Consider the following 115,343-nt stretch of genomic DNA (forward strand, 5'->3'; position numbering starts at 1 on the left):
CGTTCATATTTCAAATAGTCGGCTACCAAAACAGAGGGAAAACGACTTTCATCACGAAACTCATCCGGGATCTTCAGGAGAAAAAACTGGAGACCGCCGTCTTGAAACATCATGGCCATGGGGGTAAACCGGATACCGGGCTGGAGAAAGACTCTACGAAACATTTCGAGGCGGGAGCCGCTGCTTCACTCGTTGAAGGAGACGGCTCCATCGAATTGCTGGGGAATTTCAAAACCGGTACCACTCTCCCTGAGCTGCTTCAGTTATTAAAGATGTTCCACCCTGATGTCATTTTGATTGAAGGGTACAAACGGGAGGATTTTCCGAAGGTCATCCTCATCAAAGAGGATAGTGATTTAGAATTAGTGAAGCTCCTCACCAATGTCCAAGCAGTGGTGGCGTGGCCCACCTGTCTGGAACAAGCGAAAGACCGAGCTGAAGTTCCCGTGTTCCCACTGGATTCCGATGGTTTCATTGAATGGTTTCTCCAACAAATCAAACAAAGTGAGCAATTGAAATAGAACAAAGAGGCATCCTATAAAATGAGGGATGCCTCTTTTCTTCGATGATTATTATTGTTCCGTCAAAATCAACGGACCATTTTTTGTGATGGCAATCGTATGCTCAAATTGTGCTGAGTATTTTCCATCAGCCGTCGAAGCCGTCCATCCATTCGGATCTCTAGTTGCCTTATATGTACCTACGTTCACCATTGGTTCAATTGTGAATACCATGCCTTCCTTTAGACGCGGCCCTTTATGTGGCAACCCATAATGAGGGACTTGCGGCTCTTCATGGATGACGCTGCCTATTCCATGGCCGATAAAATCACGAACGACCGAGAAACCTTCCGCCTCCACATAAGATTGGATGGCATGACCAATATCCCCAATGCGATTGCCTACCACACACACCTCAATGGCTTTATATAGGGATTCTTTCGTTACATGAACTAAATGTTCCGTCTCCTTGGATACCTTGCCGACTTTGTACGTCCATGCTGAATCCGAGAGGGCACCATTATAGTTGACGACCATATCTATCGTGACGATATCACCGTTTTTCAATGGCGTCTTACGAGGAAAACCATGGCAGATTTCTTCGTTAATGCTTGCGCATGTTACATATTCATAACCCTTATAACCCTTTTGTTCCGGCTTAGCGCCATGTTTCTTTAAGAATTCGTCTACAAATTCTTCGATTTCCCAGGTTGTCACACCAGGTGCAATCAGTTTGGCGATTTCCCTATGACAAGCGGCTAATATCTTCCCTGACTCATGCATCGCTTGAATTTCACGTTCAGACTTTATGACTATCAATCGTTACACTTCCTTTTTTTCATTTCTTCTTATATATTACTGCAAAGATAGAAGTATATGAATCCAAAAACCTTATAAATAAAAAAATCCCGGCAGCTGCCGGGATTTCATTATTATTTTAATAACTTGAGTGATTCCCGATTGAAGGCTGGAAGATCATCAGGCGTCCTGCTTGTTACAAGTTGATCGCCACAAACGACGACTTCTTTGTCCAAGTATGTTGCACCTGCATATTCCATATCTACCTTAATCGATGTATACCCTGTTGCATGGCGTCCTTCAAGGGCTTTCGCTGTAATTAACAGCTGTGGTCCATGACAGATGGCAAACACAGGTTTCTTGGCATCCATGAATGCCTTGGTGAACGTTACGAAGCGTTCGTCAGCCCTTAAGATGTCCGGTGAGAATCCACCTGGGATGAGCAAGGCATCAAAATCTTCCGCTTTCACAGAATCGATGCTTTCATCGATTGTAATTTCAACGTCACCTTGTTTCCCTTTGACCGTTTTTCCTTTTTCCATTTCAATCGTCGTAACCGTGTGACCTGCTTCTTTAAAAGCTTTGACCGGTTCACTATACTCTGAATCTTCAACCATATCTGTTACTACACATGCAATTTTTTTACTCATAAAAAAATTCATCTCCTCAATTTTTTGATCGAATGAACTTGCTGTACTTTATTTATATTCCCCGTGTAGACAAGGTTAAAACGTCTAATGTGAGTCTCCGATTCATGTCCCTTGGAGAAAGCCCCTCTTTACACGGTGAATTTTCCTACTGTGCCTGTCATTTTTTCTGATAAGGCACTTAAATGATGTGCCGATGCATTAATTTCTTCCATTGCTGCATTTTGCTCTTCGGCTGAAGCTGCGACGGATTGTGCAGAATCTGAAGATTCATGAATCATGGCTACCGTTGCCTGGATAATTTCCGCCATCTCATTCGTTCCATCCTGTACATTTTTCAAGTCTCCCGAAATCTTATCGATATCCTCGGTAACCTCCTGTATGGATGAACGGATTGATGCAAAAGAATCACCAGCCTGTGAGGAATATTCCATTCCTTCTAAAATGGCTTCGCGGCCATTCCCCATAGAGAGAATCGATTCTTCAATACCCTTCTGAATATCTTCTACCAATAATTTAATGTCATTAGCCGACTTATTGGACTGATCGGCCAACTTTTTCACCTCATCCGCTACGATTGCAAACCCTTTTCCATGCTCTCCTGCACGTGCGGCTTCTATAGCGGCATTTAACGCAAGGAGATTCGTTTGATCACTAATACCGGTAATGATATTTATGATGTCACCGATTTTCTTCGATTTCGTTCCAAGGTGGTTAATCGTTTCAGAAGAGGACTGGTTCGTTTGATTGATGACGCCCACCTGCTTCACCGTTCTTTGAATGATTGCTTCTCCATTCAATGCTTCCTCCGCATGTTTAACAGATGAATTCTTCACGGATTCCGTATAATGAGTAATGGATGCCACGTCCTTAAGAATTCTTTGGATATTCCGTTCCAATATCTCTGAAAAGTCCGACTGGGCATCCATAGACGCAGCAACCTCCTGTACACTATAGGCAATGCTATCTGCCGCCTTGCCCGTTTCATCAGAACTTGCATGAAGCTGCTGTGATGCAGCCGCCACCTGATCACTCATATCCCGCACCGAACCAATTAATAGCGATAAGTTCCCCCGCATATCTGCGTAGTTTTTCCCTAGGAAAGAAATTTCATCGCCTTTCATGTCGTCAAGTTCAAACGTGAAATCTCCCTTGCCTGCCCGATCCATGGCTATTCCCAGGTTTTCAAGCCGTTTTTTGAGTCCTTTAGTAAACAACCAAACTACGCCAATAGAAATCAAAAAGATAATAGCAAAAGCGATGGTTGAAGCAAACGTGATTTTCCCCATTGACTTATACACATTTTTTTGAGGATTCCCCATGTAGAATATACCAATAATCTCTCCATGTGCATTTTTTAGCGGTTCATACATTCCATAAAAATTCTCATTCCCCACTTGGGATTCCCCATGATAGTTTTTCCCGTTAACCAAGACCTTTTCTCTTACAGACGCTGGAACTTTAGAACCGACAGCCCGATTTCCCTCATCATTTATTATCGTTGTCGTAACGCGTGTATCTCCCCCGAAGAAGGTGATGCTTCCCTCTGACATTTCGGCAAGCGAATCCACTAACTCCTCATTGCCACTTATTTTAGCTTCGCCTTTGTACAATTCACCATCGACCATCACCCAATCTCCTGGATATTTCATGTCCACATATTCATAACCTAGCTTCATATTCGAAACAGCGGCTTTGACTGCTGATGTTTTTAAAACACTGGATAATTCAATACGTATAATTGCTAAAAAGGCAATTCCCATTAACAATAACAAACCGATTACAAGAAGACTCACCTTTTGAGTAATCTTTAATCTTCCGAATAACTTCATCCCTTTTCCCCCTAATCACTATTTCCTTTAAAAAAGGGATATCGACTATCCAATCCTCGATTGCTCCTTTTGGGGTATATCGGTAGGTCTTCCCTCCTACTAAAGGCTAAGAACTAGAATCAGCCCCACATTCATAAAGTTGTTGGAATTTCAATGATGCTTTCGATAAAAGTCGGAAAATGTTCTTTTTTAAGACATGGAAATCCCTTTCCACTTCAGCAGGCAAAAAAAAGATAAGAGTCTCTAAACTCTTATCACTATTGTTGCTTATAGTTAATGCTTCGGGTATTTGCCTACCACATGAATCGCACTGATTATCCTCTTATTGATCCATTTTCTGTTTTCTTCCGTATTCAGCTTCTCGAATACGATTTCCCTTCCTTCATCCGTTGTTACGTAATAAGTAGGAAGGGTATTCAAAGAAAGGGTGATGATGTCATTCTTGCATTTATCACATGGACAAAACGTTTGGTAATCCGTTCCGGACATTAAAATCTGCACCCATGTCACGACAATCTCTTCCATGACATTTGTATATTCTCTTTCCATATTAACTCCTTCGGTAAAGAAAAAATCTGTCCGTTCCAGACAGATTTTTTCACTCATTTATCGGTGTCCGTGGAACAATCAATATTTCAACACGCCGATTCTTAGCTCGGCCTTCCGCTGTTTTATTAGAAGCGACCGGCTTGAATTCCCCAAAGCCTTTGGCGCTGAACATTTCAGGATCCAACTTCGTATTATCAAGAAGAAGCTTCATGAAATTCACTGCACGCATGACACTTAAATCCCAGTTGGAGTCGTATCGATATGTCTTGATTGGAACATTGTCCGTATGGCCGCTTATGACGATACCACGAGGCAAGTCCATCACAAGAAGGCTCGATATCTCCTTGGCAATTCTGCGATCTTCCGTTCTCACTTCCGAGACGCCCGATTCGAACAGGACATTATCCCTGATGGATATCATTAACCCTTCATCCGTAAGGTTCGTATCCAGTTCGTCCACTAAATCATTTTTCTGGATATATTCATTAACTCTTCCCTGTACCTCTGAAAGCTGTTTTTCCTCGCTTTTGCCCTGCCCCTTTATCCCTTTGATTCCTGTCATCTGTTCTGGGGATGTAGGATTATCACTAGGCGAGTCACTCGGATAATCCATGAAACCCGTTCCGCTCGAAAACACTTGATTAAACACGTTGGACAATTGTTGGAATTTGACGGCATCGACCGAACTGGACGCAAACAGAACGATGAAAAGTGCAAGAAGCAGAGTCAAGATATCCGCATAGGGGACCAACCAAGATTCATCAATATGTTCATCATGTTTTTGTTTCTTTTTCCGCCTAGCCATCTTCTCTCACATCGCCTTCTAACCACTTTTTACGATCTTCAGCAGGCAAATAGGATGTTAGTTTTTGTTCGATTGTTCTTGGTGCTTCTCCTTCAATGATCGATAGAATTCCTTCAATCATCATTTCTTTAATCCGAACTTCCTGCTGCGATTTCCGTTTCAGCTTATTAGCAAACGGGTGCCATAATACATACCCTGTATAAATTCCCATAAGAGTCGCCACGAAGGCAGCAGATATGGCATGCCCCAACGCCTCAGTGTCAGCCATGTTCCCAAGGGCCGCAATCAGTCCGATAACCGCGCCCAATACCCCAAGCGTAGGCGCATAGGTGCCGGCCTGACTAAAAATGGCGGCTCCACTTTGATGACGTTCCTCCATCGCGTCTATTTCTTCAGCCAAAATATCGCGAATATAGTCGGCACTTTGGCCTTCCACTGCCAGGTTCAACCCATTTTTCAAGAACGTGTTATCCACCTGATCCGAAATGGTTTCCAAGGCCAATAATCCTTCTTTCCTGGCGATGACCGCCCATTCTGAAAAAGTTTTAATCAATTCTTCAGGTTTCGCCAACTTTTGTTGAAGAAATAAAATCTTTAATATTTTTGGCAATCTTTTTAATTCAGATAAAGGGAAAGCCGTTACAACAGCGGCCACTGTTCCTACAATGATAATCATGATAGCCGCCGGATTGACCAATGCGGATACACTGACGCCTTTCATCACCATTCCCACTAAAATAGCCACAATACCAAGAACTATACCAAAAACCGATGTTATATCCATAATATTCACCCATTCATATAAAAATCTTGTCTGCTCCTTATATCGGATAAAGTTCGGAAAAAGTGAGGATTATTTTACTATTCCAATAAATTGAGTGTAAAAGTTCAATCTTTTTTCACAAAGTCTTCCTTTTTCATCCTTATACAGCAACCATTTTATCCTATATTTCGACAAGATAGGGGGAAATTATCTTGAAAAGGAAAATAAGAAGAATTTCTTATCAAGGGCTGGCACGGTTTACCAGTTAGAAGCCGTACCTCACTATGGTTCAGAAAAAGGGCACAAAAAAAAACTACCAATTTGGTAGCTTAATGATTGTTCATTTATATTTTGCGAGTTTAGGTATCCTTTTAATCCCTTCAGCCCCAACAAAACTCCCTATCATCCCCAATATCACGCTTGAAGAAATAATCTTAATTACGTAAAAGATTCCTGTTCCCGTTATCATATCGATGATTAAGAAATTCTTGATTGTTGATCCTTTAATCGTGTAAAACACAACCTGGTTTTGTTTTTGATTCACATGATCACATACCTTCTTCTTTTTTCTAAAGGTATGATTCACATAGATTGTCACATTCGTAAGGCAAGCCACTTTTCTTTTTTTCTATTTTACATAAAAGGACCGCCAATCGGCGGCCTACTTCTCTAATTCTTCATCAGAGGTTCCAATAAGACCTTCTTAATTGCATCGTTTCATCTTCCATAAAGTCTTCATCCGGTTCCTCTCCCCTTGCTCATCCTGCTATCCAGCACTTTGACGAGGGGTGAGACTAAAAATAAAATGAATAAAATCCTGAATAAATGAAAGCTTGTGACTACGGAAACATCGACAGAAACCGACATGGCCGTGACCGCCATTTCCGCCACTCCGCCGGGTGCCATGCTTAAAAACAATTCGTTGGCCGGAAGGGAAAGAACGGGGGAAAAATGTATCGCCAGGTAATAACAAAAACCGATGAGCAAGACATTACTCACGAATACCACGGCGAACATCTTCCTGAAAAGCCTGGGGTTATCGATTTTTAGTGTATAGCCTAGATGGGCACCAATCAAAAGCTGTGATAGGTTCAACCAGAACCCTGGGATTTGGGGTGCTTCAGTCCCCATCAAATTGAACAGGGACGCCGCGATGAGCGGGCCTAATAGAAAAGGAAGCGGAAAGTGAATCTTTCTGGCAATGAAGATGAATAAGAACAAAGCTGCAATCAGAAGGAAAGCCAAGTTCCATTCATAATCAAATAAAAAGAAGGGCCCTTTAGTCAGGATGGCCGTAGCTTCAGAATCAACGGCCATTACATGAGTAACGAGCCAGGGAACCATTGATATGACGAGAATGACTCGAAGCGTCTGCATGAAGCCCACAACCGTTTCATCACTTTCCTTCATTTCCTCACTCAAGATCACCATCTGGGACAAGCCGCCCGGAAAACTGCCAAGAAGTGATGTGCTCATCGATAGCTTCAAACGTTTACCAATGAACAAACCCGTTAGCACCGTGAACAAGATTAGGACCACCGTTGTAAACAGCATGACGGGTAAATACTCGGTCATGTCATGCAAGGATTGTTTTGTAAAGGAACTGCCCAACTGCAAACCAAGGATGATCAGACCGGTACTTCTAAGTGTTTTCGACCATAACATCGATTGTCCCCATTTGATCTTGGCAATCATCACCACGAATAAAGGTCCGAGCATCCATGGCAAATAAATGCCGAGGATGTCGAACAGGTATCCCCCTAGGAAAGCCAACAGAGCTGTAAAACCCATTCGTAAACTCTTGTGTTCCGATATGAATGTTTTCAAATTAATAACCTTCTTATCTATAAAATTCCACTTTTATCTTACCATAACTAATTCGTGGTAACTTATCCCCGTCTTGTCTTCCTTTCATTCTCCGAGTATGATGAGGGAAAATAACTGAAAGTATGGGAATCTACTATGCGTTTACGAGACTGGGATACTAACTTAAAGATTCGCCTTGCCGGTGAATCTGTCGTCAATATATCATTTTGGATGTTTTTCCCATTCCTTGCGATTTATTTTACCGAATCGTTTGGGAAAACAACGGCTGGATTGCTACTTATATTCTCACAATTCTTTGCAGTCGTAGCCAATTTATTCGGAGGCTATTGTGCCGATCGATTCGGAAGGAAACGGATGATGGTCCTTTCCACCCTTGGACAAGGGTGTGCGTACATATTTTTTGCATGGGCCAGCTCTCCTTGGCTTGAATCGCCAATCATCGGATTTATCAGCTTCACTGCAGTGAGCATATTCAGTGCCTTTTATAACCCTGCCAGTCAGGCTATGGTTGCCGATGTGATTCCGGAAAAAGACCGAAGTGGCGTTTTCGCCGTCTTTTATACCTCCATCAACATTGCCGTCGTCATAGGCCCGATCCTTGGCGGAATTTTTTATGCAACCCACCGCTTCGAACTGTTGGCCCTTGCTGCCATCATTAATATCACGCTTGGATTCATCCAGAAATCATGGATCAATGAAACCGCTCCTCTAGCCAATAAGGCAAACCTAACAGGCAAAAGGATAAGTGGATTCTCTTTTTTACTGAATCAACTACGAGACTATCAAATCATTTTCCGTGATAGGATCTTTCTGCTTTTCATCATCGCTGGGGTCCTGGTCTACCAGACGTTCATGCAGCTGGATTTATTGTTTCCGGTCTATATTAACGAACTGGTCGACCCACAATCCATATTCTCGTTCACCTTACAGGAGGAACAGATTTTCGGATTTTTGCTTGCTGAAAATGGATTGTTCGTGGCCCTCTTAACCATCACCGTTACGAAATGGGCGGCCATGTACAAAGAGAGAAATGTATTCATCCTCTCTTCTCTGATATATAGCTTTTCAATGATACTATTTGGTGCGACCCAATGGGTCTGGGGATTATTCATCGCCATTGCCCTATTTTCCATTGCAGAGCTTTTAACGGCCGGCGTTCAGCAAGGGTTTGTCTCAAAGCTGGCTCCAGCACATATGCGTGGCCAATATTTCGCGGCTTCAAGCTTGCGTTTCACCATAGGTAGAATGCTAGCGCCCCTGGCCATCCCCATGACTGGTTGGATAGGATATACTGGAACATTCGCGATAATTAGCATTCTCGCAATCATGAGTGCCATTTTATATTTCGTCATGTTTACCCTATATGATAAGACGAAAGGTAACATTCCATAATTTAACTCCATTACCTACCCCCATAAACCAACCATAAGAGGTAGAATCATTATATGGGGGTCAAAACTCTTATGGAGGGGTGACTAGATGTTATCAAATACAGAAATAGGTATAGACTTAGGTACGGCAAATACACTCGTTTACAGTAAAAATAAAGGAATCATATTTAATGAGCCCTCAGTTGTGGCCATTGATATAGTGACTAATAAAGTATTGGCAGTCGGTCTGGAAGCGAAGAATATGATTGGGAAAACTCCTGGTCATATTGTGGCAACCCGACCATTGAAGGACGGGGTTATTGCGGATTTCGACGTGACCGCACAAATGCTTAAGGAAATCATGAAAAAGGCAAGTAAAGGAATGGGCCTCACGATCCGTAAACCGAACGTGGTCGTATGCACACCATCCGGTTCTACATCCGTTGAAAGAAGGGCCATCCAGGATGCGGTTAGAAGTTGCGGGGCCAAACAGGTCCATATCATCGAAGAACCTGTAGCCGCAGCCATAGGCGCTGGGTTGCCTGTGGAAGAACCGACGGCGAATGTCATCGTGGACATTGGCGGTGGTACCACAGAAGTTGCCATCATATCGTATGGTGGAGTCGTTTCATGTAACTCCATCCGTATTGGCGGCGACCAACTGGATGAAGATATCTGTCAATATGTAAGAAAAAAACATAACGTTTTGATTGGGGAACGGACTGCCGAACTAATAAAAATGGAAATCGGTTACGCTCTCATCGACCATTCTCCATTGACCATGGAAGTCAGGGGCCGCGATCTTGTCACCGGCCTTCCGAAGCCGATTACAATCTCATCCACGGATGTTCAAGAAGCCATTCAAGAATCACTGTTACATATTCTTGAAGCCATCCGTTCCACTTTGGAAGACTGCCCGCCAGAATTAAGTGGGGATATTGTCGACCAAGGTGTCGTCCTTTCCGGTGGGGGAGCACTCCTCAATGGAGCCCAAGATTGGTTGATGAAAGAACTTATCGTACCTGTCGAACTTGCGGACAGCCCGCTTGAGTCCGTTGCTATTGGTACAGGCCGTTCACTCGAGATCATTACCAAATTACAAAAAGCCGTTTATTGAAAGTCTGCTAAAGGGAACCCTTATATGGGTTCCCTTTTTGCATGTCCGAAAGGGGAATTCATATTTCCCCATCCATTTTCCGTACAAGATATATTTCTATTCTCTTCAGTAAAGAATACTTAAAAAGGAGGTTGCATGAATGGATACTTTTCTCTATTTCTTCTATTTAGCCGGATATATCGCTCTTTTCATTTGGGCCATCACCCTCGCTCATCGATACGGATGGGTCTCTGCTTCCAACGTTCTTTTATTTGTGATTTTCGGTCTAATCGTGGATAACACCCTACTCGCTTTCGGACGGTATATCGGAACGGGGCACTTGCTAGAATCGATCAGCTATATCCGGTATTGGGGACATGCCCTTTTCACCCCCACTTTAGTTCTCTTTGCTTGGGATTCTCTGAAAAAAGCAGACATAGGTTGGGCCAAAAAATCGATTGTGAAGTATATAAGCTACATCTTGGTGATCGCACTTATAGTCTATGAATTATTCACTGAAACGCTCGGACTTAGGTTGCATGCAGAATGGAAGTATGGGGTTTTAAGTTATGCCAACACTGCCTCATCCAGTGGACCGCCGGTTATGGTGTTGATCGTCTCCCTCGTTTTGATTGTTTCCGCATTCATGGTTTGGCGTAGCCAGAAATGGATCTGGTTTTTGCTTGGCACCATCATCATGACCGTCGGAAGCGCTGTTCCTCTGCCGATTAAAAGCGATGCATACATGAACGGGTTCGAGCTTATTCTCCTCATCTCCCTGCTCGCCACAAAACATTATCAAGTCCAGAAAGAGCAACAGCATGAGACAAGCTCTTAAACATGTGCTTGCCAGTATGTTTTTGGTGGATGCAATGTAACATAACTTGTGTTATAATATAATTAAGTTACATTGGTAAGAGGAGAAGAATGATGGAATATGTAGAAGCCTTTAAGGATGTCAATGAAATCAGCAAAATTAAAAATTATTTGCGATCTCACTCCATCCGTGATTATGTATTATTTGTTTTAGGTATCAATACGGGTTTGAAGATCAATGAGATGTTAGAAATGACGGTAGCAAGCGTGCTCGACGAAACGGGTAAGATGAAAGAGTTTTATGAGCAGCCCCTGGAAAATGGGGAAACCACACAAATCTATTTGAACCAAAAAGTTCGAACGGCATTACAAGAATACCTCAAGGGCTCAAAAGTGATGGAGAATGAATTTTTATTTATGTCTCCCAAGACACAAAAGCCGATTACGCGTCAGCAAGCACACCGAATCATCCACGATGCCGTTGAAGGTGCTGGATTGATAGGTAAATATGGAGCCAGTTCCATGCGGAAGACATTTGGGTATCACGCATATAAGCAAGGAGTGTCCCTCGCCTTGATCCAAAAGCATTTTCACCATTCAAGCCCGTCTGAGACACTGAAGTACATTGGCATTTCCAAGGAGTATAAATTCAAGACGATAATCGATGTGAATTTATAGTTCAATTTCATATTTCACACACTCAAACCAACTATTTTAAGGAGGAATTCCAGTGAAAATTAGAGAAAGCGAACTTCCTGGTATAGGCCAGAAATTCGAGATCATCACGAGAAATGATGAGAAGTTAGTGATTGTCATTCACGATGATGGCCGGAGGGAATTATACCACTTTGATAATGACCATGAAGACGTCATATCAAGCGTCACACTTAATGATCAAGAAGCTCGCCAAATGGCATCCATTATTGGCGGGATGATTTATAAACCTCAAGCACTTGAAACGATAGAAATGTCATTAGGTGACCTGGTCATCGAATGGTTCAAAGTGGAGCCAGGTTCCAGAGTTGTTAATCAAACGATCGGGGACATTGATATTCGTAACAACTACAACGTGACCGTTATTGCCCATTCGAAAAAAGGGAAAAAACAATTGAATAACCCCGGTCCAGATTCAATCATTACTGCAGGTGATACGCTTGTCATCTCTGGTGAAAGAAAAGATATCAAAAATCTGATTAGAGAATTACTGACCGACGAAAGGAGTGACTAAGTACATATGGATCACTTAGTCTTTGAGGTAGGAACCGCCCTGTTACTAGTTGCTGCCGCAGCTCTCATAGCAGGCAAATTTAAGATTTCGAATGTGCCCATCTTAATCATCGTTGGGATGCTGGTAGGACCTCATGCCCCGCATTTTGGGGTGATTGATCTACGTTTCATCGAAAGTGAAGAGATTATTGCTTTCCTCGGAAGAGTCGGTATTCTATTCCTTCTATTTTATTTAGGACTAGAATTCTCCGTTAAAAAACTAATGAAATCCGGAAAAAACATCGTGACAGGTGGATCCATCTACATTGTCATAAACGTTGGCTTAGCCCTGGCCTATGGTTTCCTCATGGGACTCCCACTTAAAGAGGTCCTCATTTTGACCGGAATTATCAGCTTCTCCTCAAGTGCCATTGTAGCCAAAGTACTTGTTGATCTACGAAGGACCGGTAATAACGAAACGGAACTTATCCTAGGAATCATCATGTTTGAAGATATATTCCTTGCCGTTTATTTATCCGTCGTATCCGGTTTGGTATTAAGCTCCTCTGGTTCAGTTTGGGGCACACTATTATCTACGTTTATTGCAATCGGATATATGCTGTTATTTTTCGTTATTGCTCGAAAAGCATCCGGTTTCCTCAATAAATTATTCAACATCACCTCTGATGAGATTTTTATCATCGTCGTTTTCGCCTTACTTTTCTTTATCGCAGGTTTCTCAGAAACGATTCACGTTGCAGAAGCTATCGGTGCTTTACTGCTCGGGCTTGTCTTTTCTGAAACGGAACATAGTGATCGTATTGAAAAGCTCGTCATTCCCTTCAGAGACTTCTTTGGAGCCATATTCTTCTTCAGCTTTGGATTGAGTATTGATCCTACTACGCTTGGTGGAGCCGTATGGATGGTTCTTGGAGCAGTCATCATTACAATCATCGGTAACTTCGTTGCAGGTATGATTGCAGGACGTAAATCCGGATTATCCCATAAAGCGTCAGCCAACATCGGCTTAACCATCGTCTCACGCGGTGAATTCTCCATTATTCTTGCAAACCTAGGTATTGCCGGAGGTTTAATGCCTATACTCACCCCGTTTGCGGCATTATATGTGTTGACATTAGCGATTCTTGGTCCAATTCTTACAAAAGAATCCAAGCATATCTATACGATCCTCAATAAAATCTTCAAATGGACACCGCCAAAAGTCCAAAAGGAACAACAAAAAGAAAGTTAATCCACAAAGGTCCAGACACCGAGTCTGGACCTTTCTTCATATAGCAAGATTTAACTAGTTTATTAGGTTACTAGCTGATGGAGCATCATATAAAAAGGATTTTTCGCAAACTTAGTGGTTTTCTAAACTCTTGAAAACATAATTATTTTATGGGAGGATAGTTTTTAAAATGAGGCGAAATGTATTATTTGGTAATGATTCAAATGGGAGGAAATATAAAATGGAGTGGAGTTTGATTTCATCCTTAATTTTAAATTTGACACTATCATTTATAATTTTTGGTCAACTAAAAAAAATCAATATTTTGCGGGAAGAGAAAACTAAATCACTTCCTAATGAAAAAAATGATGAATTGATTGACTTGGTCAATGAAAAATTGAAAACGCTTGGTTATGTTAAAACGATAAAGTATCTAAGAGTAGAAAAAGGTATGTCAATGATTGATGCTAAACAACTTGTAGATGCGTTAAAAGCATAGACAAAAAAAGGGTCACTTAATTGATGACCCTTTTTTGATACCTTTTAACATCTGAACATATAGCTTGCTCAAGTAACCAATTTGTACGAAAACCGCCTAAAAAAAGAAACTTCCCATGTATTTGTCCTACTTCATGGCATACCGGAGACAACCATTGAATATCCAATTAGAACTGGCAACTTTTCACTATTTCCAACTAGGAGGGTTAAAACACCCCAGCTGAGGGAAAAGAAGCAGATAACAAAGAAACCTTTCAGGAGTGATGCCCGAATGAATAAGTCGATTGATTTTAGTAAGAAACTCATCAAGGAAGTCAAAGAGGATCGTGTCACAGGACTGGCAGCTGAACAGGCCTATTATTACCTACTCGCTCTATTTCCTTTGCTTATTTTATTGCTATCGATCCTTCCTTATATGAACATCGATACGCAAACAGCTTTAGATAATTTAAAGACATTTTTACCACCTGAAACCATGGGAGTCATCGAAGAGAATATCATCAAGATTTTGAGTGAACGAAATGGCGGCCTGCTGACCTTCGGTTTCCTGGGTACCCTCTGGTCAGCCTCTAACGGCATGAACGCATTTATTCATTCCATGAACATTGCTTATGATGTGGAAGAAACACGTAATTTCATCAAGGCACGCCTTACTTCCATCCTGTTAACATTAGGATTGGTCCTCGCTTTTGGTGTAATGTTAGTTCTTCCTATCTTCGGTAATGTACTCATCAACTTAATGGAAGAAGTCGTTTCTCTTCCGAAAGAAACTCAAACCTTATTCAACATCCTACGGTGGGTTGTCGCTATTGCGGTTATCTCTTGCGTACTTGCCTTTTTATACCGGTTTGCACCAAATAAGACCTTCCCTTTCAAACATGTCATTCCTGGCGCAGTGACAGCGACCATCCTATGGTTCGTCATCTCCATCGGATTTTCGTTCTACGTCAGTAATTTTGCCAATTACTCGTCCACTTACGGTAGTTTAGGGGGCGTCATCATCCTTATGTTATGGCTATACCTGAGCGGTCTGATCTTAGTGATTGGCGGAGAAATCAATGCGATTCTCCACCGCCAAAATTCCATACCACAAAAAAAATCCCGTACGATCGTCCATCCAGTGCCATTAAAAAGATAGAAAAAAACAGGCTCCGTTATCGGAGACCTGTTTTTTCTAGTATGGCTTAAACAGTTTTTCTTAATAAATATAAGAAATATGGTGCGCCGATGATTGCGACGATAATGCCAGCAGGGATTGTTTGTTCACTGTAAATGATACGCCCCAAAGTATCAGCGACAACTAAGATGACTGCACCAATGATTGGAGATAAAAACAAGAAGTTTTGATGTTTTGATCCGACCAATTGTTTGGCGATATGGGGAGCAATCAATCCGATGAAACTAATGCTTCCAACGACAGAAACTGCAGACGCGGCTAAGGCTACTGCTATGATGAGTAATAGAACCCGATCTCGATTAAGGGAAACTCCAAGCCCTTTCGCCACGGTTTCATTAAGAGCCAATAAATTCATCGCTTTTTGCTTCCATAGCAAGATTGGTATCGCTACTAAAAGCCATGGAAGAAGGGCAAAAATAAAGGGCCAATCCGCTCCCCAAATATTCCCCGCAAGCCATTTGGAAATGAATTGGACATCCTCTTGTTTGGCGCTCGAAACCAAGATGATCATCAGCCCTGATAAGGCGGATGCAAATCCAACCCCCATCAACACGAGCTTTATCGGTTGTATGCCGTTTTTCCTATCCCACGTAAACAGAACGATCAGACCCGCTGTAAGCAGTCCACCCAAAAAGCCTACTGCCGGTAGCTGATAGGTATAGTATTCTAAGTTGGCATCAACCAACAAATAAAATAAGGTAATGGAAACGCCAGCTCCAGCATTTATTCCGATAATACCTGGGTCAGCTAAATCATTTTTCGTCAATGTCTGTAAAATGGCACCTGATAAAGCAAGCGACATTCCGGCTAAGGTAAGCACCAGGACACGAGGAAAACGAATAGAAAATAGAATGAATTCTTCTTTAAATGTTCCCTCTCCCAATATCGTCGGGATGATCTGAGATATCCCCACCGAAGAAGGACCTAAGCTGATTCCCCCTACTATACTTAAGATCAGCAAGAGAATCGTCAGGCTATACATCAAACGTATTTTATTTTTTTTACGCAAAGAAAGTACGACCTCCTTTCTTCACTAAAACCAAGAAGAATAGAAAACCAATGACGGATACCAATGCAACGATCGGTAATTCCAATGGAGCAATGATGATTCTACTAATGAAGTCTGTGAATACCATAAAGGCCCCCCCAATGATAATGGACATCGGGATAATCATACGATAATCGGCACCAACGATTTTCCGGACGATATGGGGGATAAATAAGCCTACAAAGGATAAGTTCCCTATTAGGGCTACTGCCGTCCCGGCCAAAACAATGACGACGAACATCAGAATGACTTTGATTTTCTTCGTTTTTTGGCCGAGTCCTTTCGCTACTTCTTCGTTTAAACTGAGGACGGTTAACGGTTTGCTATAAACAACCGCTAACACCAAACCAAAGATAATGAAGGGAACAATGATCAAAGCATCCCAGGTTGTGCTGATCAATCCACCAGCCGTCCACGTACTAACGTTCTTGGATACATTAAAAAGAATCGCTACACCACTTGAAATGGCTTGTAAAAACAGAGAAACGGCCGCCCCTGCCAATACAAGCTTCAGGGGAGAAAAACCGTTTCTCGACGTTATACCTATTCCAAATACAAGTAGCATGCCGACCATTGCCCCTATAAAAGAACTGAACATGAGCATTAAGAAGGTGATTCCAGGGATAAAGGCCAGAACAAGTGATAGAGCTAAATTGGCACCTGATGTTAAGCCTAATAAACCTGGATCCGCAAGTGGATTTCTTGTCATCCCTTGCATGATCGCACCGGCAACCGCTAAAGCAGCACCTACAAAAAAGGCTGCGATGACACGTGGGAGACGTATTTCCCTTAAGACATCATAATAGGGTCCCCCACTTTGTCCGATGATAGCTTCATATAAATCTTGGAAACTCGTATTTGCTGCACCATATCCTAAAGACATAATCATGACCACCAATAATATAATGATCGATATAACCATCTTACTTATAAAAGAATAGGAGACCTTCATCTAAATCTCCCCTTATTTACCTAAAAAAGATTTTTCGAAGAAATCTAGTTGTTTGTCGAAAGAATGGGCATCTGCGAAATAGAATGCAGAACCTTCCGCATAAAACACTTTTTTATCTTTAACCGCTGGTATATTGTTATACCAAGTTGAGTCCATAAATGAAGTATCTTGTCCTTTTTTCACTAGATTAAGAACTAAGTAATCCCCAACATAATCACCTAATACCTCTTCGGAAATGCCAAAGTATCCTGGCTCAATGGCTACATCCTTAACAGCCTTTGGCATATTCAATCCCATTTCTTGGTACAGGATTTCCGTTCCACGGCCCCAGCTATCCCCGAATAAGTAGATTTGTTTATCAGAGTTACCAGCAACCGTAATCGTAGCATCTTCCCCGATCTTAGCTTTGATCTTGTCTCCCACAACTTTTGACCGCGCTTGGAAATCTTTTACCCAAGCATTCATTTCCTTTTCTTTATTGATCACTTTACCGACTTCGATACGTTGGTCGATATAATTCAAAGCACCGTATGTGAAGATGACCGTCGGCGCGATTTCTTGTAATTTCTTAACGTCTTCCACATCATTCGAACCGATAATTAAATCTGGATCAAGTTCAATGATTTTCTCATAATCCGTACTTGCGACAACTTCAGCATCGGGATATTTTTTTGCGAAATCCGGATTGTCCTTTGACCAAGAATCCATCCCTACTACATTAACGTCCATTTCCATTAAATCTCCAACAAACAATGATAAGACGACAACACGTTTTGGATCAGCAGGGACTTTCACTGTGCCATTTTCCGATTTGTAACTAATCGTACCCGATTTTTTTGTATCATCCTTACCATCAGATGTTTCTTTAGTCTTCGTATCATCATTTCCACAAGCCGATAAAATAACCATTAAAGCAGCAACTATAAATAAAAGCCATTTTCTCATGTTCATTCTCCTTTTATTAGATCATATGTAATGCACACTGGTTTATTGGTACGAGGGTCCTTACTGATTTCTGCGTCAATCTTGAACACCTTTTTCAAAACCTCTGGTATCATCACCTCTTCTGGTGTGCCGGCCTTTATTAAAGTCCCGCTCTCAAGCGCAATCATAAAATGAGAAAATCGAGCAGCATGATTCAAATCATGTAAAACCATAACGATGGTTCGATTCTCTTTCTCATTTAAACGTTGCAAAAGTTCTAATACTTCGAGTTGATGTGCCATGTCCAAATAGGTTGTAGGCTCATCTAAAAAAATGATGTCTGTATTTTGTGCAAGTGCCAAAGCAATCCAAACCCGTTGTTTTTGACCTCCGGAAAGTTCATCTACGGAGTTGTGCCTGAACTCATAGGTATTGGTGGACTTCATGGCCCAATCGATGATTTCTTTATCTTCTTTCTTTAAGCTTCCAAAGCCTGATTGGTAAGGAAAACGTCCATAGGAAACCAGTTCCTCCACCAACAGCCCTACAGCACTATCCTGCGTTTGAGGCAATATGGCAAGTTCCCTTGCCAACTCTTTTGTATTTTTCTTTTGTATCTCAGCTCCATCAAGAAAGACCTGGCCTTTTTGATAAGGAATGATTCTTGTTAAGGCCTTTAATAATGTGGACTTTCCACATCCATTCGATCCTATAATGGTCGTGATTTTACCATCGGGAATGTCTATCGTCAGGCCGTTTACGATTACTTTTTTATCGTAACCAACTTCAACGTTACTAACGTTCATCCTCATGTATTGGTTATCTCCCCTTTCACGTTGAAATTGATAATCGTTATCATTAGCTTAACAATAAGATTATTCTGCATTTAGAAACTTTTGTCAAGCATTTTTAGGCAAAAAGGCCCCTATAAATGTATGGGTAAAAAAGCCGTCCAGTATTTGGACAGCCCCATTTCATTACCCTCTATTAACGAACTCTTCGTACCTATCATCGTTAGCAAGCCATGCTGCGTATTTACGCTTCATGTATTTTTCAGCTTCCTCGAAAGTATCGAATGATTTCTTGACTTCTTTACCATTCACTTCGATGTTCCACTCTTCTTCTTCATCATTCTCATAAATGAAGATATCCTGCTTATCTCTGGTCGAATACAAGCAACCATCTGGTGAATTCTTAACATTCAATTGGTTTTTATGAGCATCGCGCTTAATTGGTTCAGAGAAGAAGGTCTTCTCGACGAATTGGCTGTATGCTTTTTCGGACATCGTGCAGCCAGCCGCTTTTTGATGGCCGCCGCCATCATATTTCCCTGCAACTTCCGCAACGTCGATGTCGTCATGGATCGTCCGGAAACTGATTCTTTTGCTTCCAACCATAAGGATGGCAATATAATCCAGATGAGAAAACTCTTTTGATAGTTCATTACCCAATTCCGAATGATAGGACTCGGCATGGACCACTCCAAGCGTATGTGGACCGACCGTAGTCTGATACACTTCTCTTTTTTTCCTATTTATGTACCGATCCACTCGACTTTCTTCCACACCCAGTAGAGTCTGTTCGACTTCATCAAACGTGAAGGTGTCAGCAGTTGATAGCTTATGTGCGATTTTCGTTTCAAATTCTTCAATCGGGATCATGAAGAATAGGTCATTCAACCGTTTTGCCGTTAAATTATTATTAGCCTGCCACTCCCAGGTATCATATTGACGGACCAACTCGACGAATTCAGCAAAGATTTGTGATGGTTCCAACCACTTTTGATCTATGGCATATTGATAGAATAAAGACGTTGCAGCCGTTTGTTTCCCGTCTTCCTGTTCCACCGTAACCGATGCCCAGTCATGTTCATTCAGATGCAAAGCCGATTTATGATGGTCGATTAAAAGCGCGTGACCTCCATCTTCAACGAATTGTGTAATCAACTTTTCATTATCTTCATTTACCGAAAGATCGGTAACGATCAATGTATCTTCGATTTTTGCCTGTTCAAGATATGCTTCTACATTCTGATTAAGGCGGCCGATGGAATTGTAACTGACAACCACGTCTTCCCCGAATGCAAGCTTCGCTACAATTCCGCAGCCGACACCGTCTAAATCATTATGTGTAAAAAGATAGTACACATAAACCCCTCCTAAAAACTGATATATTTACTTTTCCCTAAGAAATGATTTTCAATTGCAATCTTTACAATTGTAGCATAATCACATCCGACTATTTTAACATGGTTCCAGCCAAAACCCCTTAGAACGCAAAAAAAATCCGTGTATCTTTATTATTTTTCTTATTTCTTACTATTAACAACCCAATTTAGGTAACGAGAAAAATTATTAACTCAAGACACTCGGCCAACCTTGTCTACACATACTTCATGATTGCTGGAGGACTCATATTTTCTTTCAACAGTATTATCCCTACCATTTTAGTGGCCATTTTGATTAAGCAGGAGAGATGGCCGCTCGTTGTTTCCTATATTTTTGGCATTACAATCAGTCTTTTATTTACGGCAATCCTCATTCAATCAAACAGCCCTTTATCCCTGAGCCTGTTATTCATAAGGCTTTTGTTGAAGGTAGATCGATTGTTACATGACCTGGAGTGTGTTTCTTCCATCTCTTTGGAGACATGTTCGACATCGGCCGATCACATGAAAAAGCTGACAGTCTCAGAAAAATAAAACAAGCCCCAGATAGAATTCCTATCTGGGGCCTGTTGGTCTTTTACTGTTCAATCAATTTTCCCAAGTTCGCCATTTCTATGGCACTAACGGCAGCTTCGTACCCTTTGTTACCTGATTTTGTACCGGCGCGTTCAATGGCCTGTTCGATGTTTTCAGTCGTCAATAAGCCGAAAATGACCGGAACACCTGTATCCAAGGCAACGGAAGCCATTCCTTTCGCTGCTTCATTGCAGACATAATCATAATGCGTAGTGGAACCTCTTATGACCGTCCCTAGCCCAATCACTGCATCGTATTTACCTGTGTTCACCAGTTTTTTGGCAATGAGCGGCAATTCGAAAGCTCCTGGCACCCAAGCGATGTCGATGTCATCTTCGTCCACACCGTGACGTTTAAGGCCATCCAGTGCCCCACCTAATAGCTTGCTTGTAATGAACTCATTGAATCTACCGACCACGATTCCCACTTTCAGTCCTGATCCGATTAATTGTGCTTCGATAATTTTCCCCATGTCTATTTCCTCCTCAGTTTATAAATGGATGTTACGCGTTTTGAATGTATATTTGTTCTTGCAATGATTCCTTTTGTTTACGGTACTGTACCAAGTCGGCGATCGTAATGAATGAAAGGCCGAATTTTTCAGCAATCTTTTTAAGGTCGGGTACACGTGCCATGCTTCCGTCTTCATTCATGATTTCGCAAATGACGCCTGCAGGAGCAGCCCCACATAACTTGGCCAAGTCCACTGATGCTTCCGTATGTCCGGTCCGGTTCAGTACACCCCCTGCTTTCGCTATTAGCGGGAAAGTATGACCAGGACGTTGAAAGTCCTCGGCCACCGAATCTTCCTTCAAAAGCTCCAGAATGGTCAGCGAACGTTCGAACGCACTGATTCCTGTAGATGCGCTTTTGTGATCCACACTGACGGTGAATGCCGTCCCATGATGGTCGGTGTTATCTCTGACCATGGGGTGCAAGTTCAATTTTTCCGCCAATTGTTCGGTAATGGTCGTACAAATCAAACCACGGCCATGTGTGGCCATAAAATTGATGGCTTCTGGTGTCGCTTTTTCTGCAAGCACCACGAAATCACCTTCATTTTCGCGGTCTTCATCATCGGAAATAATGACTACTTTCCCAGCCTTCAGATCTTCAATCGCTTCTTCAATTGTATGGAACATCCTTCACACCGCCCCTTATTAGAATCCATGTTCAGACAAAAACGCTAAGTCCAGACCTGGTTTTGATTCAGTTCTTTTCATTTGATGTATAATGTATTTCCCTAACATGTCGTTTTCAATGTTCACGATATCGCCTGGCGCCTTTCTACCCAATATGGTGTCCTGATGGGTCAAGGGAATGAGTGATACAGTCAACTGATTTCCCTCAATGCCGAATATCGTCAAGCTTGTTCCATCAATGGCGACAGATCCCTTTGGAATGCAGTATGTACTGAGCCCTTCTTCCAATGAAATCACGTAATACACTGCATTTTCTTTTTGTACTTTTTTCAAAATCGTGCCCGTTCCATCGATATGACCTGAAACGAAATGTCCTCCGAAACGTCCCTGAGCACTCATCGCCCGTTCAAGATTCACCTCTGAACCAGGCTTTAATGTCCGTATCGATGACGCTTTCACCGTTTCCGGCATCACATCAACCGTAAACAAGCTTTTTGTGAAGGATGTCACCGTCAAACAGACTCCATTCACGGATATGCTGTCTCCATTGTGAACATCTTCAAGGACTTTCTTGGATTGAACGGACAGTTGCATACTGCTTATTCCTTTGTTTATGGAATGAACAGTGCCGATTTCCTCGATGATTCCAGTAAACATAGTTTTCCCCCTTTTATAAACATATAAAAAACCCCTTAGGATGACCTAAGGAGTTAACAGGAGAATTGAGTGAAAAAATTGTATACCTAATAAACCCATTATTTCAACATTTTGAAAAAATAGGCGTACGTATAGCATACACTTGGATTTCACACGTCCTTCTCCCATCCAGACTGTACTGTCGGCTTTGGAATCTCACCAAATCCTGCCTTTATCAGGCTCGCGGGCTTAGAATTACTTCATCACCGCCGGTTGGGATTTTCACCCGACCCCGAAGGACTAACTAATAGTATGAATCTTCATTTATTTTAACACCCTAATGCAAGGATGTAAAACAACTATCCTAAAATGAACCTATAGTTGCAAGCAAATAGTACAGGATAATAGCGAGTTTACTATACAAAATTACCATTAGATGTTTAGTAAGATTGAATTCAAATATCGTCAGGGACTATCAAAACTTTTACAAATCATTTCTTTTATCCTTTTATAACACACCTCTAAAAAGAAGGGTTAATCAGCCCTTACCTTGCCTTAAACGAAAAGAATGGTATTCTGAGCAGAAATTTTTTGTGTTATAATTTAGAAAATTGAGAATAAAAGAGGGATTGACATGGCAAACACAAACCTTTTAATGGTTCAGCACGGTCATATGGAAAGTGAGCGTATCGTATTACGTCCGGTTTCGCTTGATGATGCTGAAGATATGTATGAATATACATCTGATGAAGAGACTACCCGTTATCTTTATGACCCGCATAAAGATTTGAACCGAACTAAGAATTTCATAGCAAACTATTTCTTGGAAGAGCCCCTCGGCAAATATGCAATCGTATTAAAAGAAAGCAACAAGATGATTGGGGCTATCGAATTCAGAATACATGAATCGAACAAATGTGGAGAACTGGGCTATACATTAAACCGGAATTTCTGGGGTAAAGGCTATATGACAGAAGCAGGAAGATTAATACTGGAATTAGCTTTCAATGTACTGGATTTGGAACGAGTATTTGCTGAATGCGATGTGATAAATGCCGCCTCCGGGAAAGTCTTGGATCGCTTAGGTATGAAGTGTGAAGGAATTCACCGTAAAAGCCACATGACGAAGGGTACATTATTTGACAGCGCCTATTATTCCATACTAAAAGAAGAATACTTGACCCGAGACAATAAGGATGAAGCGGTTGTTAGCGCCGAATCCTAATTTCACTGATTCATTAACTACCTCTAAAGGGCCTTGCTACCACTAGTAGCAAGGCCCTTTTTCTAGATACATATGTACTTTTTTTACAGATTTTCCATACCCTACTTTTCTCCAGTGATAAGTTTCTTCCTTCCGATGTGCTAAAAAAGGTTATCTCTGCAATATATGAGGAATAAGATAATATGTCCCAATTACTATCAAAGGAGGAAGACACATGCTTATTGTACTTATTAACCTTGTTTTTTATCTTTTTGTCGTCACGATGAATTTCCTTGCTAACTACCTTCCCTTTAACGGCCAAACATCAGGGGAAATATCCGATAAACTGGATGTCCTTTTCACCCCAGCCGGTTATGTATTCTCGATTTGGGGCTTTATTTATTTACTTCTTGCGCTTTGGGTATTTAGACAATTCATGGGTAAGTACCGAAAAAGCCCCGTTTATATGGTCTCATTCCCATGGTTCGCTTTAAGTTGTGTATTCAATGCAGCCTGGCTATTGGCTTGGCATTACGAATACTTCCTGCTGTCCGTCCTTATCATCATTACACTTTTGCTGACCTTGATTGTCATTTACACAAACATAAAAAAAGCAGATCATACTTTTTTCGACCTCATGCCCTTTTCCATCTACTTAGGGTGGGTAAGTGTTGCAACCATCGCGAATATTTCCTACTATCTGACCCATATCGGCTGGGATGGGTTCGGGATCTCCGACGTAACATGGACGATTATTCTGTTACTGGTAGCCACAGCCCTGGCCTTTCTATTTGCCATCAAAAATAAAGACTGGTGCTACCCACTCGTCTTCGTCTGGGCCATCATCGGAATCGGCGTCAGGAACAGCACGCCCCACCCGACAATCACCACGACATCCTATATCCTGGCCGGCATCATCCTGATCCTATCCATCACCGTCCTCATCAAGAACCGTGGGAAATAATTTCGGAAATAAAAGGGGTCAGACCCCTAAAATGCCTGTTCAAGGTCAGTCCAGATGTCATGCCAGGATTCTAGGCCGACGGAGAGTCTTATGAGCTGGTCGTTGATGCCCATAAGCTCTCTGGATTCTTTTGGGATGGCCGAGTGTGTCATCGTCGCGGGGTGCTGGATCAAGGTTTCAGCATCTCCAAGGCTGACGGCAATTTTGATTAGTTTCAAGTTATTCAGGAATTTTTGGGCATCCTGTTTTGTCCCTTCGATTTCGAAGGAAATCATGCCTCCACCGGATTTCATCTGTTTTTCCGTAATGCGATAATCCTGTGATTCAACGTCTCCTGGATAATAGACGGCTTTAACCCTTGGGTGCTCTTTCAACATGCGAAAGATTTCCGTTGCATTGGCTGTGTGGCGATCCATCCTGATTGGCAATGTCTTCAAGCCCCGCAGTAACAGCCATGCATCAAACGGTGAAATAACTCCTCCAATATCCTTCTGGGTCGTCATAGCCACTTGATTAATAAAATCCCTTTTCCCGACAATAAGGCCTGCCACAATATCACCATGCCCACAGAGGTACTTCGTCGCACTATGAAGGACGATATCACAGCCAAATTCCAGCGGCCGCTGTAAGTATGGAGTCGAAAACGTATTATCGACCACGACAGGCACACCATACTCCTTCGCAACTTTCATGACCATTGCCAAATCAATCATTTTCATTGTTGGATTAATCGGCGTCTCCACGTAAATACAGGTCGTATTAGGACGGATCATGCCCCTTACCTGTTCCTCTGTCTCCATCTCACAAAAATCATGGGTGATCCGGTATTTTTCTTCCATCAGCTGAAGGAGCCCAAAGGTGCAACCATATAACCCTTTCGAACAAAGGATATGGTCATCCGCTTTGGTCAAAGCAAAAAGAACCGCCGAAACCGCAGCCATTCCTGAACTAAAGGCAAGCCCCGCTTCCCCACCTTCCAAGGCAGCAATCTTCTCTTCAAGTACCCGGACCGTAGGATTTCCAAGCCGCGAGTAAATATATCCGTCTTCTAACCCTGCAAACCGGTTTTCTCCTTGTTCGGCCGTATCGAACGTAAACGTTGAAGTTTGAAACAATGGTGTGGTCAAGCTTCCCAAATGCTCCTTTGAATCATACCCTTCATGAATCACAGCGGTTTCAATATGCTTATATTTCTCTCCCAATCTAAACTCCCCCTATCTAATAGCTATATCTATCATATGTTAAAAATTCACTTTTTGGAAGCGTTTTCAATGCGAGTGATGGTCCATCTGAAATACTAGTTTATCAGTTCACTAATTCTATCTCAAAAGAGTAAATCATTCATTTAAAAAAGAGACAGCCCTCATGGCCATCTCTATTCTTCCTGCCTATTCTTCTACTACAATGTTTCCACCATAGAAATTGACTTTCGTTAAAGGGATTTCAAGTTCGCGAGCCATTTTCTTCAACTCACGCTCTTCCCGTTCCGTTACGATCGAGATGACTGTACCATCCGCACCGGCACGTCCCGTTCTGCCAGAACGATGAATGTATTGATCGATGTTTTCAGCCATATCAATATGAACAACAGCCGTCAGTCCTTTGATATCAAGTCCGCGCGCCGCCACATCGGTTGCGATCAACATTGGTGATTTACCAGAACGAAGCTTACGCAGCGCTTTTTCACGATCGACTTTATTCGATTCACCGTGAAGAACTCCCATTTCAATGCCTTTATAACTTAACTTTTCATGTAACACGCTAAGCTCGGCAATATCGTTTAAAAAGGCCAAAGCCTTCACATCTTTCAGTCTTGTGATTTTCTCTAGTATCTTGGACTTTTCCCGTCTTTCGACTACAAAATAAAGATGATCGACCTTCGACTCCATTTTCTCACTTTTATCGACCTTGATCAATTCAGGATCATTCATGAATCCACGAGCCACTTTTTCCGTTTCTTCAGGAAGAGTCGCTGAGAAGACCATGATTTGGCGATCCTTAAGCGTTGTCTTGATAATATTGTTAATCGTTTGCATATGCTCAGGAATGATCAATTGATCACCTTCGTCGAGTACGATCGTTTTCACTTCATGCATCTTCAATTTCTTTTGGGCAATCAATTCATAAACACGGCCCGGGGTTCCCGCAATGACCTGTGGATGCTTCTTCAATTTATCCAACTGACGTTTCACATTGGCACCACCGATGAATGCGGCGCCGGAAATGCCACTTCCTTCTGACCAAATCCGAACTTCTTCATTGATTTGCATCACCAATTCACGTGATGACGCCAAGATCAGGGCTTGGGGAGATTTTTTGTCAGGATCTATTTTTTCAAGCAATGGCAGTAAATAAGCAAGTGTTTTTCCCGTTCCCGTTGGAGATTCGGCCATGATGTCTTTTCCTTGTGCAATGACAGGGATCGTTTTCGTTTGAACAGGGGTAAGTTGTGCAAAGCCTGACTTTTTCCAGACCTCCTGGATAAATGGCTTTCTATCTTTCACTAATACTGGTAATTCGCTCATATCGTTCTCCTTTATAAAAAAACTTTTCATATTCTTTATAGTACCATTTGTTATAGGGTAGTAGCCAATGGAATCCTAATTGTCACGCTTGTCCCTTTATGTTTTTCACTTTCAAAGCGCATCTCACCTTTTAGCCGGTGAATGATCTTCTGACAGATGGTAAGCCCGATTCCCGTTCCCTTTTCTTTTAATGAATAAAAAGGTTCACCGATACGCTCCAGGCGCTCTGGCTCCATCCCGATTCCATTATCCCTCACCATGACCATAGCATGCTCCTCGATGATTTGTAAGGATATATCAATTTTACCATTCTCACTAACCGCCTCAATGCTATTCTGGATGATATTAATGAATAGCTGTTTCAGCTCCATAGTATCGGCCATGACCGAAACCGGGTCGGACTCTTTCAATTCTATATTCATTTCAATATTATTTAGATTAGATTCAGCTTTCATGAGCGTATATACTTCCTTCAGGCATTCCCCAAGATCAACCATATGGAAGATGACATCCTGTTTCTTCCCTAGGACAAGCAACTCACTCGAAATGATATGGATGCGATCGATTTCCTTCAACATGATATCCGTGTGCAATGGATTCACTTCTTTAGTCATGTCCATTAATTGCACAAACCCTTTTAATGATGTCAGTGGATTTCTTATCTCATGGGCGACGGCTGCCGAGAGATGCCCAATAACGGACAGCTTTTCAGACATGAGCATCAATTCTTCCTCACGTCGTAAATCGGTGATATCCCGAAAGATGGCATAAATTCCAAGCAGCTCTTTATGTACGATGATCGGTAAAAACGTTACACGCATGATTCGCTCTTCATCCATCACATTCTGAATGTTCATTTCAAACTTGACCGCTTCTCCTTCAAGTGACTTTGCGAAATATCCTCTTTCCCTTTCATTCACATGTATGAGATGCTCGACATGCTTTCCTTTTAATGCCTCACTTTGAGCCCCTAGTAATGTTTCAGCTTTAGGATTAATCGACACGATTCGTCCTTCAAGATCCAATTCGAAAACACTATCAGGATTATGCTTAAACAAGGACTGATATTGCTCATCCTTCAAATTGTATTCCCTTTGTGAATCCAGCATTTTCCCTGTCCAGTACCGGGTGATGAGATATAAAATAACCCCGGTTATCAAGATGTAGACCCACCCTTTTGAATGCTGGAACATCGCATAGGTCTGAACATTCTCTTTTGCTTGGCTCATTGAAATATAATCCGTAACAAAAATCCATATTGCCCCAGTAATCATATAAATAATAGCTATTTTACCTGCAACTTTATGTGAATGGTTCATTGTTTATCCTTTATAGTAGATTTTTAAAAATAGTATTCCCAACTCACTCAAAAAAAAGTCCTTATGTTATGCACATAAGGACTTTACAGCTATTATATCATGTTTTACTGTTTAAACTCCATTCAACCATTTCTTTCAACAGCTTGAACGATTATGATAGGTTTTTTACAGCCTGAGTGAACTCTTCCTCTATTTCTTTAGAAGGCTTGGCTGATAAAAGACTGAAAATCACGACGGCAAGTGTACCTGCGATAAATCCAGGAATGATTTCATAGATTTCCGCTAACTTGTCGATGGATTCCCATACGATTACGGTTACCGTACCGACGATCATGCCTGCTAGCGCTCCCCACTTTGTCATTCTTCTCCAGAAAAGACTAAGTAAAATGACAGGTCCGAATGCCGAGCCAAAACCTGCCCAGGCATACCCCACCAACTTGAGAATCGTACCACTCGGATTGAACGCCAAAGCAAGGGCAATCACGGATATCAATAATACTCCCAACCGACCGACCAACACTAATTCCTTATCGGAAGCATTCGGACGAATGAACTGTTTATAGAAATCATCCGTCAAGGCACTCGCCGATACCAATAGTTGAGAAGCAATTGTGCTCATGACCGCGGACAGAATCGCTGCCAGTAAGAACCCCGTAATTAAAGACGGGAAAAGCTCTTTCGAAAGGATGACGAACACGGACTCTGCATTCGCTTCCCCTAAAGGCGCATTTGTTTTGCTGAAATAGGATATGCCGACCAATCCGGTGAACATGGCACCCACAATGGCAAAAACCATCCAGCCCATGCCAATTCGGCGGGCACTCTTCAATTCCTTCACGGATGAAATGGCCATGAAGCGAACGATGATATGCGGCTGACCAAAATAACCTAGACCCCACGCCAGCAAAGAAATGATTCCTATCGTCGACATCCCTTCAAACGCATGCAAAAGGGTCGGATCGATTGTTTTGATTTCAGTAAATGTAGGAGTCCATCCGCCGATATTTACAATTGTGACGACAGGAACTAAAATTAAGGCAATGAACATGATTGTTCCTTGCACAAAATCCGTCCAACTTACTGCAAGGAAACCACCGAATAACGTGTAAAGAATGACGACACTCGCCGTCAGCCAGATTCCATATCGATAATCCAGGTTAAACGCCGTCCGGAAAAGCTCCCCGCCAGCTACCATACCGGAAGAAGTGTAAAAGGTAAAAAAGATTAAAATGACTAAAGCTGATACCACTTTTAAAATTCGGGAATGATCTTTAAAACGATTTCCCAGATAATCTGGTATAGTTATAGAATTATCTGCTATTTCCGTATATGTACGAAGTCTTGGGGCCACGAATAACCAGTTAAGATAAGCGCCGACTGACAATCCGATGACAATCCAACCTGCACTTAAGCCATTCAAGTACATGGCACCAGGAAGGCCCATCAGTAACCAGCCACTCATGTCGGAAGCTCCAGCACTTAAGGCCGTCACAGCGGGACCTAAGTTTCTTCCTCCCAGCATGTAATCCGTTAGGTTAGCAGTCCGACGGTATGCCAGATAACCGATTAACAGCATGCCGGCCATGTAAATGACAATTGATACTATTGCTCCATATTCCAAAGATTCATCCCCCATTACTTGGCCCTTCCTTATGGAGAAGGCCCATTATATTAAAGTAAAGCTTATCAGAAAAAAAAACATAAGTGTAGTTCTTTCTAATAGCTCATCTATTAAAATCTTAAATTGATAGACTATTGCGACAAACTTACTATTCTAGAATAAAAGGAGAAGATAACATGCAGCCTTATACACAACAACTGGACGGGATCTTCCCATCCGTTTGCTCACTTGATTGCCCCGACCAATGCGGTTTACTCCTACACAAAAAAGATGGAAAAATCGTGAAAGTCCAGGGAGATCCCAATCATCCGGTAACTAAAGGAAACATTTGCAATAAAGTCCGGAACATGACGGCCCGTCTATATGACCCGAAACGGCTTCAGCAACCATTGAAGCGAATCGGTCCAAAAGGGAGTGGCCAGTTCGCCCCAATCAGTTGGGACGAAGCAATTGATACGATCACTTCAAAGTGGAAGACCTTGATTGACCAGCATGGTCCCGAATGCATCCTTCCCTACAGTTTTTATGGAAACATGGGAAACCTAAGTGCAGAAGGCATGGATCGACGGTTCTTCCATAGACTCGGCGCCAGCAAACTGGAGCGTTCCATTTGTAACGCAGCCGGCTCTGTAGGCTACCAATATACGATGGGCGGTTCGTTCGGAATCGATCCGGAAGAAACAATCGATACAAAGCTTTTCATCATGTGGGGCATTAATGCCGTGAGCACAAATATGCACCAGGTGACGATTGCCCAGCAGGCCCGGAAAAATGGCGCCAAGGTCGTGGTCATCGATGTTCATAAAAATCAGACCGGAAAGTGGGCAGACTGGTTCATCCCCATCCTGCCCGGCACAGATAGTGCACTGGCCCTTGGCATCATGCATATCTTATATGCTGAAAACCTGGTCGACCAGCCGTTCCTTGACACCTATACCGTGGGCTCTGACGAATTACGCGAGCATGTCCGCCAATATGACCCGGCAACCGTATCAACGATTACCGGCATTCCCCTTGAAGACCTTTATACATTAGCCCGGATGTACGGCCAGACAAAACCATCTTTCGTACGAATCGGCAACGGCCTGCAACATCACGATAACGGAGGCATGGCTGTTAGGACCATCGCCTGCCTTCCTGCTCTGACCGGTCAATGGCTTGTCAAAGGTGGTGGTGCCATGAAAGGTAACTCCGGTTATTTGGCCTTTAACTCCCATGCCTTGCAGCGTCCGGATCTTTTGCGCAATAAGGCCACTCGCACCATTAACATGAATCAAATCGGGCAAGCCCTTTTAGAAAAGGAACATCCGATTCGTTCCTTATTTGTATACAGCTCCAATCCAGCCCTTGTCGCTCCCAATGCCAACAAGGTTAAGGAAGGCCTGCTGCAAGAAGGACTATTCACGGTCGTGCATGATTTATTCTTAACAGAAACGGCACAGTATGCCGATTTGGTCCTCCCTGCCACTTCATCCTATGAAACAGAGGACTTTTATGCTTCCTACTGGCACAATTACGTACAAATTCAAAAGCCTGTAATGGAGAAGTATGGGGAATCCAAATCAAATGTCGAATTATTCAAGCTGTTAGCCGCCAAAATGGGCTTCGAGGAACCAGCTTTTCAAGAATCAGAGGAAGACATGATTCGACAAGCACTCGATTTTCCCGATAATCCATATCTAAAAAATATCACCTATGAATCTTTATCCGAACATCAATATGTGAAAGCTGACATGCGACCGCTCTTCCCAGGGGAGCTGCCGACACCCAGCGGCAAAATTGAACTCTATTCCGAACGGATGATACAGCATGGGTACGAACCGTTGCCAACCTATAAGCCCATCATCAATGACAGCGACCTTCCATTCTTGTTCATACCGGCACCGAACCATAATTTTTTGAACTCTACTTTTTCGAATAACGAGAAACATATTTCAATGGAGAAAGAACCCAAGCTGCATATGAATAAGGAAGATTCATTAAAATTAGGCATAAATGACGGAGATATGGTCCGTATCTGGAACGAACGCGGTGAATGTGTATTAAAAGCCGTTCCTGGTGATAATGTCCTCGAAGGCGTCCTGGTTAGCCAAGGACTTTGGCAGAGCACACCCGGGAAAAAGCAGCACATCAATGCCCTCACGCCAGATCGGCTCTCCGATATGGGCAATGGCGCCGTCTTCTTTTCCGGACGTGTCGATGTAGAAAAGTATTGTGAATGACGAATTTTGTTCTCCACAAAATTTCAATCTACGCGTTTCCCGGGAAATATGCTCGATTTTTGCTACATTCACTCGACATTTCCCACATAAAAACAGAGTACCTTTTCAACGGTACTCTGTTTTTCTTAATTTAGTAGATATCAGCAAAATCCTATTCGAATTCCTTCAAAACATAGGACAAGTTTTCACTTACATCACTTGCGAGCAGACTAGCTTTGGCTCTTGTTTCGCGCCAATGATCCGCGCTAGCCCCATGACAGTAAACAGCATTGGCCACGGCCGCTTTCTTATCTTCAAAGTACGAGGTGAATGCCAGGAGCAACCCTGTTAACGTATCACCTGTCCCGCCCTTGGCAAGTCCATCATTGCCAGTCTCATTCACCAAGACATCACCATCTGGAAATGCCATCACCGTATTTCTTCCTTTTAGTACAACAGTGACTTTATTGGAGGTGGCATATTCAACAGCGAGGCGCAGGCGGTCTTTCTGAATATCCTTCGTTGGAATCCCCGTCATTCTACTGAACTCACCAGGATGTGGCGTCAAAATGGTCATCGCTTCCCGTTTAGGATAACGGCGTTTTTGAAGGGCACCCGCATCGATGATGATCGGCAGGTCACTTTTCAATAATTCGTTTAATGCCCGTTCGATCATATCCTCATCATCCAATCCCGGTCCGATTGCCACGCTCTTCATCCCTTTAGGCATATCTCCACCTGCCACTTTTTCCAGTCCACCATGTAAAAAAGTGCATTCCGGCACCCGACCCGCGATGATGCCTGAAGTGAATTTTGTCGTTGCCACCGTCAATTTACCTATTCCGCTGCGCATTGCTGCCAGGCTAGCAAGCATGGCACTTCCCGGCATTTCATCCGTTCCGGCTATCAACAGACCCGTCCCGAATGTTCCCTTATGTGAGGCAGCGTTCCGTCTCGGGAAACTAGCGGCCACATCCTCCTTGGTCCACACCCGCCAATTGGAGGTTTGGGGTAAGCCGATATCAAGCACTTCCATCTGACCATAATATTCTTCACTTCCATTCAAAATAGCCGATGGTTTATACCCATGAAGGATGCATGTTTGGTCCGCTCTTATTGCCTTTTCCACCTCACCACCATCTGCCAAAACGCCTGTCGGGATATCGACGGCAATCCGGAAAGCCTGCTGCTCATTCATCCAGTCAATCAAAGTTTCAATACCATCCCGTAATGGCAACCTAGCTCCGACCCCTAGGAGTGCATCAATCAGCACATCATATGTCCCACCGATTTCCGCTACCTCAAATCCGCACTCGAGGTAATAGTGATAATGACGCTCTGCCGTCTCGGAAACAGGTTTCCCTAATGGAATGGCAAGTTCACATGTGTATCCATGTTGCTTTAAATAGCGGGCGAGAACCACTCCGTCCCCGCCATTGTTGCCTTTTCCCGCAAGAATCAGAATCCGCTGCCTCTTGTTGACTTGTTTCACGACGCTCTCAAATAAAGCCCGTCCCGCATTTTCCATCAACGTAAATGTATCAAGACCCTTATCCGCTGCCATTCGGTCGATTGTTTTTATTTCCTCTCCTCGGTAGATAAACAAAACAAACACCAGCTTTCTATAAGATGAACCCTACAAATTCTACTTTTCCCCCCATTTATCTAGAAAAATCAAATCATCCATCGACCGTCGCTTTTCCCATTTAGCCGTTTCAAGAATCGGTTTATCGGGATATTGATCGGTGTAGCCGATCGACATCAGAGCGACAGGCTCGACGTGTGGCGGGATTTCCAAGATATCACGGATGTCATTTTTCTTGTAAAAGCTGACCCACCCCATTGCCAACCCTTCCGCACAAGCGGCTAACCACATATTCTGAATGGCACAGGCTGTTGATAGAATATCCGTTTCAGGAATGGAGTTTCGTCCCAACACATGTGAACCTCCCCGCGTCGGATCACATGTTACACAAATCGTATAGGGTGCTTCCTTCAGCCCTTCCACTTTCAAACTAAGAAACTTGTTTTCTTTTTCGCCCTCATAATGAACGGCAAGCGCCCTTCTCTCTTTATCCGCGGCCCAGGCCAAACGCTCTTTAATGTCTGGATTCGAAACGACAATGAAACTCCAAGGCTGCATGAACCCAACTGACGGGGCATGATGTCCCGCTTCCAAAATCTTATACAAGGTATCCTTTGATATCGGGTCGGGTAAAAAACTCCTGATATCCCTCCGGTTAAAAATCGCTTTATATACACCAGCTTGTTCTTCGTTAGTAAACATACGTCTCCTCCAATATCTCTGTCTCTTAGAGAAATTCATCTACATATCCAATATGAATTTTACAGGTAAACCCTTATAATGAAAAGCAAGCTCATCCTCATATTCTATGACCAAAGACCGGATTCGATGATGGATAGCAAGGGGAAATGGACGTGGGGTACAAGACCGTCATCCGCGAGAAACGAAAAGAATGAGACCCTATTCATCTCGTTCCGTCCACAACAAGATTCACCCTACCACGTGGGCCATGTGCATCAACATAGAGATCTTCATAGACCATCCAGTTATCTTCCCACATAGGACGCATCTCTTCTCCATCCCGCTCAATTCCTCGAGCTAATCGCCTATCTCGGGGGCACTCCACCCAAATGGTATAATCATAGAATGGAGCCAATTCAAGACGAGTGGAGTAGGTACCTTCAATAATGACGGTTCCACCCGATGGGACGGTATGCCACTCAGCCAGTGCATCCGTTTCCCAGTCGTAACGTTGGTACACTGCGTTACTGCCAGAAGTAAGCGGTTGCAAAACCTGACTGCACATACGGGGCCAATCGTAATCGGCACCAATTACATTCTTGTCTGGAGGCAATGGGGCTCTCATTGTGGAAGGTAAATAAAAATCATCCATATGAACAATCGTGACACCTTGAGAATGAGCTTGAATATGGGCAGCAAGTGTACTTTTTCCAGAACCACCACGGCCATCTATGGCAAGTAAAAAGGGCGTTTGTTCAGTAGACATTTTCTCTATATCAGCAATAAGCTTGGAAATCGTGTGCTGTCCACGAATGGTTGGGAAATTCATTGAACCCCTCCTTCTACTATCTAATTCTATATCCCCTCCCTTGGAATCCTCCTTCGGGGGCAAAAAAATAAAGAGGTGCAAATCATGAGTACTATTCCGTTTGCCGTCATCTTTGATATGGACGGCACCCTGTTTCAAACAAACAAGATTTTAGGTTCTTCACTTGAAAAAACGTTCGAAGTCCTTCGATCAGAAGGACATTGGCAAGGAGAAGCCCCTCTTGCTGTCTACCAAAAAATCATGGGCGTTCCATTAAAGGTGGTTTGGGAAACTCTTTTGCCCAATCACGACGAATCAATCAGGAATCAAGCAGACAAACTTTTTCTTGAGTGTTTGAACCAAGAGATCAAAGAAGGAAAAGGCCAGCTTTACCCAAACGTCATCGAGACCTTGTCACTCTTCAAACAACGTGGTATTCCACTCTTCATCGTCAGCAATGGATTAGAAAAATATTTGGAAGAGCTCTGTGCCTATTTTAAACTGCATGACTTTCTTACAGACGTATACAGTGTTGAAAGATCTTTGGTAGGATCGAAAACCGATGTCGTCCACATGTTGTTGAAAGACTACACGATTGAAGAGGCCGTCATGGTTGGCGACCGGAAATCCGATATCGAAGCGGCAAAGGAAAACGGATTAGTCGCTGTTGGCTGTCAATTTGGTTTTGCCGCTGCGAATGAATTGGCTGGCGCCGATTTTCTCATCAAGGACTTTTTGGAATTACAGGCGTTTGTCTTAAAAAGACGATCAGCGCTCACTTTTTAACAAATTTTCCTGTTCCGCTAACCACACGGCTATCTTATCTTGGATGTCCCTGATGCCCTTATCCTCTACGAAATTGTTCAAGAGGATTGAAAAGATGATGCCTTCCCCGCTTTTGGTTGTCACATATCCGGACAAAGTACTTGTAGCGGAAATCGTCCCGGTTTTTGCACGGACATTTCCTGCTGCAGCCGTCTGTTCCATACGATTTCCCAATGTACCACCGATCATCTTGTCTTTCACGGCAGCAACCGGTAATGCATTTAAATAGGAAGGAAACCATGTTTTATCTTGAGCTACATAGAGCAAGTTTGTCAGTTCATTTGCTGATATCAGATTAACTTGGGAAATGCCCGAACCATCACGCATCATGACCGACTCCATATCCATCCCCATCAGATTAAGCTTACTTTCGGCTATTTCCAATCCATCCTCCCAACTGCCCTTCCCGTTCAAAACCTTGCCCATTTCTTTCACCAGAACTTCGGCATGGCTATTATTGCTCAATTTCATGAAAGGGACGAGCAGCTGTGGAAGTGTCATCGATTCATGGGTCGCAATCCTTTTCGCCTGTGCCGGCGTTTTTCCCTGTTTTCTTTCTCCCGATACCTTGATGCCCTGTTTCTTCATGGACTGTTCAAATACTCTTAGTGCGTAACCGGTGGGATCAACCACCGCCATATATTCTCTCGTCGTCACACTATGTTCGGGTATCGTCCCCGTGATCGTCATCACATTCCGATCATGATCGCGTTCGACTTTGATTTTCTTTTTTCCGTCCGCGGGTACGGTTTTGGCTTTATTAATGACTTTGACATAATCCGTCTGTGGTTGCATCGCCACGATTGCTTTTTTCCCAGTCCTTTTTCCTGGTGATATTTCTAAAAGAACCGTTCCGGTATCATACTCTTCATCAGGGGCAGCGTTCAGGGCTGAAATGGCCGCACCGTAGTACTCTTGCTCATCACTACGAACGATATCAGGAGAGTAATGCTCATCATCATACCAAGTATCATCCCCGATAAGGTCTCCATGGACATAGGTGATATGCTGTTGCTTCAACTCCTTAGCCAAACCATCAAAGTCCTTTTCTAGCAACGTCGGATCTCCTTTCCCCTTCAAATACACATTCCCCTGAAGGACGTTTGCGACCTGTACTCCTTTAATGTATAGTTCCGTTTGAAAAACATGATCCTCCCCTAAAATTTCGAGTGCCGCTGCCGCTGTCAGTAACTTCATATTGGAAGCTGGCCTCATCCTTATCTCCGCATCATGCTCATACACCAATTCCCCTGTACGTGCTGATCGAATCGAAATCCCGGCCAAGGCACCGGTTAAAGCAGGCGACTCATGAACGATACGGTGTATTTCCCTTGCCATCGATTTCTCTTCATAAGCCGCCTGCATCGCTTCCCCGTTAAAAAAGCACATCAAAATCAGAAAGAAAATAACAGTTACTTTTCTTTTAAAGGACATATGGTTTCACCAACTTTCTTTTTCCATACCAGACATTCTTCTTATGCATTCACAAAATACCGATTCAATATTCAAGAATCATGAATATTTATAGAAGACCATTCAAAGTTTGTTACTATATCACTAATAACCGAAGCGAATATAAGTAATTTGAATAGAGAGGGGAAAAGTGAAAAAACATTCACAAAGCGATTGTTAGTCGTTTAGAGGATGGAAGCAGCAAACCTAGCTATAAAGCTCTTTCGTCACTGTTGCTTTGAATTATTTAGATGTTGGAACTCAAATTGCTAAACAACTTGATAAAAGAGATAACAGATCTAATAATGGTTGGATTAATCTTTAATAAATTAAAAGGGTGATAGAGTAATAATGAAAAAGTTAAATACATATGTTGTCCTATTTCTTTGGGTTGTACTATTTTTATATTTTTATGATATGTTCATGCCCAAAGGTATTCTTTATTTTATTGTAGGAATACCAGTTATTTTCTTTAGTGGGCTCTTTATTTTTAAAATTTCCAGTAACTCAAGGGATGCAAAAAAATAACGCTATAAACATCTATGCCGTTGATTTTTACACATGGTATGCCGACCGAGTAACCAATTAAAAGAAGAGTTGACTGTATTCCGGTCAGCTCTTTTCATCTGGCAGTTGTTGTATGAACTCCAGATTATAGTTCTCCATCCATCTCCTTTCGCCAATAAATTCTGTGAATTTTCTAACATAATACTAAATAATCATAGATTTAAGCCGAAATATCTATAGAACTTAAATGAAGTAGATAAAAAGGAGCTTAACCATGAAACGTCTAAAAAATTGGTATTTCAATTCCCTCAAAAAACAAATACTGATTCCCTTTTTAACTTTAATTATAATCAGTGGAATGGTCATATCTTACTTTGCCTATAATCAAACCATTGAACTAACGACAGATGAACTGAAAAATACGACGGAAGGGCAAGTAAAGAACATTAATGAATCGTTCGAGAGCTTTTTTCAAAAAACAGAAGATCATCTTAACAGGATGAGCAAGTATGGGACCATGACCACCCCTACTAAAGATACCGATAGAATCTTGTCTGAGTTTGCCAACACCCAATCGACCAATAAGGAGATCAATGGTGTGTACATGGGCACCGAGAAGGAAGGCAACATCATCATATTTCCTAAAGCCAGTTTTCCTACTGACTTTGATTCAAGGAAACGCGAGTGGTACCAAGCTGCCTTGAAGGATAAGAATGAAATCGTGTGGACGGATCCTTATACCGATACTGCGACCAATACTCTTGTCATCACGGCAGCCAGGACGATTTATGATGGAGATAAGTTGGTTGGTGTTCTTGGCATCGACATTTCAATCGATACGTTAATCACGAAGCTCAATCAAACGAAATTCGGTAAAAACGGGTATGCTGTTTTACTCGATGAGAAAGGGTCTTTCATTGCACACCCTGACAAATCGAAAATCAATCAGGATATTTCCAAAGAACCTATTTTCCAACGAATGAAGGATGATTCCGGATCCATGATGGAGGAGTATGGGGATAAAAGCCAAATCATTGGATATTCATCCAATCCTACCACAGGCTGGAAAATAGCCGGTATCGTGGATAGAGATGAAGTATTGGACCGGACGAGCTCCATGATCAACCATAATCTCTTGGCCATACTCATTACCTTTGCTCTGGCTACCCTTTTCACCATTTTTGTCACTCGTTCTATAACGAAGCCCATTAAACGCCTTCAAGAATCCATCAGGAAAATGGCTGGCGGTGATTTCGCAACTACGATTTCCATTACGAGAAATGATGAACTCGGCAAGCTTTCCGAAGACACCAACACATTGTCACAAAATATGAGTCATATGCTAAAAAACGTCGATGGCCTTTCAAGGAAAGTTTCCGATTCCTCCATGTTGCTCGTTTCCAGTGCGGAAGAGAATTCAGCTGCTGCAAATGAGGTGGCCAAGACAATGGAACAAATCGCTTCAGGCGCCATAGACCAAATCGAAGTCGGCCAAAATAATGAAACTGCTGTAAAGCTCATGGCTGATAAAATTAGCACCCTTAATAATCAGACTGAAATGATGGCCCAGGCATCCGATGGCATGTTCAAAGCATCGGAAAATGGGTTGGTTACTGTCCAGGACCTGAAACAGCAATTCGATGAAACAGCCCTCATATCCCATAATATGAGTACAGCCGTGAAGTCACTCGACGTACGCTCCCGTACTGTAAGTGATATCGTCAAAACCATAACGGGAATTGCCAGGCAAACCAATTTACTTGCCTTGAACGCAGCCATTGAAGCCGCCAGAGCAGGCGAGCATGGAAAAGGTTTTGCCGTCGTTGCCGATGAAGTGAAAAAATTGGCCGAGGAAACGGAACACTCATTGAAGGAAATATCGGAAATTATCTATGCCATGCAAGCTGATACTACGAATACAGTTAACCTGATTGAACAGGTCAACCAAAAAATCGATCAACAGAGTACGTCCGTCACCGACACCGAAGTAGCTTTTGGTGACATTGCATCGATTATTTCGACCACATTCAGTAACTTTGATGAAATAAAAAGTATAATGCTAGAAATGGTTTCCCAAGTACAAGTCATGTCAAGAAATGCCGGACACTTAAATTCTGTGAGTCAGGAAGCTGCAGCTGGTACAGAAGAAGTTTCAGCTTCCATTGAAGAAACCAATGCCTCCATGGAACAATTAAATGTCCTTGCTGGAGAATTAGATGCCCTCTCGCAGGAAATGCATCGGGAAATCCAGAAATTCATCTTTTAGACAAAGAAAGAGCGGGCCCAAAGGCTCCGCTCTTTTTCTACCTTCTATATTAAAGTGGTCTTCGTGGATTAGTTAACGTTTCATCCGTTTCCGTAATGCCTGTGTAAGAGGAATTTCCTCTTTTCGCATCCGCATCCACTAATACAAGCAACTTACCGTTCTTAACATCTGTCTCATATCGAGTCGCTTCTTTTTCAGGTATTCCGAGGCCAATCAATGTACCAGCCAAACCTCCTGTACCTGCTCCGACCGCTGCACCAGCTAATGTGGCAGCGATTGGTCCAGCTGCAAGCACTGGTCCAATACCCGGAATGGCCAATGCACCAATTCCTGCTAAGAATCCAGCTGTTCCGCCTAGTACCCCACCAGTAGCAGCACCGGTAGCAAGCCCTTCCTCGACTTTCGTACCTGTTTCTTTATTTACCGTTCTTAATTCTTCTTTATCTTTAGCGACCACAGAAATATCATCTTGAGTATATCCTTCAGCTTGTAATGCCTCAACTGCCTTAATGGCCTCTGCTCCAGTATCATATACACCAATTATACGTTTATCCATTTCTATCATCCTCCTTAAAGAATGTTTCTCGCTCCCTCTTTACATACCCCCGGTTTTCGAGGTGCTAAACACATTTCCACTGAAAAAGATTAAAGGTTCAAGCCCATTTTAACGGGTATATAAAAGAGTAGTTTGCATATTTATAGGAGGTTTTTTTATGCTTATCGATTTACTTAAAGATTTAGTTTCCATTGAAAGTTCCTCTAAGGATGGGGCCAACAAAGCGGTTGATTTTTGCGCCAATTGGCTTAGCCAAGAGGGATTGACTGTGAATGTAATAGAAAATAACGGGTACAAAATGCTCGTTAGCGAAATTGGCCACGGAGATAAAACGGTGATTTGGAACGGCCATGTCGATGTGGTCAGCGGAAGCCCTGATCAATTCTTCCCGGAGATACATGAAGGAAATTTATATGGTCGCGGGACAGCGGACATGAAAGCTGGGGTTGCAGCCATGATGTGTGCTTTCTCCGAATTAAAAGATAGAGAATTGGGATTGAAAGTACAGCTACAAATCGTTTCTGATGAAGAAATCGGTGGTTTGAACTGTTCTGGATATTTGGCGAAGCACGGATATCGGGGTGATTTCGTCATCTGTGCGGAACCCACACAGTTAGGCATCGGCCTTCAGGCAAAAGGCTCCCTTCGTCTGGACATCGAGGTTTCCGGTAAATCAGCACATGGAAGCCGGCCATGGGAGGGCGTCAACGCCATTGAGAAGGCTTATGATATTTACAAAAAGATTCAGGAACTTCCTTTCACCCAGGATCATACCCCCCTTTACGCTTCCCCTTCACTCAATCTTGCAAAAATAAAGGGTGGAGATGTATACAATAAAGTACCGGACGCTTGTTTGCTCAGTCTTGATATCCGTTATCTACCAACCCAAACTATGGAGGAAATCGTCGAGCAGATCGAAAGCGTGGCAGGCAAGAACGTGCATGTCAACATGTACAGCAAGCCCGTAAATACCGAGGAAAAGGATCCTTTCATTACCCTGCTCCGACCAATCATTGAAAAGAATACCAAACAGGAAGCTGTTATTTTCGGGCAACATGGCTCCGCCGACACCATCTTCTTCGCCGCTTATGGCATTCCAGCCATCGAATTCGGTCCAAAAGGAGAGAATTGGCATGGAGACCGGGAAAACGTCAATCTCGAATCAGTTGAAGTCTATCAAAAAATGCTCGTTGATTTCGCATCTGAGTTCACATTACAAAAATAAGAAATGTCTCAAAGCCGATAGTTCGTATCTATCGGCTTTTTTTTATGGATGAATAGAAAACACTAGAATTCCATACTCTCCTTCTCCACCTCACTGAGTCTATTAAAATAAAAAACAAAAGGAATAGGCATATCGTCTCCCATTTCGATACCCATTATATACAAAATATAGTATTTTATTGAATTTTCAATCAAATAAACTGAATATATCGTCAAATTTTTTCTAAAAACCATGAAAAATTTAATTCTTTTGACCTAGTTTATTTTCATTTGAAATGTTTTTGTAACACAATTACTATATCACCGAAACATCCTTGTCATATAGACCTGTTATTCTAAGTCTACGCTTTAAAACAAAGGAGAATATATATTTTGAAAAAAATACTACTTCCAATTATCACTGCTTTCTTCCTGGTATTTAGTTTTTCCGGAGTTTCATCAGCTGCTACTACTACATATAAAGTTAAAAGTGGTGACACACTATGGGGCATCGCGAGTAAACATAACATAACGGTCAACCAACTGAAGAGTTGGAATAACCTTAAAAATGATAACATCAAAGTAAAACAAACATTAAAACTTAAGAAGTCCTCAACTAAAGCAACACCTAAAGCAAAAACAGCTTCAAAGAAATACAAAACGTTAACGGTAAACGCTTCTGCCTACACAGCAAACTGCAAAGGATGCAGTGGGGTTACGGCAATAGGTCTTAATTTAAAGAAAAATCCAAAAGTCAAAGCCATTTCCGTCGATCCTAAAGTCATTCCACTAGGAACAAAAGTTCATGTAGAAGGATACGGAGAAGCAATCGCAGCCGATACAGGTGGTGCGATTAAAGGAAATAAAATTGACGTCTTCTATTCTTCCAAAACAAAAGCTCTTAATTGGGGCAGAAAAACAGTAAAAGTTAAAGTCTATCAATAACGTCGTAAACAGCTTGTAACATTGTGGCTGTTTTTTTTTTGCCTTATTTCCCTTCTCTAGTTCTTACCTCACACATATTTACCGAAAATTCCGTTAATGGTATGATTAATTCATCTAATCAGAAGTGAGGTGCGCATATTGAAAATAGTCATTATCGGGGCCGGTGCACTAGGTTCCTATTATGGAGGTAGATTGCAGCAAGCCGGACAGCAGGTTCAGTTCCTCGTCCGTAGAAACCGGGCTCAACAAATGAGAGATCAAGGGCTGCGCATAACAAGTCCACATGGAAACTATGAATTTAACGACCTTCATTTCACGGAGGACATAAATGACATACAACAGGTCGACCTAGTGCTTTTGACAGTTAAAGGATTCCACCTTCAAGGAACATTACCAGACTTGAAGAATCTAGTCGATAAAGGAGCAAAAGTCCTTCCTCTATTAAATGGTTTGGAGCATATCTCCATTCTCCAAAAGGAGCTGGGAGAAGAGAACGTCATTGGGGGAAGTGCCTTCATTATCGCTACATTAAACGAAAAGGGGCATGTCATCCATTCGAACCGAAGCCACGATTTGGTATATGGCCCGCTTCATCCCTCTCAGCAAGAAATCTGTGACGAATTTGAGCAAGCCGTCAATTCAGCCATCATGGGAGCAAGCAGAACGGAACATATATTAATACGACTATGGATTAAATATATGTTCATCACGGCTTTCTCCGGTGTAACAACAGCATCCGACCTTCCGATAGGGACCATCCGAAAATATCCAGAAACCCATGGATTACTGGAAAAGGCACTCATTGAAATGCAGATGCTCGCTAACGCTCACGGCATTGGATTGACAGATGAGAACATTGCTAAAGCATTGGATGACATAGCGGCTTTGCCTGATGAAGCTACTTCATCCATGCATCAGGACCGCCGTAAAAACCATTCGCTGGAAGTGGAGCATTTACAGGGAGGTGCCCTAAGGCTCGCCAAAAAAGCCAATATCCAACTTCCTGTTATTGAAACCCTGTACGCCCTAATCAAACCTTTTGAACAATGAATTTCCTAAAGCACCGATATCGACTGGTGCTTTTCTTGACGTTCTGCAAGGTTCTCTCCACCAGCCTCCCCTCACCCTCAAAAGACCAAAAAGACCAAAAAGAACAATATCACCAAAAGAATATTCTGACTCTTTCATCTGTTACACTATACTTAATTAAAGAAAGCGCTATCATATAACAAAGGAGAATATAGCATGAAACTATTAAAGAATTTAACTGTCCAAGTCATCATAGGTATCATCCTAGGTATCACAGTCGGTTTCTTATTCCCTGCTTTCGGTGAACAGCTGAAGATTTTGGCTGATTTATTCATTAAAATGATAAAAATGGTCATTGCACCAATCATATTCTTAACGGTCGTCATCGGTATCGGTGGCATGGGTGACATGAAAAAGGTTGGCCGTATCGGCGGAAAGGCCCTACTTTACTTCGAAATCGTTTCCACCGTGGCCCTTGCAATTGGTCTTATCGTGGTCAACCTGTTAGGACCGGGTAAAGGCTTTAACATTGAATCAGTCGAAGGCGGAGATGTATCGCAATATACAACTGCTGCCGAGGAAACGGAACACGGCGCTATAGCCTTCATCTCCAACATCATTCCGGACAATGCCGTGGCTGCAATGGCTGGTGGCGATTTACTCCCTATTTTATTCTTTGCCGTTTTATTCGGTATCTCAATGGCTATGGTCGGACCAAAAGTCCAACCAGTCGTCTCCTTCCTCCAACATATTGCTGATATTTTCTTCGGCATCGTTGGGATCATCATGAAGTTTTCGCCACTTGCCGCTTTTGGGGCAATGTCTTATACAATCGGGAAATTCGGTCTTGGTTCACTAAGCTCCTTAGGACAATTAATGGCTAGCGTATATATCACAATGGCGCTATTCATCATCATAGTCCTTGGAAGCATAGCCAAATTCTATGGCTTCAACATTTTCAAATTCATCGCTTATTTGAAAGAAGAACTTCTATTAGTATTAGGTACATCTTCTTCTGAATCCGCTTTGCCAAGTGTGATGAAGAAACTTGAGAATTATGGATGTTCAAAACCCGTTGTCGGATTGGTTGTCCCAACTGGTTATTCCTTTAACCTTGATGGCACATCGATTTACCTGTCGATGGCGGCCATTTTCATCGCCCAGGCCTATGGCGTGGACTTAAGCATCTGGCAGGAAATAACTCTTCTAGGGATATTGATGTTAACATCTAAAGGGGCTGCAGGCGTAACAGGATCCGGTTTCATTACACTTGCCGCGACTTTAGCTGCTTTCCCAATGATTCCCGTTGAAGGTATGGCACTTCTATTAGGGGTTGACCGCTTCATGTCGGAAGCTCGTGCCATCACAAATCTTATCGGAAACAGTGTTGCTACAGTTGTCATCTCTAAAACAGAAGGCGAATTTGATCCAAATCATTCAAACTATAACAATTTGGACGAAGTGGCAGCCTCCACAGATCGGTAAGAATACTCAATACAAAGAGGATAGAGCCAAGCGGAGAACTCTGCTTGGCTCTATCTTTTTTGTATATGAACTCCCCCTCCACTTGTTCAAAAAGAATAGTAAGAAAATCCATAATCTCAATAAACCTTTCCCCACTATATGTACATAAGAACCGCTTCCTCCATACATTTTACCCTCCCTTTCGACGGTACTTATTAGCTCTTTCTAAAAACTAGCCAATCATATTCATTTATGATTTCCCGAAAAGTGTTTATACTTTTAGATAGCAGATGGTATCAGCATATAGACATTTAATCTAAATAGAGAACAAAAATATACGAAACGGGAGGTTTTATCATGAAAAATTACGGATTATACATTAATGGGGAATGGTCCGATCATGGACTTGAAAAAATTGAAGTGAAGAACCCTGCAACGGATGAAATCGTAGCCACTGTTCCAAAAGGTGGAGCCAAGGAAGCAGCCAAAGCTGCGGACGCTGCATATGCGGCCTTTACAGATTGGTCTGCACTTTCTGTGTACGAACGTTCGGAATTAATATGGAAATGGCATAAATTAATTGACGATAATAAAGAAGAATTAGCTAGAATCATGACAGAGGAACAAGGGAAACCATTAAAAGAAGCCCTTGGGGAAATGAACTACGCGAATGGATTTTTATCCTGGTTTGCCGAAGAAGGAAAACGGGTTTATGGGGAAACGATTCCTGCTTCCACTACGAATAAGCGACTTTTTGTAACCAAACAACCAGTTGGGGTCGTAGCCGTCATCACTCCCTGGAATTTCCCGGCAGCAATGATCACGAGAAAAGTGGCACCTGCCCTTGCCGTCGGTTGCACTGTTGTCATTAAACCGGCAAACCTTACGCCGATAACAGCATTGAAGATGGCCGAATTAGCTGAACAAGCAGGCATTCCAAAAGGCGTCATCAATGTTGTGACCGGTAAATCTTCTGAAATCGGCGAAACGTGGCTTCAAGATACCCGTATCCGCAAGTTGACCTTCACTGGTTCAACGGAAGTCGGTAAAACCCTAATGAAGGGATCCGCCGATACCGTGAAGAAAGTATCACTTGAACTTGGCGGACATGCACCAGCCATCGTTCTAGAAGATGCCAACCTTGATAAAGCCGTTGAAGGCATCATCAGTTCCAAGTTCCGGAACGCCGGACAAACATGCGTGTGTTCAAACCGCATTTATGTTCATGAATCCATCCAAGAAGCCTTCATTGAAAAGCTTGTTGCCAAGGTAAATGAACTGAAAGTAGGCAACGGCTTGGAAGAAGGCGTGGATATCGGACCGCTTATCGACCAGAATGCTGTCGAGAAAGTGCAAAAACAAATTGACGAAGCCATCAATAGCGGAGCCAAACTCGAAGCTGGCGGAAAATCGATCGGTGGGCTGTTCCTTGAACCGACCATCCTTTCCAACATCGACGATAACATGCTATGTATGAATGAAGAAACGTTTGGACCTTTAGCTCCCATCGCCTCATTCAAGACAGATGAAGAAGCCGTTCAACGTGCGAATGACTCCATTTTCGGTCTGGCGGCATATGTCTTCACCGAGAACATCTCAAGGGGCATCAAAGTCACCGAAGCCTTGGAATTCGGTATCGTCGGCCTGAATGATGGCCTTCCTTCCGTTCCACAGGCACCATTTGGCGGCTTCAAGCAAAGCGGACTTGGACGCGAAGGTGGACATCATGGTATCGAAGAATTCTTAGAAGTTAAATATATTTCATTAGGTTTATAATCTCCTTGAACCAAAAATGGGACCAACTCTCAAAGAGTCGGTCCCATTTTTTCATTCGATTAAGTCTTCTTCCAGCTTTTCTTCTTTCCTGATCCTGATGAACTTAACGATATTCAAGACAATCGTCTTAATGACGGAATAAGTCGGTACAGCGAGAATCATTCCAATGATACCCGCTATATTTCCCGCGACCAGCAAAAGGATGATGATCGTTAGCGGATGGGTGTTTAACTTTTTCCCGATGACCAAAGGAGAAATGACATTCCCATCCAACTGCTGCACGATCGTGACGACCAGTATGACCAAGAGCGCCTGTGTCGGCGAATGTATCAAGGCCACAATCACCGCAGGGGCGACCCCGATAAACGGTCCGACATATGGAATGATATTGGTGACTGCACCAATCAATGCAAATAGGAAGGCATAAGGCAAATCAATGATTAGATAGCCAATGAAGGTTCCTATTCCAACAAACAAGCAGACAAGCATTTGCCCCTGGATGTATGTAGTAAGGGTCTCTCCAGTCTCTTGAAGAACCGATAATGCCGGTCTGCGGTAACGAGCCGGTACAAATTTCATGATGGCGCTTGGAAGCTTGTCACCATCCTTCAACATGTAAAACAGGATGAATGGAACCGTTACGATGACCAAGGTTATATTCGTGACGACGCTGAATACGGAAGAAAGACTTTTGGTAATATTACCAGGTAGGTTCGTCAGGTATGATTGAAGGGAGTCTCCCACTTTTTTCAACGATACATAATCCTGCTCCATCGTCCACATGAACCATCTTGATTTCGATAAATCTTCAATGAAAACTCTTGATTGATTAAAGTAATCCGGTAGGTTACTGATTAAATCCGTGACCTGTCGAGAAAGGGATGGACCGACAAGGCCGACCAATAAACTCACTAAACCGAGGAAAACCACGTAAATCAGTAAAATCGCCAATCCTCTCGGTATTCTTCTTTTAACGAGCAAATCGACAGTCGGATTGAATAAGAAATAAAGAAAACCAGAAATAAGTATGGGGAAGAACAACGTTGAAGTAAAAATCACGATGGGTTCAAAAAGAAATGATATCTTCGTACCCACATAAAATAATACAGACAATAGCAATAGCTCTAATGTCCAAAAATGTAGCTTGGCCTTGAACAAGGTATCTCCTCCTATATTTTCCAAAGAAAAAAATGATCAATTATGTATGTAAAATTTTATAATGTAACTCATCATTGTAAGAAGTTTACCATACTTCTATAACCCTAACGTAGCATTCTATACAAATTTTTTAGAATTTCCTATCACCTACATGCAACCAACATTTTTATTTAACTAAATCGGTTCTGCTGGTTGCTGTTAGATCCACTTTATCCGTCAGATTGACCTTTTTATCGGTCTAATTAGGCACTTTATCAGTCAATCCCCCATAAACAGGCATAAAAATACCCCGCTGTAATGGCGGGGTTATATTATTATTTTTGATTTTGAAGAGTCGCGTCAAGCATTGTACCGTTCTTGGCAAGGTTCGTATACCAAGAGAATGCTTTTTCAAGAATATGTGGTGTTTGATGTCCACCGGTTTGAGAAACCGCTTCGTTGAAGTAATCACGAAGTTGTTGACGGTAATCCGGATGTGAACAGTTTTCAATGATTGCATGTACACGTTCTTTTGGTGCTAGGCCACGTAGATCGGCAAAACCTTGTTCTGTCACAATGACGTCCACATCATGTTCCGTGTGGTCTACATGGGAAACGAAAGGTACGATGCTCGAAATTTTTCCACCCTTCGCATAAGACTTCGTTACAAAAATACCAAGACTGGCATTACGGGCAAAGTCTCCTGAACCGCCAATTCCGTTCATCATTCTTGTACCTGCTACATGTGTAGAGTTTACATTACCATAGATATCAAGCTCTAAAGCGGTGTTGATAGAAATCAATCCAAGACGGCGAATTACTTCCGGATGGTTAGAGATTTCCTGCGGACGAAGAATTAGCTTATCACGGTACTTATCAAGATTACCGTACACTGCTTTTCCTTTTTCTTCACTTAGTGTGATGGAGCAGCCTGAAGCGAATTTCACTTTTCCTGCATCAATCAATTCGAAAACGGAATCTTGAAGCACTTCAGAATAGATTTCCAAATCTTCAAATTCGGAGTCCACGAAACCATTCAACACGGCGTTTGCCACTGAACCGATTCCAGATTGAAGTGGAGCAAGTTTTTCAGTTAAACGACCCGCTTTAATTTCTTCACGAAAGAAGTTCGTAAGATGTTTCGCCATAATGGCTGTTTCTTCATCCGGCGGAACGATTGTAGATGGAGCATCTAAATCTTTAGAAACCACGATTCCTTTTACTTTCTCAGGATCAACAGGAATACCGATTGTTCCGATTCTGTCACTTGTGCTTGTCAATGGAATCGGCTGGCGTACCCCTTGCTTCTCCGGTGTATATACATCATGCAGTCCTTCCAATCCATCTGGATGGGCTACGTTCAATTCAATGATTACATTTTTTGCTTCTTGTACGAAAATGGAAGAGTTACCTACAGAAGTGGTTGGAATGATCATTCCATCTTCTGTGATAGCCACCGCTTCAATGATTGCAAAATCAATTGGTCCGACGATCCCTTGACGAACTAATTCTGCTGTATGTGATAAATGCTGATCAACATAAGAGATTTCATCAGCATTAATTCTATTACGCATTGCTTTATCAGCTTGGAAAGGCAAACGTTTATTAATAATCCCGGCCTCTGCCATATGCTGGTCAACTTCGGGTCCTAATGAAGCCCCCGTATATACATCAACTTTGAATTTCTCATTTTTAGCTCGCTCGACCAAAGCCATTGGAACGGCTTTCGCATCGCCAGCACGAGTAAATCCACTCATACCTAATTTCATACCATCCTTAATCCATGAAGCAGCTTCTTCCGCAGTGACAACTTTCCCCTTAAATTGTTCATTGCGGATTTTTTTGAAAACGCTTTCGTTCATAAAAAAGACCCCCATTTTTGCTTTTCTTACACCTAATTTTAACAAGTACGTGTAATTGTCACATTCTTTTATGAATGAAAAGCCTTAATAGGAGCGTGAAGCAGAATTAATATCACACGAAACAGAAACACCTAAAAACCTAAGGCTCTTCTGAACTGACTCGCATACGTTTGACTGACTTGTATCTTCGAATGATCCTTCATGACAAGTAAGAATGTAGAGTGAAAATCAGGCAATATTTCCTCAATAAAATGTATATTGACGATATAGGAACGGTGCACCCGAATAAACATGTCACTTGGCAACACAAATTCTAATTCGCTTAAGTTCAATTTATGGAAACCACTCACCCGTTGGGACTGGATCTTCGTCTTCCTATTTTGTGCTTCCAAAAACATGATTTCCTCATAAGGCAGTGGGATCCACCGGTCATCCGTCTTGACGGTTAAAAATGAAGTCGGCAATACGAAAGGCTTAGAGGGAAGGATAGCCGTTACGGCCCCAAGTGGGTTCCCGCCTTCCAAGATTGGTACGCTCAGACCATAATATGGGACGCCAAATACGTCACTTTCAACTTGAACGCCAATTTTTTTTCGACTCTGCAATGCTTTGAATGCAGCCGTACCTTCACTGATGATATCCCCGGGTTTGATCCCAACATCGATTTGCTTGCTTGGTTGATAATAAATGAACTGCTCGGAATCAGCCACTGCTATCGAAGCATTTTGTGGAACGAATTCACTAATAATATTTAAAACGGATTTAACCGTAAATTGATCCATTTCCCTTCACCCCATAAAAGAACATATTGATTACTTTTCCTCGTAAAGAAGGGGACATCCCATCACATTTTTCCTTAAACAAAGAATAAAGAAAAAACGGAAGTAACTAAGCGAAAATCATCAAAAAAACCATAAAAATGGATTTAAGCTTTCGTCCCCTTTTCATTATAGTAGGTCCACTCACCAATTTCTATGGTGGAACCAAGAAAAGTCGTTCCTTATATTATAAAATTAGCTTCCAGTTTATAAACTATTCAAATATAATGCCGAAAAAATTTCTTCTTGCTCTTTAAAATAAATAAAAAACCGTTCTCCATTATATAGAAGAAAACGGTTTTTTTGTATTTATTAATCTGCTTTCTGAGAGGGGGCAGTTCGGAGTAAGAGAATCGATTCTAAATTCTTCAGTGGTAACTCCAATAAATAGGACCTATCAGTAGCTTGATAAATGTTCTCAGATATTAGTTCAGCAACAATCTTTTGCTTTTTCCTGGCAACAATCTGGATCAGCTTGCCCATTTTCCTCCTCCTTTTCTAATCTCCAAAACCTATTCATTCTTTAATGCATCATGACCTTCTTTACCTGTCCGGATATTGACCACATTGGCTAATTCATAAATGAATATCTTGCCGTCACCCGGTTTTCCTGTGCTCAAGAATTTCCTAGCGACATCTACCACCTCTTGAACGGGAACTTCACATACCACAATCTCTATTTTCATCCGATCATGTAAGGATATTTCCCGATTCCGGCCCCGGTATGTTTCAACGTAACTTTTCTGAAGCCCCGTCCCTTTCGCTTCTGAAACAGTGATTCCACTGACACCAATCTTCGCTAATTCTGCTTTGAATTGTTCAAACTTGATTGGTCGTGTAATGATTTCTATTTTCGTCAATACCTGAGACATATAAGTTCCCCTCCTTTAGATTGATTCGTGATAGGCCTTTTCACCGTGAAGTGTTAAATCCAGTCCAGTTGACTCATCTTCTTCGCTGACACGTAGTGGGACGAATACATTGATGACTTTTGCAATGATATAGGTAACCACAGCTACGAATATATACGTGGCAATGATCGCTACGATTTGTTTCCACAGCAAGTCGAAATTTCCGTAGAACAAGCCATTGGCTCCCCCTTCATTCACCGATGTAGTCGCGAATAATCCAGTCGCGATTCCACCCCATGTACCTCCAATGCCATGTAAGCCGAAAGCATCAAGTGCGTCATCGTAACCCAATTTATTTTTAAGGAAGAATACACCCCAGTAACAAACTGCGCCGCCAATGACACCAATAAGAATGGAAGAAGCTGTAGTCACGAACCCACAGGCTGGTGTAATCGCCACTAATCCGGAAATGGCCCCTGATACCGCACCAAGCAAAGTGGCCTTTTTATTTGTCATATACTCAACGATTAACCAACCGATGATACCGGCTGCCGCTGCAACTGCCGTATTCACGAATACGTTCATCGCCACTGCATTGATTGTCAGCGCACTGCCGACATTAAACCCATACCAGCCAAACCAGATCAACGAACCGCCAAGGAACGTTAAAGGAAGATTATGCGGTGCACTGTCTCCCGATTCCTTTCTTTTACCTAACATGATGGCCAATATTAGACCAGCAACGCCTGAAGAGATATGAACGACATTCCCCCCAGCGAAATCGAGAGTACCAAGTTCAGCTAACCAACCGCCTCCCCATACCCAGTGTGCAACAGGTGCATATACGAATAAGGACCACAGGATCGTAAAAATTAAGAAAGCGGAAAATTTCATCCGTTCAGCGATCCCACCTGCAATGATGGAAACCGTCAAGACTGCGAAAGTCATTTGGAATAACATGAATAAACTATGAGGAATTGTATCGCTGTATGGGCCGGGTGCGAAGCCTACATCTTTTAAGCCGACCCAGTCCAGACCGCCAAGGAGAGTGTTTCCTGGTGAAAATGATAAGGAATACCCGATCAGGACCCAAATAATAGAAATGACAGCGAGTGGCATATAACTATGCATTGCCGTATTGAGGACATTTTTACTTTTTACCATTCCTCCATAAAATAGGGCAATTCCCGGAGTCATAAGCCAAACCATCATTGTCGCTAAAAACATGAATACCGCATCTGCCATTTGCATTGTGTTTCCCCCTTAAATTTTTAATATGTTATGTTATATAACATTGTTATGTGATGTAATTTATCATATACTTAATTTTCTAATAATTCAACCACTTTCTTAACTTTTTTAAAAGTTTTCTATGTAATAAGGACCGGAAATGGATGTGGCTTTAGTTCTTTCCTCACATAACAAATATTAATCCGCACAAAAAAAGGCCCCAATCCATAAGGGCCTTTTTCGCTTATATTGGTCTAACAACAGCGTGATACCTTTCCATCCTTAGCATTATATCTGTTGTCCTGAGCCTCGCAGAAAAACTCTTTCCTTGTCTTTACCGGTTCTTCTGGATGTTGGAGCTTCATATGAGCTACATACGTTTCATAACTTGGAACGCCTACAAGCAAACTGATAAATTGCTTTCGGTAGCTGAGAATCTCGGCTATTTTTTTAATCATGGTTTCTCCTCCCTTTATGACCTTGATATATAAGGAGACTCATGCAGGTCAATTTTATGGTTTTTCAGGACCTTAATCCATAAACGTATAGCTGAAATCAAGACAGTGATGACCACAATCATGAAGAAGGCACAAAGGGCAGCATCCAGATAATCATTGAAAATGATCCGTTTCATTTCGGATAAATTAGCTGCCGGGGGAAGAACTTCACCTGCATCGTAGGCGGCCTTGAATTTATCCTTATGCGCCAAAAATCCAATTGCCGGATTTTCATGAAAGAGCTTTTGCCAGCCAGCCGTCATCGTCGCTATTAAAATGAAGGTAGTTGGTAAAAGCGTGACCCATGTGTAAGCTTTCTTTCCCATTTTGAAAAGGACGGTCGTACCCAGCAGTAACGCAATCGCGGAAAGCATCTGATTTGCAATGCCAAACAACGGCCAAAGCGTATTAATTCCTCCAAGCGGGTCAATGACCCCTTGATAGAGGAAGTATCCCCACCCGAGAACGCAAATCGCTGTCGCAATAATGTTAGGCACCCATTTATTCGTTTGAGAAAATGGTTTATAAAATGTACCGATTATATCCTGAATCATGAAACGCCCGACCCGGGTCCCGGCATCAATGGTCGTCAGGATGAACAAGGCCTCGAATAGAATAGCGAAATGGTACCAAAACGCCATCAGCGAGGCTCCCCCAACCACTTGGGAGAAAATATGAGCCATACCAATTGCAAATGTGGGAGCCCCTCCAGTACGGGATACTATCGATTCCTCCCCTACATCTTCGGCTAGCCCCGTAATCATCTCAGGCGTCAAGACGAATCCCCAATCGGATATCGTTGTCGCAACTTGAGTCGGTTCCGTTCCAATGACAGCACCTGGACTATTAATGGCAAAGTAAATGCCTGGTGTTATTACACACGCCGCTACCATCGCCATGATGGCCACGAAGGACTCTGTCAGCATGGCACCATAGCCAATTGGACGAGCATGCGATTCTCGTTCAATCATCTTAGGCGTTGTACCCGATGAAACAAGTGCATGGAATCCAGACACCGCACCACAAGCTATCGTGATGAATAAGAATGGGAATAGATTACCTGAGAAAACTGGACCCGTTCCATCGATGAACTGTGTGACCGCAGGCATTTCAAGGTTCGGCATGACGACGAAGATACCTAGCGCAAGAGCGATAATCGTACCGACCTTCAAAAAGGTACTTAAATAATCACGTGGTGCCAAAAGCATCCAAACCGGTAGAACAGAAGCGACAAAACCATACACGATCAGCATGATGGCTATTGTTTCACCTGAAAATGTAAACATCGGAGCAAGTGTCGCACTTTCGGCTACGAATCTTCCGAAATACAAAGCAAGCATCAGTAGCACAATCCCGATGATGGACCCTTCACCAACTCGTCCAGGTCGGATGTACCTCATGTAAACACCCATAAGGACCGCAATCGGTATCGTTGAAGCAATCGTGAACATCCCCCAAGGACTTCCAACCAAAGCCTTCACGACTACCAGGGCAAGTACAGCTAATAAGATAACCATGATGCCAAAAATCCCTAGCATGGCAATGAAGCCTGTGACTGGTCCGATTTCCTCTTTTATCATCTCGCCAAGCGATTTACCGTTCCGGCGCATCGACCCGAAAAGAATGACGAAATCCTGCACCGCTCCGGCTAAAACTACACCAACCACTAACCAAAGCGTACCAGGTAAATACCCCATCTGAGCAGCGAGGATGGGACCTACAAGTGGTCCCGCCCCAGCAATTGCAGCGAAATGATGACCAAATAGTACCCATTTATTCGTTGGCACATAATCTTTTCCGTCATTATTCAATTCAGCTGGAGTCTTCCGTTTGTCATCAAGCTCGAATACCTTCTGTGCGATAAATTTACTATAAAAGCGATAAGCAACTGAATATACACAGAGAGCAGCCGTAACAATCCACATGGCATTAATGCTTTCCCCACGATTTAAGGCAACAATGCCGAAGCTTACAGCCCCCAACGCAGAGATGATCCCCCATAAAATCACTGATTTAAGCGCTTTCATCCCATCATCTCCTACCTAATTTATCTTAAAATAATTGCCATTTCACATCTTTTGATTTTCCGTCCCCCTCTTTCGACCAATTAACTTAATTTTATATATATTCTGAATTATATGTCATATAATGGTTATATAGCAATAGGTTTTCTTCACTAGCCAAATTAGTAGCCTAGCTTTCAAAGACTATGGGAAAAGACTTATCTTCTGTCCATAACAGGCATTAACCTATCATTATTTCCAACCTCCATTATTAACTGTTATATACGGAAGGCCTATTTTAACTCCCTATCAATCATTGAGCTATAATTCAAGTGAAGACAAAGCCCTAACGTATGCTACAAGAACTAATAAGAGGTGTGACCATGGAGTTTCTAACCGTCGGACAATTGTCCAAGCAAGCCAACGTAACAATAAGAACCATCCGTTATTATGATCAAATTCAGTTATTGACGCCCGAATACAGACACGCGAATGGACGAAGATATTACACGGAAAATGACTTGAAGAGACTCGAAAAAATTTGCCTACTTAAATCCCTTTCTTTTTCATTAGATGATATAAAAACCGTATTGAATAAAGAAACATTTAAAGAATTGCTTTTGCAGCACCAAAGACAGATACAGTCTGATATAAAAGAAGAGGAAAACAAGCTAAAGAACATCCAGACTTTATTAAACAGCATCGAGGTGGAAGGAGAGTTCAATTGGGAGCTGCTGCTGCCGCTATTCAAAAGGAAAGAGCATAAACGGGGGGTACACTTCAACGAGGAAGAACAGAAAACGATAAATAAGCTCCCTAAAATGGAGCAGAATGATATCAGCATGAAGCAATGGATCAATCTTATGAAGAGAATTGAAATGTGCATCAAGAACGGCATCTCCCCTCTATCGGAAGAAGGCCGGCTCATTGCCGAAGATACCCTACTGCTTTCCGAATTGGTTTTCCAAGGTAACAAAGAGCTCGAGGAGAAGTTCTGGGAAATCCGAAAATCCAAGGAAGAATCCGCTTCCGCTGGCTTATACCCCGTGCAAGAAGACGTACTCGCATTCTTGGATGAAGCCATTGTTTCCATCACGGAATATACCCGCTAGTCATTTTGTAAATCCACTAAAAAAATGTGCGCCAAGAGGCACACATTTTTTTCATCCGGTATGATTTTCCTTCAGTGAACTGCGATGTAGATCCGCATAGAAACCGTTTCGCTTCAATAGTTCCGCATGGGAACCTGATTCTATGATCATCCCTTCGTCCAACACCAGGATCTGATCACTTTGTTGAATCGTATTCAATCGATGAGCGATGACGAAGCTCGTCCGCCCCTTCATCAAACGATGTAAAGCCTCCTGTATCTTAATTTCGGTGATTGTATCAATGCTGCTTGTCGCTTCATCTAAAATCAAAAGAATTGGGTCGGCTAAGATTGCCCTCGCAATCGACAGGAGCTGCCGTTGCCCCTGACTGATCCCGCTGCCATCCTGAGTCAAGACTGTATCATACTGATTGGGCAGTTTCATGATGAAAGTATGGGCATTGGCAAGTTTGGCCGCTTCCACTACCTCTTCATCCTCAGCTTCCAAACGGCCATAGCGGATGTTTTCGCGAATCGTTCCTTGAAATAAAAAGGAATCCTGTAAAACGAACCCCATATGCTTACGAAGACTCGCCCTCGTCATCCGCTGGATATCCTGACCGTCGATCAAGATCCTGCCACCGTTCGGTTCATAAAACCGGGCAAGCAGATTGATGACTGTCGTTTTCCCCGCCCCAGTCGGACCGACCAATGCAATCGTCTCTCCTTTATTTACGTGGAAACTTATATTCTGGATTGTTTGATCCTCTTCACCATAGGAAAAGGATACTCCCTCGAAATCCACTTCTCCACGGACATCCCGTAATTCACCGGCGCTTTTCTCATCAACATCCTCTTCTTCTTCATCCAGAATCGAAAATACCCGCTCCGCACCGGCGACAGCTGATAACAGGGTATTGAACTGATTGGCCAGATCATTGAGGGGACGTGTGAATTGCCTGGAGTACTCAGTGAAAATGACGATTACACCAATCGTAACCCCTCCCAAACCTTCCAAGGCTAAATAGCCACCAACAGCCGCAATCACGATAAAACTTAAGTTATTCAGTAAGTTCATTAGCTTTGGAATCAATCCGGAATAGGATTGCGACAAATAACCAGCTTTCTTCAAGTTTTCACTGCGTGTTATAAAATCACGAGTGACTTTCTCTTCCTGTGAAAAAGCCTTTACGATACGCTGACCGGAAATCGTTTCTTCAATAAATCCATTCAAATCCCCAAGATTTTTCTGCTGTTCCTTGAAAAGCCTGCCCGTCCGGTTGGTAATCCATTTCAATCCGAAGAACATGAGCGGAACAATGAAAAGGGTAAGAACCGTAAGTAAGGGACTCAAATACAGCATGACGGCCAGTGTTCCGACAAGAGTGAGGACACTTGAAAATATTTGAATGACCGAACTGTTCAATGTGGAGCTGACATTTTCAATATCATTCGTGACCCGGCTCATCAACTCTCCATGTTGGCGACGGTCAAAAAAAGGAATCGGAAGCTGATGAAGCTTTTTGAATAATTGGTTTCGCATCTGGTAAACCGTATCCTGGGCAATGCCGATCATCCAATAGTTTTGCAGCCACATGGATAACGAATAAAATACATAAACCGCCAGTAGCCCATAAAGCAAATGGACCAAACCATCACTATCCTTCTGGACTATATAATCATCGATGGCCATCCCAACGAGGAATGGTCCAAGCAGCCCTAAAACCGAACTAACGAGAACCATTAGAAGGACAACGATAAGCAAACTTCTATTTGCCGTTAAATAGGGGAGAATCCGCTTGACCGTTCCCTTAGAATTAGACGGTCTTTTAGCGGGAGATGTTTTTCGTTTCATAAGAAATCTCCTCCTCCCCGTATTGTGATGAAACGATTTTCCGGTAAAGCGCATTCGTTTTACTCAACTCTTCATGTTTCCCCTCTGCTAGCACTTCTCCATCTTCAAGCAGCAATATTTTATCCGCTTTCCTAGCCGTGCTTATTTTTTGCGTAATGATGAGTGTCGTACACGTATAGGATTCCAACGCAGCAAGCAACCTACTTTCCGTTTTTAGGTCCAATGCACTTGTACTATCATCCAGAAGGAGGATCTTCGGCCTGCGCACCAATGCTCTCGCCACCGACAGCCGTTGCTTTTGCCCGCCTGAGAGATTTACGCCTTTTTGCCCTAACCGCGTTTCATATTGCTTTGGCAATTTCATCACCGTTTCATGAATCTGTGCATGCTGAGCCGCTGTCACGATTTCATCCAACGATGCATCCTCTTTCCCCCAGGCAATATTGCTCTGTATGGACCCGGAGAAAAGCATGGCTTCCTGCGGGACATACCCTATCCTTTTTCGGAGGGAATCCAAAGGAATGTCCCTCACATCCTGCCCATCTATCCTGATCGTTCCGCTTTCCACTTCGAATAAACGTGGGAGGAGCTGAAATAAGGACGTTTTTCCCGATCCGGTCGCACCGATGATCGCAAGGGTTTGTCCTGCTTTCACGGTGAAATTCAAATGTTTCAGCACCGGCTCCACGCTACCCGGATACCGAAATGAGACATCCTCGAACTCGATATGTCCTTCTTTTACGTTTATCCCTTCGCCTTCCAACTTGCCATTATCAAGATCTATCGGGGTTTCGAATATTTCAGTCACACGATCTGCTGATGCCTTTGCCCGTGACAAGACCATGATTAACCAGGAAAAGACCGAAAGAGAGCCTGCGATTCTAGTGGCATAGTTGACAATGGCCACGACTTCGCCTACCTGTATGTCTCCCGTAGAGATATATCCGCTCCCGAACCAAAGGACAACGAGGATCGCCACGTTCATGACCAGCATCAGCACAGGCATCGCCGTTTCAATTAAGCGTAAGGAGCTCACCGTCTTCCTTTTCAACTCATCGTTCGCTCCATCAAAACGGTCAATTTCATGATTCTTGCGAAGAAACGCCTTAATCAACCTCATCCCAATCAAATTTTCCCGCATGACGCTATTGACGTTATCCAGCCTTTTCTGGACGAGCCGAAACAGCACAGCCGCACGTCTCATGACCCACCCTAGGAAAAGCACAAGAATTGGAACCGAAATAATTAATACAAGGGACAACTTCAGGTTGACCGTAATGGCCATGATTGTCCCTCCAAGAACAATCAATGGTGCCCTTGCCATGATACGAAGGCCCATGAACACCGTGTTCTGAAGCTGTGTCACATCATTCGTCATCCGGGTGATCAAGGAAGACGTCGGGATGTTGTTTAAATTGACAAATGAGAAAGCCTGAATTTTCCCGAAGAGATTTTTCCTGATATCGTGTCCAAAACTTTGGCTCACATGAGAAGCTGTAAATGAATTGACAATTCCTCCAAGAAACGAAAAAATCGACAGTCCGATCATTATGGCCCCCCACTTAATCACAACGGAGAGGTCTTTTTGTAAAATGCCTTCATCAATGATTCTCGCAATGAATAGCGGCTGTAACAGTTCGACACCAAGCTCGACTAACATTAAAAATAGGGCAATAGCGACGAAGATACGATACGGTTTAAGGAACGAAAACAGTTTTTTCATCTATGGCACCCTTCAATCTGCATATGTAAGTAGCCTTTATTATACAATTATATACAGAATTTATAAAATATTTAGCAAGATCCGTAAGCTTTGGAAAAAGTTTTTGATTTTTTTCAATGATACTCTTGACAAAAAACAGGAAATAAGAGAAAATTCTAATTGATAATGATTTTCAATTTCATTATTGATCTTTGAAACTTGTTATATCACTACGATATTTTCTTATCGTACCCTTTTGATATTGTACATAGATACAATGTCGCCCCGGTCTCTCTGTGCCTAGTAAAATACATATGCTTAGTTGCGAATGCGAAGTCACTAGAATATTGCCCCCTCTTTATTCAAGTCAATATACTCAATTTAAAGCATAATAGGCAACCGGGGTCTTTTTTTAAAAAAATATCATTCACATAAATAGATAGAAAAAACCAAGGAGAAAAACGAACATGAAACTAGAGCAAATCATAAAAGAACGACGGAGCATTAAACGATTCAAGGACACGCCCGTTCCCCTCGAAACCATTCAAACCCTTTTGGAAACCTCCACATGGGCGCCCAACCATAAAATGACCCAACCTTGGCGATTCGTCATCGTACATGGCGACAGTCGCTTAAAACTGGCTGAAGCTACACGAGATTTCATGGCGGGTAAAGAAAAGGATCCATCAAAGAAAAAAGAAGCCGGTCAGCGTGGATATAATAAACTAAGCGGTGTTCCGATGTTCGTTGCGGTCATCATGGAGGAAAATCCCAATCTCATGACCCGTGAAGAGGATTATGGAGCCACAAGTGCTTTGATCCAAAACTTCAGCTTGCTTGCCTGGGAACAGGGAATCGGAATGATTTGGGAAACATATGGCATGATCCATAGCCCCGAATTCCGTGAAGCCTTAGGCGTCAAACCCGGAGAAAAAATCGTCGGTAGCCTACATGTTGGATACCCTGACATGATCCCCACACCGCGCCCACGTAAACCAATGGAACAACTGCTAACCGTAATGGATTGAAAGAAAGGGAGCCTCCAATCGAATTGGAGGCTCCCTTTTCGTATATCCGTGTTTTATCCGTCAGTTTGGACCTTTAGTCAGGTTGCTCTATATATCGTTCAAGTCCAGTAGTGCAATCTTGTAATGTTCTTTATAAATAGCTGCCACGCACATCCATAATGGGCTTTGCATATATTTATTGGCATAATGCAAAGGAAAAACTCTGGGCTATGCTTATAAGAGCTTTAATCGGTAAACAAGGAGGAACATAGATTGAGTGATCATTCTAGTTATGAAGACTATGCATCTAAAAATGTGACGTACTATCAGGGAATAAATAATACATTATTAAGAATGATACCAACGGGTGTGAAGCAGGTTCTCGATATAGGTTGTGCCGAAGGAAACCTAGGCGCAGCGGTTAAAGCTGAAACAGGCGCTTACGTTGCGGGTATTGAGCTTTTTTCCAGTGCCGGAGAAATCGCCCTGAAGAAACTAGATGAAGTGGTTATAGAAAATATAGAAACGGTGAATCTTGCAGATTTAGCGTTAAGCAGGAATCAATTCGATTCCATCATCTTTGGAGATGTGTTGGAACATTTAATTAACCCTTCTCAAGTGTTAACGAAGGTTAAGCCACTGCTGTCTAACACCGGTTGTGTATTAGCGAGCATTCCTAATATTGGGCATATTTCTATTATCGAGAGTTTATTATCCGGTGCATGGACCTATACAGATGCTGGGCTATTAGATAAAACGCATTACCGCTTTTTTACACGGAATGAGATTGTGAAGCTTTTTGAATCTAGTGGCTATATTATAGAGAGCCTAATGATCATTCCATTTTCCAATCCCCGTTACGATCTGATGATTGAAGCACTAGAAGCAGTTAATCGAACGTTTCAAATCAGCACCGAGCATTTCAAAACTGAGGCTACCGCTTATCAATATGTTATTAGGGCAAAGCCGGTTTAATTTAGGAGGGATTTTTATCAACGAGAAAGTATGTTTTATTTCTTGTGTGAATGATGAAGCGAAATATACGGAATGCGTCCAACATATACAAGATTTAACTGTACCGTCTCACTTGGAGATTGAGCTACTACCTATACGTGGTTCAGTTAGTATGGCTGCTGGTTATAATGAAGCAATGAATCAAACTGATGCAAAATATAAAGTCTATTTGCATCAAGATACGCTGATCATAAACAAACGCTTTTTATTAGATTTACTTTTTTTGTTCGAAAATCATCCTAGTCTAGGAATGTTCGGGGTTATTGGTGCCAAGTCCATCCCGGACAATGGAATCTGGTGGGAAAGCCCTAAAAAAGCAGGAAAAATCATTGAGCACCGATCAACATACCGATACCTTTTATTTGAAGAGGCGGACTACGCTTATCAGAAGGTCCAGGCTTTGGATGGTGTGTTAATAGCCACTCAATATAACCTTCCTTGGGTCGAAAACCTTTTTGATGGATGGCATTTATACGATACGTCGCAATGCCTCCAATTTATAAACGAAGGATATGAAGTCGGCATTCCCTACCAGCCACAGCCCTGGGTGTTACATGAATGCGGAGAAATTACGGATACGAAGAACTATAGTCATTATTTAAACATTTTCAAAGAATGGAGAAACACTCTGAAAGAAAGTGGGATATGAGACTCTTCCATATCAGCTATGGATTTGAGTTAGTCCTTTTAAAAAAACCTCATATGGGGCTTTTCCTGTTTATAATAGTCCAGTCTTTCCTGTAGGGTGCCCGTATGGAATTCGAACTTATGCCCATCTAAGTCTGTAAAATAAATCGATTTTTTATCCCGCACATCTCTCTCTCTTCCACTCAGAATGTTCACATGCAACCGTTCAAGCCGATCAAGAATGGCTTCAAAGTCCTCTTCCGCAACGGAAAATGCAACATGGGTATACGAGTCTTTTATTTCATTTCTCGGAATATCTTTTTCTTGATTAAGCGCTAGCCACATCCCATTCAAATCGAAATAAGCGGTTCTGTTCCCGCAAACCAGCAATTTTGCCCCGAAAACGGATTGATAGAATTCAATCGATTTCTCTAGGTCCGAAACTGAAAATAATAGGTGATTCAATCCCTGTATATCGATGATCGCCTTCCTCCTTCGCCTAAAATCTATCTCCTTACAATCGCCGGAATCTTGAGTTTCAGCACAAACTCTTCATTCTTATAGTTGAAATCCAAGTGGCCCTGATGACGCTTCACGATATCGGCGATGATTTTCGTTCCCATCCCCTCATGTTCTCCCCGCTTCGTCGTTTGACCATACCTCTCATACATCGTATCCAAGATGGAGTTAGGAATTGGCCGACAATGGTTGCTGCAAGTCAATATATACAACCCGCTCCGTTTATAAAACTGAATCGTAACTTGAGCCGTTCCCCTTTTTTCTTCCTGATATGCTTCTGCCGCTTCCACCGCATTGGCAAGTACATTCCCAACCAAGGCAACAAGGTCCTGATCATTAATGGGTAAGGACGAGAGGGGGATATCGAGATGATAAGTCATCTGAATTTTTTTTGCCTTGCCCTTGCGGAACATTTGGTGCAGAATCCCCGCAACGACCCCTTTTTCACCTTTAATGGATAGATTCGTTTCTTCAAAGCCATCCACTAACTCATTCATATATTCTTTCGCAGCGGCCATTTGTTCCTGCTCAATCATAAATTGCAGTGCCGAAACATGTTTCAGGAAATCATGGCGCTGACTGCGAACTACCCGGAAGGTTTCATTGACCTGCAGTCGTTCCTCTTCCATTCCTTTTTGCTGTCTTTCTAGACGGACGTCCTTTTCCCCGACATGGATGCGTATCAATTCCATTCCTATGAAAATCGTAAATAAACCTAAGTAGGCAAATGAAGGATGAATCGTAAAGTAGAGTAGAGCCACTACAAGCTGCATGCCTAATAGAACTCCCTCCATAAAGGTTCCTAGAGAAATTCGTTTATATAGGGGGCGACACTTGAAGTAAAGTGCCATGATGATAACAGTACAAAAGATGACGAATATCGATGGAGATATTTGCCAAGGTAAAAGCTTCGTTAATTCGTAGAGATGCCATAATCCCAGTATAGCTACAAAGAATGCATTCATAATTTCACGCCTTAAAAGTATTGGGCTTGCAAGAAGTCCACCCTATCCTTCGTAATCATCGCCTGCTCCTCGATTCCGTCAAAACTGACGACATATGAGTTTTTAGCGTACAGCGAAAAGTTTTTTACAAAATGGATGTTTATGATGAACGAACGGTGTGAACGGATGAAGTCCCTTTCCCGCAGTTCCCCTTCCAGTTCATTCAAGGTTTGATAAGTTGTGATTGGTCCGTTTTTCGTATGTATGGTTGTTGATCGACCCGAACGCTCTATGAAAATAATATCCCTCTTTTGCAAAATATGAATCTCATTTTTTTGTTTCAAAAACAGCCTTCCCGCCACTTCAGCGCTTTTCGTCTTTTCTAGGAAGCGTTCAATGGATTTGACCAGCCTGTCTCTCGAATAGGGCTTCATGATATAGTCATGCACATTGAGTTCAAAGGCATGCACGGCATAGCCGCTCGTACCTGTTACAAAAATGACCGCGATGTTCAATGCATGTGAATGGATGATGTCAGCCATTTCATATCCGGACATGTTAGGCATCTCGATATCCGCGATGAGTAAATCAATCGTTTCCAGTTTGATTTGCTCATATGCGTATTCCGCGGAATCCGTGGAAAAAACCAATTCGATACCAGGCATTTGGGTCACGATCCCATACAGCTTATCCAAATCAATCCTCCGATCATCCACAAGACCTACCCTCATGCTCAACTCTCCTTACCTGGAATTTCCTTTATTTTACCATCAATATATGGAAAAATGGCACTTTAACGACATTAAATGGTATTTTTGTGACATAACTACAGATTCTCGCTCTCTTTATTTGTATGATGGAGTTAATCAAAAGAGAGGTAGGAGGATTAAAAATGATTGAAATTCATGAAGTGTCAAAAACGTTCCAAGATAAAAAAGCATCCATCACCGCACTCAAACATGTTTCCCTTTCCATTAGAAAAGGTCAGATTGTCGGATTGCTTGGGGAAAACGGTGCCGGGAAGACCACCTTACTTCGTTCCATCGCCACTCTTCTGACCCCGACAGAAGGATATATCAAAGTGGCCGGATTCGATACGTTAGAACATCCCAACGAAATCAAGAAAAAAATTGGTGTGCTGTTCGGTGGGGAAACCGGCTTGTACGACCGGTTGACCACCCGTGAAAACCTAGCCTATTTCGCCTCTCTTTACGGATTGAGCAGGCACGAAACAAAGGTCCGGATTGAAGAACTGGCCGTCAAGTTTGGCATGAAGGATTATCTTGACCGCAAAGTTGGCGGGTTCTCGAAAGGCATGCGCCAAAAAGTGGCCATATCTCGGACACTCATTCATGACCCTGATATCATCCTGTTCGACGAACCGACAACAGGACTTGACATCACTTCATCGAATGTTTTCCGCCAGCTTGTTCTTCAATTGAAAAGTCAGGGAAAGACCATCATCTTCTCTAGCCATATCATGGAGGAAGTCACGTTGCTCTGCGACTCTGTGACGATGATGCATAAAGGAGAAATGGTGTATAAAGGACAGCTCGAGGCTCTATACAAAGAAGAAAACAGTCGTGACCTGAATTACATATTCATGTCCAAACTTGTAAGGGGGAATCAGTACCATGTTTCTTAATATGTATATCAAAGAAATGAAGGAAGCGTTGAGGGATCGCCGGACGCTATTATTAAGTGTTTTTCTTCCCATCCTTTTGTTAACGGGATTAACGTTATTTTATGAAAGCATGATGTCCACGGATGAAGACGAAACCTATACATTAGCTGTAAAATCTTCCTTCAGCGAAGACGGAAAGCTCCTACTGAAGGAATTTCCTCAAATCGAAGTCCAATCATTCGAGAACCCGACAGACGCCGTCAAAGATGGAAAAGCCGCTGCCGCACTGCTAGCTAATGATGGCTTCATGGAACAGATCAAAAAGGGAGAACAGGTCACTTTCAGCCTCTCCGGTGACTCCTATAGTCAAGATAGCTCCTTCGTCCTTTCACAAGTAGAATCCGCTTTAACTCTCTTTGAAAAACAAATCATCCAGGAGCGCCTGCAAACAATAAATGTCGATACGAGCTTAATCAGTCCACTGCAAATCAACTTCAAAGAGGTCGGGCTAGAAAGCGATAACGAGGTCGGACCAGAAAGCGATAACGGAGCCTCATTAAGCATTCTGTCACTCTTTCTACCCATGATCATCACGATGGCAATCAGCACTGGCGCTTATCCACTTGCCTCGGACTTATTTGCAGGAGAAAAAGACCGCAAAACAATGGAAGCGTTGCTAATGACCCCTGTTAGCCGAGGAAAAATCCTGCTGGCCAAATGGCTTACGATTTCTTCCGTCGGTGCACTGGCTGGAATCGTCTCGATCCTTGTCGTCACCTTGGAACTCATTTTTTTAACCGAAGAATTGAAAAAAGGCTTTGATTTCGGCAGCGACCTATGGCTGATCCTTCCGACAGCCTTGTTGATCAACATTTTATTTTCTCTATTCGTTGGTGCCTTGCAAATGTCAGCAAGCATCATTTCCAAGACCGTTAAAGAATCCCAGAACTACCTATCGCCAATTACCATGCTTGCTATCCTTCCTGTGCTTTTCTTGGGAGGCACTGGCTTGCACGAATTAACAACCGAGCATTTCCTGATTCCTTTCTTCAATATATTCGCCCTTTTCAAGGAATTGCTGTACGGTGTCATCGACTATCAAAATATCTTGCTTACAGCCGGCAGCCTGGTCGTTTCGATTGCTATTTTCTTCGCTGTATCAAGGCTCTTATTCCTGAAAGACAAATGGGTACTGAATTAAGCAAAAAGACACGCTGGACCGTCAGCGTGTCTTTCTTATTCAAACCGCATTCTTCCCATGCCAACCAATAGAAAAAGAAAAGCAAATATCAGTAAGATAGCAATCGATTCAAAAGGGAGGGTACCGTTTCCCGCGATTTCCGTCAGCCCTATCATCGCCCACCTCTGGGGCAGGAACTCCGCCATCTTCTGCATAAAGACAGGCTCGATTTCAATTGGCCAGTAAACACCGGCAATCATGCAGCTGGAGATGACAATGAGGTTGCCGATTGACGACTGCTGCTCGACCGTTTTTACCAACCCGGCAATCATCAGGCCAAGACCCACGATCGCCAACAGCATCGAGGAAACAAGTATCACCAAATAGATTGGGTTCCCCCAGTTCACATCGAAAAAGAAAGTGGTAGCCAGCATCAGGACACCAAATTGAATCCAACCTATCACGAAAAAAGAAAGCAGATAACCGGAAGCAATTTCAAAACGGGAGGCCGGAGTCGACAGTAACCGATACCATACCCCATTACTTCTCGCCTCTAAAATCGTGCCCGTCACGCTCATCATCGTAATCATCAAAAACATGATGGAAAATCCGGCGGCACTGCCCGAAAAACTGCCCTGATCAGCAACCTGGCCTCCACCAGTGATGACCTTTTTCAGCTTTGTTCCTTCCGTGCTTGACTCTGTTTTCAGTTTTCCATACAAACCTTGCCACTCTTCGCCGCTCTGTTCACTCCAAGCTAGGGCGGCGGCCGTTTCGATATTCAGTTTAGAAAGCTTATTGGAAAGGTATCCGCTTATTGTTTGATAGGTGGTGAACTCCGGAATATGCTCAAACTCAACATTCGGATTGTCACCCGCTACCATATTGGCCTGAAATCCCTTTTGAACATGGATGACTCCGACGACGCTTTTATCTTCAACTTCCATGAGCGCTTCCCGGTTGTTCCCCTCTTTTATGCTGAACAATGAATTCTTTTCATGCAATTGCTCGAATAACGACTTGGATAAAATCGATCCATCTTCATCCACAAATAGAACAGAAGGCTTATCTTTTTCTTCCGTCCCGAATAATGTACCAAATAAGAGCGTAAAGATAAGTGGCATCCCAAACATGATTAGATAGCTCTGCGGTTCCTTGAAAACCCGCTGAATTTCAAAGCGACAGATGTTCCATATTTTCATCACACATATCTCCCCCTTAACCGCCAGGCTCCAATCAACATGGACACAAGCCCAATGGTCCCTAACACCGAAAATGGTAACAAGAGCTCACTCCATCCAACCCCGGACATGATGTCCAACAAAACGGTCAATGCCCAATTATTCGGGGTCAGCGCGGCAATCGTTTTAAAACTTTCAGGAAACGCATAAATCGGCAGCATCGATCCTCCAACAATGGCAAACATTTGAATACCGACCCCGCTGATCAAATCGGCTGTTTTCTCCTTGGTGATAAAGGCGGCCAACAGCATGGACAGACCCGCGACCGCGACGGAATATACAAAACCGGTCGCTATCACCTGCCCACCATTTTCACCCCACTTCACGCTGAAGAAGAAAGAAGTCGCAGCATAAAAGAGCAAAAATTGAAGGAAGGCAAAATAAAGAGTGCCCAAGAACTTGCCAATCAGGATTCCGTATTTGCTTACCGGCGTACTATTCAATCTGGCAAGCGTGTCTGTCTGACGTTCCTGGATCATCGACTTGGCACCAAGTGTCACATTAAAAAGCAAAAACATGACAAGCATCGCAGCTGAGTAATACTGCATGGAGGAAACAGACGTTTCACCGACCGATTGATTGGCCACCGCCATATCTGCTTTTCCGCTCTCCGCCAACAATGTGGATACACGATCCCCTGTTTCCCCTAAATCCCCAGCTCCTGTAGAGGCTGCGGTTACCTCCGCCATATTTTCCATGACAGTCTCAGAAGCCGACGAAACTGTCTGCACACGATCGGTAAAAGAAGTGATGATCGCTTCGACGACCGTTGCTTTTAATTGTGTATCTTGATTCGAGTAAAGAACGGCCCCGGCAAGGTTCGCACTCCATTTTGCAGGGATATAAATCCCTACTTCAACCTCACCTTTATTCACCATCTCTTCAAGCTTCTTTTCACTGACTACGTTTTTCACTCTAAGAAAGTCCGTCTTCGCTAACACATCTTGCTTCAATGCATCCGCCATGGGATCTTTTTCATCGACGTACAACCCGACTGTTGTTTCCTGAAAACCTTCATCACTACCAACGATATCCTTCAAGGCCGCTCCCAAAATCAGCGTCAAGATAAGTGGCATGATCAGCATCATCATGAAGCCCCGCCGGTCCATGGCCCGTATCTTAAAATCCTTCCAAGCAATCAGAAAGCCCTTCATTCTTCCACACCTCCTCCTAATCTCGCAGTGACCGCCCTGTCAACTGTAAGAAAAGACTTTCTAAATTTGGCTCTTTCCTTTCAAAGGCCAGAACCTTTACATTGGACTTCACAGCGGAAGCTATAATGTCCGAGACGATATTCGAATGATTGGTCACAACAATTTCGAGCGTGTTTTTTTCCCCATTGGCCACGAGCTTATCAACATTCACCGCATGTTCCAGTTCCTTAAGCCACTCTTCATTGAGGGAATCAACCTGTAGTTTAAGGACGATTCCCTCAGCCAGTGTTTCACATAATTCCTCTTTCTTGCCGAGGGCAATGATTTTCCCTTCATCGACAATGCCGATTCTATCGCAGAGCTCCTCAACTTCCTCCATATAGTGACTCGTATAAATCACCGTCATCCCTTCCCCATTCAACCGCTTCACCGTTTCCAATATATGATTGCGCGATTGCGGATCAATTCCGACCGTCGGCTCATCCATAATCAGCAGTTCAGGCTCATGCATCAAGGCGGCACCGATATTCAGTCTCCTTTTCATCCCACCGGAAAAGGTCTGGACTTTATGTTTTGCCCTATCCTGTAACCCGACGATATCAAGAACAACTTTCGCCCTCTTCTTCCCTTCTGCCCTAGTCAGTCCATACATTCTCCCCCAGAACAGTAAATTATCATGCGCAGTCATCGTCGGGTATAGGGCGATTTCCTGTGGTACGATTCCGATTTTCTTTTTAACGTTCCTTGGTTCCTTTTTCACCGAAAGACCATCAATTAGGATATCTCCCGACTCGTAGGGCAGCAGTCCGCAAATCATGGCAATGGTCGTCGACTTGCCTGCTCCATTTGGCCCCAAAAGTCCGAATGCTTCTCCCTTATCCACCGTAAAAGAAACGCCCTTTACAGCCACATGCTTCCCGTATGATTTCCTGACCTCTTTTACCTCTAGCACCGATACATTCCTCCTCGTATAACACTTCTTCCTCATTCTAAGACCAAAGTAAAAATAAACCATCTACCTCAAGGAAGATATCCACAAAAAAAATGACCTTCCCCTATGCTGAAAGTCATCTATCTATTGCTTATTCACTCTGTAAATGTAGTAATCCCATACCGCACGGCAAAAACGGCTGCCTGGGTGCGATCACGCAGTTCAAGTTTTGAAATGATATTCGAAACATGGTTTTTCACGGTTCCCTCTGTAATGAACAAATCAGCTGCGATTTCCTTATTATTTTTCCCATAACCAAGGTCCCTTAGCACATCACGTTCCCTGTTTGTCAGATCAGCGAGGACAGCAGGCGAAGTGCTCACCTTCCTTTCTTTTTCCCCCTTTAACTCTTGCAGCATCTGGGCGGTGATCTCTGGAGGAAGCACCATTCCCCCTGATTGAACGGTTTTGATGGCATTGGTAATCATGTCAGCTGACATGTCTTTCAGCAAATACCCGCTCGCTCCTTCCTCCAAAGCCGAAAAAATAAGTTCGCTATCCTGAAACGTCGTTAGCATCAGCACTTTCGTATTCGGAAGTTGCGATGTAATCATCTTGGTCCCGACAACACCATTCGTTTGTGGCATCCGGATATCCATCAAGACAATATCGGGTTCCAATTCCATCGACCGTTCATAAGCCTCCATGCCATTACTGGCCACGCCTACCACTTCAAGCTCAGGGCGCAATTTCAGCAATGCCGATAGCCCATCACGGATGAGCGGTTGATCATCTACAATAATTACCTTTATCATGACGTGCCTCCAATCGCCCATTTTTTCTCGTTTAACGGAAACTCAGCAGTAATATGAAATCCTTGAGATGGTTTGCTTCCATATGATAAGACCCCACCCATTTCGTTAATCCGGTCTTGCATCGTTTTCAATCCGAATCCTGGCGTGATCATGCTTGCTCCCTTGCCATTGTCCTGCACTTCAATCCTCACCTTTTCCGTACCACACTCTAGCTTGATTGAAATGACCGTCGCATCCCCATGGCGTTTTGCATTCGTTACGCTTTCCTGAATCATTCGGATGAGTGTGGGATGAAGTCTACTCGGTATATGACTTGGGTCTCCCTGAATCTCAATATTTGATTTCAAGCCTGTCGTTTGATGAAATTCATTGAGCAGCTTATTCACACTGGATAGAAAGGTCGTTTCTTCTTCTTTTAATGCCTGGACGGAAAAACGAACCTCCTCCAAGGCTTCCTGCGCCAAATCCTTACAGATATTCATCGTATCCCTCGCTTTTTCCAAGTCATGATTAATCAGTTCATAAGCAAGCTCCATCTGCACAAATAAGGCCGTCATTTTATGACCCACCGTATCGTGAATCTCCCGAGCAATCCTGTTTCGCTCTCTGATTTTTGCCGATTCCTCTGCCTGATCCGAATACTCCTGCAACTGCTGATGGGCCGATGACAGTTCTTCATGTGCCTCATTCAATTGTAAGAATTGATCATTCATCACTTCACTTGCTTCTATTAGTTTCCGAATCAAATTGCCGACCACTGCCGTAAAGGCGACAAATGAGATACTCACGAGGTTATCAATGATATCGATTTTTCCAGTTTGCAAAAAGGTCGAAACCATGACCGTGACCCATAAGAATCCAAAAAAAAGCCCATATATTCTATGTTTCTTAGACTCCGAGACCAGGATAAACAAGGTAACCGTGACGACCCCGACCAGAATCAAATAAAGGGTGGAGTGAGGGAACAAATAACCGTACCCAAAACTGAGCACGCCATCGAAATAAATGATCCGTAACCCATGCTGAAATGCTTCCTTATAAAAAATCAAATAATGATTCAACATAAAACCTACGGCGATTACGATGAGCAGTCCTTTTAAAAATAAATCAGGTCCCGGAATTCGCAAATAATACATACAGCTGATTAACAAGAACATGACAACCCGTAGATTAATCAACCATCCCATACCGTCCGCCCTCTTTCATTTTTCCTTTCTCTATCATGACTAATATATGGTAAAAGATAAAGAGTTTTTTTCATATAAAAAAACCTCCCGATTCAAGGAGGTCCCAATCACTTCTTAAAAAAATTCATGATATAAAGCCTGGATCGCCGTTTCTTCACTATGCCCTTTCACGCCAAACATCATGCTCACCTCGGAAGATCCTTGGTTAATCATTTCAATATTGACCTTGGCATCGGCCAACGCTTTCGAGGCCCTTGCCGTCGTTCCGACATTATGGCGCATACCTTCACCTACGACCATGATTAATGCAAGATTATGTTCAACAATGACTTGGTCGGCTTGAAGCTCTTGCTTAATGCGCGAAACAATTTTCACCTCTACTTCTTCACCCATTTGATCTTGACGCAGAATGATGGTCACATCATCAATGCCAGATGGGGCATGCTCATAGGAAACACCGTAATCTTCAAGAATATGAAGCAATTTACGCCCAAAACCAACTTCTCGGTTCATCAAGTATTTGTTAATGTAAATACTGCAAAACCCTTTGTCACTCGCAATCCCGATTACAGGACCATTCGTATTATCACGCGTGCTCACAATCCTTGTCCCCTGAGCCGTCGGATTGTTCGTGTTCTGGATATGTACTGGAATGCCAGCTCGGAATGCAGGAATTAACGCTTCATCATGGAAAACCGAAAAGCCTGCATAAGAGAGTTCCCGCATTTCCCGATACGTCAATTCACGAATTCCCTTCGGATTGGGAACCACATTAGGATTCACTGCGTATACGGCATCCACATCCGTGAAATTTTCGTACAAGTCGGCTTTAACGCCATTTGCAAGAATCGACCCCGTAATATCCGAGCCACTTCTTGAAAACGTTAAAACATCCCCCTCCAACGTATAGCCAAAGAATCCTGGGAATATCACGATACCCGGCTCTTCACGAAGTGCATATAAACGCTCGTACGATTCAGGAAGCACCTGTGTATATCCATCGACGTCCGTCACAATCAACCCGGCCTTTCTCGGATCCATATACTGCGCCTCTACGCCACGGCTCTGAAAATAAGCGGAAACAAGCTTCGCATTATTATCTTCTCCACTCGCCTTCAATGCATCCACATACCGCTTTGGCTTACTCTTGTCAGCATGCAGCAACGTGTGTAAATCTTCACGTATCTCCTCAATGACCGTTCCAGAAAGGTTCAATTCCTCAGCAATGCTCGCATAACGAGAAATCACATCTTCTATTAAAAGCGCACCATCATCGCCGCGCAATTGCTGTTCTGCAGCTTCAATCAATAAATCCGTCACTTTTATATCATCGGAATTGCGTTTCCCTGGTGCCGAAACGACGACGACCTTTCTCTCTGGGTCTGAAACCACAATTTCGAATACCTTCTTCAACTGTTCCCCCGACGCGAGCGAGCTCCCGCCAAATTTTGCTACCTTCATCACGCCATCCCCTATTTCAAAAATATTCTGTCAAAATCAACTCTCCCTATTATTACGCGTTTTCGTGAAACAATCAAGAGTTAATTCCATTATATAAGGACATTTGTACTTATGATAAAGACATTGAAGTTCAATTCCAATAATGGTCATTTGCATAGTAAGATATTGAGCCACCGATTTTCTCACAAAGAAAAAACTTCCCGAAAAATCGAGAAGCTGAGAACACTATTCTTTGTCATTACATGATATTAGTCGTGTTGATTTCAGGAGTTACCGATTATCCACGGTTTCCGGATATAGATCGTGATTCATCAAACGGTAATGCGCCATTTCTTCAAACTTCGTCCCAGGTTTTCCATAGTTCGTGTATGGGTCAATGGAAATGCCCCCTCGTGGAGTGAATTTTCCCCAGACCTCGATAAACTTCGGATCCATCAATTCGATTAAATCATTCATGATGATATTCATGCAGTCTTCGTGGAAATCCCCATGATTACGGAAAGAGAATAGATACAGTTTCAATGACTTGCTTTCAACCATTTTCATACTTGGAATGTAGCTGATATAGATGGTCGCAAAATCTGGCTGCCCCGTAATGGGACACAAACTCGTAAACTCGGGGCAATTGAATTTAACGAAATAATCCCGGTTCGGGTGTTTATTATCGAATGACTCTAATATCTCAGGTGCATAATCAAAGGAATATTGGGTACCCTGATTTCCTAGTAATGTAATATCCTTCAGTTCTTCTTCTTTTCTTCCAGACATGCAAACGTCCTCCTCTTCCACGGACCCAGGGAGGTTCATAAAGGCCTTTATACATAAAAAAAACCATATCTCCTCAAAGATATGGTTGATTCGAAAAATATCAAAGCCATAGTTTTTTTAAGAGGGTAATGCTATGAACCTCTCCCGTTCAACGGGAAATAATATAAAATTGTCTGGTGTAAATATAGTAAAAAAACTCATTTCTGTCAATATCAAGATCGATAGCATAAATAGAACGGGAAATAGGGTCTGACCCCCTTATCGATAGTCATAAACACCGGTATATCAATATTTATTGGCAGGAAAAAATCTTGGGAAATGGGGTCTGACCCCAAAATGTGTTGACAACCTTTTCGATTTGTCAGATAATTATGAAAATTAGTTGATATTATTTTTTTACTTAGGCAATATGTTTGATTGTTCGATAGTAACGGGTATATAGTATGTGTGTAGAATAAAGAAAGGATGAGGCAAAATGGTCAAAGTTACTGTGAAAGTTGATTACAAAGGAAAATCGTATCAGACAAATGTTCTGGCACAACCGGGTGCTAATGAGGAAGAAATTTTTCAAACTGCCCTTCACCAAGTGAAGAAACAATGGAAAGAATAAAAAAGCAGGCGTCGCTTTAGATACCTGCTTTTTTTTTGCCTTTTTTTAATAGGACACTCCCCAAAACATTCACGACTACCCTCTTAAGCTACCATTTAAAAATCCCCGAACAAACAAAAGAGGGTGCCTTTGAAAAGGCACCCTCTTTTGATAGATTCTCTTACAAGTAACCCCAAGTCATAGCTAGCAATGTACCAAAGATCGTGAATAATGCAATGAACATACCGTAATAAACGTTTACGTAAATTGCTTTTCCGTCTTTCGTTTCACCAGCATGCATGAATACAACAAGCTGAAGGCCTGCTTGTATAAATGCCGTAATAAGAAGTACCGTCATACCAACTGTATATGACATATCAAAGAAGTAAACGGCAAGAGCCACTGCAGTAAGAATCATTGAGAATACAAAACCCATTACTTGTTTTCGTGGGAACAATTCAGACATTATGAGATCATTCCTTTCAGATAGATGAAGCTAAAGATAAAGATCCAAACTACATCTAGGAAATGCCAGTAAAGAGAGAAGATAAACGATTTATTAGCTGTCGCTGGAGTCAATCCGCGCTTTTTAACCTGAAGGATAATGAATGTTCCCCAGAATAGACCAGCGGTTACGTGAGCTCCATGAGTTCCTAATGTTGTCATCAGCATAGCTGTGAAAGCACTAGTTTGTAATCCTGCCCCAATATGAACATAGTGGATAAACTCGAATATTTCTACGCATAAGAATCCTAGGCCTAGCAGAAGCGTGATAGCAAAGAAAGTCATCATCGCTTTCTGTTTGCCAAGACGCATCGCGTGGATACCAAGACCGATAACAAAACTACTTGTTAAAAGCAAGATTGTTTCAGCTAGAACTGGAGTGATTTCAAAAATCTCCACTCCAGGGCCTCCATCAGTACGGCCATGTAATACGAAATATCCAGCAAATAGTGTAGCGAAAAGCATAATTTCAGCACCAAGGAAAATCCAGAAACCAAATATCTTCAGGCTATTCTCTTCAGTACTATATTCAAGTGGCAGCGAGTTATCAATTTTCATTATTTAGCACCTCGCAATTTTGATTCTGTCTCTTCAATTTCTTCAACTGAAATGTAGTGACCATGATCTTCCTCGAATGACCGAAGTGCCATACAAACAAAGATCGCGATTGTTGCAACGATAGCAGGAATCCAAAGTGCAAATACGAATGAGAAGCCCCATACAAAGAAGATAGCACTCATGATGATTGGCATTCCGCTATTATTTGGCATATGAATTTTTTCATACTTGCCTGGGAATAAATTATGTCCCTTTTTCTTAACATCCCAAACAGGTTCGATTGAGTTAACCTGTGGTAATACGGCAAAGTTATATTCTGGTGCAGGGTTATGAGTAGACCATTCTAGAGAACGAGCATCCCATGGATCTGAACCGATATTTCTTGGTGAATAACGGATACTGTAATAAACGTTGTAAACAATTACTGCAAAACCTACAGCAAGTCCAGCTGCTCCAATGAATGAAATCATATTCATCAAACCAAAACCAGTTGATTCAGAGTATGTGTACATACGACGTGCTTGGCCATCTAGACCACTGAAGAACATTGGCATGAATGCAACTAGTGTACTCATAGTGATTATCCAAGCTGAGATTTTACCGATTTTTTCATTCAAGATGAAACCGAACATTTTTGGCCAGTAGAAATGAAGACCAGCTAACATCGCGAATACAACACCTGGGATAATAACCATATGGAAATGGGCTACTAAGAACATTGTATTATGGTACTGGTAATCAGCTGCTGACATTCCAAGCATTACTCCAGTAACACCACCGATAGTAAAGATCGGCAAGAATAGTACTGAATAAATCATTGGCGTGGTAAAAGTGATCTTACCTTTATAAAGTGTGAACAACCAGTTGAATATCTTGACACCGGTCGGAACAGCAATCGCCATCGTTGTGATAGAGAAGATACTGTTTGTAAGTGCTCCTTGACCCATAGTAAAGAAGTGATGCACCCATACTAGGAATGAAAGAAGCGAGATGATAACCATGGAAGCTACCATTGATTTGTAACCATATAGATTACGTTTGGCAAAGGTTGAGATAACCTCACTATAAATACCGAATGCCGGCAAGATTAAGATATAAACCTCAGGATGACCCCAAACCCAGAAGAAGTTCGCCCAAAGCATATCCATACCGCCACCAGTTGTTGTAAAGAAGTGGGTTCCGAATAATCTATCCATTGTTCCCATGATAAGCAACACTGTTAATACAGGGAAAGCGAAAACAATGATTAAGTTCGTGATTAAAGCAGACCAAGTAAACATTGGCATTTTCATTAATGTAATACCAGGTGCTCTCATTTTAAAGATCGTAGTGATGAAGTTAATACCAGTCATCAATGTACCAAGACCTGAAATTTGAAGAGCGAACATATAATAATTCGAACCTACCGACTCACTAAAGTCGTTACCTGCAAGTGGGAAATAAGAAGTCCAACCTGCGTCAGGAGAACCACCAACTACGAATGAAATGTTAATTAACATTGCACCCATAAAGAATAACCAGAAACTTAATGCATTAAGACGCGGGAATGCTACGTCACGTGCACCAATTTGTAGTGGAACAACGATGTTCATGAATGCCATGATAAATGGCATAGCCATGAATATGATCATCACGACACCATGTGTAGTGAAAATTTCATTATAATGCTGTGCGTCTAAAAGTGTGTTATCTGGCACGGCTAGCTGTGCACGCATCATGATAGCATCTGCGCCACCACGGAAAAGCATGGCTAAAGCAGCGATTATATACATGATACCGATACGTTTGTGGTCAACAGTTGTTAACCATTCACGCCAAAGATAACCCCATTTTTTGAAATATGTCAAACCAGCAATTATGGCAAGAGTAGTAAGACCAATGGCAACCATCGATGCGTAAATCGCAAGACTTGGATGAGGTACGGCAAATCGATCAAAGAATTCCATACTATCGTGACTCCTTTTGGAAATTTATTGTTTAGCATGTAAGGTTAGTTATTTAACCAACCTTACACATCTTAATGATTGCTATGTTCTTCGTGTCCTTCGTGTTCTTCGTGTTCTTCGTGTGAATCATGTTCGTCATGTGATGAACCATGATCATGTCCTCCGTTTTCACCCTCAGGTGCAGGACTGAATTCTAAATGAGTTCCAGTGTAAGTAGAAGTACCAAGATGACCTGGTTCTAATAACTCATTGAATTTTTCTTCAGTAAGAGGTTTAGCTGTTTTGTGAACTTCATCTACCCATTCGTCAAAATCAGCTTCAGGCATTGCTGTTACGTTGAACGTATTTTCAGCAAATCCTTTACCACTGAAGTTTGCATTTCTACCCATGTATTCACCTGGCTCATCAGCTGCTAAGTGCAACGTGTTGACCATGTCGCTCATTGCGTATTTCTGACCACCAAGTTGTGGAATCCAGAAACTTGTGATTGGACCGTAAGAATAAAGCTTGAATTCAAGTGGACGGTCTGTCGGAATGTATAAATAGTTAACCGTTTCAATATTTTCTTCCGGATAACTAAAGTGCCATTTCCAGTTAGATGTTGAAGCGTAAACAACCAAAGGTTCCTTATCTCCATACCCTTCAGGAGTTGCTTCTACTTTATAGTTACTCTGTGTGGAAACGACTGAAAGGAAACCTACGATTATAATAGGAACGATCAAACAAATCGCCTCTACAACCTTACTTCCTTCTATATGAGGAGGCTCATACCCCTCACTTTGTTTGGAAGCTCTGAACTTGACTAGCATATAAATAAGAATTCCAAAAACGACTAAAACGATAATCGACATTAATCCTATCGATAACATAATGTCCTTAGCTTGCGTTTCAGCTTGCGGCCCTTTAGGATCTAAGACCATTAATGGTTCACAACCTGTTAACACTGTGGCAACAGTAAAAAGGATGGTTAAAAAAGCCCACTTTATTTTCATCGTGCTACCCCTCTCTTAGTATAATATATTTGACATTGGTAATTATTCGGAAAAAACATTTACCAAGCTTTAAAACTCGTATTCTCATATCTTAGTTCCAAGTAGAAAAAAAGACAACATGAATTCAAGAATGTCATAAAAAGTTCATTTAAAATACGTAAATATGTGGTAATTGAGTAGTTATATTGTATTATTTTAAATTTAGCCCTATAATATATCCTTATAAACAAAAATAAGGTAGCATGACCAAACACAAAATCATCACTACTTAAGCCTACTTTATTTTATATTAATATAACGAAATAAACAATTGTAACATTATACATAGTGGGAAATACTACCTCAAAATCACCTTGATTGTTAAATACTTCACATAATAGGATAGGTTATTTTATCTATTTTTTCATAAAGCTCCTTCTTTCTTATTTAATTAGTATAATATTATCCTCTGGAAGAGGTTTTTACCTAACGTAACCCCAAATCCCAAACATCGAAATCAATTCTAATCTAAATGAAAGATATCCTCAAGATATTCTTCTTATTAAATTGATAATAGATCAAGCCAAAAGAAGAAAGGTGTCAAATTGACACCTTTCTTCTTTTGGCTTTGGCCTTAAATTTAATTAGCTTCGATGATTCCGGAACAATCCTTTGACCTTTTTTTGTATTCTGCGTCATTTCTTCTGTCAGAACGAACAATATACCAATCAGGAAAATACTAGCTGCACTTAACGCAATGGTTATCCCGATGGTAGTTAGAATATACCCTTTGTTGTAACCGCTTACAAAAAAGCTGAATAAGACCAATAAAATTCCAATTGTACATCCTGTTCCCGATACCCATTTCAATGCATCCATTACCTTCTGATTAGCTTCCATCCTGTCAGCCCCTTTTCTTTCTATTTTAATATTTTTCACAATTTTGTCAATATTACATCTATTTTACAATATATACACGGTATTATCCTTGACAAAATTCTCAGGCATTCCGTATACCGATGCATGATTCATCTATTTATAGTATGAACGTGTTTAAAGAAAACTACTCTGAAACTTCATAGGGACAAAGAAGCAAAAAGCTTCGGACCATCGATCCGAAGCCTTCCAGTTAAGCTTTTTTCAAAGTTACCGTCAACGTTTTTTCTTTTGTTCCACGATATACTTTGAATACCACTTTATCTCCTATCTTCTTATCTTTGTATAGCTGTTTTCTCATCTCAGCAGCAGTACTGACCTTAGTTCCATCAATGGCGACGATGATATCCTGTTCCAGCATTCCACCTTCCGAAGCAGCCGATCCCGGTTGTACACTTGTAACCATTACCCCCGATTTTGCAGATTCTGGCATTTCCTTTAGGTAATATTGAGGCAGTTCTTCTGTGTTGGTAAGACTGACCCCTAAATACGGCCTAGTGATTTTCCCCTTTTCTATCAGTTCCTTTACAATAGGGAGAACCTCATTACTCGGTATGGCAAAGCCTAAACCCTCCACGCCACTTTCCGATATCTTCAAGCTATTAATGCCAATGACCTCTCCTGCCGTATTGATTAAGGCCCCACCGCTGTTTCCAGGATTTATGGCTGCATCCGTTTGAATGACATCCAACTCCCATTCACCGTCCGAGGTGTCAACCGAAATGGCCCTTCCAGTTGCACTGACAATTCCTTGCGTTACTGACCTTGAAAAATCAAGTCCAAGCGGATTACCGATCGCCAGTACCTCTTCACCTGGTCGTATGCTAGCAGAATCCCCAAAGTCGACAGCCTCCAGAGCAACAGAATCCTTAATCGTCAATACGGCTAAGTCCGTTAAGGCATCGGCGCCGACAACCTCCGCTGTCACTTTCTTTCCATCATATAATGAGATTTCCACTTGCTTAGCCCCTTCAATGACGTGGTTATTCGTGATGATGTATGCTTTGCCGTTAGCTTTTTTATAAATGACCCCTGATCCCGTCCCACTTTCCACAGTTTCATTCTCTGTACTTTGTTGCTGAAAAGGATACCGACTTTTTGATTCTTGAAAATTGACGACGCCCACGATTGATTTTGAAGCCGTTTCAACCATATCTGCCCTCTGATTAGAATCTGTGCTCGTCGACAATTTTTGTGGAGTAACCGTTTGCTCTACAGCTGCCGGTTTAGAGGTTTCATCAATAGCCTCTTTTTCCGAAAGCTCTCCTCCAAATACAAAAACAGAAGAAGTTACTAAAGAAGCGATTACACCAGAAACAAGACCCGTAAACACATGCGACTTTCCTTTTTTAGGTTTATCCTTCACCCTGACTTGTTCTTGTTCTTCACCATTATAGTTCTCCATCTTTGTCCCTCCCATTTATGACTATTACATGGCTCCATCATAAACAGGAATTATTAAAAATTTCTTAAGAAACCATGAAAAATAAAAATTTTTTTCATGGACCGATATATCGGCGGATTGGACTGATAAAGGTCTGGTTTTGACCGATAAATCATAAAAATTGACCGATTTACTGCTTACAACAAAAAAAAGACGCCTCTATAAAAGGCGCCTCTCCTTACATGACTTCATACACTTCTTTTGTTTTCTTATTCACGCCATACCACCCCCAAGTGGCGGTATGCCCACCTTCGTTACTATCATTGACCACTTCAAAGACTTGAAAAATATAGTCTCCCTTTTCATCATCATGGTCATATTGGATTTGTAGCTGCGGATTTTCGTCAAACTTGGCGAAATCTTTCACCAATTGCTCGGCTGTGTCTTTCGAAATGGATTGATCCGACTCTTTCTCATCTACTACCGGTTTCTCCTCAGCTGGTTCCTCCTGGCCGGCTTTTTCCTCTTTCTGCGCTTCTTTTGGTGTTTCTGTTTTCACTGCTGGATTATCTTCAGCTTCTGACTCTGGAATAGCCTCTACATCTTCACCTTCTTCATCATCCGTTGATTCACCAGGCTCCATATCCTCTTCAACCGGTTCTATACTGGCATCTTCCGTTTCTTTCAGCATCTCGCTAGCCTTTTGTACCATCATCTTACCTTCTTTGTATTTTGCCTTATAGGCTGCTGCCTCTTGGAACAATGCTTGTGCCCCATCAAAATCTTGCTCCTCAAATTTCTTCATCCCTTTAGAAAGCAATTCCGACAGATCCATCAGCTCTTTCGCTTCCGCCGTTGGGTCATCCTCATAGGCCAATTCAAATGCTTCATAGGCTTCTAAGTAGTTCTCTTCTTTCAATTGGCTTTTTCCTAATTCCATGTTTGAGTCATACACCCTCGTCGTACAACCTGAAACGATGAATACCATCATTAAAATAAAAACGGATAATTTCTTCATATCAGCACTCTCCATCCTGGTTCGATATCATAAGTTGTCCTATCATTCTATAAATCTATCTTACCCTATTTCATAAGAAATATCTGACATCTATGTATGAAAGCTACTTTTTTCTGGGATATTCAAAATGAGGGTTATTTTTTTACAAATAGTGGTACATCATAAATAAACACTTTAAGGGGTGGATACGAATGAAGCAGGAAAAACAAACCTATTATGTGGATTTGGTGAGTGGTGACATTCTGGGTCAAAAATTAGAGGAAAACCCCAGCTTCACCATACAAGCGGATGATGATGATTTGGCTGAATTGAAGCAATGTTTAGAGGATCACCATAAAGATGACCTTGAAGCATACGCCCGTTCACATGTGCCCTATCTCCTCTACCATCATGACCGGGCCAATGATAAGTATGATGCGGCCATGAAAAGGCTTTATCGAATCATCTATAGATTAGGGGACGAAGCAGCACGAAATCACATTGATGAGATTGGAATATTGGAGGATAACAAATACGAAGGCGACAGTGAAATTCAGAAGTTTAAATAAGCAGCATGTTAGAACAGGATCATGTTTATGAAGGTTCTGTTCTTTTTTATGAACATAGCGTGATTATAAGGAGGTACGGATGAAACAAACAATTTACTTTACCTTATTGGCTGGCACCCTAAGTATTTTGTTTGGCTGCACTCAAGATTCATCCAGTAAAGAACCGGTTAAGACTAGCGAAGAGCGCCCTGTAACGGACAAATCGTCTGAAGAAATTGAACTAGAACAAGGCGTTAGCCAGGTAGCGGAAGGATATGCACCTGTACCTGAAGAAGGTGACCCAATCAGTGAGGAAAAAGAAGAAGAGATTTATCGTTACATGAAATCACGATATGGCACCGGCAAGACTAAACAAAACACACAAGACTCCATCATAAAAAAAGGCGAGTAAGAAATTCGGGATTACACAATCACAGGCGCATACGATTTATATGCATTATGAAATGGAATTATACAAGCCCAAATGAATGACCGTCCCATTGAAACAAAGACCAGCATCCATATTGACTGCCGGTCTTTTCGTCTAGTGTTTTTGTTTATAATAAGTAACAGCCAACGCAAGGGCGAGCACTGCGCCTTTTACGATATCCATCGCATAATACGGGACCGACATCATGATTAGTCCGTTTTGCAGGATACCGATCAAGACGGCCCCGATGAACGTTCCAAAAGCATTCGGCTTCCCTGCGCCTAGAACCGATGAACCGATGAAGGCTGCCGCTACCGCATCCATTAAATAGGGAGAACCGGAATTGATTTCCGAAGTCATGACACGGGAAGCAAGGACGATTCCGCCTATGGCGGCAAATAACGCTGAAAGAAGATAGGCAACTACTTTATATTTATTGACCGAGATTCCAGAAAGCCTAGCCGCTTCCTTATTTCCGCCAATGATGTACATATAACGGCCATGCTTCGTATAGGTCAAGAAGATGTGAGTCGCCACTACGATGACTCCCATGATCAGGATAATCCAAGGCACCTGTCCGATTTTGCTGAAAAACGGGCTGATTAGACCTGTAGCGAATGTCCCATCAGGCATTACCATGTTCTGTGAAACCGTCGCTCCTTTTGTATAGGTAAGAGCGAGCCCTTGAATGATGAACATGGTCGCCAATGTCATCAGCATGTCAGGGATCCTTAATTTCACAATCATGAAGGAATTCAATGCGCCCACCACAAGTGAAGCACCAATGGCCGCTATTATCGCAATCACCGTATCCTGGGAAAACCAGACAAACATCGAGATGACGATGGCATTGGCTAATGAAGCAACGGAACCAACCGACAAATCAAAGCCATCGACCGTCAAGGAAATCGTGATTCCAATGGCGATGATGGTCACGATGGAAATGGAACGCAAAATGTTTATAAGATTATTCGTTTGAATGAACGATGGATTCGCAATGGCAAAAACGGCAATCAAGATGATGATTGTCAGGATCGTTCCATATTTATATAAAAACTCGAACAGATCGAGTTTTTTCTTGGCTCTCGCTGTGGGTTTCTCTGTCAAAACCGGAATCGGTGTACTCATCCTATTTGCCTCCTGTTGAGTAGAATAGTAAATCTTCTTCGTTCGTCTTGCTTGTCTCTAGCTCTTTGACCATACTTCCGTCGTATAACACGTAGGTCCGGTTTGTGATCCCCATGATTTCAGTCAATTCGGATGAGGCATATATAATCGCCTTTCCACCCTCAGCTAACTTTGCGATCAGTTCAAAAATATCCTTCTTGGCTCCGACGTCAACGCCCTTTGTCGGCTCATCGAATATGTATACATCCGCATCAGCCATCAGCCACTTTCCGATGGCTACTTTTTGCTGATTACCGCCTGAAAGGTTTTCGACCTTGGCTTCCTCTGAGGGTGTTTTTATCCCGAGAGTCGTAATCAGTTCCTTCGCCTTTTTCTTTTCTGCCTGGCGATTGACAAAACTGAATGCCTTGGTGAATTTCCCGACACTTGCAGCGGTCAGATTTGTTGTAACCGACTCTTGTACGAGAACTCCTTCTTTCCTCCGTTCTTCGGGAACTAATGCTAAACCGCTCTTCACAGCATGATGGGGTGTTTTCAAACTAAGCTTCCTTCCATTCAAAACGACTTCCCCTTTTGTAATGGACGTATGACCAAATAACGTTTTACAAAGCTCCGTTTTACCTGCTCCCACAAGTCCCGCTAAACCGACGATTTCTCCTGCTTTTACATGTAGGCTAATGTTTTTCACCTTACCACCATCGGACAGTCCATTCACTTCAAAAATTACGTCCCCAACCTCCGCATTGACGATGGGAAACTGCTCCTCCATGGACTTTCCAAGCATTTGCTCAATTACTTCATTTTGGGTGATATCCGTGATTTTTTGGCTCTTCACACTCTCCCCATTTCTCATAATCGTAATATCCTCACAAATGCTGAATATCTCGGGAAGACGATGGGAGATGAATATGATGCCAACACCCCTTTGCTTCAACCCATTCACAATGCGGAATAGCTCCGTCGTCTCCGTATGGCTTAACGGTGCAGTCGGCTCATCAAGAATCAGGAATTGACATTCCGTTGAAACGGCCCTTGCTATCAAGACCATTTGCTTTTCAGCCAATGTCAGGTCTCTTACCAGCTTCTTTGAAGAAACAAGGATGTTCATATCAGCCAAGATTGCAGTCGCTTTCCTATGTAATTCGTGCCAATTGATGATCTGTTTTTCCCCCATGTTTTGCACGGTCTCATTAAGCATCACGTTTTCCGCGACTGTTAAATAAGGAATGAGGGCTGTATCCACTTCCTGATACACAATTTGAATGCCAGCCTCCTGTGCAGACTTCGGGGAACGGATATCGTGTACCTTGCCATTCAAAAATATGTCGCCGGAATAATGGACATGAGCCCCTGAAAGAACTTTCATTAATGTCGATTTCCCTGCTCCATTTGCGCCGACCAATGCATGTGCTGTCCCCGACCGCACTGAAAAATTCACTTCATTCAGCGCTTTTACACCCGGAAATTCGATTGATATCTGTTTCATATCTAATTGAATGCCCATGTCCCATCCCCCCATTAAACAGACACTCTCTTTGACATGAAGAGAGTGTCCATCAATTCTGATTGTTACTTCTTATAATGTTCTTTCAATACCTTCATCCATTCTTCCTCAAATTCCGTTGAAACTCCCCAGCCTTTGACAATGCCGGATAGATTGGTCATGTTGACTGATTCCTTGGATGATTGTAACTGTTTTTGTGAAATCAACGAAGCTTCTAAATCATAGCTTTGCGGTGTTTCTTCTCCCGCTAATTTTTTTGCCAAAAGTCTCAAATTCACTGCACCAATCAATTTCGGATCAACCGCTGCCGTATACGACCACGAACTTCCTTTCGTTTGAATCTCCTGAAGATCGGCATTGGAAACATCAATTCCATAGATTTTCACTTCATCCCGCCCTGCTTCTTTAATTGCACGAGCAGCTCCGATAGCGAATGCATCCCAAGTTGCAAAAATTGCGTCAATCTTTCCTTTTGGATATTTATTCAACATCGCAGCAACCGCATTTTGCGTCTGGACCGAAGTATCTGCCGATGCCACCCCGAATCTTTCAACTTCCTTAATGCCAGGGTTTTCTTTTAGCTTATCTTGATACACGGCGTTTCTTCTCACCATTGGTGGGAAACCGTCCACCCAAAGGTATGCAATGTTCGCTTCGCCCTTTTCCTCTTCAATCAATTTATCAAAAGCAAGGGTTGCCAATGCTTCATCGTCTTGTGACGTTACGGTTACACCATCAATCTTCGTTAAATCACTGATGGAATCAAACGTGACTACGCTTTTCCCTGCATCCACCAATTTTTGTACATCATTCACAGTCGCTGCATCATCACCATGGGAAATGATATAGCCATCATAATCTTCCTCAAGTGCCTGGGCGATCGCATCATGGAATTTAGCCGTATCTCCATTCGCCGTATATGTATCCACTTGAAAGCCGAGTGCTTCTCCTTCTTCTTTCGCTCCTGCTAAATATTGGGCCGTGTGATCATCCCCCCCAATCTTACGGATGACTTTAATTTTGGCTCCTTCCCCTTTTGCAAATCGTTCTGGAACATTTTCAAAGGAGACTTTTTCCGTTTTTTTGGCTTCTCCCGTACTTTGTCCTGAAGAACAGCCCGTCAATAGTAATGCCGAAGCAATGACTGAAATGAATGCCCCTTTAAAAAGTGATTTTCTCATTTTAACTCCCCTTTTTTACATTATTCACATCTGTTTTGTTGGTATAAATCTAAAATAAAAACCTCTCTAAAATTAGAGAGGTTTAATCAGCTGATTGGCGGACTTATCCCTCTCTTATCTGTCAAAACATTTCTGTTTTGCAGGATTTAGCACCAATTCCTAAATGGAACGGTTGCTGGGCATCGTAGGGCCAGTCCCTCCGCCACTCTTGATAAGAGAATATAATGTGTTACGTTACGTTTCGTTTCGATAAGTAACACTTTATAGAGATATAGTCGTTAAGTCAATAGTATTTAGAATATTTTAAATGTTTTATTTTCCTTGCAATTTCGCCAGGCGTCTTTTTTCGACTTTTTCAAGACGCTCGAACTGGCGCAACTTCACTTCGAAAAGAGTGATTGGATCACGGTAAACTTCCGGATTTTCTCTCATATGTTCCAAAGCAGCCTGCTGTTCCTTGATTTCGGTTTGCGTTTGTTCGATGTTCTTTTCAAGGATGGCAAATGAATTGCGATAGAACAGGGATATGTCACGTTCCAGGGATTTTTCGAACAAACTAAATTGAGTAAGGAAACGGTCACTGATCATATCGGCAACATCTTGGAAGTCTTCATTTTCCAAGAACTTCTTATATCTATTATACATATTCGCTTTATTTTGAGGTATGGCCCCGAACAGTTTCCCAGCTCCCTTAAGAATCAATTGAGATGGTGTCCTTCTCAGTAAAATATTCACGTTATCAATCCGGATACTGCTTGTCATCCGGTCAGCATCACGACGCCAGTCATCCAGGACCCTGAAGTCCCCGGCAAGTACAATCCGTTCTTCTTTATACAATTCATTGAATCCGGCGCTCATTTCGTCCATGAACTGTTGACTTTGCATAAATTCCAACTGTGATGTAGCGATCCAGTCCTGAAGGGATCGGAAATATTGTGGCATGATTTTGTCTGATATAAAGGCCTGTATCCGATCATTCATTTCCTGATTCAGCTGTATATGGACTTGGCTGAAATCACTATTCTCAGATAATGTTTTAGAGCAATCACGCAACAATTCGGGAATTCTTGTGGAAAGTTCCTTTTTCACTTCTTCTTTAAGTAAACGATAAGATCTGGTTATATTCTCGCTTTTTTCTGTTTCCAAATCAGTCAGCTGATTCGTAGCACCCTTCAGCTTCACTTCCATCTGTTCATTCCATGAAATCGAGTGCTCGCATTTCCGTTCGTTTGCTGCCCGTTTTTCTAAAAGATAGGATAATGTTTTACGAGTAAAAGCAAGCAGCTTCTCCGCTCTCATTTCCTTCCAATTGCTTTCTTGATAGTTTGCATGGAGGAAAACTCCCAAATCCTGTAGCTGTTGTTTGCTGTCATAAAGCTTGGAGTACGCAAATACTTTTGCATTAGGGAAATAGGCATTCACTTTATCCCATGTCTCATCTTCCATCCTGACTGCCACTTGATCGCTGTAAATCGTATCCATTTTATTGAGCAAGAAATGGATGGGAAGCTTTGGAGCCATTTGCTGTATTTCCAATAGCAAATCACGTTCACTGCCAGTAAAAGGTGCCCGTGCATCTAAAACGAACATCACTCCGTCGCTCTCCAGTAGATAATTATGGAAATCAGAATCTACATTCTTCTCTCCATTGAATCCTGGCGTATCTAATAATCGTAGGCGATTATTTCTTAGGTAGTCACTGATGAGCGTAACATCGACAATTGTACCGCGCTGACGGCGAATTTCATCCAATTCCGTTAACTCTTCTACCGATTTACGATCTGTATCGGTAATTTCATAGATTTCTAGGTCATCGCCATCTTTCACGCTAATCAGAGATGAATGGTCTTCCGCCGCAATACTTTCTCCTGCAATGGACTGAATGAAGGATGTCTTGCCATTCCCTGCACTTCCAACAAGAAGCAGGTTGAAATTACTTGTATCCTTGATTCCGTCTACCATCCATTTCAACTTATTACCGACCGATAAATCATTGCTCTCTGCCCATTGGATGATGGAATTGATCAGTTTTTCTCCTGATTCCATTCCGCCTCCCAATCTAGGGGATTTCGCTAGCAAACTTTCCGCATCTTGAACAACAAGTGCACTCACTGTATCCGGGAAAATCTCATTCCATGAAAGGACAGAAGCCGCTGCAAACAACGAAAGCTCCCCATCGGCAATCTTCAGCCAATTTTCAAGCAACCTAGGTACGACAGGGCTTAATTCTTTTACTAAATGTGTACCTTCAAGCAACCCTGCATAAGCATCACGGTAATAGATGGAAAGATCATCCCAAACATCCCCATTGTTTAACTCAATTTCATCAATCAATTTATTGATGACCTTAAGCCATTCAAAGTAAGAATCGGTATATTTATAGTTTTTCCAGAGCGCAACTGTCATTTTCTCAAAACGATTTTGGTCCAGATTGTATAAGGATCTAAGTACTTTTGAGAAGTAATCCGGAGCTGTTGATTGTGCCACCCCCTGCTGGATATACGTTTTCAGTACATCAAACCACATCATGGACTGCGTACGGATACTTTCATTAGCTGCTAAAACAATCGCACTATCCCAATCCTTTTGTGCCTCAAAGAAAGAACGTGCTACTTCTGTGACATTTGGATAATCCGGTTGGAAATCGACCGCTTCCTTCACCACTTTTGAAGCCAAGTCATTTCTTGTTTCTACTATGTATAGTGAAAACAGTTGCAAAAGAACTTCCGTCTTCAACACAGGTTCGCTCGTATTTACACCTTTATAAATATCCTCGGCCGTTGAATACATTTCTAGTTCAAAATAGGCATCAGCAATATTCTTCTTAGCCCACGCAGCAAGATCCCCCTCTATGTTTTCCCATTTAAATATGGCCGCCTCATAATCATGGTGTAGGAAGTACACTTCACCCTGAGCAAACCGAATCGCTGTTAAATCCGATCTTTCCTTTTTTTGTTCCACGAGAAACATTTCTCCCAAGGCTTGAATCGGATGTTTATTTATGTCATCAATCATGGTTTCATAGAACTTTTTGCCAATCAGCTGTTCTTCCATCGTAATTCCCCCGATATATTTCATATTTTCAAGTAAAGGCACCATCAAAGAGGATGACTAAGTTCCTTTAGATAAGAAAATGATCTGTCAAAGCTCCAAATTATTATTTTAACAAAACAATATGGTAACAACATGTCATAACTCTTACAAGTTTAAAACAGAAGCCTCCGTGCTTGTAATGTTTTTAATAAATACGCATAATTACTTACTATTTTCTTAAATTTATGCTTTTATGGATTTTACCAGGAAATAAAGCGTTGCGAGGGATATTTCTCCTACCATTAAATTACCAGAAAATCTGCTCGCAAACTACCTTAAAGTGGTAAAAGTTTTACCTATATAAAAAAGCAGCACCTTTAGTCATGAAGGATACTGCTCTCTGATAAGCATTGAACAGTAATTGTCCTATGACAAATTGGGATTATACCCCTGTACGCTTACGTTGATTATTGGGCTTTTTGGTTAACTGGCTTTTAAGCGGTTTCGTTTTTTTGACAACACCGGTTTCAAGTTTATCTTTACTTGTTTCCGCTTGCTTTTGCGCCAATTTCTGCTTGATTGCATCCGCTAGGCTTACCTTTTTATTTTCAGACATAACATTGTCTCCTTTAGTGTTCTACTTCTATTATAATATAGATGAAGATAGAAAGATAATAGGGAGTATTTACGATTCTTTCGACGTATCGTAAACCCATTTAAATCATACTATAATCTCTAGTTCCAATTTCCTACCACCGAAAAGGTTCCGTCCTATTGACTTAGAATACTGAATTTGCTAAATTATTTTTAGATTATAATATTTGCCTGCATGAAGAACCTAGGATTTAAAGACCAAGTTTAACCTGTCATCAAAAAAAACAAAGATGCAAATCTTACTAATATAGGCTCCGTATGTTACCGTACGTTGACTGAAATGCCGTAACTTCTTTAGAAGCTCGGAATATGGGTGGTAAAGCGAGCACATTACTCGTCCCTCTAAGTAGGGGCGTTTTTTTATTTTCATTGTAATACTTTTTCAACGTCCTTTTAGTCCAGTCAGCAAGTTTTATCAATAGAACGTAAAAAAAGGAGACATCATCATGAAAAAAACAGACATATTATTTATTGGGCTTATGCTTTTCTCCATGTTCTTCGGAGCGGGTAACCTGATTTTCCCCCCATTTTTGGGAGCTTCATCAGGGACTTCCTTCTGGCCGGCCATCGCAGGATTTATCGTCACAGGCGTCGGACTTCCGATTCTAGTACTTGCCGCTGTTTCCCTTGTCAAAGGCGGGGCAGAAACGATTGGGGCGCGTGTACACCCAACTTTCAGCAAGATTTTCATGATTGTCATTTATTTGAGCATCGGTCCCTTTCTTGCCATACCGAGGAATGCTAATGTTGCCTATGAAATGGGGTTCAAACCCTATCTTGGCGACACGATGGGCCAATCGCTCTTTTTGTTCCTATTCACGGTCGTATTCTTCTTGATCGTTTATGCCATTTCGATGAATCCTGAAAAAATGGAAACCATCATGAGCCGCTGGAGCACGCCCACTCTACTATTGTCTATTGTCATCCTTTGTATCGTTGGATTCGTGAAACTTGACGCACCCTTTCAAGCTCCTACAGAAGCCTACGCAACAGGAGCATTCTCGAAGGGATTCATTGAAGGTTATAACACGATGGATGCTCTAGCTGCCCTAGCCTTTGGGATTGTTATTTTGACTTCCATTCAAAAAAGAGGGATATCGGACAGAAAGCAGCTGACCAAGTACACGATAAAGGCAGGAATGGTCACAGCCGTATTTCTCTCTATCGTGTATACATCCCTAGGCTTCATGGGAGCACGCATGGCTGCGAACGGTACATTTGAAAATGGAACCGATATCTTGACTGCCGCTTCCACCCTATTGCTCGGACCAGCTGGAACAACTCTCTTGGGAATCATTTTCCTCTTGGCCTGTATCGCATCCGTCGTAGGATTGACAACAGCCTGTGGACATTATTTTTCCAATCTCATTCCTAAGGCCAGCTACAAAACGGTCGTCCTGATCATCACACTTATCGGGTTCACTCTCTCCAATCTAGGACTGAATCAAATCTTAAAGGTATCCTTACCTTTCCTAGTAATGGCCTACCCTTTAACAATCGTCCTTGTCGCTTTGACGTTCTTCAGCCGCCATTTCAAGAATCCGAAAAAAGTATACAGGAGCGCCATGCTCTTCACTGGCGTCTTTGCCCTAATTGATGGCCTAAGCGCTTTTGAAGTCCCGCTAGGAATCGTGCAAACATTCACCGATGCCCTTCCTCTTTCTGCACATGGAATGGAATGGATTCTACCAGCCTTAGTTGGTACGGTCATTGGCATTATACTTAGCCAAACAGGAAAAGCGGCTCCAGCAGAAGACATGGATATCAAAACCATATAATTACGGGAACAGATGAATCGGTTGATTCATCTGTTTTTTTATGGATATTGAACGTTCTTGAATTATAATATTCGCAGTATACACTGCATATTTTTGGAATTAACCACCCTGTTTTTGGTATGATTAGTAAGAGGAGATGATTAATAAATGTCAAAGCAAACGCGTATTGGTAAAACGGATTTGTATGTGAATCAGATTGGTCTCGGTACGAATGCAATTGGTGGACATAACCTATTTCCTAACCTGAATGAAGATACGGGGAGAAAGGTCCTGCGAACGGCTCTCGAAGAAGGCATTAACTTTTGGGATACAGCTTACATTTACGGTCCGGAACGCTCGGAAGAAATTATCGGGGAAGTGCTGAAGGATACCGGAAAACGTAAGGATGTGGTACTTGCTACGAAAGCAGCCCATAAATTCGTGGATGGTAATGTCGTATTTGATAACTCTCCCGCTTTTCTTAGAGAATCTGTAGAGTCCAGTTTAAAGCGGCTCCAAACCGATTATATTGATTTATTCTACATTCATTTCCCTGATGAGGCTACACCCAAGGATGAGGCTGTCGGGGCTTTAAAGGAATTGAAAGATGCTGGAAAAATCAAGGCCATCGGCGTCTCGAATTTTACATTCGAACAATTGAAAGAAGCGAACAAAGACGGCTATGTCGATGTCTTGCAATCTGAATATAACCTCTTCAAACGTGAGGCCGAACATGACTTACTTCCATATACGGCCGAAAATCAAATATCGTTTATTCCTTATTTCCCGCTTGCATCCGGCCTGCTAGGTGGTAAATATAATGAAAATTCGAAGTTTGACGACATACGAGCGAAAGATCCCCTTTTCCAAGGGCAAGCCTACTCTAGCAACTTGCAAAAAGTCGAGGAGCTCCGTGTAATTGCCAACCGAAAACATGCAGAGGTCGCGGATATCGCCCTTGCCTGGTATTTAACACGCCATTCCATAGATGTGCTGATACCCGGAGCGAAAAAACCAGAACAAGTTACGCGTAACCTAAAAGCATTGGATGTTGACTTAACCATGGATGACATTGCCGAAATCAGTGCCATCTTTGCACAATAATATACGAAAATGCCGTTCAGTTTAATTTGAACGGCTTTTTTTCTATTTTGACTTTATCTTGTGACCTATACATTTTTGGTTTCCCCTTGTTTATTTAGCATGATTTACGTTATCTTTATAGAAGAAAATCTGAATGAAAAGGTGTGCTTTAGTTGAGAATCAATAAATTTATTAGTGAATCTGGGATTACTTCGAGACGAGGCGCAGATAAATGGATTGCCGAAGGTCGAGTGACCATTAACGGGGCCGTCGCCGAACTTGGGAGTCAAGCTGAACCCGGCGATGATGTACGTGTCGATGGCAAACCGATAAAAGTGGAACAGCAGAATGTATACATTGCTCTGAATAAGCCAACAGGCATCACAAGTACGACGGAAAAACATATCAAAGGGAACATTGTTGATTTTGTGAATCATCCATTACGTATTTTCCATGTCGGTCGTCTGGATAAAGACTCAAGTGGTCTGATTCTCCTTACAAATGACGGGGATATCGTGAATGAAATCCTCCGGGCGGAGAACAAACATGAGAAAGAGTATATCGTAACTGTCGATAAGCCGCTTACAGATTCTTTCCTTGAAGAAATGGCATCAGGCGTAGAAATTTTGGATACCAAGACGCTTCCCTGCAAGGTCAAGCCCCTTTCAAGACATACCTTCAACATTACCTTAATGCAAGGGTTGAACCGGCAAATCCGCCGCATGTGTACGGCACTCGGTTATGAAGTCCGTGAACTGCAACGTGTTCGCATCATGAACATCCATTTGGACAGGTTACCCCTTGGACAATGGCGTGACCTGACAAAAGAAGAACTGAAAGAACTATTTGCAGAATTGAATTACACACCAAGAAAGAGATAAACGAAGAGGATGCCTCCGATTTTGGTGGCATCTTTTCTATTTTAATTTGATTTTTCATGCAGATGCTCCAGTCATATATCGGTCTACCTAGTGTTTTATCGGTCATTTTCGCCTTTTTATCGGTCTAATTAAATTTATATCGGTCAAATCAATCACTATATCGGTCTAATTCACTTCATTTGCAAAAACTGGTTTCAAAAATCCCAAAATAAAAAGCAACCCGTTTAGGCTGCTCGTTATCGGTTATACCCACCATAAATCGGTCGGGCTCTCGTTGATCAGGACAGTTTTCAAATTCGTGACGGCTCTTTGGAATCCTTCTTCAATGGACATGAGCGGATCTTCGTGTTCGATGCTTACGACGTAGTCATAGCCGTATCTGCGAAGGGCGCTCATGATGTCGGACCATTCTTGTAGGCTGTGGCCGCAACCGACTGAGCGGAAGTTCCATGCCCGTTCTTGGATGTTGCCGTATGGCTGCATGTCGGTAAGTCCATACATGTTGATGTTGTCTTGTTCCAGGTAGGTGTCTTTAGCATGGAAGTGATAGATGGCTCCTGCTTTCCCAAGAATCTTGATGGCGCCGACTGGTTCAATTCCCTGCCACCACAGATGGCTAGGGTCGAGGTTCGCACCGATGGCGTCCGATGTGGCTTCCCGTAGCTTCAGTAGAGTATATGGTGTATGGACAAGAAATCCTCCATGCAGTTCCAGGCCGATTTTAACATGATGTTCATCCGCAAGTGCAGCGATTTTTTTCCAATATGGAATCAGCTTTTCTTCCCATTGCCATTTCAAGACGTCCGTATATTCATTCGGCCATGGAGCAACCGGCCAATTCGGATATTTGGCACCTTCGTGATCACCTGCGGTACCGGAAAATGTATTCACCACCGGAACATTCATGAGTGCAGCTAACTTAATCGACTTGACGAGATTTTCATCACTTTCTCTTGCCAGTTTTTCGTCTGGAGAGATAGGATTACCATGACAGCTGAAGGCACTGATCGTTAGGCCTCTTGTTTGGATAGCTTCCATGTAGTCCTTCCTTTTTTCTTCACTCTCCAATAATTCATCCAGTGGGCAATGGGCATTGCCTGGATACCCGCCTGTACCGATTTCCACTGTTTTTAATCCAGAGGCTGCCACGTAATCGAGCATTTCCTCAAATGTTTTTTGTCCGAATAGTACTGTAAAAACGCCTAGTTTCACTCGCCTCACCTCACCTTTGCATTAATTGATGCTCATAACCTTTCCGCTAGCGGAACTGTGGTAAATTGCTTCAATGATTTTTGATACTTTCATGGCTTCCGATGGTTTTACCAATGGTTCAGCAAATCCAAGGCAACTATCGATAAAGTTCTCTGCCTGTTGGAGATCCGGTGTATCCTTACCTGGCATCCAAACGGCTTCGCTGTTCAAAAGCATCCCGTGTTTCGCCTGGTTCAATATGAGCGGAAACACATCAAGGCCACCCTGTGTTCCGGATAAACTCAGGACTGTCGCCTCTTCACGAATATTGGCCGCCCATGACGTCTCAAATAACAAAGAAGCTCCATTCGCGAATTTAATATAGGCCGTCGCGTGATCATCCACTTCAAAAACCGAAGCGTCGAAATTTCCCCAGAGATTGACTTGATCAACACCCTTGCTGACATAATTATATGTCGAACCTACGATTTCAATTGGTTCCGGGTCGTCCATCAGCCATAAGGCCAAGTCAAGCAAATGGCAGCCGTAATCGATCACACTTCCTCCACCTTGCAATTCCTTGCTTGTAAATACGCCCCAGCCTGGCACTTTCCGGCGTCGAATCGCCTGTACTCGCGCCACATATGGCTCTCCGATTTCACCGGCCTGAATCATTTTTTTGGCAGCCTGGGCTTCTTTCATGAAACGGTAATGGTAAGCAATGGAAAGCACTTTTCCAGATAATTCGGCAGCGTCGGTTATTGCCTTGCACTCCTCAGTGGTGATGGCCATCGGTTTTTCGCATAAAACATGTACACCGGCCTGCAATGCCGCGATGGATATCTCGGCATGAAACTTATTCGGTGTGGCTATCGTGACTGCATCCACTTCGGCAAACATATCTTCATAATTAGTAAAAACCTTTTCAATATGATGCTGCCTGGCGACATCTCTCGCCTTCATCTCATCAATATCCTGAATTGCATATAGTACTACTTTATCCTGTAATGTTTGGAAAGCTGGAATATGCCTTTTTTGGGCAATACCACCAGCGCCGATGATACCCATTTTTAATTTATACATGATGACTGTTAAACCCCTTTATAAGCGGACGATTTGTCTGGATTCACTTGATTCCATTGCGCCGAGAATGACTTTTAGTGAGTGTAATCCTTCGATTCCTGTGACAAGAGGCACTTCATTGTTTACCACACATTTTATAAAGTGGCTGATTACTCCAGAATCATGCTGTCCGCCAGACTCATTTGTCTGGATGCCCCCTAATTCGAAGTTCTCGGTCTTCCCATCCAAATGATGCATGATTAATGAATATTTCGGGTCATCTTCAAGACGCAACACGCCTTTTTCCGCATAAATGACCGTGGCATTGTCTTCTTTTGCATACGACCAGCTTGCGGTCAGGGTACCAATAATACCGCTTCCCGTTCGCAGGATACACGCCGCACAGTCATCAACATCTGCCTGTTCCTTTGCACTCGTTTCCACAAATGCTCCGACTTCTACAAATTCCTCGCCTAACACATATCGCAGTAAATCTGCTTTATGAACACCTAAGTCGCCCATTGCCCCGATTACTGCTTGATCTTTTTTAAAAAACCAACTGTTCCGTCCATCGACGCTCCACGTTTCAGGCCCCGAATGTCCAAAAGCAGTCCTGAAGCTATAGACCTTTCCGATTTCACCACTTTCAATAAGCTTTTTTGCTTTTTGATGCGAAGGAACAAAACGTTGATTATGGCCAATCATTAATATCTTGCCGCTTTTAGCAGCTGCTTCATTCATTTTTTCTGCATCTTTCAAAGATGTCGCCATAGGCTTTTCACAAAGGACATGTTTCCCGGCTTCTAGGGCTGCAATCGTGATGGGTGCATGCAGGTAATTCGGTGTACATACACTAACTACGTCAATATCCTTATTCTTTAAGAGTTCTATATAATCAGTATATGCTTGTGCGTCATACCTTTGTGCCGCTGCATCCGCCCTGTCTTTCGCAATATCACAAACGGCAATTATGTTAGTTTCCCCATGGGCTTGATATTCCGGAAAATGCCTATTTTGCGCGATACTACCACAGCCAATGACTCCCACATTTACTTTGACCATTCTGCTCTCTCCTTTATTTCATCTCTTAGATGGGATGTTTTCCAACGGTACCGCTTTTCCATAAACCGCATTGTTGTGAGGTCTTGGCTTGACCCACTTGACAGCATTCTTTATCACTCGCTGTATTTCCGGATTATAGTAAGTCGGGTAGGTTTCATGACCGGGCCGGAAATAGAATATCCTCCCTTTACCGCGTTGATACGTACAGCCACTTCTGAATACTTCGCCACCTTCAAACCAGCTGATGAATAGCAATTGATCCGGTGTAGGAATATCAAAGTGTTCCCCGTACATTTCTTCCTTCTCAAGCTCGATATATTCACCGATTCCCTCAACGATCGGGTGAGAAGGATTCACGACCCAAAGCCGTTCCTTTTCATCCGCAACTCGCCATTTCAAATCGCAAGTCGTTCCCATCAATTGTTTGAAGATTTTCGAGAAATGTCCTGAATGAAGGACGATAAGGCCCATACCTTCGAGCACACGTTTATGAACACGCGCAACAATTTCATCCTGCACTTCTTCATGTGCAATGTGCCCCCACCAGAGAAGCACATCCGTTTCCTTTAGGACCTCTTCCGTCAACCCATGCTCTTCTTCGTCGAGAGTGGCCGTGCTAACCTCGACCTGATCATCTTGTAAAAAGTCAGCAATTGCACCATGGATTCCATTTGGATAAATTTCAGCCACTTCTGGTTTCGTTTGTTCATGACGATACTCATTCCATATCAAAACCTTCATCAGCATCTCCTCCATATATTTTGTCGGCGACTTCCTCAGCTTGTTTAACTAATACCTCATATTTTATTACGCAAACGTTTGCGTTAGAAACAATAATAACAATTTAGAATATTAAGTGATTTAATAGTAGTCACCTTTATTGTAAATTTATGTTAGAAAAAATCAAGCTTTAATTGGTAAAAGAATTCTTCTTTTTCTAATTATTTTCTTTTTCAATAGTGGAATGTGACTCCCGCTTCACGATTTTAGTAGGGATTCGGATACTTTTTTCCATCATTTTAGGCTCTGAAATCAAATCGAACACGCATTTTGCTGCTTCATAACCCAATTGATACGTATGAATATCGACCGTGGTTAGCGGTGTACTTAAGAATTCAATGAACTCCGAGTGATTAAAGCATACGACACTGATTTGTTCTGGAACTTTCAAGTTCTTTTCCGCTAACACGCCCAGTAATAGTACACCCAATAAAAGGTCCATAACGATAAAAGCGGTTGGTGCTTGAGGCAGATTCAAGAGTTCCTCAATGGCTTTTATTCCATCGGCCCGATTCAATGGAATCAACTTGATGTTCTCCTCTGGAACTTTTAACTTTGCTTGTTCCATCGCTAGTCGAAATCCGCTTAAACGGGACTGAATCACTTCAAACTCTGGGCTGCCTCCTAAAAAAGCGATTCGTTTATGACCAAGATTGATGACAAACTCCGATAATTCCTTAGCCGCCTGAACATTATCGTTATCAATGAAAGTGATGCCGCTCATGTCGGTCCTTGGCTTACCGATCAATACAAATGGAAAGCTTTGTTGAACTAAATAAGGCACCACTTTGTCATCCTGTTTCGAATACAAAACAATCATGCCGTCCACGCGTCTACCTTGGACCATCTTTATGACATCTTCAAATATGGCTTCTTCCGATTCGCCAGTCGTCAAGGAAAGGCTGTAGCCCTCTTTATTACAAAAATCCCCAATGCCTCGGATCACTTCTGGAAAAAATGGGTTGTACAGCGATTCTCTGGCTGAATTTTTCATGACGATTCCAATGGTCTTTGTGGATTTCGTTACAAGGTTCCGGGCATTTTCATTCATATGATAGCCCATTTCCTTTAATACTTTACGTACCTTACGCTTTGTCTTCTCACTAATGGTCGGACTGTTATGAATAACACGAGATACCGTTGATGGAGCGACATTCGCTTTCTTGGCAACGTCTTTGATTGTTACAGACATTATCATCTACTCCCGTTCATCGCACGAGGCTTATTATTCCCTATATCAAAAAAGTTATTTAACCGCACCGTCAGCGATTCCTTTAATAATTTGCCTTTGAGCAAAAAAGTACGCGATAATGACCGGAATAATCGACAAGGTGAGTCCTGCCAAGGCAAGGTGCCATTGTTTTGTATATTGACCAAAAAAGAAGAATAATTTCAGTGGGATGGTCTCAGAACCCGCACCCCCGATAACTAGCGATGGCAATAGGTAGTCATTCCAGATCCAGATGACGTTCAAAATTCCGACCGTGATCGACATTGGTTTCAATAATGGAAAAATGATATACCAGAATACTTGAAAACGGTTGGCTCCATCGATTTTCGCCGCTTCATCGAGAGTGATCGGTATCCCTTTTAACGTACCGTGATAGAGGAATATCGAGAGGCTACATCCAAAACCCAAGTACATGATGATCAATCCAGTTCGGTTCAACATGCCCATCTGTCCGAATTGGGCAACTAGCGGAATCATCACTGATTGAAAAGGGATAAGCATAGCAGCCACGAACACGAAGAACAGCAAGGAACTGAATTTGCTCTTGTTTCGCGAAAGCGCATAAGCGGCCATCGCTGAAAAGATAATAATAATTCCGACACTGACAACCGATATGAAAATAGAATTAAATAAAGTCCGGAGAAAATCCAATTGTTCAAAGGCTTGAGTGAAGTTTTCAAATGTCCAAGTATCAGGCAAACCTAATGTGTCAGAGAAAATCTCACGTTTCATCTTAAAGGCATTTACGATCATTAGGTAAAAGGGAGTGAGCCATAATAGTGCCAATATGAACCCGATTAAGCCGACGAGCCAAAGTTTCCAGTTCTTTCTCATCACAGTTCAACCTCCCTTTTCTTATTGATATACACCTGTGTCAAAGAAACGACTGCCACGATTACGAAGAAAATCACGGCTTTTGCCTGCGCATAGGCCATATCATTTTCCGTAAAGGCCGATTTAACAATGTTCATCGCGACCATTTCCGTTGAATTGTACGGTGCGCCATTGGTCAATGAAAGGTTTTGATCATATATTTTGAAAGAGTGCGAAAGCGTCAGAAACAAACTAACCGTGAAAGCTGGTGCCACAAGTGGAAAAGTTATATGACGAAAACGTTGAAAGCTATTAGCCCCATCAATTTTGGCCGCTTCAATCAGATCTTCAGGGACTGCCTGTAAATAAGCGATATAAATGATCATGATATACCCTGCCATCTGCCAAGACGTTAGAATGATCAAGCCCCAAAATCCGGTCTCCGTTGTGGATAACCACCCATTGAATGCCTCTATGCCGGTTATATCCCCTATAGCACCAAAGACTTTGATGAAAATGAATTGCCAAATAAATCCTAGGATCAGACCACCAATTAAATTCGGCATAAAGAAGATTGTCCGAAGAAGGTTGCTCGATTTCAGTTTAGATGTCACGATAAGAGCCAGGCTCAAACCTAGAACATTAATGACTACAATTGCTGTTACCGAAAACTTGATGGTGAACCAAAATGTATCAAGGAATCCTTTATCCGAAAATAAATTTATATAATTTTTCAAACCCGTGAAATCCGGGGTCCCAAGACCATTCCAATTCGTGAATGAATAATAAAAGCCGTAAATGAGTGGCACTATCACAACTAAAATGAGTGCAGCTAGAACAGGTGTCAAGAACAACCAATATGCAGCATCTCGATTTCGCATCGAAATCGACCTCCTTAAATAGTGTAAGAAGCAGGTAGTTATTTAGAGGACAAACAACCAATCGACACAAAATAGGCTCGATTGGTTGTTTTCCTATTCAACGTTAGGCCTATTTACTATGGATTTTCTCCCAGTTTTCAATGTTTTGTTTCACGAGTTCATCCCATGTCAGTTTACCGGTGACATATTTTTGGACACTCGCGCCAAGATCGTCATTCCATCCGACCGGATATCCATTGAATACCCAACCAATCGTGTTGCCATCTTTGGAATATTTATAGATTTCCTTCGAAAGCGGATCGGCAATTTTTTCTACGTCATACCCTTCATAGGCTGGAATGAATTTAAAGTCTTCTAACACCGCTTTTTTGCCTGTATCGGAAGTATACATCCAGTCCAGGAATTTCTTCGCTTCTTCTTGGACTTTCTCATCCGATTTTTTATTCACTGCCCAATAGTTCGGTACCCCAACAGGCATGGCCGCTGTATCCCCATTTGGAATCGGGATAATGCCAATTCCGTTTTCCGCTAGTTCGGGATCCATGTCATACACTGTGTTATACACCCAGTTTCCTTGTTGGATGATGGCCACTTTTTCTAGGGAAAACAGCTCTTCTACTTGTTGAGAGTAATCAAGACTTGCTGTCGGTTGAACCGAATACTTGTTTTGAATATCCACTAGTTGTTTGAACTTTTCCCCATCCGTGAATTTGATTGTTTCCGACTTACTAGCCGTTAATACATTGCCGTCAAATTCCGGTGCTAAAAAGACATTGGATAAATGATTTCCTGTCACCCATTTCTCTTTAACCGGATAAGCAAAAACTGCGTCGATTTTCAATTTCCCTTTTTGTGAATCCAGTTTCTTCACGGCTGCCTCCAGAGCTGTATAACTTGTTAGTTCCTCCGGATTGATCCCGGCTTCTTTAAATATACGTTTGTTATAAATCAGTCCGTACCCTTCCTGATTGAATGGGAGCCCTAGAATTTGCCCGTCCTCTTCTACACCATCCAATGTCCCATCAAGTGCAGCCGCTGCAGCTTTTGTATCCTTCAAATCTGCTAATCTATCTTTATATTGCTTCACATCTATTGGTCCGCCAATGTTAAACACGGCTGGTTCCTCACCAGAAGCAAACTTCGCAGTAATGGCCGATTTATAGTCATTTCCACCGCCCACTGTCGATACCTTGATCTTGACATTGGGATTCTCTTTTTCATATTCCTTTGCCAGTGTCTCAAATTGCGGCTTGAATTCTACTTTAAATTGGAAAATGTCCAATGTCACTTTATCCTTATCTTTAGAATCACTGTCTCCCCCTGTAGAAGAAGAGCACCCAGCCAAGACCACGCTAAATATCAATAAAATTGAAAAAATTCCCCCGTACCATTTTTTACGCTTCATGCCTATCAACTCTCCCTTTTCCGTAAGTTCCTATACAATTTAAGAAAACGTTTGCATAAAGTGATAAAATTAGACATCTTGCAATCTGCCATTTCACTAATCTACTAAATGATTCATCACCACCTTACAATGCACAAATGTAATCGGTTACAACTATATTTCTTATGTTACCACTTAATGCCATTACTTACAATTAAATGTATTTACTGACAATTACTTAATCTTCTTTGCCTAATATATATGACTCAATACCCAGTGAATATTCCTTCCCCTGGTTTAAATAAATTGAAACGGATATCGGTCTTGAATAGTACATACCCCGTTTCGACAATCCATGAAAATGTTTGCCTTAAACTATAGCCCTCAAGAGATATTTCGAGAACATTCGATATGATTTCCACATTTCACATAGAAACTTCATTCACATGAGTGAAGACGGGAAACCAAAATGGCTTCCCCCTTCACTTATTTCAATACCATTTTCACATTGGAAGACCCATACTCATCCTTCAATTCATAGTATTTATCGCTTGCTTCTCCAAATTCCTCGAATACGCCGCTATTAATCAATTCATCCGTTTCCTTATTCACTATGCTGTACTTGATATTGCTCTTCCCGAACTTTCTGTCATCCACTTTTAAAAGGATCATGCAAACACCTCCATATTTAATGGGTGCATTTCTCATGATGTTTGGACTCTTACTTACATAATATAACAATCATATCGCAATTTACAGATTTTTTTGTCAATTAAAGGAAAATAAAAAAAGCCTAGTTAGGCTTTTTTAAATGTTCTACTCGAAGTGATACAAAAAGGGGCCATAATGGGCCCTTATATGAGGTTATGATTTCGAAATATCCACGAACCCTTCTCCAAATACATCACGAACATCATGTATTGCGATAAACGCAGAGCTATCCGTAGACTCAACTATTCTCTTCAACTTAACTACCTCTTGTTTACTAATGACGATATAGAGAATCTCTTTAGCATCTTTGGTATAGTATCCATGTCCACTAAAAACAGTAACCCCTCTATCCATTTTAACCGTCACTTGTTTGGCGATAAGATCAGCCTCTTTCGAAATGATGGTGATCGCCTTTTTCGGATTAACACCCTCAATGATGAATTCCATTACTTTCGTTCCAATATAAAGCATGAGGATGGTAAGCATGAGACCTTCTGCTCCAATGATGAAGTAAGATGAGACCGCCACGATTACATCGAAGAACAACAATCCGTAACTCAAGCTCCACCCTAAATATTTATTTGTCATTCGAGCTAGAATCGTAGACCCTGCAGTCGTGCCCCCCACCCGGATGATTAAACCGATTCCTACACCTGCAAACACACCGCCAAAAATGGCATTGATAATTATTTCATCCGAAGCAATATTCCAATTCTCCGTTAAATGAAGGAAAAGAGAATGGAAAGTAACGGCAACAATCGTATAAATCGTTGTAATCCTTGATAAAAATTTATACCCGACAATCAGAAGAAATGCATTCATAATGAAACTTACCAAACCCGGTGACCAATGGAATAAATAAAATAAAATGATGGTAATCCCCGTTACTCCACCTTCACCGAGGTCATTGGGAATCACGAACAGATTGATTGATAACGCAAAAATGAACGCACCTATTATGATAATGAGAACGTCTAAAGAAGTCTTTTTCATAAGTAACTTGCCCGCCTTTATCTAAACAATTTCCTTGCTATATAGTAACACGGAAAATCAAGATTCTTTCATCGATTTTCTTATTCTAGTAAAATAATTTCTCTAGTAAATTCAAAACGATAAAAGGCCACCTTATTCCCCGCTGAAGCTGGAATAAGGTGGCCTTTATACACTGTCCTCTTTTATAGAAGAATTTTACCATCGGTAATGTTGACGACACGGTCACACAAATCTAACATTCTCTCATCATGTGTCACCATGATGGCAGCCTTGTTTCTTAACTTCACCTCGGTCGTAAGCATTTCTACAACCTCCCGTCCCCGCTTTGAATCAAGACTTGCAGTTGGTTCATCCGCTAAAATGATTTCTGGATTATTCATCAACGATCGTGCAATGGCTACGCGCTGACGCTCCCCGCCTGAAAGTTCTTCTGGCATATGGTTAGCCCGATGGCTAAGTCCAAGGTGACTGAGTAATTCATCAGCCTTTTTCACAGCTTTCTTGTCACGTTGACCAATCAATTCTGATATAAGCAGAAGCTGGTCACGTACGGTAAGGTATGGAACAAGATTGGATGATTGAAAAACAAAGCCAATTTTCTCAAGCCGTACACGTGCTAATTTCTTCCGAGAAAGTGATGTAATATCCTCATTATTTAAAAGCAATCTACCCTTACTTGGAGAAAGCAACGCCCCTGCGATAGAAAGAAAAGTACTTTTCCCTGAACCTGATGGACCAACAACGGCCACAAACTCCCCAGCTTTCACACGAAAGGAAATATCGTTAAGAGCCCTCACCATGTTCTCACCCTCACCATAAATCTTACTGACGTGATCAAATGATAGTTTATGATTCATCATGCTACCCTCCCAATCGCTTCAATGGCATCAATTTTTGACACTCGATATAGTGATAATAAGGAACCCAATACCGAAACAATCAATAAAAGGAGGGAATATTGAATGACCAATGAGGTACTTAACTCGAATGGCATTCCTTCAGGCATGATGAAAGTAACACCATATGTTAATGCAACACTGATCGCTATACATACCACAGCGAGAATGAACACTTGGCCCACGATACTTTTTGCAAGGTAGCCGTTACTCGCTCCAAGTGCTTTCATGACACCAAATTGATTCGTCTTCTGTAAAGTAATCACATAGAAGAAAACAGCAAGGACAAATGCAGCGATTACAAATAAAAACGCAATCATCATCGTCAAGGTACCTTGTTCTTCTTTAAATCCTGGGATACTCTGAAGCATCTCATCCTTCGTGATGAGTTCCACATCAGACACAGACTTCAACGTACCCTCTTCTCCTTGATCCATTTGAACCGCAATTGTGCTAATTGCGTCCGTGTTTTTCAACCGAGGATTAATCCCCTGCCATCCCTTAACATTCATGTATACAACAGGTGTATGGCTGTAGGATTGATTTTCGGTGAACCCTACGATGGTGAATCTGGTACCCGATGATTCATCTACTAACGTATCGCCTATCTTATAGCCTTCCTCTTTTAAGGAATCGTTGGCTACTATATCGCCTACCTTCTTATTATCATAACTTTTCCCTTCTATGATATTAGGTGCAAGGAACCCATTGGCATCCGTTGCAAAAATCGTGACGTCCGTCTTTTTAGATGTACCTTCTTTATTGAAGGTCGACATCATTTGACCCAAGGCCTCAGCTCCATCAACACCCGTCGAAGAACGGACCTCATTTAATGTATCCATCGGAAGGGTCGATCGATTTAGTTTTTGTTCCACGTCAGACTCCATCACAAAATGGTCAGCATCCATGCTTTGTATGGAGGAAGCATTTTCAGCTGAAAGACCATTGGCCAATCCAGAAATGATAAAGACCAGCCATGCGACCAAAATCATGATCAACCCGATCAGTAAGTAGCGCACCTTTGAATGTTTCAGCTCACGTATTGCTAAAAACATTTTTTCATCTCCCAATTCTTTTGTTACCGTTTGAACATCCAGTCTCTTATGTTCGTGTGGTATACATCGATTGTAATGAATCAATATGAATGGAAGATGAACAATAGATTACATAAGGGGCAAACGAACGAAGAAAGTAGTCCCTTTGCCTAGCTCACTCTGAACCACTATCGTTCCACCGTGAAGTTCCACCGTCTTTTTCGTAATGGAAAGACCTATGCCACTCCCGTTCTCACTGCGATTACGCATTTTATCAACTTTATAAAACCGTTCAAAAATATGAGGAAGCTCTTCATCCGACATTCCCATACCAGTGTCTTTAATCATCACTTCGGCCATGCGGCCAATTTTTTTGATACGAATCATGATTGAACTCCCACTTTCAGAGTACTTAATGCTATTCGTTATCAGGTTTGTCCATACTTGAATTAACAGCTTCTCGTCTGCAGAAATCACGGTGGATGGTAGATCCATTTCAATCACCATGTCTTTTTCCCGCCAACTCCATTCCAGCATGAACAGCACTTGTCTTATTTGCTGAGCTAGATCAAAGCTTGTACGCTGTAGGGGATCGTCTCCTTTATCCAATGAAGCGAGAATCAGAAGCTGCTTACTCATTGAGGACATACGCCGACTCTCTTTTTCAATAATGGACAGGTATTCCTTTCGTTTTTCCTTCGTCAATTCTTCCGATTGCAAAGTTTGGGAGAAACCTTGTATCGAGGCAAGCGGAGATTGAATTTCATGTGAAACATTTGAAACGAACTCCTGCCTCATGTCCTCCAATCGTTGGATACTCTGAGTCATTTTCGAAAAATGTTTCGCCAAATCCCCAATTTCATCACTACGGGTAACGTTCAAATCACCACTATAATCCCCATCAGCAATCCGTTTTGTCGCTTCCGTTAATTTGGTAATGGGCTTAACTAGAAAACGTGTGTTAAAAATGATGAAAAAGAAACTAAGTAAAATCATAAGAACGAGCAAAACGGCCAGGAAAAAGCGAATTTCCCCAAACTGCTTTTCAATATCAGGTCTAACGAACAAGGCGTATTTTTCGCCATCCACGTTCAGCGGGACCCCAATACTATTTTCTAATGCATCTTCAAAAAAGCCGGTAATGAACAACCCGTTATTATAGGTTTCGATCCCCTCATAGACTTTCCCGTTCAAGACATCAGAAATCGTATCGGCATCCAAATCCGTTTGATGAAACGATTTGCCATAAGAAGTAGCCTTACCCTGTTCATTGATTAAGTACAGCTGGTAATGCAATCCTGATACATGGTTTAAATAAGCATCAATATCCTGATCAGGATTTTCCTCATACAAAGAAACGATCTCCCTTGCGACCTTGCTGATTTTCTCTCCATTGTAGGGTTTAAGAACTTGATGGTAGTACACATTAGAAAGTAAAAAAGCAATGACACTGGCAAGCACCATGATTAAGATCGTTTGGACAACGATTCGAAAATAGAGTGTTTTCACTATTTTTTGACCCCCAGCTTGTATCCCAATCCTCTGACAGTCGTGATGACAAAATCATCCGTACGTCCTGTGAATCGTTCACGTAACCGTTTGATATGAACATCCACCGTCCGGTCATCCCCTTCAAAATCTGCTCCCCACACAAGTTCGATAAGTTGCTCCCGCGTAAAAACCTGATCGGGGAAACTCCCTAATTGAGCGAGCAGTTCAAATTCCTTAAGAGGAAGAAGCAACGTATTCCCCTGAATTCGGACTTCATAACTTTTTCTGTCGATGATGGTTTTATTTAATGTTATTAACTCAGCATTCACCATACGGTACCTACGCAAGAGGGCTTTGATTCTAAATAAAAGCTCTCGTGGCTCAAAGGGTTTAACGAGATAATCATCCGTCCCGGCATAGTATCCTTTTTCTTTATCTATAAGCTGGTCTTTAGCCGTAAGCAGAATAACGGGCAAATCATATTGATGGCGTATTTCCTTACAAAGATCCAGTCCATTTTTATAAGGCATCATGATATCTACGACAGCCAGATGAATTCGTTCTTTCTCTAATAATGATGAAGCCTCATTCCCATCCTTCGCTTCGAACACCATGTATCCTTCTTTTTCCAAGTGGAATTTCAGTAACTCTCGAATATGTCGATCATCATCTGCAATTAATATATGTATCAAAGAAACCACATCTCCGCTTCAAATTATTACTATCCCTACAATAGCAATATTCGAGCTCCTAAAACAACTCAAGCCATTTGAAATAAAACAGGTAGATGGTTTTTATTCCTTCTTCTACATCTATTTCAACTAACTATGAAATAGCAAAATAGCCTACTGAAGCAAAAAAAAAACTTGAAGACTACGTTCACGTCAAACACATATAAACCTAGACTATTTACTCTTCTAGAGAAGTTGCAATTTGAATATTATAATAATAAATCAAATATGTTTTAAATCCAGGATTCTTGTGTTAGGTAAAAAGTTATTTAAAAAACCTCAAAAGGCTTAGAGCCAATCGAGGTCGATATAGTTTCAGGATTAAATTGACGAATTGCCATACTCTTCTTTAATTGCTTTATCTGCACAATAACTATGGAATCTCGTCATTAATTCATCAATTTCTTCTTTTCTTGTGATTTTCTCTAGCCATTCTTTAGGAATCTGATCCATTTTATAGTACATGCCTGCCATTGTTCCTGTAATAGCGCCTACAGTATCGGTATCATCCCCAAGGTTCACTGCTTTTAAAACAGCTTCGCTAAATGAATCTGAATTTCCTAAGCACCATATTGCTGCTTCTAACGTATGAACGACATAACCATCTGACAAAATATCTTCTTGTGGTAATGAAAAAAAATCTTCCTCAAAAATTCTTGAATAGGCTTGTAGCTCTTTTTGGTATATATGATTTTTATCAATATTCTTTTCAAAAAGATTTTTTATTTGTCCTATTGATTCTTCAAGAGAATTATTATAATAAAGTCTAAGTAGAAATTCTACATAAATGACGGAACCTACCACAGAGCGTGGATGGGCATGAGTAACTTCCGTATATTTTTTAATAATCTCGATTTTTTCTATGAAATCAAAGTTATTAAAAAGGATAAATGCCAATGGAGCGATTCTCATTAATGCCCCATTTCCATTATCAAACATGCCATTTCCTCCACATTCTTGCGCCGGTATTCCTTTTTTGAACTTGGCAATGGCGTCACTAGTCGTTATGCCAATATCGAACATTTCATGGTGAGGTGTCCAATATCCAGATTCCATATACTGAACGAATTTTTGCATTAATTCCTCTTGACCGCTATTTTCAATCATACTTTCGATTAAGCATAAAGTTAATGACGTATCGTCTGACCAGGTGCCTGGAGGTTGATTATAGGTTCCATATCCCGTTACACCATTAATAGTAAATGTACCTCTTTTTTTAAATTCGACCGGTACACCCAGCATGTCTCCAACAATACCACCATACAAACTAGGCAACATTCTTTTTTTAATAGCTAAACTCAAAAAAATCTTGTTATCGTCTTCCCATCTGTCTTTCATCCTTCTACCTGCCATGCATTCCACCTACTTTTTAATTAATTCTAGTACAAGATGTAATTTACCATACACATCTTCATTGGCCTCTTTGATTAGTAATTCTTGACCAGCATTAAGAAGTAATTCTGCCTCATCAGGAAATTCACTAACTTTCCAAACATAAGCAGCGTTTGCACCTTTCGGAATATTTATCGTCCAAGAAACCTGCTTATAATCAAAAGAAGACTCTTTTACTAGTGCAGTACTCACAAATGCTTCATCTTTAAAAGTCTTTCCTATTAATGATCCCAAATCTATATTACCAGTGTCGTCTACTTTTAAAATACTTTCAAATGGCTCATAGCCAGTTCCTCTAAAGACTTGCATATCATGTGGAACAGATGCTTTATTTAGACCACTTTTAATATCATCAATAATATTTATATTAACTCCATATAAAGAGTCTTCAATTCCTCGCAAGTATTTATTAATATATTCATAATCATTTCCAGTATATCGGTTAATTGATGTCCTTTCGTTATCAGTCAGGGAATTCAACCACTTAGTATAGTGTTTTTCTCCCCATTCATGAGCTTCTGATAAATTATTGATTTTCGGAGTAGCACCACTAGCTCCATCTCTTATGCTTATCTTCTGCGCTAGATTCTTTATCGTCGTCTTATCAACCGAGATATGTTTATAAGTATTTCCAGTCGTATCGGCTACTGTCCTAACCTTAACTCCGGTTGGCACTTCCACTTTCCCAAGGGCCATGCCCATATCCTTGATTGATTCTTGGGCTTTCTGGACTTTATTATGTATATATTCTTTGCTGTAGGGGATGAATTTTGTCCCGTTTGCCATTTTATCTGCGACCTTGGCTGCGCCTGCTATACCGGTTATGCCAAGGGCTGTCATCAGGCTGGTTTGGCGCTGTTCTTCTGTGAGTTCGTTTCCGAACATGTCCTTGCCGGTGACGGCTTCGCCGAGTCCGTTGGCGGCGGATAGTCCATAGAGGCCAGCTTCGGTTTGCTTGAGGATGTCCATGGCTTTTGTCGATTTATAGGCATCCAACAAATGGTCCGCAGCGTTGAGTCCCTTCACGGTTTTGTAAACGGCATTTCCGCCTTTGGCAGCCCGCCCTGCCCAACCGACGACCGGAATGAATCCGGCTGCGGCCATCGCAGCCGCAGCGATTCGTTCGGCCTTTGAAAGTTTGCGGCCCGTGACGGGATCGACGCCCGTTGTGGCTCTTAGGAAATCATAATACCCCGTCATTTCTCCTGCAAGTGTTTTAGTTATATCCAAGGTTTTTTCTAAAGCTGACCGATTTTCTAGTTCTTCCATTTCCTTTTCAAGTTTCCGGGCTTCTGCCTCTTGTTTCTTGAATTCCCGGTAGCCTTTCATGTTCGCGGCCACTTCGTCCTTCACTTGATAGGCAGCACTCGCTTGAAAGGCGCTTTGGTTGAAGTTCATCGGGGAAATGGTACCGTTCTGACTGGTGGCTTCAAGGAGAGCCTGCACAAGGCCTATGGCCACTTTTTCCTGCCCCTCGCTCACTTCATATTCCTCGACCAGCTTGCTGTCTACTTCCTTCACTTTGTTGATGGTCGTATTCTTTTCCTTTTCGGCCTTTTCCATTTTCTCATGGAAATCTCCTTGGTCGAATACCTGTAGTGAGAGAATATCATCAATGTTGTGGAAAATCCTCTGAAGATCGTTCGCCTGCTGGTTCACCATCGATTTGGCGTTGGAGAGACCGTGGGTCACTTCCCCCTCTAAAAAGGGCACCTCGACCACGGTCTCACCGGATATGTCCGCTTCTTCCAATATCGCAGGAACGCCTTTTAGAAAGCTGATCTGGGTCGTGAATAGTTCAATCCAGGCATTCGCCACGGTGACCTGCGCCCGGTAAAAGTTCTTGATGGCCGTCGCCCCGGCTCCGGCCAATTCTTCATCGAGGTCGACGATTCCCTGGAATTCCTTTTTCAGCGTTTCTACCTGCCCCTTGAGTTCCTCATATTGCTTGGCCCGTGACTTCACGGCCGACTTCAAAGGCTTGGCTTCGTAAATGGTCATAACGGCTGATACCCCTGTGCAGTATGGGTGATGGCTTCATCCTGCTCTTTCAGTAAATCCACGTTCGCCTGGGTGTCTTCCAGATTCTTTTTGACGATCGTCAGGTATTGGTTGAAGGTCTTTTCCAGATTGGTTTCCCGTTCTTCCCATTTCGATGTGAAGTTCAGATCATTATTGCCGAGCTGGTCGGCCGGCAGTGCCCCGATTGTCGTCCCATCTACGGCTGTTTTCACCTGGCTTACTTGCTTTGTTACGGCGGAATGATTCAGTTTAATTGTCGTCATTTAAAACACCAACTTCTTTAAATCGGATACTTCTACATGTATCCTTATGTTCTAATCGGGTATTCCTCCCATTCATACTATGCATTTCACTAAAGAACGTAGAGAGAGCGTCACTCCGTCCTTGTACATATTCCAAAAGAATCACCTCATAATAATTTCTCGAATATGCAAATGTCATATTTTACATATTTTACATTATAAGGATTAAAGTCCGAGAGATAAATAGGGATAAATACGCTACTTTAGTAGTTTTTTAGGTATTTCCTCACGGTAAATTTGATATAGAATTAACCCTTTTTACCTCCATTTTTTAAAACAAAAAGAGGATGCAAATTGCATCCTCTCGAATTCTCATCTTATATCCTTTTTGAAATGTAAATGGGGCATTCTCTGTTTTTTGCCTTTTTTATGTTTAGGGTTCGGTTTTTTCTCTTGTACTTTCGCTTGGTCATAGACCGCTGTCCCCACTATTCGTGCTACATCTTGAAGTTTTTCTTTTGAGATTTTATCAATCGTATCATCCGGGGAATGATACCAAGGCTCTGATGGATTGTGTATGAACAAGGCCGCAGGGATGCCTGCTTCAGAGAAGGATACATGGTCACTTCGACCTCCCTCTCCATAAGGGGTAGCTACACCGTTCAATCTCTTACTCGATGCCTGTGAAAGATCCGTTACTAGATTCGGTTCACCATCATTCGTCAAGAGGACCAATTCCCCGGCATCTTTACTACCGACCATATCCAAGTTGAAGTTGGCAATGCTCCTATTGATTTCATCTTCTGATAGATTGTCCACATAATGCTGCGAACCCAGCAATCCATTTTCCTCTGCTCCAAAGGTGATGAAGCGAATTTCCGTGTCTGTTGGCATATCCTTCAGCACACGGGCAAGCTCAAGCGTGACGGAAGTTCCTGACGCATCATCATTCGCTCCTGGTGCCCCAGCTACTGAATCATGATGTCCGGTTACATATATGATGTCACTCTTCTTCGCCTTTATATTCTTGGTTGCTTTTTTCGTTGCCACTACATTATAGGAAGTTTTTTCTCCCGAAGAAGCACCCTCGATTTTCAAGGAGGCCTTCACTTTTTCCCCATTTTTCAGTTTTGCAACGACTGCTTCCCCTGCTTCTTTCGTGATTGTGACAGCTGGTGCGTATTGATCATTCACTCCTCCAAGGGTGCCGTTTAAATCTCCCACTGCATTATTGTAAATGATGACTCCCACAGCTCCTTTTTGAGCTGCATTCACTACTTTTTCAGCAAAAGAAAGGTTTCCACGTTGTATGAGTGCAATCTTTCCAGCAACATTGGCTTGTTCAAGCTCCTCCAACGTTCCTATTCCAGCGTATACCACATCACCTGAAACGTCTCCATTTACGGAATAGGTTAAATGTTTTGGCTGAACTTTCCCATCATATCCGTCGAAAGCCAGTTCCACCTTGTTAGGGTCGGTATAGGATAAGAATTGAAACTCTTCAATTTCCGCTTTGTATCCATAAGATTTGAATTGTTTTTTAATGAACTGGACGGCTTTATATTCTGACTCCGTGCCGGCCACCCGAGGTGATTGCGAGAGGTATGCAATATTATTGTAGATTTTGTCGACATTGATCCTTTTAACGATTTGCTTGTCAGAAGATGGCGCTTTTTCACTCGGAGATGAATGAGCAGGCGCTGCTAACACGGGGCTACTACTAACACCTCCTAATGCTAATGTAGTAGCTATTGTAAGAGATAAAAATGGTTTTTTCATAGATTCCCTCCTGAATTTAATAGATTATCAAAGTCTATTGTATAATAATCAGAAAATTATAATTAGATAAATTAATCCTAATTATTCCAAATCTTCACTAGTCTAAATTACCTTTTCTACATTTTTTAGAAGTTCATGGTGAGGTACGCCGATGTTTTTTGTCGTAATTTTTAAAATTTATCTTGAAAACATACAGGAATTCACATGTTTTTCGGGAAAGTAGTACAAAGAGAATAAGACTTTATTCAGGGAAGAAGGGGCGAGGATGTCCATTACTAAATTTGTGATGCCTGAAGTGATTTTTGGAAAAGGTTCGATAGAGCAAGCCGGGGAGTCATGCCTACGTTTAGGAGCAAAAAAGGTGCTGATTGTTAGTGACTCGGGTGTAGCCAATGCGGGCTGGCTGGATATCGTAATAAAATCCTGTCAAGAGGTGGGGCTTGCTTATGCTACCTATATCGACGCCACGACGAATCCCAAAGATCGTGAAATAGAAGCCGGATGTTCGATTTTTCTTGACCATGAGTGTGATGCCATCATTGGGGTTGGAGGGGGA

107 protein-coding genes, 1 pseudogene and 2 riboswitches (2 of these 110 running past the window's edge) are annotated in these 115,343 nt (G+C 42.1%); of the genes and pseudogenes, 33 read left to right on the forward strand and 75 right to left on the reverse strand.

From position 1 onward, the window contains the following. Positions 1–521, forward strand: the 3' portion of a protein-coding gene (gene mobB, locus ACQKL5_RS09315; protein ID WP_427608483.1) for a molybdopterin-guanine dinucleotide biosynthesis protein B. The gene continues 7 nt to the left of window position 1, outside the view; only the last 521 of its 528 coding nucleotides appear in the window; its start codon lies beyond the left edge, outside the window; the stop codon is at positions 519–521. A gap of 51 nt (positions 522–572) precedes the next feature. On the opposite strand, the gene map is transcribed toward mobB, so the two are convergent. The 8 genes from map to ACQKL5_RS09355 form a co-directional block, all read right to left on the reverse strand. Beyond that, positions 573–1,319, reverse strand: a complete 747-nt coding sequence (gene map, locus ACQKL5_RS09320) for a type I methionyl aminopeptidase (protein ID WP_427608202.1) — start codon at positions 1,317–1,319, stop codon at positions 573–575. A 113-nt stretch (positions 1,320–1,432) separates the two neighbouring features. Further along, positions 1,433–1,948: a type 1 glutamine amidotransferase domain-containing protein gene (locus ACQKL5_RS09325; protein WP_427608204.1), complete on the reverse strand. Its 516-nt coding sequence runs from the start codon at positions 1,946–1,948 to the stop codon at positions 1,433–1,435. 128 nt (positions 1,949–2,076) lie between these two features. Then, positions 2,077–3,777, reverse strand: a complete 1,701-nt coding sequence (locus ACQKL5_RS09330) for a methyl-accepting chemotaxis protein (protein ID WP_427608206.1) — start codon at positions 3,775–3,777, stop codon at positions 2,077–2,079. A 273-nt stretch (positions 3,778–4,050) separates the two neighbouring features. Further along, positions 4,051–4,383: a late competence development ComFB family protein gene (locus ACQKL5_RS09335; protein ID WP_427608208.1), complete on the reverse strand. Its 333-nt coding sequence runs from the start codon at positions 4,381–4,383 to the stop codon at positions 4,051–4,053. Continuing rightward, complete coding sequence (gene motB / locus ACQKL5_RS09340) at positions 4,376–5,131, reverse strand: flagellar motor protein MotB (RefSeq protein ID WP_427608210.1); 756 nt, start codon at positions 5,129–5,131, stop codon at positions 4,376–4,378. The genes ACQKL5_RS09335 and motB overlap by 8 nt, the downstream gene beginning before the upstream one ends. After that, positions 5,124–5,915 (reverse strand): flagellar motor stator protein MotA, encoded by a 792-nt coding sequence (gene motA / locus ACQKL5_RS09345; RefSeq protein WP_427608211.1) that lies wholly within the window; start codon positions 5,913–5,915, stop codon positions 5,124–5,126. The genes motB and motA overlap by 8 nt, the downstream gene beginning before the upstream one ends. A 319-nt stretch (positions 5,916–6,234) precedes the next feature. Then, positions 6,235–6,438: a hypothetical protein gene (locus ACQKL5_RS09350; protein ID WP_427608213.1), complete on the reverse strand. Its 204-nt coding sequence runs from the start codon at positions 6,436–6,438 to the stop codon at positions 6,235–6,237. 191 nt (positions 6,439–6,629) lie between these two features. After that, on the reverse strand, positions 6,630–7,721 hold the full coding sequence (locus ACQKL5_RS09355; RefSeq protein ID WP_427608215.1) for an AbrB family transcriptional regulator: 1,092 nt from the start codon (positions 7,719–7,721) through the stop codon (positions 6,630–6,632). Positions 7,722–7,856: 135 nt separating this feature from the next. Between ACQKL5_RS09355 and ACQKL5_RS09360 the strand changes: the two genes are divergently transcribed. The 8 genes from ACQKL5_RS09360 to ACQKL5_RS09395 all read left to right on the forward strand — a co-directional run bounded on the left by ACQKL5_RS09360 (position 7,857) and on the right by ACQKL5_RS09395 (position 15,076). Then, complete coding sequence (locus ACQKL5_RS09360; protein WP_427608217.1) at positions 7,857–9,113, forward strand: MDR family MFS transporter; 1,257 nt, start codon at positions 7,857–7,859, stop codon at positions 9,111–9,113. 87 nt (positions 9,114–9,200) lie between these two features. Next, a complete protein-coding gene (gene mreBH / locus ACQKL5_RS09365) occupies positions 9,201–10,208 on the forward strand; it encodes a rod-share determining protein MreBH (RefSeq protein ID WP_427608219.1) in 1,008 nt (335 codons plus the stop codon). Between the two features lie 139 nt (positions 10,209–10,347). Next, positions 10,348–11,025, forward strand: a complete 678-nt coding sequence (locus ACQKL5_RS09370; RefSeq protein ID WP_427608220.1) for a hypothetical protein — start codon at positions 10,348–10,350, stop codon at positions 11,023–11,025. Between the two features lie 92 nt (positions 11,026–11,117). Next, complete coding sequence (locus ACQKL5_RS09375) at positions 11,118–11,681, forward strand: tyrosine-type recombinase/integrase (RefSeq protein WP_427608222.1); 564 nt, start codon at positions 11,118–11,120, stop codon at positions 11,679–11,681. 52 nt (positions 11,682–11,733) lie between these two features. After that, a complete protein-coding gene (locus ACQKL5_RS09380) occupies positions 11,734–12,231 on the forward strand; it encodes a cation:proton antiporter regulatory subunit (protein WP_427608224.1) in 498 nt (165 codons plus the stop codon). A 6-nt stretch (positions 12,232–12,237) separates the two neighbouring features. Beyond that, the gene (locus ACQKL5_RS09385) at positions 12,238–13,461 is read left to right on the forward strand and encodes a cation:proton antiporter (protein WP_427608226.1); all 1,224 of its coding nucleotides are present in this window, start codon (positions 12,238–12,240) and stop codon (positions 13,459–13,461) included. 220 nt (positions 13,462–13,681) lie between these two features. Further along, positions 13,682–13,939, forward strand: coding sequence for a hypothetical protein (locus ACQKL5_RS09390; RefSeq protein WP_427608228.1), 258 nt, complete (start codon positions 13,682–13,684; stop codon positions 13,937–13,939). A gap of 270 nt (positions 13,940–14,209) precedes the next feature. Then, positions 14,210–15,076: a YihY/virulence factor BrkB family protein gene (locus ACQKL5_RS09395; protein ID WP_427608230.1), complete on the forward strand. Its 867-nt coding sequence runs from the start codon at positions 14,210–14,212 to the stop codon at positions 15,074–15,076. Positions 15,077–15,122: 46 nt separating this feature from the next. Here the strand turns inward: ACQKL5_RS09395 and ACQKL5_RS09400 are convergent, their stop codons facing one another. The 5 genes from ACQKL5_RS09400 to ACQKL5_RS09420 form a co-directional block, all read right to left on the reverse strand. Beyond that, positions 15,123–16,097, reverse strand: coding sequence for a FecCD family ABC transporter permease (locus ACQKL5_RS09400; RefSeq protein ID WP_427608484.1), 975 nt, complete (start codon positions 16,095–16,097; stop codon positions 15,123–15,125). 19 nt (positions 16,098–16,116) lie between these two features. Beyond that, positions 16,117–17,085, reverse strand: a complete 969-nt coding sequence (locus ACQKL5_RS09405; protein ID WP_427608486.1) for a FecCD family ABC transporter permease — start codon at positions 17,083–17,085, stop codon at positions 16,117–16,119. A gap of 42 nt (positions 17,086–17,127) precedes the next feature. Beyond that, a complete protein-coding gene (locus tag ACQKL5_RS09410; RefSeq protein ID WP_427608232.1) occupies positions 17,128–18,060 on the reverse strand; it encodes an ABC transporter substrate-binding protein in 933 nt (310 codons plus the stop codon). 2 nt (positions 18,061–18,062) lie between these two features. Continuing rightward, on the reverse strand, positions 18,063–18,851 hold the full coding sequence (locus tag ACQKL5_RS09415) for an ABC transporter ATP-binding protein (protein ID WP_427608234.1): 789 nt from the start codon (positions 18,849–18,851) through the stop codon (positions 18,063–18,065). 165 nt (positions 18,852–19,016) lie between these two features. After that, complete coding sequence (locus ACQKL5_RS09420) at positions 19,017–20,186, reverse strand: DHH family phosphoesterase (RefSeq protein WP_427608236.1); 1,170 nt, start codon at positions 20,184–20,186, stop codon at positions 19,017–19,019. A 248-nt stretch (positions 20,187–20,434) separates the two neighbouring features. On the opposite strand from ACQKL5_RS09420, the gene ACQKL5_RS09425 reads away from it, so the two are divergent. Then, complete coding sequence (locus tag ACQKL5_RS09425) at positions 20,435–20,740, forward strand: hypothetical protein (RefSeq protein WP_427608238.1); 306 nt, start codon at positions 20,435–20,437, stop codon at positions 20,738–20,740. A gap of 43 nt (positions 20,741–20,783) precedes the next feature. Here ACQKL5_RS09425 and ribH read toward each other — a convergent pair whose 3' ends face one another. The 3 genes and pseudogenes from ribH to ribE all read right to left on the reverse strand — a co-directional run bounded on the left by ribH (position 20,784) and on the right by ribE (position 22,581). Continuing rightward, a complete protein-coding gene (ribH, locus tag ACQKL5_RS09430) occupies positions 20,784–21,254 on the reverse strand; it encodes a 6,7-dimethyl-8-ribityllumazine synthase (RefSeq protein ID WP_427608239.1) in 471 nt (156 codons plus the stop codon). Between the two features lie 61 nt (positions 21,255–21,315). Then, a pseudogene (gene ribB, locus ACQKL5_RS09435) lies at positions 21,316–21,924 on the reverse strand (3,4-dihydroxy-2-butanone-4-phosphate synthase); the annotation flags it as partial. An 18-nt stretch (positions 21,925–21,942) separates the two neighbouring features. Continuing rightward, positions 21,943–22,581, reverse strand: a complete 639-nt coding sequence (gene ribE, locus ACQKL5_RS09440) for a riboflavin synthase (protein ID WP_427608241.1) — start codon at positions 22,579–22,581, stop codon at positions 21,943–21,945. A gap of 152 nt (positions 22,582–22,733) precedes the next feature. Beyond that, a riboswitch (FMN riboswitch) is annotated at positions 22,734–22,864 on the reverse strand. A 330-nt stretch (positions 22,865–23,194) separates the two neighbouring features. Here ribE and ACQKL5_RS09445 point away from each other — a divergent pair. Next, entirely contained in the window at positions 23,195–23,785 is a 591-nt protein-coding gene (locus tag ACQKL5_RS09445; RefSeq protein ID WP_427608243.1) for a GNAT family N-acetyltransferase, read from the forward strand. Between the two features lie 214 nt (positions 23,786–23,999). Next, positions 24,000–24,728: a tryptophan-rich sensory protein gene (locus ACQKL5_RS09450; protein ID WP_427608245.1), complete on the forward strand. Its 729-nt coding sequence runs from the start codon at positions 24,000–24,002 to the stop codon at positions 24,726–24,728. A 26-nt stretch (positions 24,729–24,754) separates the two neighbouring features. On the opposite strand, the gene megL is transcribed toward ACQKL5_RS09450, so the two are convergent. From megL to putP, 4 genes are all read right to left on the reverse strand, one after another. After that, complete coding sequence (megL, locus tag ACQKL5_RS09455; protein ID WP_427608247.1) at positions 24,755–25,930, reverse strand: methionine gamma-lyase; 1,176 nt, start codon at positions 25,928–25,930, stop codon at positions 24,755–24,757. A gap of 186 nt (positions 25,931–26,116) precedes the next feature. Further along, on the reverse strand, positions 26,117–27,253 hold the full coding sequence (locus ACQKL5_RS09460) for a DEAD/DEAH box helicase (RefSeq protein WP_427608248.1): 1,137 nt from the start codon (positions 27,251–27,253) through the stop codon (positions 26,117–26,119). Between the two features lie 50 nt (positions 27,254–27,303). Continuing rightward, a complete protein-coding gene (locus ACQKL5_RS09465) occupies positions 27,304–28,572 on the reverse strand; it encodes an ATP-binding protein (RefSeq protein ID WP_427608250.1) in 1,269 nt (422 codons plus the stop codon). Between the two features lie 151 nt (positions 28,573–28,723). Then, positions 28,724–30,208 (reverse strand): sodium/proline symporter PutP, encoded by a 1,485-nt coding sequence (putP, locus tag ACQKL5_RS09470; protein ID WP_427608252.1) that lies wholly within the window; start codon positions 30,206–30,208, stop codon positions 28,724–28,726. A gap of 161 nt (positions 30,209–30,369) precedes the next feature. Between putP and ACQKL5_RS09475 the strand changes: the two genes are divergently transcribed. Next, entirely contained in the window at positions 30,370–32,415 is a 2,046-nt protein-coding gene (locus tag ACQKL5_RS09475) for a molybdopterin oxidoreductase family protein (RefSeq protein WP_427608253.1), read from the forward strand. Positions 32,416–32,566: 151 nt separating this feature from the next. On the opposite strand, the gene ACQKL5_RS09480 is transcribed toward ACQKL5_RS09475, so the two are convergent. The 3 genes from ACQKL5_RS09480 to ACQKL5_RS09490 form a co-directional block, all read right to left on the reverse strand. Further along, a complete protein-coding gene (locus ACQKL5_RS09480) occupies positions 32,567–34,009 on the reverse strand; it encodes an NAD(P)H-hydrate dehydratase (RefSeq protein WP_427608254.1) in 1,443 nt (480 codons plus the stop codon). 30 nt (positions 34,010–34,039) lie between these two features. Further along, positions 34,040–34,681 (reverse strand): 5,6-dimethylbenzimidazole synthase, encoded by a 642-nt coding sequence (bluB, locus tag ACQKL5_RS09485; protein WP_427608255.1) that lies wholly within the window; start codon positions 34,679–34,681, stop codon positions 34,040–34,042. Positions 34,682–34,883: 202 nt separating this feature from the next. Continuing rightward, positions 34,884–35,489, reverse strand: a complete 606-nt coding sequence (locus ACQKL5_RS09490; RefSeq protein ID WP_427608256.1) for a uridine kinase family protein — start codon at positions 35,487–35,489, stop codon at positions 34,884–34,886. 84 nt (positions 35,490–35,573) lie between these two features. On the opposite strand from ACQKL5_RS09490, the gene ACQKL5_RS09495 reads away from it, so the two are divergent. Beyond that, positions 35,574–36,254: an HAD-IA family hydrolase gene (locus tag ACQKL5_RS09495; RefSeq protein WP_427608258.1), complete on the forward strand. Its 681-nt coding sequence runs from the start codon at positions 35,574–35,576 to the stop codon at positions 36,252–36,254. On the opposite strand, the gene dacB is transcribed toward ACQKL5_RS09495, so the two are convergent. Further along, complete coding sequence (dacB, locus tag ACQKL5_RS09500; RefSeq protein ID WP_427608259.1) at positions 36,237–37,682, reverse strand: D-alanyl-D-alanine carboxypeptidase/D-alanyl-D-alanine endopeptidase; 1,446 nt, start codon at positions 37,680–37,682, stop codon at positions 36,237–36,239. The two genes, ACQKL5_RS09495 and dacB, sit on opposite strands and share 18 nt — an antisense overlap. A gap of 844 nt (positions 37,683–38,526) precedes the next feature. Here dacB and ACQKL5_RS09505 point away from each other — a divergent pair. Continuing rightward, a complete protein-coding gene (locus tag ACQKL5_RS09505) occupies positions 38,527–40,518 on the forward strand; it encodes a methyl-accepting chemotaxis protein (RefSeq protein ID WP_427608260.1) in 1,992 nt (663 codons plus the stop codon). A 49-nt stretch (positions 40,519–40,567) separates the two neighbouring features. On the opposite strand, the gene ACQKL5_RS09510 is transcribed toward ACQKL5_RS09505, so the two are convergent. Beyond that, positions 40,568–41,074, reverse strand: coding sequence for a general stress protein (locus tag ACQKL5_RS09510; protein ID WP_402966516.1), 507 nt, complete (start codon positions 41,072–41,074; stop codon positions 40,568–40,570). A gap of 157 nt (positions 41,075–41,231) precedes the next feature. On the opposite strand from ACQKL5_RS09510, the gene ACQKL5_RS09515 reads away from it, so the two are divergent. The 5 genes from ACQKL5_RS09515 (at position 41,232) to ACQKL5_RS09535 (ending at position 47,491) form a co-directional block, all read left to right on the forward strand. Then, a complete protein-coding gene (locus ACQKL5_RS09515; RefSeq protein ID WP_427608262.1) occupies positions 41,232–42,299 on the forward strand; it encodes a M20 family metallopeptidase in 1,068 nt (355 codons plus the stop codon). Between the two features lie 371 nt (positions 42,300–42,670). Beyond that, on the forward strand, positions 42,671–43,222 hold the full coding sequence (locus tag ACQKL5_RS09520; protein WP_427608265.1) for a 3D domain-containing protein: 552 nt from the start codon (positions 42,671–42,673) through the stop codon (positions 43,220–43,222). A 138-nt stretch (positions 43,223–43,360) separates the two neighbouring features. Then, positions 43,361–44,272, forward strand: coding sequence for a ketopantoate reductase family protein (locus ACQKL5_RS09525; protein ID WP_427608267.1), 912 nt, complete (start codon positions 43,361–43,363; stop codon positions 44,270–44,272). 195 nt (positions 44,273–44,467) lie between these two features. Beyond that, positions 44,468–45,736, forward strand: a complete 1,269-nt coding sequence (locus tag ACQKL5_RS09530) for a dicarboxylate/amino acid:cation symporter (RefSeq protein WP_427608269.1) — start codon at positions 44,468–44,470, stop codon at positions 45,734–45,736. Between the two features lie 336 nt (positions 45,737–46,072). Beyond that, positions 46,073–47,491 carry an NAD-dependent succinate-semialdehyde dehydrogenase gene (locus ACQKL5_RS09535; protein ID WP_427608271.1) on the forward strand — a complete coding sequence of 473 codons (1,419 nt, stop codon included), beginning with the start codon at positions 46,073–46,075 and terminating at the stop codon, positions 47,489–47,491. Positions 47,492–47,542: 51 nt separating this feature from the next. Here ACQKL5_RS09535 and ACQKL5_RS09540 read toward each other — a convergent pair whose 3' ends face one another. The 8 genes from ACQKL5_RS09540 to ACQKL5_RS09575 all read right to left on the reverse strand — a co-directional run bounded on the left by ACQKL5_RS09540 (position 47,543) and on the right by ACQKL5_RS09575 (position 55,913). Beyond that, positions 47,543–48,649, reverse strand: coding sequence for an AI-2E family transporter (locus ACQKL5_RS09540; protein ID WP_427608273.1), 1,107 nt, complete (start codon positions 48,647–48,649; stop codon positions 47,543–47,545). Positions 48,650–48,963: 314 nt separating this feature from the next. Then, the gene (locus ACQKL5_RS09545; protein WP_427608275.1) at positions 48,964–50,490 is read right to left on the reverse strand and encodes an acetyl-CoA hydrolase/transferase family protein; all 1,527 of its coding nucleotides are present in this window, start codon (positions 50,488–50,490) and stop codon (positions 48,964–48,966) included. Positions 50,491–50,621: 131 nt separating this feature from the next. Further along, positions 50,622–51,272 carry a LytTR family DNA-binding domain-containing protein gene (locus tag ACQKL5_RS09550; protein WP_427608276.1) on the reverse strand — a complete coding sequence of 217 codons (651 nt, stop codon included), beginning with the start codon at positions 51,270–51,272 and terminating at the stop codon, positions 50,622–50,624. A gap of 348 nt (positions 51,273–51,620) precedes the next feature. After that, positions 51,621–51,791 carry a hypothetical protein gene (locus tag ACQKL5_RS09555; RefSeq protein WP_427608278.1) on the reverse strand — a complete coding sequence of 57 codons (171 nt, stop codon included), beginning with the start codon at positions 51,789–51,791 and terminating at the stop codon, positions 51,621–51,623. Positions 51,792–51,820: 29 nt separating this feature from the next. Next, positions 51,821–52,180, reverse strand: coding sequence for a P-II family nitrogen regulator (locus tag ACQKL5_RS09560; RefSeq protein WP_427608280.1), 360 nt, complete (start codon positions 52,178–52,180; stop codon positions 51,821–51,823). Between the two features lie 15 nt (positions 52,181–52,195). Next, positions 52,196–53,410, reverse strand: coding sequence for an ammonium transporter (locus ACQKL5_RS09565; RefSeq protein ID WP_427608282.1), 1,215 nt, complete (start codon positions 53,408–53,410; stop codon positions 52,196–52,198). Positions 53,411–53,643: 233 nt separating this feature from the next. Then, positions 53,644–53,847, reverse strand: coding sequence for a YbdD/YjiX family protein (locus tag ACQKL5_RS09570; protein WP_427608284.1), 204 nt, complete (start codon positions 53,845–53,847; stop codon positions 53,644–53,646). A 14-nt stretch (positions 53,848–53,861) separates the two neighbouring features. Continuing rightward, complete coding sequence (locus ACQKL5_RS09575; RefSeq protein WP_427608286.1) at positions 53,862–55,913, reverse strand: carbon starvation CstA family protein; 2,052 nt, start codon at positions 55,911–55,913, stop codon at positions 53,862–53,864. Between the two features lie 359 nt (positions 55,914–56,272). Between ACQKL5_RS09575 and ACQKL5_RS09580 the strand changes: the two genes are divergently transcribed. After that, positions 56,273–57,001, forward strand: coding sequence for a MerR family transcriptional regulator (locus ACQKL5_RS09580; RefSeq protein ID WP_427608288.1), 729 nt, complete (start codon positions 56,273–56,275; stop codon positions 56,999–57,001). A gap of 51 nt (positions 57,002–57,052) precedes the next feature. Here ACQKL5_RS09580 and ACQKL5_RS09585 read toward each other — a convergent pair whose 3' ends face one another. Both ACQKL5_RS09585 and ACQKL5_RS09590 read right to left on the reverse strand, forming a co-directional pair. Then, positions 57,053–58,834, reverse strand: coding sequence for an ABC transporter ATP-binding protein (locus tag ACQKL5_RS09585; RefSeq protein ID WP_427608289.1), 1,782 nt, complete (start codon positions 58,832–58,834; stop codon positions 57,053–57,055). Beyond that, complete coding sequence (locus ACQKL5_RS09590; protein ID WP_427608290.1) at positions 58,809–60,557, reverse strand: ABC transporter ATP-binding protein; 1,749 nt, start codon at positions 60,555–60,557, stop codon at positions 58,809–58,811. The genes ACQKL5_RS09585 and ACQKL5_RS09590 overlap by 26 nt, the downstream gene beginning before the upstream one ends. A 446-nt stretch (positions 60,558–61,003) precedes the next feature. Between ACQKL5_RS09590 and ACQKL5_RS09595 the strand changes: the two genes are divergently transcribed. The 3 genes from ACQKL5_RS09595 to ACQKL5_RS09605 all read left to right on the forward strand — a co-directional run bounded on the left by ACQKL5_RS09595 (position 61,004) and on the right by ACQKL5_RS09605 (position 63,206). Continuing rightward, the gene (locus ACQKL5_RS09595) at positions 61,004–61,564 is read left to right on the forward strand and encodes a nitroreductase family protein (RefSeq protein WP_427608292.1); all 561 of its coding nucleotides are present in this window, start codon (positions 61,004–61,006) and stop codon (positions 61,562–61,564) included. Positions 61,565–61,816: 252 nt separating this feature from the next. After that, positions 61,817–62,518 (forward strand): class I SAM-dependent methyltransferase, encoded by a 702-nt coding sequence (locus ACQKL5_RS09600; protein WP_427608294.1) that lies wholly within the window; start codon positions 61,817–61,819, stop codon positions 62,516–62,518. Beyond that, the gene (locus ACQKL5_RS09605; RefSeq protein WP_427608295.1) at positions 62,493–63,206 is read left to right on the forward strand and encodes a glycosyltransferase family protein; all 714 of its coding nucleotides are present in this window, start codon (positions 62,493–62,495) and stop codon (positions 63,204–63,206) included. Before ACQKL5_RS09600 ends, ACQKL5_RS09605 begins: the two co-directional genes overlap by 26 nt. A gap of 38 nt (positions 63,207–63,244) precedes the next feature. On the opposite strand, the gene fosB is transcribed toward ACQKL5_RS09605, so the two are convergent. The 3 genes from fosB to ACQKL5_RS09620 are packed head-to-tail and all read right to left on the reverse strand — an operon-like array spanning position 63,245 to position 65,378. Then, positions 63,245–63,664, reverse strand: coding sequence for a metallothiol transferase FosB (fosB, locus tag ACQKL5_RS09610; RefSeq protein WP_427608488.1), 420 nt, complete (start codon positions 63,662–63,664; stop codon positions 63,245–63,247). Positions 63,665–63,690: 26 nt separating this feature from the next. Then, the gene (locus ACQKL5_RS09615) at positions 63,691–64,668 is read right to left on the reverse strand and encodes a sensor histidine kinase (RefSeq protein ID WP_427608296.1); all 978 of its coding nucleotides are present in this window, start codon (positions 64,666–64,668) and stop codon (positions 63,691–63,693) included. Positions 64,669–64,679: 11 nt separating this feature from the next. Further along, a complete protein-coding gene (locus ACQKL5_RS09620) occupies positions 64,680–65,378 on the reverse strand; it encodes a LytR/AlgR family response regulator transcription factor (protein ID WP_427608297.1) in 699 nt (232 codons plus the stop codon). Between the two features lie 161 nt (positions 65,379–65,539). On the opposite strand from ACQKL5_RS09620, the gene ACQKL5_RS09625 reads away from it, so the two are divergent. Together ACQKL5_RS09625 and ACQKL5_RS09630 are read left to right on the forward strand one after the other, a co-directional pair. After that, positions 65,540–66,292, forward strand: a complete 753-nt coding sequence (locus ACQKL5_RS09625; protein ID WP_427608298.1) for an ATP-binding cassette domain-containing protein — start codon at positions 65,540–65,542, stop codon at positions 66,290–66,292. Continuing rightward, positions 66,282–67,472, forward strand: a complete 1,191-nt coding sequence (locus tag ACQKL5_RS09630; protein WP_427608299.1) for an ABC transporter permease — start codon at positions 66,282–66,284, stop codon at positions 67,470–67,472. Before ACQKL5_RS09625 ends, ACQKL5_RS09630 begins: the two co-directional genes overlap by 11 nt. A 35-nt stretch (positions 67,473–67,507) precedes the next feature. On the opposite strand, the gene ACQKL5_RS09635 is transcribed toward ACQKL5_RS09630, so the two are convergent. From ACQKL5_RS09635 to queF, 7 genes are all read right to left on the reverse strand, one after another. Continuing rightward, positions 67,508–68,653, reverse strand: a complete 1,146-nt coding sequence (locus ACQKL5_RS09635) for an ABC transporter permease (RefSeq protein ID WP_427608490.1) — start codon at positions 68,651–68,653, stop codon at positions 67,508–67,510. Next, positions 68,653–69,846 carry an ABC transporter permease gene (locus ACQKL5_RS09640; RefSeq protein ID WP_427608300.1) on the reverse strand — a complete coding sequence of 398 codons (1,194 nt, stop codon included), beginning with the start codon at positions 69,844–69,846 and terminating at the stop codon, positions 68,653–68,655. Before ACQKL5_RS09640 ends, ACQKL5_RS09635 begins: the two co-directional genes overlap by 1 nt. 16 nt (positions 69,847–69,862) lie before the next feature. After that, on the reverse strand, positions 69,863–70,834 hold the full coding sequence (locus tag ACQKL5_RS09645; protein WP_427608301.1) for an ATP-binding cassette domain-containing protein: 972 nt from the start codon (positions 70,832–70,834) through the stop codon (positions 69,863–69,865). Between the two features lie 98 nt (positions 70,835–70,932). Next, positions 70,933–71,592 (reverse strand): response regulator, encoded by a 660-nt coding sequence (locus ACQKL5_RS09650; RefSeq protein WP_427608302.1) that lies wholly within the window; start codon positions 71,590–71,592, stop codon positions 70,933–70,935. Then, positions 71,589–72,779 carry a sensor histidine kinase gene (locus ACQKL5_RS09655; RefSeq protein WP_427608303.1) on the reverse strand — a complete coding sequence of 397 codons (1,191 nt, stop codon included), beginning with the start codon at positions 72,777–72,779 and terminating at the stop codon, positions 71,589–71,591. Before ACQKL5_RS09655 ends, ACQKL5_RS09650 begins: the two co-directional genes overlap by 4 nt. A 114-nt stretch (positions 72,780–72,893) precedes the next feature. Next, positions 72,894–74,240: an aspartate kinase gene (locus tag ACQKL5_RS09660; RefSeq protein ID WP_427608304.1), complete on the reverse strand. Its 1,347-nt coding sequence runs from the start codon at positions 74,238–74,240 to the stop codon at positions 72,894–72,896. A gap of 270 nt (positions 74,241–74,510) precedes the next feature. After that, positions 74,511–75,008, reverse strand: a complete 498-nt coding sequence (gene queF, locus ACQKL5_RS09665; protein WP_427608305.1) for a preQ(1) synthase — start codon at positions 75,006–75,008, stop codon at positions 74,511–74,513. A 475-nt stretch (positions 75,009–75,483) separates the two neighbouring features. Here queF and ACQKL5_RS09670 point away from each other — a divergent pair, with 475 nt between their 5' ends. After that, positions 75,484–75,618 (forward strand): BA3454 family stress response protein, encoded by a 135-nt coding sequence (locus ACQKL5_RS09670; RefSeq protein WP_427608306.1) that lies wholly within the window; start codon positions 75,484–75,486, stop codon positions 75,616–75,618. A gap of 160 nt (positions 75,619–75,778) precedes the next feature. On the opposite strand, the gene qoxD is transcribed toward ACQKL5_RS09670, so the two are convergent. The 7 genes from qoxD to ACQKL5_RS09705 all read right to left on the reverse strand — a co-directional run bounded on the left by qoxD (position 75,779) and on the right by ACQKL5_RS09705 (position 82,914). Continuing rightward, positions 75,779–76,063: a cytochrome aa3 quinol oxidase subunit IV gene (gene qoxD, locus ACQKL5_RS09675; protein ID WP_427608308.1), complete on the reverse strand. Its 285-nt coding sequence runs from the start codon at positions 76,061–76,063 to the stop codon at positions 75,779–75,781. Beyond that, entirely contained in the window at positions 76,063–76,659 is a 597-nt protein-coding gene (gene qoxC / locus ACQKL5_RS09680) for a cytochrome aa3 quinol oxidase subunit III (protein WP_427608310.1), read from the reverse strand. The genes qoxD and qoxC overlap by 1 nt, the downstream gene beginning before the upstream one ends. After that, a complete protein-coding gene (qoxB, locus tag ACQKL5_RS09685) occupies positions 76,659–78,605 on the reverse strand; it encodes a cytochrome aa3 quinol oxidase subunit I (RefSeq protein WP_427608312.1) in 1,947 nt (648 codons plus the stop codon). The genes qoxC and qoxB overlap by 1 nt, the downstream gene beginning before the upstream one ends. A gap of 71 nt (positions 78,606–78,676) precedes the next feature. Then, entirely contained in the window at positions 78,677–79,597 is a 921-nt protein-coding gene (qoxA, locus tag ACQKL5_RS09690) for a cytochrome aa3 quinol oxidase subunit II (protein WP_427608314.1), read from the reverse strand. A 579-nt stretch (positions 79,598–80,176) separates the two neighbouring features. Next, complete coding sequence (locus tag ACQKL5_RS09695; RefSeq protein WP_427608316.1) at positions 80,177–80,476, reverse strand: hypothetical protein; 300 nt, start codon at positions 80,474–80,476, stop codon at positions 80,177–80,179. A 229-nt stretch (positions 80,477–80,705) separates the two neighbouring features. Continuing rightward, positions 80,706–81,917, reverse strand: coding sequence for a S1C family serine protease (locus tag ACQKL5_RS09700; protein ID WP_427608318.1), 1,212 nt, complete (start codon positions 81,915–81,917; stop codon positions 80,706–80,708). 217 nt (positions 81,918–82,134) lie between these two features. Then, positions 82,135–82,914 (reverse strand): hypothetical protein, encoded by a 780-nt coding sequence (locus tag ACQKL5_RS09705; RefSeq protein WP_427608319.1) that lies wholly within the window; start codon positions 82,912–82,914, stop codon positions 82,135–82,137. Positions 82,915–83,105: 191 nt separating this feature from the next. Here ACQKL5_RS09705 and ACQKL5_RS09710 point away from each other — a divergent pair, with 191 nt between their 5' ends. Next, positions 83,106–83,462 carry a hydrolase gene (locus tag ACQKL5_RS09710; RefSeq protein ID WP_427608320.1) on the forward strand — a complete coding sequence of 119 codons (357 nt, stop codon included), beginning with the start codon at positions 83,106–83,108 and terminating at the stop codon, positions 83,460–83,462. 79 nt (positions 83,463–83,541) lie between these two features. After that, a complete protein-coding gene (locus ACQKL5_RS09715) occupies positions 83,542–83,853 on the forward strand; it encodes a hypothetical protein (protein ID WP_427608321.1) in 312 nt (103 codons plus the stop codon). Between the two features lie 132 nt (positions 83,854–83,985). On the opposite strand, the gene ACQKL5_RS09720 is transcribed toward ACQKL5_RS09715, so the two are convergent. From ACQKL5_RS09720 to ACQKL5_RS09740, 5 genes are all read right to left on the reverse strand, one after another. Then, complete coding sequence (locus tag ACQKL5_RS09720) at positions 83,986–84,999, reverse strand: ABC transporter permease (RefSeq protein WP_427608322.1); 1,014 nt, start codon at positions 84,997–84,999, stop codon at positions 83,986–83,988. A gap of 1 nt (position 85,000) precedes the next feature. Further along, entirely contained in the window at positions 85,001–86,503 is a 1,503-nt protein-coding gene (locus tag ACQKL5_RS09725; protein WP_427608324.1) for a sugar ABC transporter ATP-binding protein, read from the reverse strand. A 65-nt stretch (positions 86,504–86,568) separates the two neighbouring features. Further along, positions 86,569–87,684 carry a sugar ABC transporter substrate-binding protein gene (locus tag ACQKL5_RS09730; protein WP_427608325.1) on the reverse strand — a complete coding sequence of 372 codons (1,116 nt, stop codon included), beginning with the start codon at positions 87,682–87,684 and terminating at the stop codon, positions 86,569–86,571. A gap of 111 nt (positions 87,685–87,795) precedes the next feature. Beyond that, positions 87,796–87,902: riboswitch (SAM riboswitch) on the reverse strand. Between the two features lie 94 nt (positions 87,903–87,996). Continuing rightward, positions 87,997–90,783: a dynamin family protein gene (locus tag ACQKL5_RS09735; protein ID WP_427608326.1), complete on the reverse strand. Its 2,787-nt coding sequence runs from the start codon at positions 90,781–90,783 to the stop codon at positions 87,997–87,999. 376 nt (positions 90,784–91,159) lie between these two features. Continuing rightward, the gene (locus ACQKL5_RS09740; RefSeq protein ID WP_427608328.1) at positions 91,160–91,333 is read right to left on the reverse strand and encodes a hypothetical protein; all 174 of its coding nucleotides are present in this window, start codon (positions 91,331–91,333) and stop codon (positions 91,160–91,162) included. A gap of 484 nt (positions 91,334–91,817) precedes the next feature. On the opposite strand from ACQKL5_RS09740, the gene brnQ reads away from it, so the two are divergent. The 3 genes from brnQ (at position 91,818) to rluF (ending at position 95,092) form a co-directional block, all read left to right on the forward strand. After that, on the forward strand, positions 91,818–93,149 hold the full coding sequence (brnQ, locus tag ACQKL5_RS09745) for a branched-chain amino acid transport system II carrier protein (protein ID WP_427608329.1): 1,332 nt from the start codon (positions 91,818–91,820) through the stop codon (positions 93,147–93,149). Between the two features lie 147 nt (positions 93,150–93,296). Continuing rightward, positions 93,297–94,232, forward strand: coding sequence for an aldo/keto reductase (locus tag ACQKL5_RS09750; protein ID WP_427608331.1), 936 nt, complete (start codon positions 93,297–93,299; stop codon positions 94,230–94,232). Between the two features lie 152 nt (positions 94,233–94,384). Continuing rightward, a complete protein-coding gene (gene rluF, locus ACQKL5_RS09755; RefSeq protein ID WP_427608332.1) occupies positions 94,385–95,092 on the forward strand; it encodes a 23S rRNA pseudouridine(2604) synthase RluF in 708 nt (235 codons plus the stop codon). 243 nt (positions 95,093–95,335) lie between these two features. Here rluF and ACQKL5_RS09760 read toward each other — a convergent pair whose 3' ends face one another. The 18 genes from ACQKL5_RS09760 to ACQKL5_RS09845 form a co-directional block, all read right to left on the reverse strand. Continuing rightward, positions 95,336–96,304 carry a sugar phosphate isomerase/epimerase family protein gene (locus ACQKL5_RS09760; protein ID WP_427608334.1) on the reverse strand — a complete coding sequence of 323 codons (969 nt, stop codon included), beginning with the start codon at positions 96,302–96,304 and terminating at the stop codon, positions 95,336–95,338. 21 nt (positions 96,305–96,325) lie between these two features. Next, complete coding sequence (locus tag ACQKL5_RS09765; protein WP_402966632.1) at positions 96,326–97,366, reverse strand: Gfo/Idh/MocA family protein; 1,041 nt, start codon at positions 97,364–97,366, stop codon at positions 96,326–96,328. A gap of 18 nt (positions 97,367–97,384) precedes the next feature. Beyond that, the gene (locus tag ACQKL5_RS09770; RefSeq protein WP_427608335.1) at positions 97,385–98,407 is read right to left on the reverse strand and encodes a Gfo/Idh/MocA family protein; all 1,023 of its coding nucleotides are present in this window, start codon (positions 98,405–98,407) and stop codon (positions 97,385–97,387) included. Positions 98,408–98,425: 18 nt separating this feature from the next. Next, entirely contained in the window at positions 98,426–99,148 is a 723-nt protein-coding gene (locus ACQKL5_RS09775) for a ThuA domain-containing protein (RefSeq protein WP_427608336.1), read from the reverse strand. A gap of 196 nt (positions 99,149–99,344) precedes the next feature. Then, positions 99,345–100,379: a LacI family DNA-binding transcriptional regulator gene (locus ACQKL5_RS09780; RefSeq protein ID WP_427608337.1), complete on the reverse strand. Its 1,035-nt coding sequence runs from the start codon at positions 100,377–100,379 to the stop codon at positions 99,345–99,347. Between the two features lie 54 nt (positions 100,380–100,433). Beyond that, positions 100,434–101,252 (reverse strand): carbohydrate ABC transporter permease, encoded by an 819-nt coding sequence (locus ACQKL5_RS09785; RefSeq protein WP_427608339.1) that lies wholly within the window; start codon positions 101,250–101,252, stop codon positions 100,434–100,436. Continuing rightward, positions 101,252–102,112 (reverse strand): carbohydrate ABC transporter permease, encoded by an 861-nt coding sequence (locus ACQKL5_RS09790; protein ID WP_427608340.1) that lies wholly within the window; start codon positions 102,110–102,112, stop codon positions 101,252–101,254. Before ACQKL5_RS09790 ends, ACQKL5_RS09785 begins: the two co-directional genes overlap by 1 nt. A gap of 109 nt (positions 102,113–102,221) precedes the next feature. Beyond that, positions 102,222–103,517, reverse strand: a complete 1,296-nt coding sequence (locus tag ACQKL5_RS09795) for an ABC transporter substrate-binding protein (protein WP_427608342.1) — start codon at positions 103,515–103,517, stop codon at positions 102,222–102,224. 465 nt (positions 103,518–103,982) lie between these two features. Then, positions 103,983–104,168 carry a hypothetical protein gene (locus tag ACQKL5_RS09800; protein WP_427608344.1) on the reverse strand — a complete coding sequence of 62 codons (186 nt, stop codon included), beginning with the start codon at positions 104,166–104,168 and terminating at the stop codon, positions 103,983–103,985. A 192-nt stretch (positions 104,169–104,360) separates the two neighbouring features. Beyond that, entirely contained in the window at positions 104,361–105,200 is an 840-nt protein-coding gene (locus ACQKL5_RS09805; RefSeq protein WP_427608346.1) for a YitT family protein, read from the reverse strand. 182 nt (positions 105,201–105,382) lie between these two features. Then, a complete protein-coding gene (locus tag ACQKL5_RS09810; protein WP_427608348.1) occupies positions 105,383–106,060 on the reverse strand; it encodes an ABC transporter ATP-binding protein in 678 nt (225 codons plus the stop codon). Further along, positions 106,057–107,151 carry an ABC transporter permease gene (locus ACQKL5_RS09815; RefSeq protein ID WP_427608350.1) on the reverse strand — a complete coding sequence of 365 codons (1,095 nt, stop codon included), beginning with the start codon at positions 107,149–107,151 and terminating at the stop codon, positions 106,057–106,059. Before ACQKL5_RS09815 ends, ACQKL5_RS09810 begins: the two co-directional genes overlap by 4 nt. A 108-nt stretch (positions 107,152–107,259) precedes the next feature. Next, a complete protein-coding gene (locus ACQKL5_RS09820) occupies positions 107,260–108,639 on the reverse strand; it encodes a sensor histidine kinase (RefSeq protein WP_427608351.1) in 1,380 nt (459 codons plus the stop codon). Then, positions 108,639–109,313, reverse strand: a complete 675-nt coding sequence (locus ACQKL5_RS09825; RefSeq protein ID WP_427608353.1) for a response regulator transcription factor — start codon at positions 109,311–109,313, stop codon at positions 108,639–108,641. Before ACQKL5_RS09825 ends, ACQKL5_RS09820 begins: the two co-directional genes overlap by 1 nt. Before the next feature lie 360 nt (positions 109,314–109,673). Then, positions 109,674–110,705, reverse strand: coding sequence for an ADP-ribosylglycohydrolase family protein (locus tag ACQKL5_RS09830; RefSeq protein WP_427608355.1), 1,032 nt, complete (start codon positions 110,703–110,705; stop codon positions 109,674–109,676). A gap of 9 nt (positions 110,706–110,714) precedes the next feature. Beyond that, positions 110,715–112,745: an ADP-ribosyltransferase gene (locus tag ACQKL5_RS09835; RefSeq protein ID WP_427608357.1), complete on the reverse strand. Its 2,031-nt coding sequence runs from the start codon at positions 112,743–112,745 to the stop codon at positions 110,715–110,717. Continuing rightward, positions 112,742–113,029 (reverse strand): YwqI/YxiC family protein, encoded by a 288-nt coding sequence (locus tag ACQKL5_RS09840; RefSeq protein WP_427608359.1) that lies wholly within the window; start codon positions 113,027–113,029, stop codon positions 112,742–112,744. The genes ACQKL5_RS09835 and ACQKL5_RS09840 overlap by 4 nt, the downstream gene beginning before the upstream one ends. Before the next feature lie 351 nt (positions 113,030–113,380). Beyond that, entirely contained in the window at positions 113,381–114,787 is a 1,407-nt protein-coding gene (locus ACQKL5_RS09845; RefSeq protein WP_427608361.1) for a M20/M25/M40 family metallo-hydrolase, read from the reverse strand. Positions 114,788–115,052: 265 nt separating this feature from the next. On the opposite strand from ACQKL5_RS09845, the gene ACQKL5_RS09850 reads away from it, so the two are divergent. Beyond that, positions 115,053–115,343, forward strand: the beginning of a protein-coding gene (locus ACQKL5_RS09850; RefSeq protein ID WP_427608362.1) for an iron-containing alcohol dehydrogenase. The gene runs 858 nt beyond the window's last position; only the first 291 of its 1,149 coding nucleotides appear in the window; its start codon is at positions 115,053–115,055; its stop codon lies off the right edge, out of view.

The organism is Peribacillus sp. NPDC097675 (assembly GCF_050277655.1).
Taxonomy (GTDB): domain Bacteria; phylum Bacillota; class Bacilli; order Bacillales; family DSM-1321; genus Peribacillus.

Excerpts from the sequence above, each read along its gene's own strand:
- ACQKL5_RS09325 (WP_427608204.1), bottom strand. The coding sequence starts at position 1,948 with ATGAGTAAAAAAATTGCATGTGTAGTAACAGATATGGTTGAAGATTCA.
- ACQKL5_RS09330 (WP_427608206.1), bottom strand. The coding sequence starts at position 3,777 with ATGAAGTTATTCGGAAGATTAAAGATTACTCAAAAGGTGAGTCTTCTT.
- ACQKL5_RS09335 (WP_427608208.1), bottom strand. The coding sequence starts at position 4,383 with ATGAGTGAAAAAATCTGTCTGGAACGGACAGATTTTTTCTTTACCGAA.
- motB (WP_427608210.1), bottom strand. The coding sequence starts at position 5,131 with ATGGCTAGGCGGAAAAAGAAACAAAAACATGATGAACATATTGATGAA.
- motA (WP_427608211.1), bottom strand. The coding sequence starts at position 5,915 with ATGGATATAACATCGGTTTTTGGTATAGTTCTTGGTATTGTGGCTATT.
- ACQKL5_RS09360 (WP_427608217.1), top strand. The coding sequence starts at position 7,857 with ATGCGTTTACGAGACTGGGATACTAACTTAAAGATTCGCCTTGCCGGT.
- mreBH (WP_427608219.1), top strand. The coding sequence starts at position 9,201 with ATGTTATCAAATACAGAAATAGGTATAGACTTAGGTACGGCAAATACA.
- ACQKL5_RS09370 (WP_427608220.1), top strand. The coding sequence starts at position 10,348 with ATGGATACTTTTCTCTATTTCTTCTATTTAGCCGGATATATCGCTCTT.
- ACQKL5_RS09375 (WP_427608222.1), top strand. The coding sequence starts at position 11,118 with ATGGAATATGTAGAAGCCTTTAAGGATGTCAATGAAATCAGCAAAATT.
- ACQKL5_RS09385 (WP_427608226.1), top strand. The coding sequence starts at position 12,238 with ATGGATCACTTAGTCTTTGAGGTAGGAACCGCCCTGTTACTAGTTGCT.
- ACQKL5_RS09390 (WP_427608228.1), top strand. The coding sequence starts at position 13,682 with ATGGAGTGGAGTTTGATTTCATCCTTAATTTTAAATTTGACACTATCA.
- ACQKL5_RS09395 (WP_427608230.1), top strand. The coding sequence starts at position 14,210 with ATGAATAAGTCGATTGATTTTAGTAAGAAACTCATCAAGGAAGTCAAA.
- ACQKL5_RS09400 (WP_427608484.1), bottom strand. The coding sequence starts at position 16,097 with ATGTATAGCCTGACGATTCTCTTGCTGATCTTAAGTATAGTAGGGGGA.
- ACQKL5_RS09405 (WP_427608486.1), bottom strand. The coding sequence starts at position 17,085 with ATGGTTATATCGATCATTATATTATTGGTGGTCATGATTATGTCTTTA.
- ACQKL5_RS09410 (WP_427608232.1), bottom strand. The coding sequence starts at position 18,060 with ATGAGAAAATGGCTTTTATTTATAGTTGCTGCTTTAATGGTTATTTTA.
- ACQKL5_RS09415 (WP_427608234.1), bottom strand. The coding sequence starts at position 18,851 with ATGAGGATGAACGTTAGTAACGTTGAAGTTGGTTACGATAAAAAAGTA.
- ACQKL5_RS09425 (WP_427608238.1), top strand. The coding sequence starts at position 20,435 with ATGATTGCTGGAGGACTCATATTTTCTTTCAACAGTATTATCCCTACC.
- ribH (WP_427608239.1), bottom strand. The coding sequence starts at position 21,254 with ATGGGGAAAATTATCGAAGCACAATTAATCGGATCAGGACTGAAAGTG.
- ribE (WP_427608241.1), bottom strand. The coding sequence starts at position 22,581 with ATGTTTACTGGAATCATCGAGGAAATCGGCACTGTTCATTCCATAAAC.
- ACQKL5_RS09445 (WP_427608243.1), top strand. The coding sequence starts at position 23,195 with ATGGCAAACACAAACCTTTTAATGGTTCAGCACGGTCATATGGAAAGT.
- ACQKL5_RS09450 (WP_427608245.1), top strand. The coding sequence starts at position 24,000 with ATGCTTATTGTACTTATTAACCTTGTTTTTTATCTTTTTGTCGTCACG.
- ACQKL5_RS09460 (WP_427608248.1), bottom strand. The coding sequence starts at position 27,253 with ATGAGCGAATTACCAGTATTAGTGAAAGATAGAAAGCCATTTATCCAG.
- ACQKL5_RS09465 (WP_427608250.1), bottom strand. The coding sequence starts at position 28,572 with ATGAACCATTCACATAAAGTTGCAGGTAAAATAGCTATTATTTATATG.
- putP (WP_427608252.1), bottom strand. The coding sequence starts at position 30,208 with ATGGGGGATGAATCTTTGGAATATGGAGCAATAGTATCAATTGTCATT.
- ACQKL5_RS09475 (WP_427608253.1), top strand. The coding sequence starts at position 30,370 with ATGCAGCCTTATACACAACAACTGGACGGGATCTTCCCATCCGTTTGC.
- bluB (WP_427608255.1), bottom strand. The coding sequence starts at position 34,681 with ATGTTTACTAACGAAGAACAAGCTGGTGTATATAAAGCGATTTTTAAC.
- ACQKL5_RS09490 (WP_427608256.1), bottom strand. The coding sequence starts at position 35,489 with ATGAATTTCCCAACCATTCGTGGACAGCACACGATTTCCAAGCTTATT.
- ACQKL5_RS09495 (WP_427608258.1), top strand. The coding sequence starts at position 35,574 with ATGAGTACTATTCCGTTTGCCGTCATCTTTGATATGGACGGCACCCTG.
- dacB (WP_427608259.1), bottom strand. The coding sequence starts at position 37,682 with ATGTGCTTTTTTAACGGGGAAGCGATGCAGGCGGCTTATGAAGAGAAA.
- ACQKL5_RS09505 (WP_427608260.1), top strand. The coding sequence starts at position 38,527 with ATGAAACGTCTAAAAAATTGGTATTTCAATTCCCTCAAAAAACAAATA.
- ACQKL5_RS09510 (WP_402966516.1), bottom strand. The coding sequence starts at position 41,074 with ATGGATAAACGTATAATTGGTGTATATGATACTGGAGCAGAGGCCATT.
- ACQKL5_RS09515 (WP_427608262.1), top strand. The coding sequence starts at position 41,232 with ATGCTTATCGATTTACTTAAAGATTTAGTTTCCATTGAAAGTTCCTCT.
- ACQKL5_RS09530 (WP_427608269.1), top strand. The coding sequence starts at position 44,468 with ATGAAACTATTAAAGAATTTAACTGTCCAAGTCATCATAGGTATCATC.
- ACQKL5_RS09535 (WP_427608271.1), top strand. The coding sequence starts at position 46,073 with ATGAAAAATTACGGATTATACATTAATGGGGAATGGTCCGATCATGGA.
- ACQKL5_RS09545 (WP_427608275.1), bottom strand. The coding sequence starts at position 50,490 with ATGAACGAAAGCGTTTTCAAAAAAATCCGCAATGAACAATTTAAGGGG.
- ACQKL5_RS09550 (WP_427608276.1), bottom strand. The coding sequence starts at position 51,272 with ATGGATCAATTTACGGTTAAATCCGTTTTAAATATTATTAGTGAATTC.
- ACQKL5_RS09555 (WP_427608278.1), bottom strand. The coding sequence starts at position 51,791 with ATGGGCAAGCTGATCCAGATTGTTGCCAGGAAAAAGCAAAAGATTGTT.
- ACQKL5_RS09560 (WP_427608280.1), bottom strand. The coding sequence starts at position 52,180 with ATGTCTCAGGTATTGACGAAAATAGAAATCATTACACGACCAATCAAG.
- ACQKL5_RS09565 (WP_427608282.1), bottom strand. The coding sequence starts at position 53,410 with ATGCAAATGGCAGATGCGGTATTCATGTTTTTAGCGACAATGATGGTT.
- ACQKL5_RS09570 (WP_427608284.1), bottom strand. The coding sequence starts at position 53,847 with ATGATTAAAAAAATAGCCGAGATTCTCAGCTACCGAAAGCAATTTATC.
- ACQKL5_RS09575 (WP_427608286.1), bottom strand. The coding sequence starts at position 55,913 with ATGAAAGCGCTTAAATCAGTGATTTTATGGGGGATCATCTCTGCGTTG.
- ACQKL5_RS09580 (WP_427608288.1), top strand. The coding sequence starts at position 56,273 with ATGGAGTTTCTAACCGTCGGACAATTGTCCAAGCAAGCCAACGTAACA.
- ACQKL5_RS09585 (WP_427608289.1), bottom strand. The coding sequence starts at position 58,834 with ATGAAACGAAAAACATCTCCCGCTAAAAGACCGTCTAATTCTAAGGGA.
- ACQKL5_RS09590 (WP_427608290.1), bottom strand. The coding sequence starts at position 60,557 with ATGAAAAAACTGTTTTCGTTCCTTAAACCGTATCGTATCTTCGTCGCT.
- ACQKL5_RS09595 (WP_427608292.1), top strand. The coding sequence starts at position 61,004 with ATGAAACTAGAGCAAATCATAAAAGAACGACGGAGCATTAAACGATTC.
- ACQKL5_RS09605 (WP_427608295.1), top strand. The coding sequence starts at position 62,493 with ATGTTATTAGGGCAAAGCCGGTTTAATTTAGGAGGGATTTTTATCAAC.
- ACQKL5_RS09615 (WP_427608296.1), bottom strand. The coding sequence starts at position 64,668 with ATGAATGCATTCTTTGTAGCTATACTGGGATTATGGCATCTCTACGAA.
- ACQKL5_RS09620 (WP_427608297.1), bottom strand. The coding sequence starts at position 65,378 with ATGAGGGTAGGTCTTGTGGATGATCGGAGGATTGATTTGGATAAGCTG.
- ACQKL5_RS09625 (WP_427608298.1), top strand. The coding sequence starts at position 65,540 with ATGATTGAAATTCATGAAGTGTCAAAAACGTTCCAAGATAAAAAAGCA.
- ACQKL5_RS09630 (WP_427608299.1), top strand. The coding sequence starts at position 66,282 with ATGTTTCTTAATATGTATATCAAAGAAATGAAGGAAGCGTTGAGGGAT.
- ACQKL5_RS09635 (WP_427608490.1), bottom strand. The coding sequence starts at position 68,653 with ATGAAAATATGGAACATCTGTCGCTTTGAAATTCAGCGGGTTTTCAAG.
- ACQKL5_RS09640 (WP_427608300.1), bottom strand. The coding sequence starts at position 69,846 with ATGAAGGGCTTTCTGATTGCTTGGAAGGATTTTAAGATACGGGCCATG.
- ACQKL5_RS09645 (WP_427608301.1), bottom strand. The coding sequence starts at position 70,834 with ATGAGGAAGAAGTGTTATACGAGGAGGAATGTATCGGTGCTAGAGGTA.
- ACQKL5_RS09650 (WP_427608302.1), bottom strand. The coding sequence starts at position 71,592 with ATGATAAAGGTAATTATTGTAGATGATCAACCGCTCATCCGTGATGGG.
- ACQKL5_RS09655 (WP_427608303.1), bottom strand. The coding sequence starts at position 72,779 with ATGGGATGGTTGATTAATCTACGGGTTGTCATGTTCTTGTTAATCAGC.
- ACQKL5_RS09660 (WP_427608304.1), bottom strand. The coding sequence starts at position 74,240 with ATGAAGGTAGCAAAATTTGGCGGGAGCTCGCTCGCGTCGGGGGAACAG.
- queF (WP_427608305.1), bottom strand. The coding sequence starts at position 75,008 with ATGTCTGGAAGAAAAGAAGAAGAACTGAAGGATATTACATTACTAGGA.
- ACQKL5_RS09670 (WP_427608306.1), top strand. The coding sequence starts at position 75,484 with ATGGTCAAAGTTACTGTGAAAGTTGATTACAAAGGAAAATCGTATCAG.
- qoxD (WP_427608308.1), bottom strand. The coding sequence starts at position 76,063 with ATGTCTGAATTGTTCCCACGAAAACAAGTAATGGGTTTTGTATTCTCA.
- qoxC (WP_427608310.1), bottom strand. The coding sequence starts at position 76,659 with ATGAAAATTGATAACTCGCTGCCACTTGAATATAGTACTGAAGAGAAT.
- qoxB (WP_427608312.1), bottom strand. The coding sequence starts at position 78,605 with ATGGAATTCTTTGATCGATTTGCCGTACCTCATCCAAGTCTTGCGATT.
- qoxA (WP_427608314.1), bottom strand. The coding sequence starts at position 79,597 with ATGAAAATAAAGTGGGCTTTTTTAACCATCCTTTTTACTGTTGCCACA.
- ACQKL5_RS09695 (WP_427608316.1), bottom strand. The coding sequence starts at position 80,476 with ATGGAAGCTAATCAGAAGGTAATGGATGCATTGAAATGGGTATCGGGA.
- ACQKL5_RS09700 (WP_427608318.1), bottom strand. The coding sequence starts at position 81,917 with ATGGAGAACTATAATGGTGAAGAACAAGAACAAGTCAGGGTGAAGGAT.
- ACQKL5_RS09705 (WP_427608319.1), bottom strand. The coding sequence starts at position 82,914 with ATGAAGAAATTATCCGTTTTTATTTTAATGATGGTATTCATCGTTTCA.
- ACQKL5_RS09710 (WP_427608320.1), top strand. The coding sequence starts at position 83,106 with ATGAAGCAGGAAAAACAAACCTATTATGTGGATTTGGTGAGTGGTGAC.
- ACQKL5_RS09715 (WP_427608321.1), top strand. The coding sequence starts at position 83,542 with ATGAAACAAACAATTTACTTTACCTTATTGGCTGGCACCCTAAGTATT.
- ACQKL5_RS09720 (WP_427608322.1), bottom strand. The coding sequence starts at position 84,999 with ATGAGTACACCGATTCCGGTTTTGACAGAGAAACCCACAGCGAGAGCC.
- ACQKL5_RS09725 (WP_427608324.1), bottom strand. The coding sequence starts at position 86,503 with ATGGGCATTCAATTAGATATGAAACAGATATCAATCGAATTTCCGGGT.
- ACQKL5_RS09730 (WP_427608325.1), bottom strand. The coding sequence starts at position 87,684 with ATGAGAAAATCACTTTTTAAAGGGGCATTCATTTCAGTCATTGCTTCG.
- ACQKL5_RS09735 (WP_427608326.1), bottom strand. The coding sequence starts at position 90,783 with ATGGTGCCTTTACTTGAAAATATGAAATATATCGGGGGAATTACGATG.
- ACQKL5_RS09740 (WP_427608328.1), bottom strand. The coding sequence starts at position 91,333 with ATGTCTGAAAATAAAAAGGTAAGCCTAGCGGATGCAATCAAGCAGAAA.
- brnQ (WP_427608329.1), top strand. The coding sequence starts at position 91,818 with ATGAAAAAAACAGACATATTATTTATTGGGCTTATGCTTTTCTCCATG.
- ACQKL5_RS09750 (WP_427608331.1), top strand. The coding sequence starts at position 93,297 with ATGTCAAAGCAAACGCGTATTGGTAAAACGGATTTGTATGTGAATCAG.
- ACQKL5_RS09765 (WP_402966632.1), bottom strand. The coding sequence starts at position 97,366 with ATGTATAAATTAAAAATGGGTATCATCGGCGCTGGTGGTATTGCCCAA.
- ACQKL5_RS09770 (WP_427608335.1), bottom strand. The coding sequence starts at position 98,407 with ATGGTCAAAGTAAATGTGGGAGTCATTGGCTGTGGTAGTATCGCGCAA.
- ACQKL5_RS09775 (WP_427608336.1), bottom strand. The coding sequence starts at position 99,148 with ATGAAGGTTTTGATATGGAATGAGTATCGTCATGAACAAACGAAACCA.
- ACQKL5_RS09780 (WP_427608337.1), bottom strand. The coding sequence starts at position 100,379 with ATGTCTGTAACAATCAAAGACGTTGCCAAGAAAGCGAATGTCGCTCCA.
- ACQKL5_RS09785 (WP_427608339.1), bottom strand. The coding sequence starts at position 101,252 with ATGAGAAAGAACTGGAAACTTTGGCTCGTCGGCTTAATCGGGTTCATA.
- ACQKL5_RS09790 (WP_427608340.1), bottom strand. The coding sequence starts at position 102,112 with ATGCGAAATCGAGATGCTGCATATTGGTTGTTCTTGACACCTGTTCTA.
- ACQKL5_RS09795 (WP_427608342.1), bottom strand. The coding sequence starts at position 103,517 with ATGAAGCGTAAAAAATGGTACGGGGGAATTTTTTCAATTTTATTGATA.
- ACQKL5_RS09800 (WP_427608344.1), bottom strand. The coding sequence starts at position 104,168 with ATGATCCTTTTAAAAGTGGATGACAGAAAGTTCGGGAAGAGCAATATC.
- ACQKL5_RS09805 (WP_427608346.1), bottom strand. The coding sequence starts at position 105,200 with ATGAAAAAGACTTCTTTAGACGTTCTCATTATCATAATAGGTGCGTTC.
- ACQKL5_RS09810 (WP_427608348.1), bottom strand. The coding sequence starts at position 106,060 with ATGATGAATCATAAACTATCATTTGATCACGTCAGTAAGATTTATGGT.
- ACQKL5_RS09815 (WP_427608350.1), bottom strand. The coding sequence starts at position 107,151 with ATGTTTTTAGCAATACGTGAGCTGAAACATTCAAAGGTGCGCTACTTA.
- ACQKL5_RS09830 (WP_427608355.1), bottom strand. The coding sequence starts at position 110,705 with ATGGCAGGTAGAAGGATGAAAGACAGATGGGAAGACGATAACAAGATT.
- ACQKL5_RS09835 (WP_427608357.1), bottom strand. The coding sequence starts at position 112,745 with ATGACCATTTACGAAGCCAAGCCTTTGAAGTCGGCCGTGAAGTCACGG.
- ACQKL5_RS09840 (WP_427608359.1), bottom strand. The coding sequence starts at position 113,029 with ATGACGACAATTAAACTGAATCATTCCGCCGTAACAAAGCAAGTAAGC.
- ACQKL5_RS09845 (WP_427608361.1), bottom strand. The coding sequence starts at position 114,787 with ATGAAAAAACCATTTTTATCTCTTACAATAGCTACTACATTAGCATTA.